The sequence below is a fragment of the Lactobacillus sp. VURO6/B1 (VP7) genome (assembly GCF_058139575.1).
In genome coordinates, this window is the sequence record NZ_JBVOWJ010000010.1 from 1 (window position 1) to 109,683 (window position 109,683).

The window sequence follows — 109,683 nt, forward strand, 5'->3', positions numbered from 1 at the left end:
CACCCCGATTGAATATCGGAATACGGCCTTAGCAAACATGAATTAATGTTAACGTCCAATTCTAGGGGTTAACTTCATGCTGCAGGCTTTTTTTTACTGTTTTTATTACTAGTCGTCTATTTGATTAATTGCTTTTAGATAAGTAGTTTGAGAAATGTAGTTAATTTTTCTGACGTACTGCCCCTTGTGGTCGATCTTAATATATTGTCTACTTGGATCAAAGCCACCCACTCTTTCAATTTTATATGGTAATTTTTTACCAGTATCAGGATTGTAGGCTTGAACGTTTAGATAATTTTGCGTATTTTTTTTGACTTTAGCATAACTAATTACTTCCGGAATAGCAGGATCAACTCTATCAATCCAAGAATTGTGATCTAATGGAATTTGGTTAGTTATAATCAGAAAAAAGACATAAACTGGAACCAAAAGTTTTTCGAACATGGTATCTCCTTCTATCTAACTTTTAGGAATGAACTTTCTTTTGAAATTCTTTTTTGGAAATATATTTAATTTCTTTCACATACTGGCCTTTATGGACAATCTTAATATATTGCCTGCTAGGATCATAGCCTCCTACTTTTTTTATTTTGTACGGGAGCTTTCTGCCGGTTTTAGAATCATAAGCTTGAACATTAAAATATTTTTGCGTATTTTTTGGCACCTGCGCATAACTATATGTTTCAGGAATCGCAACGTTGAAATAATCTATAATCTCATTGTGAACAAAAAAGGGTAAACAAAATAGAGCTGTGAGTGTTAATAGTGAAGTCACAATAAATTTTTTAACTGACATGAATTCCACCTCCTAGATTAAAAGCGAATAAATTCGATTTTTTAAAATGATATATTTAAATTTAGGTGTACTAATACACTACTATACCTATTTTACACTTTTCTATAATTATTTTAAATACAAAATTAAAACAAACTTGCAAATGATAATTTCTAATTTGCTAGCAAAAGTCTTATTTTTATGCTAATTTAAATTAAGTATTTATAACTAAGGAAGTAAAATTATGGCTGAAAAAATTACTGGCTTAAGTCAAGCCGAAGCAGATAAACTTCTGCAGAAAAATGGATTAAACGAGGTTCCTGAGCCTCAGTTCAATTTTTTTAAAGAATTTTTATCCAAGTTATGGAATTTATCAGCATGGATTCTCGAAGCTGCCCTACTTTTGGAGTGTGTGCTAGGAAAATGGATTCAATCATTATTTGTGCTATTGATGTTACTTTTTGCTGCTTGGAATGGAGCTTCTAAGAAAAAGCAATCAAGGCGAGTGCTGAATAATATTTCACATAAATTAACTCCTACTATTTCTGTTCAAAGAGATGGGCAGTGGCAGAATATTGATTCAAAATATTTAGTATCTGGTGACTTAATCAGTATGCAAGCTGGTGATGTTTTGGCTGCTGATGTAAAGCTGATCGATGGACAAATTTCTACTGATGAAAGTTCAATTACAGGTGAAGCAAGAACGGTGCGGAAAAATCCCCAAGATACAGCCTTTGCCGGTACTACTGTAACAGAAGGCAATGGTTTAGCAGTCGTTACTGCCACAGGTGCTGACTCTCGTTCCGGTAAGACAATTAACCTAATTAATAATTCTGCAGCTCCTGGCCACTTGCAACAACTGCTAACTAAAATCATTTACTATTTATGCATTCTTGATGGAATTCTAACTTTAGTAATTGTCATTGCTTCTTTCTTTAAGGGTGGTGACCTAAATAATCTGATTAACATGCTGCCATTTTTAGCAATGATGTTTATTGCTTCAATACCAGTTGCAATGCCCTCTACATTTGCTCTTTCTAACTCCTTTGAAGCAACCCGTTTAAGTAAAGAAGGAGTATTAACTTCTGATTTAACTGGTATTCAAGATGCAGCAAACCTTAATTTGATTTTGCTCGATAAAACGGGAACAATTACGGAAAATAAAACAGCAGTTGGTCAGTGGACTAATTTCAGTTCAATGAATAATAATGATGTTTTAAAACTAGCATCAGCTGCTACAGATCAGAGAAACAAAAAACTTATTGATACTGCAATTGATGAATATGTTAAAAAACAGGGATTAAGCATTAAGTCTGCATCAGATTTTACGCCCTTCACTTCAAGTACTGGTTATTCTATGGCAACCTGTGATGGCCATAATATTAAACTTGGTTCCTTTAAACAACTTTCGTTAATTGATCAAGATGCTAACGAAAAGGCAAAAGAAATAGATTTCAGCGCCGGACGTTCGGTAGCTTTGTTAATTGATGACGAGTTGGCTGGAGTTTTCATTTTGCAAGATATGGTAAGAACTGATTCTAAAGCGGCTCTCGGTGAACTCAGAAAGCGGGGAGTAAAGCCGATTATGCTGACTGGAGATAATCAGAAAACTGCTATTGCAGTCGCTAAGCAGGTTGACTTGCAAGGCGAGGTTATTTCTATTCGTGATTTCACTGACCAAACAGATACTAGTAAATTGGCTGGTATTGCAGATGTTTTACCAGAAGATAAATTGCGCATGGTCAAATTTTTCCAGAAAAAAGGATATATAGTAGGTATGACAGGTGATGGCGTCAATGATTCTCCTGCTCTAAAGCAAGCTGAAGTTGGCATAGCAGTGTCTAACGCTGCCGACGTAGCCAAACGATCTGGTAAAATGGTACTTTTGAATGACGGTTTGTCTTCAATAGTAAAAATACTTGATGCTGGACACAGAGTATACCAAAGAATGACTACCTGGTCCTTAACAAAGTTAGCCAGAACTGCACAATTAACAATGCTTTTAACATTTGGCTACCTTTTCTTTAACTATATTCCAATGGCGCTAAACGCTATGGTTATTTACACGATTATGAATAATATGGTGACAATGATGATTGGTACTGATAGAACCCATATCACCTATAAACCAGAAAACTGGAATATGGCTAAATTAGCCAAAATTGCTTTTTCATTAGCTTTTGGCTGGACAGCTATTGGTATTGCTGGTATTGCCTATCTTAACACGCACGGCTGGGGACATGGCACTATCTCAACGATGGTTTATGTTTACCTGGTTTTGAGTGCTATGTTTATAGTTTTAATTACCAGAACAAAGAAATACTTTTGGCAAGACTATCCTTCTAAAGCAGTTGGGTTAACACAACTAGGCGATGTCATTCTGACCGTGATCCTGGCATTGTTTGGTATAGCTATGACAAAAATAAACTGGATGAACCTATTACTTACTTTTGCTATTGCTCTGATTGCGGCAGTTGTTATTGATCTATTTTATCAACCAATAATGAAGAATCGCTAATTCTAAATTTAAATAAAGAAAAACCTGATTGCAGAAATTTTCCGCAATCAGGTTTTTTAAGGTTTACCGATGAGTTCCTGACTTTTCCATCACACCGGTAAAAAGGTTTTGTATATGCTATTTGGTATAATAATTTAGAATAGGAAAAAATAGTTAAATTAATCAGGAAAGTTAATTTTTTAATAAGAGGCGAGCCAATAACAAAGATAGATAATTATTTTGCTAATCGACCCTTGAATCCCCCCTTTCACTGGTTGTACGTTTATAACAAATGCTTTAAATTACATTCGTTATGTTTATATTAATACATAAAATAACCAAAGTAAACAATTTAGTCTAATTTTTTACTTTTAAAGCGCTATTTTGAGTATATTTAAATAACAATTAATCTTTTTTTACTTTTTTAATTCATACACATATGATGTTTCATTAGGACGATAAACACCATGTAACAGGCCAACTTTTGTAAAACCCATTTTTGCAATCAAATGCTGCATTGCTTTATTGTCTTCGTGAGTATCAATTCGAATTGAATCAATATCATCACGATTAACTTTGATATCATTAATTACAGCTTGTAATAGTTTAGTAGCATAACCTTTACCAGAATGTTGAGAATGAATTGCTACACGATGAATAACAACATATTTATCTGTATTGCTTAACCACTTACCATCCAAGTGATCGTATACATGGTCAGGTCCATCTACTATAGCAATTGCACCAACAGTTTCTTTATCCTCAGAAACGGCTAAAAAGGCCCAGCCGTTTTCAATATCTTCTTTAATTTGACCCTTTGAGGGGTAGTCTCCTTGCCATTGATTGACACCATGTTCAGCTAATTGATTAGCTCCATCTTTTAAAATAGCGATAATTTGGTCAAAATCGGCCATTGTTGCTTTTCTTAATTGCAAATTACTCTATTCTCCTTTTTTGAAATACTGTATCATTATATATACCTGACTTGAGCTTGTAAAAAATTTGGACTCAAAATTCAAAGTTTTTTTCATATTTCAGAAAGCGCTTTTATTGCTCTAAATCATTAAAATTTGCTAAGCCTGAACCATGTCCCTTTTATAGCCGGCAAATCTTTTAGATAAAAAATACCCTTTAATAGCTGATTCCGAAATTCAACTATTAAAGAGCATTTTGTGTATATTTATTTTTGAAAACTTGATCCTTAAGATCCAATCAATAAAAATTAAGCACCATGATATTTAACTAGAGAATAGACGTCAAGTCCTGGTAATTTGTCTTTTCCCTTTAGATCTGGTAGTTCAATATAAAAACAAGAACCTACTAACTCCCCACCTAGGTTTTCAATTATTTGCTTGCACGCTCTTAAAGTTCCTGCCGTAGCAAGTAAATCATCACAAACTACAACACGCTGGCCAGGTTTAATAGCATCTTTATGAATTTCCAAACTATTTGAACCATATTCCAGGTCATATGAAGCGCGCTCAACCTCCCGCGGCAATTTATGTGGCTTTCTAGCTGGCACAAAACCAATACCTAATTCCGTTGCCACAGGACAACCAACAATAAACCCACGAGCTTCCGGACCGACAATTATATCGGCATTTTTACTTTTAACGTATTCAGCTAACTTGTGTGTTGCTGCCTGAAACAATTTGCCATCCTGTAGCACAGGAGTGATATCCCGAAAGATTATACCTTTGTTCGGAAAATCCTTGACACTTGCAATATGTTTCTCAAAATCGTTTGCCATAAGAAGAAAAACCTCCAAAAACTTAACTTTCTTGCTAAAGCTTATTCGACCTTTATATTCTAACAAATTTCGGACTTAAAAGCATTAAAAGTAAGAAAAATTAATGTTGCTTTAATTGCCCATTCACGTACATTAGTAATTTTTGACTGGACATTTGTCGCAATTTATTTATAAAAGAAATCTGTGACTTTGTAGCCTGATAATATTTCGAATTTGTCAGTTTATTTTTAACAGGATTAGTGACGCCAAATATTTTATTATCTTCTAATTGAATAAAATTCAATTCAAAGAATACACGTAAAATAAAGAGAATGTTATCGTAACTTAATTTTATAAATTTACCCACCTTGCGGTAATCTTGCAGTGTCAGACCTTGGTGAGAATAAATATATTTTAACAAGATTTCAAAATCAGATTTTAACGGTAAATGTTGTACGGGCAATTGATCCATCAGAAAGTGCAAGTAAAGCTGCTCATAATTATTATTCAATGCAAAATCTAGCTCTTTTTGATTACGAGGGACATCAAGCAAGACGGCTACTTCACCTTCATTGTCATAATCATTTATCAAGGTAATTTTTGCAGGATCAATATCAAATAGACTAGAAGCAGCGATCTTATTTCTTTTATCAAATAACAAATATCTGTCTGCAAAACCCATCACATATTTTTCATTGCGCAAATCAACAACTGGTTCAGGAACTGCTAATTTTGGTGCAGCAAAAATGATCCCCTTTATAATGCCTTGCAATTTTATTTGTTTACGAAAACAATTTTCCTGTAGCTCTATGAATAGCTGATCTACATAAGGCAAAAGAATTTTTGTAAGAAACTTCTTGTTAAATCCTACAACATCAACCTTATTATGGTCTTTACTAATTGTTAATTTGATATGATTTTTATCTTTACCCATGTAAAAACAGCTGTTAATTTTCGGATGAGTAATGCTAAAAATGGGTTTGACATTATCAGTTCCAAAAGGACCAACCTGTTTGATATCAGCTATAATTTGCAAATCCAGATGAGAAAAAGGTAGTTCGCAATCATAATAACGAATGTTTTGATTAAAAGTACCTGTAAAGCTATCTTTAAATGATTTGCGTAAAGAGGAAATTTTGCTTTCGGTCATAGACAAGCCACACGCAAAATCGTGACCTCCGAATTTAAGAAAAAGCCTATCCTTTAAAGGTTCTAAGGCGTTAAAAAGATTAAAACCATCTACAGATCTTCCCGAACCTTTGATAATTCCCTCTTCATTCTTTGTCAGGACTATGGTTGGCTTATGAGTTTTCTCAACTAATTTATTTGCAACTAATCCCAAAACCCCTTCATTGAATTTAGGATCATATAAAACTAAAGTCTTATCTCTTTGCCAACCATTATCTTTAATCTGATTAATACAAGATTGATAAACTTCAGCTGTTAAATTTTTACGTTTATCGTTTAGACTTTCAATCTTGTCCGCTATTTTTTCGGCTTCTTCGTCAGTCTCACATAAAAGTAGGTCAACGGCTAAACTCGCATTATCCAGTCTACCAACGGCATTTAATCTTGGTGCAATGTTAAAGCCAACATCGGTTTCATCAATATGCCCCATTTGTAAACCTGCATTTTTTATGAGAGCCCTTAAGCCTGGCCGCTGAGTCTCGTTAAGCATTTTTAAGCCGCGTTTAACGATAATATGACCTTCTCCAGAAACCTTAACCATATCTCCAATTGTGCCAATCATTGCCAGTTCCAATAATTCTGGCATAGAATCTTGCATTAAAGCTCGGCAAATAGTATAGGCTACTCCAGCACCGCAATAGTCATCAAACGGATATCCTTGGCCAGGGTAGTTACAATGAATCAAGGCATAGCTTTCAGGAATTTTATCTTGAAATTTATGATGATCGGTAATTATTGTATCTACGCTTTTTCTTTTGGCAAAAGCAACCTCGTCAACCCCAGTAATACCGTTATCTACAGTAATAATCAGTTTAGTCCCATCTGCTACAATTTTTTTGTAGGCTTCAAGATTTGGTCCATAGCCATCTTTAAAACGATCGGGAATGAAAAAATGAACATCGGCACCTAAAATGCCCAGTGTTTCCACCATAATAGTAGTGGCAGTAATGCCATCAGCATCGTAATCACCATATATGGTAATTTTTTCGCCCGCATCAATTGCCTGGTTAATCCTGTCAACAGCTTTTTTCATATCGTGCATTAAGTAAGGGTCTGCCAAGTCATCTTCAGTGGCATTAAACCAAAATTCAATTTTTTCCGCAGTATTTATTCCACGCAAAGAAAGCAGCTTAGCCGTAATCGGGCTAAGCTGATACTTCTCAATTAACTCGGGTGCTAGTTCTTCACCTTTACGCTCACGCCATTCAATCATTAATTTAATTCAGCCTTTTTGTAATTATTTCTTATCTCGAGTTCAAGTCGTCATCATTCATTTTTAAAACAGCCATAAATGCATCTTGAGGAATTTCAACATGACCTACTGCTTTCATGCGTTTTTTACCTCTCTTTTGCTTTTCAAGCAGTTTAGCCCTTCTATCCGGATCTCCCGTATGGATTTTCCAAGTAACATCCTTGCGGTAAGGCTTAACAGTGGCACGAGAGATAATTTTTGCTCCAATAGCGCCTTGAATATCAACTTCAAAGTTCTGCCGGGGAATAAGTTTCTTGAGCATTGATGTCATTTGTCTTGCTCTATTTTGAGCTTCATCCCGATGAGCAATAAAACTAAGAGCATCAACAACTTGTTTATTCAACAGAATATCAATTTTAACTAAATCAGTTGCCCGATAACCCGTAATTTCATAATCAAGTGAGGCATAACCTTTAGTGGAAGATTTTAAATCATCAAAAAAATCATAAATGATTTCGGCCAAAGGCATATTGTAAATTACGTTAACCCGATATTTGTCTAAATAGTCCATAGTCACAAACTCACCCCGTTTGCGCTGACAAAGTTCCATTACTGGACCGACAAAATCATTCGGAACCATCACTTCCGCTTTAACAAAAGGTTCCTGTACCTCCTTATATTCACCAGCTGAGGGCAAATCAGAGGGATTATCAATTACCTTTGTTGTACCATCATTCATAATGGCATGATAATCAACAGAAGGAGCGGTCATAATTAAGTCCAAATCAAATTCCTGCTCTAGTCTTTCTTGTACAACATCCATATGAAGTAAACCTAAAAAACCACAACGAAAACCGAAGCCAAGAGCAGTCGAGGTTTCAGGTTCAAACTCCAGAGCAGCATCATTTAGCTGCAATTTTTGCAAAGCTTCTTTAAGATCATCGTATTTAGAATTATCAACGGGATACATACCTGAATAAACCATTGGTGGTATCTGACGATAACCGGGAAGTGGCTCAGCAGTTGGATGCGCAACCGAAGTAATGGTATCACCGACACGAGTTTCACGAACGGACTTAATGTTGGCAGTTAAGTAACCAACATCCCCAGCAATCAGAATATCTTTTTTAACTGGATGTGGACTGGAAACCCCAACTTCAGTAACTTCATATTCCTTACTCGTATTCATAATTTTTATTTTATCGCCGGGTTTAACTGTACCTTCTTCAATGCGCACAGATAAAACAACACCGCGATAGTCATCATATTTTGAATCAAAAATCAACGCTTTTAACGGTGCTTGGAGATCTCCATTAGGAGCTGGGATATCTTTAACTATGCGTTCAAGCAACTCCTTAATTCCTTGCCCAGTTTTACCGGAAACTTCAATAGCGTCGGAAGCATCTAATCCCAACATTTCTGTGATTTCCTCTTTAGCCTGCTCCGGATTAGCTGAAGGCAGATCAATTTTATTTATAACAGGCAAAATTTCCAAGTCATCATCAATTGCTAAGTATGTATTTGCCAAAGTTTGGGCTTGCACACCTTGCGAAGCATCTACAACTAACAGTGCACCTTCACAAGCCGCTAAGGAACGGGAAACCTCATAAGAAAAATCCACGTGTCCTGGGGTATCAATTAGATGAAAAATGTAGTCTTCGCCATCTTGTGCATGATATTTGATTTCGACCGAGTTCATCTTAATGGTAATGCCACGCTGACGTTCAAGTGGCATGTCATCTAGCATCTGATTTTTCAATTGGCGTTCAGATACCGTATCAGTCAACTCTAAAATGCGGTCCGCAATGGTTGATTTTCCATGATCAATATGAGCTACGATGGAAAAATTGCGAATATGTTTTTGGTAATCTTGTAATTTTGTTATGTCCATAAATAATTTGCACCCTTTACTCTATCTTTACTATTATAACAAAGTAACTGAAACAGTTAAAAGCAATTAAGTAAAAAGTAAAGCAGGTCCAAACTATTGATTAATTGGATTTGTTTTTCTATTTGATAAAAAATTTGGGGATTTTTGTACTAATTTTATTTGTAAATTATATTTAAGACCTATCTCCTTTGTTTAAATAAATCGTTTTGTCAAACTTATTTTGAATCTTCTGATTCAAATTGTGCGCTATCATAAATACCGTAACTGGACTATTAAGAATATTGTTAATTATTACCGCACTATTTTCTTCATCTATTGCCGAAGTACCTTCGTCAATTAACAAAAATTGATTTTCGTGAATCTCTGACCGAGCTAAAACTATTTTTTGCCTTTGTCCCCCAGACACATTCAAATTATTTAAGTTAATAATTGTCTCTTCTTTTGCAGCAAATTTATTAAGGTCCTGATTAAAACAGGTATTTTTAATTACTCGTTTTAGATTTTCTTCTAGATCTTTATTAAACATTGTTATATTGTCCTTGATACTAACGGGAAACAAAACAGGTAATTGAGGAATGTAGCCTAACCTTAAGTTTTGCGGATTAAGTTTGTTTTTATTCTGATCAAAAAAATCAACTACACCAGTTGTAGGTTTCAATTCACCTAAAAGCAATTTAAAAAGAGTAGTCTTACCACTACCAGAATCACCAATTAATAAAACTTTTTCGTGTGGTTTAATAGTGATATCTGGAAAAGTTAGTTTTTGACCGTTAGAAAAAATATAGCTTAAGTTGTGGGTCTGCAAACTTATAGGCTCTATACCGTCTGTTACATCAGTCACTGGAACACGATCTTTGGCAATTTTCTGATTTAATTGACCAGCAGAAGAAATTTGTCCAACTTCATTTGTAAGACTCTGTAATGCTTCTAATAAATTTGCACTAAAATTTTCAACGGTAACGATCACGCCAAAAGGAATAATTTTCTGTGTAATTAACAGAGCAGTGCCAATCAATAGAAAGAAATTTAACAAAACTGAACTTGCTTTATTCAAAACTGATAAGAATTGTATAGTCTTTGTGCGGTTAATATTTGCTTTTTCCAGTTTTTTCGAGGCTTTTGCCATTACAATTGAAAGTTTTTTTCCAGCCATAAAATTTTGCAAGTCAGTTAATCCATCCAACCAATTTTCTGCAGTTTTTAAATATGACGCGTTAGCTGAAGATAAATTTCGAACAGCTTTTCGCAAGGGTTTTCGTAAAAGGCGCGGGAGCAACAAATTTAAGCTGCCTAAAAATAATACTATTATTAACAAGCTCCAATGAAATGACCAGAGGGCTAAGATAACAAAAAGAATTTGCGCGGCATAATAGGGAATATCGGTATAAATGCTCAAAGAAGAGGATTTAATTAAGTTAAGATCATTTGTGAGTATGTTTTGTACTTTATTTGGACTGTGGTGAGCGTAATCATTAAAAAAATGGGCAATAATTTCTGCTCTTACTTGATGATTATATTGTTGAATTTGTTTTTCAATTAAATACTGACACAAATTCATGCCTAAATAACTAGCAAAATATAAAAGTAACACGATTAGGCAAAACAAAAGAAACTCATTTATCATTCTTTTGCGAATGAAAGAAAAGATATACGTACTGATATAACTTGTACCAATAACTAAGCCGGAAGTAGTAAATTCTAGTAGTAAAATGACTATCATTCTAACTTTATTAGTTGAATACAATCCTTTAAACGTCATAATTAGCTTCACCTCGATTAGGGTCAATATTTATCACTCTATCAAACAATTTTTTAGTATCTTTAGTAAGATTATGAGCAATAACTATAATAGTTTGACCACTATTCAAAAGATTACTAATTATTTTGTTTGTTGCATTCTCATCAATGGCACTAGTAGACTCATCGGCTAAAATTACGGGCTTGTTTTGGATCTCGTTACGTGCTAAAACAATCTTTTGTCTTTGACCACCAGAAAGATTATCTTTGTCAACATCAACCAGCGTTTCTAGGCCAGACGGAAAGCCAGCCAAATCTGACTCCAGTTGAACTGATTTTACATATCTTTCAACAGCTTTATCTAATTTACTATTGAACATGGTAATATTATCTTTGATAGATGCTGGAAATAGAAAATTGTCTTGCGCCAGATAACTTATTTGACTGCGGTCAACTTTAACCTTGTTCCCTTTCTTATCACAAAAATATATTTGTCCACTGGTAGGTTTTAATTCCGCCAAAAGCAGTTTGAATAAAGTTGATTTACCAGAACCACTTCTACCCTGCAATAGAATCTTCTCGCCCTTCTTGATAGTCATGTCAGGATAGGAAATTTCTCTATTATTTGGATATTTATACTTTAAACTTCTAGTTTTTATTACAGAAAAATTTGCTTCATTTGAATATGTGCTTGGAATTTCTCTTTGCAGTTCATTTAGTTGTTGATTTATATTCTTGGTTGACTGCATTCTTGTTAATGCGGTAGTGATAGTCAAAGCTGAATTAAAGATACTAGATGCAAAAGTTCCTGTAGCAATAATAGTACCGAAAGAAACAATTTTAGCGAAAAATAAAATTGTTGCTAGAAATGTCACAGCTACTTGAGAAAAAGAATTTGCACACCCATTAATAAATTGAGCCAGTCCCATGACTTTTTGCCTGTCAACATAAGATTGCTCCAAATCTGTCCCCTTTTTTGTCAAATAATGACTAAAGGCATCAAATGCTAGGTACCTTCTTAATTCTGCCAGACCGTTAAACCACTGAAAAATGGTATTTAAATATTTTTTATTTTGTTCAGAAATTTTTTTGGTTGCTTTCGTTAGAGCTTTATGCGTTAGTTTTGGCACTAATAAAGTGATAATGACCAAAGTAACTACTAAAACAGCTATCGACCAATGAAACATGACTAAAGCAATTGTCGAAGTAATCATTACAAAAAGGGAACTAAGTATACGCAAAACTTGATTACCATATTGGTCAGTTAATAGCTGCAAATTATTATTTAAATTATTTACCATTGCTGCTGTAGAAACAGATTTACTGCGGTAATAATGCTTAACGAGATTATCTCTGATCAAGCCAATATATTGTTGCAGCTGTCTACTATAAAGCCACGTTGCCACAGAATTAATTATAAAGGCAACTAATCCTGTAATTAGACTAACCAAAATAAAGTACAAAAATTGAAAGAAATGACTTTTACTCAGGCTATTATAAGCGAACTTAATAACGTATGAGCTGAAGGCAGAACCACAGCCATAAATTAACACTAAAAATACGATCAAAATTGAATTTAAAACATTTGCTTTTATTAAGTTACTTAATTTCATTTTTATTGCCCATATTATTAACAAATTATTAAATATTTATTACATTATAGCGCGTAAAAATTTAAAATCAATTAAATCAGAAAAAACTATTTCTAGACCAAGAAAAAAAGGCATTGAGCTATACTGTGATGTGACCCCCAAATTTGTCCTAAATTTGGGAGTCATATCACTGCTCAGTGTCTTTTCATATACATTTTCTTCTTTGTCTTGGTATTATTTATTCTTTATAACTAGACTTTGGTAATTGATGACACTAAATATTCAATTAGTCCCACAAAAAATCATTTTTCCGAAATTAAAGGACTAATCCCACCAAATTTGAAGAATTAGTCCTTTAGTTAAACTTTCAATTAATACTAATAATATCTTATAATGCCATTTTTATCTGGCTTGCCACTCTCTTTAAAAAGCCTCATATAATCTTTGAATTCTTTTTTGGCCCAACAAGGTGCGTCAGGTTTAATAGTCAAGTCAGATCCATTTTTACACCAGTATTTATAACCTTTTGGGCAACTCAACATCATAATTCTCCATTTTTGCAGACCAACATTCACAGTAATAATAGCATATTTTTTATTGCAATTTTTCCTTTAATCTTTCAAAAAAGCCTTTTTCCTGAGGGGTAATTGAGCCTCCTCCAGCTTTAACAAATTCAACTAAAGCCTGCTTTTGTTTTTCGTTAATTGATTTTGGTATTTGTACCTGAACAGTAGTAATTTGATCGCCATTACCACTGCCACGCAAATATGGAACACCTTCGCCCCGCAAAGTAAATTCTTTATTAGGCTGTGTACCAGCAGGAATTTTTAATTTCTTTTCTCCATGCACGGTTTTAACATTAATTTCATCGCCTAAAGTTGCCTGGGCAAACGAGATTGGAACAGTAGTATAAATAGTAGTACCTTTGCGTTCGAAATCTTTTGATGGCTTAATACGATAACTGATATAAAGGTCTCCATAAGGACCACCATTTTTACCTGCTTCGCCCTGACCTTCATAACGTAATTGCTGTCCATTATCTATTCCGGCTGGAATATTAACTTCAATAGTGTTTTTGCCATCAATTACGCCTTTGCCGTGACAAGTTTGGCAAGGATGCTCGATAATTACGCCTTTGCCATGACATTTATCACAAACTGTCTGCCGACGAATAACTCCCAACATAGATTTTTGGGTTATTGTCATGTAACCAGTACCATTACATTTATCACAGGTTATCGGATGCGTTCCTTTTTCAGCACCATTACCTTTACATGTAGGACATGTTTCACTCCGAGTGTATGAAACCTGAGTCTTCTTGCCCGTGATTGCATCCATAAAATCAATTGACAAAGTATAGTCTAGATCTTCACCACGAGTTGGTGCTGTTGGGTTGGCGCGACGCTGATTTGCTCCTGTTGCACCACCGAAGAAATCATTAAAAATATCACCAAAATCACCAAAGCCGCCAAAATCACTATATCCTTGACCTGCACCGCCAAAGCCTCCCTGACCATTGACTCCGGCCGAACCAAATTGGTCATATTGTGCTCGTTTTTGCTGGTCATGTAAAACTTCATAGGCTTCATTAACCTTCTTATACTTTTCTTCAGCACCCGGTTCATGGTTTAAATCAGGGTGGTATTTTTTGGCAAGTTTACGATAAGCAGAGGTAATTTCCTTATCACTGGCATTGCGATCAACACCCAGAACGCTATAGTAATCTTCTTGTGCCATCTATAAGCTCCTTAACTTTACAAAAGAAAAGAACTACTTTTTGGCAGTTCTTTTCTAATTTATTCAATTATAAACCCTTTACTTATCTGGGTCTACCTTATGAAACTCGCCTTCACCTGCGGAACCACTACCTGAATTGCCATCTTGGGAACCAGGATTTTGTGGTCCTGCTTGAGGTCCAGCCTGTCCTTGTGCACCTTGAGCCCCACCATTAGCTTGGTACAATTTGACTGCTAAGTCTTGGGCAACTTTAGACAATTCATCCTTCTTGGACTTCATCTCATCCAAGTTGTTGTCCTTTTGAGCCTTCTTCAAAGCATCAAGTGCATCTTGAACTTTCTTAGTATCATCATCTGATACCTTGCCTTTGACATCCTTCAAAGTCTTTTCAGTTGAGAAGATTAATTGATCGACTTCATTACGAAGATCAACTTCTTCTTTCTTCTTCTTATCCTCTTCAGCATGTTCTTCAGCTTCTTTTTGCATCTTCTTGATTTCTTCGTCAGATAAACCGGATGAACTCTTGATGGTAATCTTTTGTTCTTTACCGGTTCCCATATCTTTAGCAGAAACATTAACGATGCCGTTTTTGTCAATATCGAATGTAACTTGAATTTGAGGAACACCACGTGGAGCGGCAGGAATGTCTGTTAGTTCAAAACGACCTAATGTTTTATCGTCAGCAGCCATTGGGCGCTCACCTTGCAAAACGTGAACATCAACAGCCGGTTGATTGTCAGCAGCAGTAGAGAAAATTTGACTCTTTGAAGTTGGAATTGTCGTATTCTTTTCAATTAACTTAGTAAATACGCCACCCATGGTCTCAATACCTAAGGAAAGAGGAGTGACATCAAGTAAAACTACGTCCTTAACATCACCAGAAATAACTCCACCTTGAATTGCCGCACCTAAAGCAACAGCTTCATCTGGGTTAATTGAGTGATCAGGCTCTTTACCAGCCCACTTCTTAACTGCATCCTGAACAGCAGGAATACGAGTTGACCCACCATTTAAAATAACTTTATCAATGTCATTAACTGTTAATTCAGCATCTTTCAATGCATTGTCAAATGGAATCTTTGTCTTATCAACTAAATCAGCAGTTAATTCGTCAAATTTCGCTCTAGTTAAATCAGCTTCCAAATGTAATGGTCCAGATTCACCAGCAGAAATAAATGGTAATGAGATATGAGTTGAAGATACGCCAGACAAATCTTTCTTAGCTTTTTCAGCGGCATCCTTTAGCCTTTGTAAAGCCATTTTATCTTTAGAAAGGTCGACTCCATTTTCATCTTTAAAATTCTTGATCAGCCAATCAATAATTTTATTATCGAAGTCATCGCCACCAAGGTGAGTATCACCGTTAGTTGAAAGTACCTGGAAGACTCCGTCACCTAATTGCAAAACAGAAACATCAAAGGTACCACCACCAAGGTCATAAACCAGAACTTTTTCATCTTCAGCATCTTTATCAAGGCCATAAGCAAGTGAAGATGCAGTAGGCTCGTTAATTATTCTCTTAACATCAAGGCCAGCAATTTTACCAGCATCCTTAGTAGCTTGACGCTGAGCATCATTAAAGTATGCAGGAACGGTAATGACTGCTTCGGTAACCTTCTCACCAAGATAATCTTCAGAGAATTTCTTGATATATTGCAAAATCATAGCGGAAATTTCTTGAGGTGTGTATGCTTTATCACCAATCTTGACCTTATAATCAGCTTCACCCATGTGACGCTTAATTGAAGAAATAGTATTAGGATTAGTAATTGCTTGTCTCTTAGCAACTTCTCCGACTTGAATTTCTCCATCTTTGAAAGCGACTACTGATGGAGTAGTACGATTTCCTTCTGGGTTGGTAATAATTTTTGGTTCCTTACCCTCAAGAACAGCAACTGCTGAGTTGGTAGTTCCGAGGTCAATTCCGATAACTTTTGACATTGATATGCTTCCTTTCAATTATTGTGCTACAACAACCATCGCTGGTCTTAAAGTACGATCTTTGTATAAGTATCCTTTTTGCAAAACCCGCACAACATGATCTTTTTGATCATCATTTTCAGCTTCAACTGTTTGAACAGCTTGGTGCAAATTGGGATCAAACTTCACACCTTCAGCAGTGATTTCACTGATTCCGTGATCTTTCATGGCTTTAACCAGAGAATCAAGTGTCATTTGCACTCCCTTTTTAAGCTGCTTTGAAGCTTCATCATCAACCTTTGTTGCCAAAGCTCTTTCTAAATTATCCATCGCTGGTAAAACATCTTTAGCTAAAGATTGTGATTCATATTTAATAAGCTGCGCTCTTTCATTATTATACCGATTTTGCATATTTTGCATTTCTGCTTGACTGCGCAAGTACTTATCTTCCAAGTCGTCTTTATCTTTTTGCAACTGAGTCAAATTGTGTTGCAATTTACTTTCTAAAGACTCAGGTTTCTTTTTTGCGTTAGCCTTAGCTTGAGAATCCTTTTTAACTTCTTTTGATTCAGTTGTTTCTTTTTGCTCTTTTTTTGAATTTTTACTATGAATTTCTTCCTTACTCACGGCTAACCTCCTTTATTTGAATCTACCATAATAATCAAGCAACTTTTTAGACAACTCGTTTCTAAAATATTCAAGTAATCCTATAACTTGAGAATACGGCATATTATCAGGGCCAAGTAAAGCAATTATCCCTTTTCCGTGGGTACCAACACTATACTCTGCCGTAAGCAGACTATAATCCTTTAATAGATCATTGGACAGTTCAGATCCTAGGCTAACCCGAACAGGATAGCGGTCACTTTTAGAATTTTGCTCGCGATCCAAAAGACTGGACATCAAATCATTATGCTCAATCATTTCATATAATGATCGCAAATTAGAAACATCGCTTAAAGAAATGTTATTGAGTAAATTAATCTGACCATCGACATACATTTGCTCGCTGGCAGCATCACTAATCACATCTTCAACTAAGTCTATTAATTCAGAAACATGAGCAGCTTTTAGCTTTTTACCTAGGGCCTTTTTGAGAAAACCTGGTGTAACTTGATCTAGCGTTTTTCCAACTAATTCATCGTTAATCATACGTACGGCCCGTTCAATGTCATCACCATGAATATTGTTTGGTAAGTTATAAACTTGGTCATGAACATCACCATCACTAGTACCTAGAATGGCCATAATTTGTCTGCTAAACAAAGGCACAATACGAAAGCCAGTAATAGTTAAATCACTATTCTCAGGCCCTTCCGCGAATGCAGTGTAATTTGTTAAGTCAGACAAAATTTTAACCGCTTCCTGTACGATGTCATTTACTTGATGGAACGGCTGATCAAGCTGATTAATGATTTTCTTGTAAACAGAAGATGAAATTTGCAACGGCTCAACTAAATTGTCAAGATAGTAACGGTAGCCCTCTGTTGAAGGTACTCGACCACTTGACAAATGAGTTTTTTCAATCAAACCCTTATCTTCTAAAATCGCCATTTCATTACGAATAGTTGCACTCGAAACTTTGATAGGCAATTGATTCATCACTGTTTTAGAGCCAACAGGATCATGTGTCTGCGTAAAATCATTGATAATAGTTTTTAAAATTAATTCTTGACGTTCGGTCAACATAAATATCGCCCTCACTTTTAGCACTCAATCCTATCAGGTGCTAACAATTAATATGATACTAGCTTTTAGCAGAATGTCAAGTTGAGTGCTAACTTTTTTACCAAAAACTCTCGTCTCTTTAAAAGCAATCAATCTAATCAATATTTGCAAAATAAGTCTTAATTTCTGACTCGTCAGCGCTCATTTGTTTTTTTAGATCCTTCAAGTTATTAAATTTAATTTCGCCACGAGTATACTTATACCATTTAATTATTATTTCTTCATCATAGGCTTCTTGATCAAATCCAAATAAATTCGATTCAATATATAGCTTTTTACCTTCATTAATCGTGACATTGTAGCCCACACTTGTCATAGACTCATACCACTTACCTTTAATCTTGGTTTTAGTAGCATATACTCCAATTTTAGGAACAACCTTGTCCTTAGGCCAAACTAGATTTGCAGTAGGAAAACCAAGCTTATGGCCATTACGTAAACCGTGACCCACATAACCGGACATAACATACGGAAAACCTAATAACTTTGCGGCCAATTCCATATCTCCATTGGTGATGGCCCTTTTGATTTCGGTAGAGCCTATTTTTTGGCCATCACACGACTGTTTTGGAACATCAATAATAGCAAATCTTCCCTTAGCAAATTTGGGGAAGTTTTTCATATTGGCAATCTGTTTGGGACCATAAGTATAGTCAAAGCCAGCTACCACTGTATCCGCATGTAGTCTAACAATAATCTTATCTACAAATTCTTGTGCAGTCAGTTTACTAAATGCTTCATTGAAATGCATCACCAGCAAAAAATCAACTTTTAGTTCCTGCATTTTATAAGCTTTTTCAGCTAAAGTATCAATATAGCTAACTTCTTTATTCTGATAAATTTCTTTAGGATGCCGATCAAATGTCATTACTACTAATGGTAAATGCTTTTGAATTGATTTTTCCTTAGCGATTTTGATTAATTCCTGATGACCACGATGAACACCATCGAAGAACCCTAAAGCAAGAATTATTTTATTAGAAATAATATTTTCCTTAAACGGGTAAGTTAAATGGATAACTTCCATAATAAGACCTTCATTCACTTATTCATTTTGTAAAAGCATTAAATAAGGGCGATACATGGTACCATCTTTTTGATAAATTGCCTTAACTCTATTATTGTATCGTAATGCCACTTTTTTTGCATTCGTTTTCAGAGAAATCGTGGCACCATTTTTAACTTTGCCCCACAGATTTGTATCAATGTCTTCATGGGCATAGTTAGAAAAAAAAGAGTCAATTGGTTGAAGCATTTCATTTACCATATTTGGATTTTCTGTAATTTCAGTCAAACTAACAGCTTGATCTATATCAAAACCTGAACTAGAAGTACGGCGCAAATTTTTCATTACTGCTGGCACACCAAGCTTTGTTCCCAAATCATTTACTAAAGAACGAACATAGGTCCCTTTGCTGCATTCAATTTCAAAATCAAAAAGCTCTTGACCATTTACTTTATCAAAAACAGGTTCATTTACAAGATCATAGGAAAAAATTTCAACCTGTCTTTTAGGCCTTTCTACTTTAATACCTGCTCTTGCATATTCATATAAGTGCTTACCCTTCACTCTGACGGCCGAATAAATAGGTGGTACCTGTTCTATATTGCCCACAAACTCTTGCATAGCTTTTTGAACTTGATGCCCTTTAATTTTAGTAGTAATTTTTTTGGATTCTATTTTTGTCCCACTAATATCGTAACTATCAGTGGCAAAGCCAAGAATTCCCTGTCCTACATATTTTTTATTTTCCTTGTGCATCAACTCAATCAATTTTGTTGCCTGACCAATTGCAATTGGTAGGACTCCAGTAACGTCAGGGTCAAGGGTACCTGCATGACCCATTTTTTTAATATGCAGCACTTTGCGTAAATGATAGACAACGTCGGCACTTGTCATGCCCTTATCCTTATCTATCACTAAAATACCATTCAACATTTTATTTAATTAACCTTATCCATGAAAAAAGCGCCTCACAGCGCTTTTCTTAATTATTGCGATTTGCATCCTGCTTTTTTACTTCAGCGATTAACTGATCTATTTTACTACCATATTTAACTGAATTATCTCGTTTAAAGATCAACTCAGGAACTTTATAAACAGTTAGGACCTGTCCTAACAAATGTCTCATCAGTCCCTTAGCTTTATTTAAGCCGGCAGCTGCTTCTTCTTCTTTTTTAGAATCTTCAGAAAGAAGGCTGTAGTAAACAGTAGCATATGATAAGTCATTTGTACATTCAACCGCTGTGACTGTAACATCATTAACTCGTGGATCACGAATATTTTTTCGTAAAATTTTCGTTAATTCACGGAGGATTTCTCCTTCAACACGCCCTATTCTGTGTTTCATGCTTTCCTCCCAGTTAATTTATTCAGGCTTAACTTCCTGCTTTTCAACGGCTTCCATTTCGTCACCAATCTTGATGTTATTATAGCCCTCAATTGTTAAACCGCAATCGAATCCTTGCTTAACAATTTTAGCATCATCTTTAAACCGTTTGAGTGACGCAACTTTTCCGGTATAGATCACAACCCCATCACGAATCAAATTGATTTCAGAATCTTTTGATACGTATCCGGAATCAACAAAGGCTCCTGCAATTGTTCCAACTTTAGAAACTTTCCAAGTTTCACGTACAGTTAAGTTGCCAACAACTTTATCTTCATAAGTTGGTTCAAGCATACCCTTCATAGCAGCTTTAACATCATCAATTGCCTTGTAAATAATACTATATAGTCGAATATCTACTCCATCTGCTTCAGCTTGAGATTTAGCAGTAGCGGTTGGACGGACATTAAAGCCGATAATAAAGGCATTCGAAGCTCCGGCTAATGTAACATCCGATTCATTTACTGCTCCTACACCCGCATGAATGATATTAACACGAACGCCCTCGACTTCTATCTTTTCAAGTGATTGTTGTAAAGCTTCTACTGAACCTTGTACATCTGCTTTTAAGACAACGTCTACTTCTTTCATGTTTTCTTTTTTCATCGTGTCAAACAAGTTATCAAGAGTAACATGTTGGACATTTTCACGAGATTGTTGTAAAGCCTGTTGTGCTCTTTGTTCACCAACGCTTCTTGCAGTCTTTTCATCATCAAAGACAACTATCTTATCGGCTGACTCGGGCACATCATTCAATCCAGTAATTTCAACTGGCATTGATGGTGTAGCTTTTTCTACTTGGCGACCGCGGTCATTTGTCATAACACGAACCCTACCAAAGCGATTTCCAACAACAATTGGATCACCGACTTTTAATGTACCTTGTTGAACTAGAAGGTCAGCAACTGGGCCTCGGCCACGGGAAAGGCGAGCTTCAATAACGGTGCCAATAGCCTTTTGCGTAGGATCTGCCTGCAGTTCCATGACATCTGCCTGCAGAAGAATCATTTGTAAAAGTTCATCAACATTTTCACCAGTTTTGGCAGAAATGTTTACAAAAATAGTGTCACCACCATAATTTTCCGGAATCAAATTGTATTTCATTAACTGTTCAGTAACATGCTCAGGGTTTGCACCAGGAACATCCATTTTGTTAATTGCGACAATGATTGGTACCTTAGCACTTTTAGCATGGTCAATGGCTTCAACAGTTTGTGGCATAACTCCATCGTCTGCAGCTACAACCAGTACAACAATGTCGGTAATTTCAGCACCACGTTCACGCATGTTAGAAAATGCCGCATGTCCAGGCGTATCTAAAAATGTGATTGGTTTATTATCAACTCTTACCTGATAGGCACCGATTTTCTGCGTAATGCCACCAGCTTCATGAGCAGACACGTGAGTATGACGCAAACGATCAAGTAAAGTAGTCTTACCATGATCAACGTGTCCCATAATCGTAACTACAGGTGGACGTTTGGTCTGGTGTTTGGATTTCTTAGAAGCAGCCATTCTCTTATCATAGAGAGTATCAATGTCAGATATATCTTCATGAACTTTTTCTTTGGCATTGATATTATATTCAGCAGCAACTAACTCAATTGCATCTTTATCAAGTGATTGATTTTGATTAGTCATCACACCTAACATAAAGAGTTTTTTAACTATTTCAGCTGGTTCACGGTGCAGCAACTTGCCCAAATCTTGAGCATTCATACCAACTTCGTACACCAGTGTTTCTGGTAATGGACGTTCTTTTCTCTGAGTTGGTTGTTTCTTTGGTACTTGTTCAAATTGCTTTTTCTTATTCTTACGTTTGCGTTTTTCTTGATGCCTTGAATAATTATTAGCACCAAAAGATTGATTTTTGCCTTTTCTGCCAGGTTTACCAGAATTACGACCATGACCATTACCACGACGTTTTTCTTCTTTCGCAGGTTCAGGTGCAGCATTTGTATCCAAAGCTTTAGGTTTATTAACTGGACTAGCCTTTTGTGTATTCTTCATTCTGGCAGGTGAAGGCTTAATTATTTTAGGTCCAGTTACTTTAGGAGCTGTAGTCTCGACTTTGACAACTTTATTTTCGGATTTAGAAACTACTTTGCTATCCTCAGCAGAAGATTTTTTAGCCTTTGTTTGGTCTTCATTATAAGACTTCTGGACTCTCTCACTTTGACGGTTTAATTTCTTTTCATCCACACGTTGTTTTTGTTTCAACTGTTTTAACAAGTCCTGTGCTACTGGCTTTGAAGACTTTTGGCTTGGGTTAGTACCTTGCTTATTACGATCTTGAGCCTGTCTTGATCTATTGTTAGATCTGTGAAAATTGTTGGTTCTTTTGTTGTTCTTGTTACCTTTATTTTCCTCATGTTTTTTTTCATTTTTGCGAATTGAGGTAACGGAAATTTTGATTTTACTGCTCTTTTTCGCAGGTTTCTCTTGCTTTTGCGCGGGAGCGGAGCTACGAAAACTATCTTTTAATTGATTTACTTGTGAATCTTCAAGTGATGACATATGATTTTTAACATCAAGGCCCAGGTCCTTAGCCTTATTGACCACAATTTTATTATCGATGCCTAATTCTTTTGCCAATTCATAAATTCTTGTTTTAGCCATCAAATCACACTCCTTCATCTATTTTTTGTAACAATGCTTTGCAGAAACCAGTATCAGTAATTCCTAAAACTTTTCGCTTTTTTCCAATCGCTTGGGAAATTTCATTACTATTAAATTCGTTAATAACAAGAACGTTATTTTGTTTCCCAACTTTGAATATTTTTGCAGTAGTATCTGCATGACAATCTTGAGCTAAAATAATTAGTTTTACCTTTTTGGCTTTTGCACCTATCGTAACAATTTCAGAGCCTGAAACTAATTTTCCAGCTTTTTGACTTAGTCCCAACAAATTTAGTGCTTTTTGTCTATTTTGCAAATCTATTTATCACCAAACAATTCTTTTCTCGCCTTTTGATGGTCAACATATGAGTATAGCTCTTGGTAAAATTCTTTAGGCACTTTAGTTCCTAAACTGCGTTCAATTAAGCCTTTCTCTTGAGCATTTTTGATCTGACTTGGATCAAGCGAAACATATGCTCCTCTACCAGGTTTTTTACCAGTAGGGTCAACTGAAATATTCTTTTCTTTGTCGACTACAATACGCACCAATTCTTTTTTAGGCTGCATAGTATTAGTTAACAAATCTTTTCGCATTGGAATCTTTCTTTTCTTCAAAAGTTTCACCTCTTGCTTTAATTTTCAGTAGAATCTACTGTTTCACCATCAGTTACTTTATCTTGTAGCTTATCTTCTGATTCAGTCTCTTCAGAAGTGGTTGACTCTCCATCAGATTCATCGCCCTCAGCAAAGTCACTATTTATTTTTGAAGCAGAATTTGAACTATTTTCGACTGAATCAGTCGTTTCAGCTTGTTCATTCTCTTTTTCAGCCTGTTCACTGCTTTCATCAACAAATTCTACTTCAGATTCTGGTCTAATATCTATCTTATAGCCAGTCAATCTGGCAGCTAAACGAACATTCTGTCCTTTTTTACCAATTGCAAGTGACAGCTGGTAATCTGGAACAATTACTAAAGCACTTTTTTCATTGTCTTCATCTCCAAATTGAACAGCAATTACTTCAGCAGGATTCAAGGCATTAGCAATGTAGTCCGATGGATCTTCCTCGTATTTAACTACATCTATATTTTCACCGTCAAGTTCATTAACTACATTTTGTACCCTGGCTCCTCTTTGACCAACGCATGTACCTACTGGATCAATATTAGGATCATTAGATTTTACAGCAATCTTGGTCCTGTCTCCTGCTTCACGAGCAATTGAGACCACTTCAACAGTTCCATCATATATTTCAGGTACTTCCTGCTCAAATAATCTCTTTACCATATCAGGGGCAGTGCGTGAAACCGTAATTTGAGCACCTTTTGAATCTGAACCAACATGAGTCACTAAAACTCGAATTTGATCTTGTGGATTATAGCTTTCACCTGGCATTTGATCGTTACGTGGCATTACTGCTTCAACATTACCAATTTTAACATAAACGAAACGATTATCACGTCTTTCAACAGTGCCTGTTATTAATTCATCTTCGTACTGAGAATACTCGTCAATGATATGATTTCTCTCTGCCTCACGCAAATGTTGCATAATAACTTGTTTAGCCGTTTGTGCCGCAATTCTACCAAAATTCTTAGGTGCAACTTCGAAACGAATTTTATCACCAAGTTCATATGCCCGATTAATTGTTAAAGCATCCTTTAAACTGATTTCCAACCGTTCATCATGAACTTCTTCGACAACAGTCTTTTCAGTCATCAGCTTAAAGTCGCCTTTACGTTCATCAAATTCAACTATGACATTTGTTACCTGATTATAATTTTTCTTGTATGCTGCAACCAGCGCTGCTTTTATCGCTTCAACAATTACGTCTTGCTTTATACCCTTTGTCTTTTCTAGAGTAGCGAACGCTTCAAGCATTTCCTTAGACATAAATTTTAATCAACCTTTCTAAAACTCAATTGCGAAACGAATGCCTGCAATTGCTTTACGGGGAAGTGATAAAACCTTCTTTTTAGTTTTTATCTTTACTTCAAGTTCGATTTCGCTGTCATTATAAGATTTTAAAGTTCCCTCATATTCTTTTTCACCTTCAACTTTCTGGTATAGTTTTATATGCACATACTCATTTAAAGCTTTTTGCCAATCTGTCTCATTTCTGATTGGCCTTTCTATACCAGGAGAAGAAACTTCCAAAATATAAGGGTTAGGAAACGGGTCAGGTTGTATCTGATCAAGCTTTGCAGATAATAATTCACTTAACCCTGCAATTTCATCCATATCAATACCATTTTTTCGATCAACATATATTCTTAAATAGTTTTGACCCTTTTCTTTAACGTATTCTATATCAACAAACTCATCATTGCGTTCTGCAATAATTGGTTTAATTTCTTTAAGAACAGAATCTTTAACTTTCGCCAAGTACTTTCCTCCGTAATAAAAAGAGTGAGCACAGTTGCTCACTCCGAATCATTTATTCGAACTTCTTTTAGAAGTATATCACATTTATATTAATACTGCAAAATTTTAAAAGAGTGAAAGCTGATTCTGTTCCGGCATTCCAGTTAGAACTTCATTATTTTCTAAATAGTCCATAATTGACTGGGATACTTTACCACGGTTTGCCAAGTCTTCTTTTGACAAAAACTTTTGCTCAGTTCTGGCAGCAACAATTTGTTTGGCTGCATTATTTCCCAGCCCAGGAACTGCGTTAAATGGTGCTAAAATTGTATGCTGATCAATAATTTTAAAATTAGTAGCCTCGGATTGATTGATATCAACCATTTTTATTTTAATACCACGCTCTAAACACTCATTGGCAATTTCTAAGACTGTCAGAAGGCTCTTATCCTTGGCGGAGGCGTCATTACCTTGATTTTGAATATCAGCCATTGCCTTTTTGACGGTGTTTTTACCATGACTCATCGCTACTAAATCAAACAAATCTGCACGCACCGAGAAATAAGCTGTATAGTAAATTTCCGGATAATAAACTTTGAACCAGGCAATTCTTAAAGCCATTAATATATAAGCCGTAGCATGAGCTTTCGGAAACATATACTTGATTTTGAGACAAGACGGAATATACCAGTCAGGTATCTTATCGTTTTTCTTTAAAACAGCCATATCGTCATCACTAATTCCGCGGCCATGACGCACAGATTCCATAGTAGAAAAGGCTACTTCAGGTTTAACACCCCAGTGGATCAAGTCCATCATGATATTGTCGCGACAACCAATAACGTCTTTTAGCTTGCAAGTACCGTTGTTAACTAATTCTTCAGCATTTCCTAACCAGACATCAGTACCATGTGACAAACCAGAAATTTGCAATAGTTCAGAAAAAGTAGTTGGCTTGGTTTCTTCTAGCATCCCTCTAACGAATTTTGTACCAAATTCAGGTACTCCCAGTGTTCCCGTTTCAGATTGAATTTGTTCAGGAGTTACACCTAATATTTTAGGACTGGAAAAAAGCGACATCACTCCTGGATCATCAGGTGGAATTGTTAGGGGATCAACGCCCGAAAGATCCTGCAACATCCTAATCATCGTTGGATCATCATGGCCTAAAATATCAAATTTTAAAATATTATCATGAATAGAATGAAAGTCAAAATGAGTTGTCAGCCACGCAGCATTTACATCATCTGCAGGATATTGCACCGGCGTAAAGTCATAGATATCCATATCATCAGGAACGACAACAATACCTGCTGGATGCTGCCCGGTAGTTCGTTTAACCCCACTGACACCAGCTGCAAGACGATCAAGTTCAGCACCACGTAAATTTAACTCTTTTTCTTCATCATAATGCTTGGCATAGCCATAAGCTGTCTTATCGGCAACAGTAGCAATTGTACCGGCACGGTAGGAATTATCAGGTCCAAACATTACCCGAATAAAGTTATGAGCCACTGGCTGATAGTCACCAGAGAAATTCAAATCGATATCTGGAACTTTGTCACCATGGAAACCTAAAAATGTTGCAAATGGAATATCCTGTCCATCTTTAACTAGGTCTGCGCCACATTTAGGACATTTTTTATCAGGTAAGTCGTATCCAGAACCATATTCACCGTTTTCAAAAAATTGGGAATACTGACATTTTGGACAACGATAATGAGGGGCCAATGGGTTGACTTCAGTTATACCCGACATAGTAGCCACCAGACTAGAGCCAACAGAACCACGTGAACCAACTAAGTAACCATCCTTATTTGACTTAGCCACTAGTCTTTGTGAAATAAGATAAATCACCGCATAACCGTTGGAAATGATTGAATTGAGTTCCATATCAAGTCTATCTTGAACAATCTTCGGCAGTGGATCCCCATATAATTCATGTGCTTTGTCATAAGTCAAACGCTTCATTTCTTCATCAGCATTATCAATGTGAGGTGGATAAAGTCCATCTTTAATAGGTGAAATTTCCTCAATTGTCTCAGCAATTTTATTAGGATTAGTAATTACTATTTCTTTAGCAGCATCTTCACCTAAAAAACTAAATGCATCAAGCATTTCCTGAGTAGTGTAAAAATGCATGTCGGGCTGTTTTTTGTTTCTGTCAGGATTACTTCGTTGAGCCGAAATCAAAATCGTACGATAAATAGCATCATGTTCTTCCAGATAATGCGCATCCCCAGTGGCCACTACTGGTTTATTTAATTCCTTACCCAATTTATAAATATTAGTTAGAATTTCTTCAAGTTCTGCTTCATCAGCAATCAAATGATCTTCGATCATAACTGAGTAATTTGCAGGTGGCTGAATTTCGAGATAATCGTAAAAGCGTGCCTTCTTGCGCGCTTCGTCATAGCCCTTTTGCATCATTGCAACAAAAACATCGCCTTCAGAGCAGCCAGAGCCATATAGCAAACCTTCATGATTCTTAACTAAATCAGATTTAGGTGTGCGGGGAATTCTATAAAAATCTTTGGTACTGGCAATCGAAACTAGTCTATACATGTTTTTAAGACCAGCCTGATTCTTAGCTAGGATAGTCATATGTTGTGGTCGTGCTCTTTTAAATACTTGACCTTGAGCAGCATAATCGTTCATTTTACCTAAATTATCTTCGTGATACTTTTTGGCAAAAGCATCTAAAAGCTTAAACATTAAATAGCCTGTTGCCTCAGCATCTTGGTTAGCCCTATGGTGATGCTCGAGGACAACATTATATTTTTTGGCAAGAGAATCAAGCGTATGTCTTGATTGCTCCGGGTGAAGCAAGCGTGATACTTCTAGCGTATCAACTACCGGCTGGGTAATTTCATCTAATTTTGCTCTTCTCAATGCTGCGTTGACAAAACCAACATCAAACTGAACATTATGACCACAAAGGGGACGGTCGCCATAAAAATCCTGAAATTGCTTGATAACCACAGCTTCATCATCAGCAGCTCCTACCATTTCATCAGTAATTGAAGTCAAATTAATAGTCTGTTCACTTAGTGGATGATGGGGATTAATAAATTTATCAAACCTCTCCAGTACCTCCCCATTTTTCATTTTCACAGCACCAATTTCAATAATAGTATCGTAAACAGATGATAACCCTGTCGTTTCAACGTCAAAAATAACAAATTCACGATCTTTATATGTCATTGACGCAGGATTAAGAACTAGTAATGCATGATCGTCAATCATATTTGCTTCAAGGCCATAAATAATTTTGACGCCATTCTGTTTACCAGCATTATATGCCTCTGGGAAGGCTTGAACATCAGCATGGTCAGTAATAGCGATTGCCTTTTGCCCAAACTTTTTGGCAGCTTTGACAAAATCAGTTGCTGTATTAGTAGCATCTAGTTGACTCATATTAGTATGCAAGTGCAACTCTACTCTTTTTTGATCGCCTTGATATTTTTCCGTTCTTCCAATATGCTCTACAATTTCAAAACAAGAAATATTAAAAACAGTATCATGACTCCACTGGTCTTCAGCTGCCGATCCTTGCATCTTGGCCCAAGTCCCCGGTTTAATTTTTGTCATTTTTTCAATTTGCTCTTTATCTGAAACAAATTTCTTAAAGGAAATTGAATCGGTATAATCCGTTATTTCACCAGTAAATATAATTGAACCATTTTTTAATTCGCGACTGGAAATGTTAAAAATATTGCCTTCTATCACAACATTTCTAATTCCATCTATCACTTCTTTAATTTGCGTCACAGGCATATTTTCATCTAGTTTGCGATTGCCATAACGAGTCTTTTTGGTTGGGTAGGTTGTTTGCTTGGGCTTTTCTTGTGGTGGAGCTGCATCATATTCTTCCTGCATATTTTGCTCATGTTGTTCCTGCAGTTCCTGAAGACTAGCTAAATTATTTTTGGAATTTTCATCGTCAATTTCAGTTACGAACTTCAAGTTAAAGAAACCAAAATTTCTCATTTCTTCCGCTAGTTCATCAAGCATTTTTTGCTCGAGCAGTCCGTCAACAACTAAATTATCAACCGGAATTATCCAGCGTCCATTTTCCTTTTTAGGCTTGTGACTAGAAATAAATTCTCGTGCCACTGGTTGCAAGGCCTGAGAATTTTGCACAGCAAACTGCCAATAGTCAGTTAAATAATCATCTGCCCCATCTTGAGAACGAACATACAATTGAGCATTGACAAAAGAAGAAAAACTGGCAGTTATAGCCTTATTCAAAGCGTTAAAGGTTTCAAATTTTAATGGTGTAGTAAAAAGAACATGGATATCCCACCTGTGTTCTTTAGCGTAAACATCCACATTCTCAATTTCGCCCTTCTGCAACAAATCGTTATCTGCAAATTCTTGCGGAAACTTAATTTGCTGCAATAACCTTAAAAATAGTTTATTTTTATCAGTCACGAAAATTATCCTAACTCTTTATTAACAAAATCATCTAATTCAGACAGTGTCATTTCAGTAGCTTTTTCATCAGTAGGTCTTTTAACTTCAACTACTTCTTCACTGGCTTTTTTACCCACAGTCACTCTCACTGGAGCGCCTAGTAAGTCAGCGTCAGCAAATTTAACTCCTGCCCGCTCATTACGATCATCATACAATACATCATACTTAGCGCTGTATTTTTCTTCAAGTTTTTGAGCCAAACTCGTTTGACCATCATCTTTCATTTTCATTTGCACAATGTGCAGGCTAAATGGTGCAATTTCCTTAGGCCACGCCACGCCATTTTTAGTCAAATGCTGTTCAATCACAGCAGATAAAACTCTTGTGACGCCAATACCATATGAACCCATTATAACAGGTTGAGCTTTACCATTTTTATCAAGGAAATTTGCGCCCATAGTTTTTGTATAGTATGTTCCCAGTTTAAAAATATGACCAACCTCTATTGAAGTTGTAAATTTTAGTGGCAAGTGATCAACTGGATCTGGTTCACCCTCGTTAGCCACTCTCACATCTCCGAATTTGTCAGGATTAATATCACGTCTCAAATTTACATTTTTAAACTGAAAACCTTTTTTGTTAGCGCCGACAAAGAAGTTATAAAGATTGTTTACTGTATTGTCTGCAACTACTTGATCAGCCCAATCAGCATTAATTGGACCAACGCTACCTTTAGTCACCCCAGTTATGTCTGTTAATTCAGCATCAGTAGCCACTCTAAGTGAATCAGCATCTAGTAGGTGCTTCAATTTCACTTCATTTACTTGTTTATCACCCCGAATTAAAACCAATATGTTTTCATTTTCATTAGCAATATAAAGTATACTTTTAACAATTCTTGTAGCTGGAACTTTTAAAAAGTCTACTAGGTCTGATATTGTTTCTTGACCGGGAGTAGCTACTTCTTCAACTTGTTTTAACGGTTCCTCTTCCTGCTTAAACGTATCAATACTACAAGCCATTTCTAGATTAGCTGAATATGTTCCTGTTTCATTCGTAGCAATGGTATCTTCACCAATGGCAGCTGGAGCTTGAAATTCAGTTGAATTTTTGCCTCCCATAGTTCCTGAATCAGCAATTACTGGTGTAATTTTCAAGCCACAACGCTGGTATGCAGCTGTAAAAGCCTTTTTTTCGTCTTCAAACTGTTGATCAAGCTGTTCTTTCGTTGCTGCAAAACTGTATGCATCAAGCATGATAAATTCACGAGATCGCAGTAAACCGAAACGAGGCCTGTTTTCATCTCTAAACTTTGATTGAATTTGGAAAAGAGCTATCGGCATTTGCTTATAACTTTTTAAATCTTTTGCGACAATATCAGTAAATGTTTCCTCATGAGTTGGTCCTAGCAGACTTTGACGACCATGTCTGTCTTTAAGTTTAAACATTTCCGGACCATATTTTTGCCATCTGCCTGATTCTTCCCATAAAGTTGCTGGTAAAAGATCCGGCATTGCCATTTCTGGCACGTTGATTTTTGCCATTTCTTCACGCATTATCTGTTCAGCTTTACTTAGAACGCGGTACCCTAAAGGCAAATACGCATAAACACCTGCCGTAACCTGACGAACATATCCGCCTCGCAGCATCAGTTTATGACTTTCAGCTACAGCATCAGCTGGTGCTTCCTTTAAAGTCGGCATAAATAATTTAGATTGTCGCATTTAAACTCTCTCCCAAATTTATATTTTATTTAATAAAGTAACGGTAAATATCATTTCCCGTTACAGCAATAATTAACACTAACAGTAAGGCGAAACCTATCAATTCCACCATGGCCTCATGATTTTCAGAAATTGGTTTACCACGAACTATTTCAATAAGGTTAAGCAAGAACTTACCACCATCAAGACCAGGTATAGGAATTAGATTAACGATTCCCAAGTTAATTGAGATCATGGCCAAAAAGGCTAAGATGTAGGTAAAACCCATTTGCGAAACCTGTGATGTCTGAGAATAAATCCCAACTGGGCCGGAAAGTTTATTTAAACTAAAATGACGAAATAACCCCCCAACTGCATTGAAAATCATTCCAGTAGTAGAAACAGCTGTATTCCAACCACGTTTAAATTTCGCACTGATGCTCTCATCACTTTTTGCTCTGATTCCGATTTGGTATACTTTTTTGCCTTGAACTTTAACAACTTTCGGTTGAACGCTTACCACTTTTTTTTGCTTATTTTTGATAACAGAAATATTAATTTTTTTACTTTTATTCTGAGCTATTTCTTCCGAAATTTGTTCAAAAGACGTTATTTTGTGACCATTAACAGCCACAATTTTTGAATCTGGTTCAAGTTTTGCAATAGCAGCTGGTGAATTAGGTGTTACTTCAGCTATTTCTGTAGTTGCAGGACCCGGAACAGTAAATGTCCAAATTAAAAAAACAACAAAGCCTAGAATGATATTCATTAGCGGTCCAGCAATGTTAGTAGCTAATTTTTGCCAGACATTGGCTTCTTGAAACTGGGTATCCCGTGGTGCAATAATTAGCTCTGTCTTTGACTGATCAATAACCGTGGCATCATGATTGACTTTGTATGTAACCAGCCGATCTTCTTCACCATTTTCATATCCAGAAATAAAAAGTTGATCTACCAAATCAAATTTCGTGATTTGTAATGGTATTCCTTCAATCGGTATATCAGATTCAGAAGCATCAATTCTTACAACTTCTTTTTGCTGATTAAACTGCAAAACTACTCTCATCCCTGCTGCTAAATCAGTTTCGTCATCTCTACTTGCTAAACGGACATATCCACCTAAGGGAAGCCACCTAATAGTGTAAGTAGTTGGATTGCGTCTAACTTGGAAAAGCTTAGGTCCCATGCCTATAGAAAATTCACGCACTAAAATACCGCACTTTTTTGCAACAATAAAGTGCCCAAATTCATGGACAAAAACCAAGATTCCAAATACTACTAAAAAGATAAGTATACCTTTCACAAGAATCCTCCTAGTGCATGATTCCCATCAAAGCAGCAAAAACAGGTAAAACAAAGAGCATGCTGTCAAAACGATCAAGGATTCCACCATGACCAGGCAATATCTTGCCTGAGTCTTTAACACCATAGTATCTCTTATAAGCTGATTCAACCAAATCTCCCATTTGTCCTACAATTGATAATACAAGGGCAAAAATAGTCATTTCGACTTGTGAATGGTTCAAGTTAACAAAGTAAACATAAATTGCGGCACAAATTACAGCACAAATTGTGCCACCAATTGAACCTTCCCATGTCTTATTAGGACTGATTACAGGCCACAACTTATGTTTACCAATTTTACGCCCTATCATGTAGGCCCCGGTATCTGTTAACCAAACTACAACAAAAACATAGCAAAGAAGTGCAAGTCCATTGTCAGCATTTCTGATACTTGCCATGTAATGAAAGCCGGTTCCAACATATAATGAGCCTAGGGTATAAACCGCTACATCATCAAAAGTAGTTTTATTTTTAGTTAAAACTGTCCATGTCAACATTAACATTATCAAGGCAAAATAAATGCCATATTTTGTCCAATGGAATGGCATTGACCTAAGAAAACTATCAGGAACTGCCCAAACAATAGTGGCAAGTAAAGCTAGTATAAAGTTTACTGAAACCAATATTTGTTTTTTCATTAAAAAGAATTCACTGATACCAACGGCCGCAAACAAAACGGTGAGCCAATCCATCCAAAGCCCGCCAGCTATGACGATAGGAATAAATAAAATTAAAGCAATAACTGCTGTGATTACACGTTGTTTCATATATTTACCTAACTATCCGATTCATCGACTTTACCGAAACGTCGATGACGATTTTGAAAATCAATAACAAATTTTTCCAGATCTTCTCTAGTAAAATCAGGCCAGTTTTTCTTACTAAAAGCAAGCTCTGAATATGCTAATTGCCATAACATGAAATTAGAAATCCTTTGCTCACCAGATGTTCTGATTAATAAATCTGGATCACTGTATTTACCAAAGCTTGCAGTCATCAATCTCTGCGAAATCATTTTTTCAGAAATTTCATCACTTGTAATACTACCCGTTTCAACAAGAGTTGCAATTTCCTTTACTGCTGTAGTAATTTCTCTTCGTGAACCATAATTAAAAGCAAAGTTCAAAATCAAACCACTGTTATTAGAAGTTTCAGCCATTGCTCTCTGCACTACATCATAGGTTTTAGAAGGCAATTCATTCAAGTAGCCCATAATGTTCACTTTGACATTTTCTTTCATTAAAGTTGGCATAAACTTATCAAAAAAGCGTACTGGCAAGTTCATCAGATATGCTACTTCTTCTTTTGGTCTACCCCAATTTTCAGTAGAAAACGCATATAAGGATAAAACTTTGATGCCTAATTGGTTGGCTGCTAAAGTTATTCTTTCCACATTATTCATACCTTCGTAATGACCTGCAATTCGTGGTTTGCCCTGTTTTGTGGCCCAACGACCATTACCATCCATGATAATAGCTAAATGATTTAATTGATTTTTTTTATCAGCCATTTAATTAGCCTTGGGTAATCTCTTTACGTTTTTCTTCTGCAATTTGGTCAATCTGTTTGGTAGCATCGTCAGTAACTTTTTGGACTTTCTTTTCCAAATTGCGTTGTTCATCTTCAGTAATTTCATCGTCTTTTTGTTGTTTTTTAAGACTATTCATAGCTTCACGACGAACATTTCTAATTGCAATTTTACTTTCTTCAGCCATTTTATTGACTTCTTTGGCAATTTCTTGACGTCTCTCACCAGTTAATTGTGGAATAACAAGACGAATGACCTTACCATCATTTGCTGGCGTTAAACCCAAATTGGACGCCAAGAGTGCATGTTCAATATCATCAAGACTGTTTTGATCATAAGGTGTAATTAATAACACGCGTGGCTCAGGAATAGTAACACTAGACATTTGCGTTAACGGAGTAGGCGCTCCATAATAGTCAACTTTTACCCCATCAAGTAGAGCTGCGTTAGCAACACCGGCACGAATAGAGCTCAAGTTTTTTTGAAAAACAGTAATTGATTTTTTCATATTATCTTGAGCTTTTTTTATTGCGTCATTATTCATTATTTTTTCCTCCGATTACTGTTCCAATATTCTCACCTAATACCACTTTTTTTATGTTACCTTCAGTATTAACATTAAATACGATAAGAGGAATGTTGGTATCCATTGAAAGTGAGCTTGCAGTTCTGTCCATGACTTTTAAGTTTTTAGAAATAATATCTAGTTGAGAAAGTTCACTGTATTTTTTGGCATGCGGATCAACCTTTGGATCAGCGGAGTAAACTCCGTCAACTCCATTTTTAGCCATTAGGATCACGTCAGCACCTATTTCTGCGGCTCTTAAAGCAGCAGTTGTGTCGGTAGAGAAATAAGGATTACCAGTGCCGCCACCCATAATAACTACGCGTCCTTTTTCCATGTGGTGAATAGCTTTTCTCCTAATATAGGGTTCTGCTATTTGCCTCATTTCAATTGATGTTTGCAATCTAGTTGGTACGCCTACATGTTCCAAGCCATCTTGAAGAGCTAACCCGTTCATTATGGTAGCAAGCATCCCCATATAATCAGCCTGTGAACGTTCCATCCCTAGTTTTGCGCCAGTTTCTCCACGCCACATATTACCGCCACCACAGACGATACCAATGTCAACTCCCAAATCGTGAACAGATTTAATTTCCTTTGCTAAATGACTAATGACAGTAGGATTTATACCGGTTCCTTCATCACCAGCCAGAGCCTCACCAGAAATTTTCAAAACTATTCGCTTATACTTAACTTTAGTCATGACAACCTCCTCTATTAACTTTAGTTATTCTACCATATAAAAAGGGCAAATGTAGACTTAGAAATAAAAGAGTGGAATTTCTTAAAAAAATTCTTTGAGCTAAAAAGTAACGGGAGAAAACAAAAAATCTCAAAGTTATCTACTTCGAGATTTTCAAAATATAATTAATATTTATTTTCTCTATTAATTTGAAGTAATAAATTATAAAGCGATCCGTATAAATTCGAATCGTTTCTAAAATGAGCAGATACGATTGCCGGTTTAGTCAAAGTATCACCAATAATCGGATTATAGTCATTAACCAACTTTTCATAAGCTTTATTGATACCACTGATTAAAATCGGTTGCGCACTTATGCCGCCACCGACAGCTATTTTATCTAAATCTACTACTGTTTGAATATTAAGAATTAAAGTTGCCACTTTTAAACAATAGTCATTAAAAATTCTAACGGCTTCTTTTTTACCGGACTTAATGGCATCAAAAGCATATAATCCGTCATTTTCATTTTGATGATTAATTTTACGATTAATTGCTTTAACAAAATTCACGCCTGAACCATTACTACCAACGGCACCTGCCATATTTTTAGGGCGGGATAAATTACTAATCATAAAACTTAATTCACCTGCTTGATAATGTGAGCCTCGCAATAAATGACCGTTAATTATAATACCGCCGCCAACGCCGGTTCCGAGCGTAATTGCAGCACAGTTCGACTCACCCTTTAAACTGCCTAGCCAATTTTCTGCTAAAACGCTGGCCTTGCCATCATTTATTACCGCTACCGGAATCCTATACTTTTTACCATAAATTTCTGCAAAATCAATTCCATCCAAAAAAGGTAATGAACCACCAAATCTGATTTTAGTGTTTTCAATTTTTCCAGGAGAGCAAAAAGCCAAGCCTTTTATATCTGAAATATAATGTATTACAATTTGATCTATTTTTTTCAAAAACTCAGTTTTATTCTTAACAGTAGCAATTTTGTCTTTTTCGATTATATTTCCAGCATAATCCAATTTTGCAAATTTAATTTCAGTTCCGCCGATATCAATACTTAAATAATTTTTCATTACACTCTTTCACATAATTCATATTAACTATTGCAAACAACCTTATTACATTATCTCAAATATTCTCTTCAAACAACTATTTGACATTCAAAATAAAATCAGCCAATAGTTTTATTTCTAGGTCAATGGCACATTAAAATAAACAAAAGCCTGGAAAAGATTTTGCCACTGTAAATCATCTTCAGACTCTTGACATATGTATTTTACTAATAGCAATAACGTCAACAATAATGAAAAAAGTTTAAATAGCAGGAATGTTAGAGTTATTGTTTAAAAAAGCTAAATAAAAACTAAGAGATCAGCGTTAAATAGATATTAATACTTGCTATTAGTGAAGTGCACCTAAAAAGTTAAACATAAATCTGGCCATTATAGAACTCTTAATTAGTCTTTTTAAATGTGATTTTCTAATGAGTTAACATTGCAATATTATCGACAGCTGTTCTACCCGAATAAATACAATACCCTGCTTCAGAACCAGGAACATTTACACCATAGGTATCACCCACAAGAACAGCTGAGGCATCAGATCCAACGGCATATAATCCAGATATTTGTCTACCATTTTCATCTAAGACTTCATTTTTGCGGTTTACTCTCAAACCACCCATTGTACAATAAGCTCCTACACCCAATTCAAAAGCATAAAAAGGACCTTTTTGGATGGTCTTAAGGTAGTTTGCTGGTTTTTCAAAATCTTCATCTTTTTTTATAAGTGCTAACTGATTATATCGCTTAACTGTTTCTGCTAATTGAGGCAGGTGCAGTTTTTCAGCCAACTCAGCAATAGAATCAGCTTTAGTCAAAAACGACATGCGCTTTTCCTCAGCTTCAGAAATCATGCTTTTCAACTTATCCAGTCTAGTACGATCTGAAAGCGGTTTTAAACTCCTAGGTAATTTTTTATCAGCAAACTCATCCAGGATAGCCTGATCAAATATCGCGTATACCTTTTCTTGCCTGATAATAGCATTTCCAGCATGCGCCCATATTCTAAAAACACTTTCGTCAACGAATCTCTGCCCAACTTCATTAACCCAAAGCGGAGCCATTTCACAACTTGCAATACCAATATCTGTTTTCCAAAATTGATATGAGGGAATAGTATCTTCTTTTATTTGTCCTCCAAACATCATTGCCATTCCCATTCCAAATTTTTTAGCGCCAGCATTCCATGCTAATTGAAGTCCTGAACCATCACTTTTTCCAGAATTCATAGGAATAATGCGATTTGCATTAGAATTAAAATACTTTAAAAGCATTTTTCTGTTATTTAAGTAACCGCCAGTAGCCAATATTACCGCTTTAGTTTTTATTTCCTTCTGCTTTTTGGTTGCAAAATCTTCAATAATTACTCCAGTAATATTTCCAGTGCTATTTTGTAGAAGATTAACTACAGAAGCTGAAGTGTTAAATTCCACACCGTTTTTTTCAGAATACGGCTGCATTGCATCGTGAATTGCATGATTACCTAAACCCTTAAACATATGCCAAGTGTTGAGTCCTGCACCAAGTGTTGCTACGCCATCGAATTTAACTCCAATATTATTTAACCATTCAACATTTTTAGCAGACTGCGCAATATAGTCTTTCCATATCATTGTATCTGCCTCAAAATGGGAAAATTCTTGTTCGTCATGCAAAATTTCTTTTTCAGACAGATTAATTCCCTGCTTTTTCTGCATTTTACTATTTACAGCAAAAATACCTTCTACATAATTTCCAGATCCACCTGTTGTTCGACCTTTCTCAACCACTAAAGTGTTTAAGCCTTTTTCAACAGAAGCTGCTGCAGCTGCTTGACCAGATAATCCTGAGCCAATTACAACCAAGTCATAGTCATTTCTTTTTGATAACATTTTGTCTCCTTTATTAAAGTAAAAATAAATACTATACGTATGTATGAAAACTCTCTCCATCTATAATATAACTAAAATAATAAATTCAAAAATTTATTTTAGTTCTTATTGTAAAAAACTTCATCGTCTGATTGATATCCTTTTTTGAGTTTATAATAGAAAATATTAGTATCTCAAAATTTTAAAAAATATAAGCTAAAAGAAAGTGAATTTTCAAACTAAAAATGAAAAAGTATTCATACAAATCATCCAATATTGCTGATGTAGGAGATTATTTGAAAGTATTCGCATGCACTGCTGTAATGGCGCAACCAATCATGGCTTTAATTATGGAAGTGGGCCAACCTTTTCATACGCAAGATATTTTTGGTATTATGTATAATTTTGTTAAATATACAGCTCCTGCTTTTATTTTTGGCATTTTATACTCAACAATTCGAATAAATGATTTAGATGGCACTTTTTCTTACAAGCAGTATATGCGATCAAGTTGGTCAAATTTGTTTGTTCCTACATTTTGGTGGACACTTATTTACTTGCTGGGAATGCCCTGGCTTCAACAGATAAACAGATTTAATAATTTTAGTTCCTTTTGCTGGCAATTTGTTAATGGTAACGCTGCTCCTCACCTGTGGTATAACACAATGATGTTGCAATTTATAATTTTAACGCCTATTTTCCGGGCTATTAGCCGCTATGTTGGTAACAATGTTAAACGTGGTTTACTAGTTGCCGCTATTACTTTTGTTTTATATTTTGCATGGCTCTGGTTTTATGACTTTTACGTTTTTCATGGTCCACAAGAAAAGAACTGGTATCTGCTAGATCGTATTTTTATTTCTTTCTTTATTTATGGTGTCTATGGTGTATTGGCCTGGCAATTTAGAGATTATGTCAATACGTTTTTATATAAGTTTTGGTGGCTGATCTTAGTTGGTTTTGTTGCATGCTTTTTATGGACAAATTTTGAATTACATGGTTTTGGACATCCAGTTAACTTCGCTAATGCCCCATATTATAAGCCGTCTATGACATTTTACTGTTTAGCCGTTATAGCTTTAGTAGCTGCATTATGTTTATTTAATATTAGACACAACTCTAAAACTTGCTTGAAAGTCTTTCACTTTTTAGCAACTTATGCCTATCGAGCATATTTATCAAATGTATTTTGGAATCAACTGATTTGGCGCGGACTAAACATTAACTATCATGCTATGTATCATCCATTCTTTACCTTTTTTGGCACATGGATCCTGACGTGGATACTTTCTTTCACTTCAGCATACGATCTTCATATTTGGTGGTCAAAAGCGAAAAAGTTCTTAAGTATGCTTAGTCTAAAATAACAAATATTTTCAAATAAAAAGCACTTTGACAATAATTAAAACAAAGTGCTTTATTTTTTACTTTTTTACTATAGAAGCAATGCCTGCCATAATATTTAAATATTGCTTTTCATTTTCTACAAAAGAATCATTGTTAACAATAATATCTGCTATATCCTTTACTTTAAGTGCTCCATGCTTGATTTTGAACTGATCCTTCTTTTTGGTTCGCTCAATTATTTGTTCAAAAGTAAAGTTTTTACCGTTATCAATTGTTTGCTTTTTGTATTCTCTTTGAGCGCGAACTTCAAGAGGCGCTTCAATGTAAATGTTCATCATTTTAGAACCTAGTTCTTTTTTAAGGTAGACACCTAATTCTGAACGGTATAAGCTTTCAATTGATGCATAATGAATATTTTCATCTTGCATTTTACCTATTAAACGGTATAAGAACTCTTTAAACACCTTTTCAGTGTCTTTAGCATAAAGATTGGTGAAATCTTGTTCTGATGGATGCCCAGAGAACTGATAATTGCGTTCTATCATCATTTCTTTTTCTACTGCAATAATTTTCATTCGCTTGATACCAATGCTGTCAAAATAAATTCCAGCAGCTGATTTGCCGCTTTCACTTAATCCGCCTAAAGAAAACAAACCTTTGACAAAATTTTTACGATTTTCATAATCTTGCTCAGTAAATTCCATTTTCACGCCTCCATTAAAAACTAAAAAACTGCCCTGTAAGTTAACAGTGCAGTTTTAAAGTATACATGGTGTGCTATTTTTTTGCAAGCGATTTCATTAAAATTAGGTAATTTTCATCACAAATTCGGCTCCAGTTGGAGTAGCTATGAAAATAGCACCCACTATCAGTAGGAATCCTACTACAAAGGAAATTCTTTTTGCTAGCTTTGAAAACTTACTATCAAGACTAAGATAGATTAGAATTGCTCCAAATACCAAAGACAAAATCATAACCCAGAAACCCATAAATACCTCCGATTAAACTAATTTCTAATTCTTAATTGATATTAATTAAAAACCAAATTAATCATTAATGGAGTTAGAAAATTAAAGGTTAAGCAAAATTTAACTAATTTTTTGCCTAATTTTGTTAATATACAATTTACTTTTTTAAATATAACAAAAAGCCCTCATCTATAGAGATAAGAGCTTTTAATTGAATAAATAAGAATATTTATCTATTTCATTTGTTCTTTTACTTCAGCAGCAAAGTCTTCTTGCTTCTTTTCGATACCTTCGCCAACTTCGTAACGTTTGTAGCCAACAACTTCGCAGCCGTCTGATTTAGCATATTCAGCTACTGTCATATCACCATCTTTAACGTATGGTTGGTCCACCAAACAAATTTCACTGAGATACTTGTTTACTCTGCCCTCAACAATCTTAGGAATGATTTTAGCAGGCTTGCCTTCATTTTCAGTTTCCTTAGTGAAAACTTCTTTCTGACGATCAAAATCAGCCTTTGGTACTGAATCCTTGTTCAAGTATTCTGGGTTAATTGCGGCAACGTGCATTGCAATGTTCTTAGCTGCTTCCTCACTGTTGCCTTTTAAGGTAACAACTGCAACAATTGCACCACCATTGTGCTTGTATGCACCAAAGACTTCATCATCATTCTTAGTAATTAGATCAAATCTTCTTAAAGTGATTTTTTCACCAATGACAGCAGTAAGGTTGGTAATTTCCTCGCCAATTGTGGAATCACCCATTGGTGATTTTAATGCTTCTTCAACGTTAGCAGGTTTAGCCGCTAAAATTGCCTTGGTCACATCATCAACTAACTTAATAAATTTATCATTTGATGAAACAAAGTCTGTTTCAGAGTTAATTTCTACTACAACAGCATTATTTCCTTCAAAAGCATATTCAGCTAAGCCTTCAGCAGCGATACGCCCACTCTTCTTAGCAGCTTTAGCAACACCATTTTCTCTTAAAATGTCAATTGCCTTTTCAATATCACCATCAGCTTTAACCAAAGCCTTCTTGGAATCCATCATGCCGGCACCGGTACGGTCACGTAATTCTTTTACTTGTTTAGCAGTAATGTTTGCCATTATTTTTCCTTCCAAATAAAAACTTATTAATAATTAAAACTAGTCTTCATCTGAGTCAGAAGTTTCTTCAGTTTCTACTGTTTTTTCTGCATCAGCTTCAGTATCTGCTTGTTTTTCTTCTACACCCTTAGCCATCTCTGCTTCAGCATTGTCATCATCTTGACCTTGCTTACCTTCAATAACAGCATCAGCCATAGCGCCTGAAATCAAACGAATAGCACGAATAGCATCGTCGTTTGCAGGAATAACTACGTCAACTGGGTCTGGATCAGTGTTAGTGTCGACCATAGCTACTACAGGAATTCCTAAAATATTAGCTTCATGAACAGCAATCTTTTCCTTTTTAGGATCGACTACGAATAAAACATCTGGAATTCTAGGCATATCTTCAATACCACCTAAGAATCTTTCCAATTTATCCTTTTCTTTAGTCAAAAGAGAAGCTTCCTTCTTTGGCAACACATCAAATGTGCCATCTTCTGACATTTTCTTTAAATCTTTTAATCTTTGTACTCGGCTCTGGATAGTCTTCCAGTTAGTCAATGTACCACCTAACCAACGTTGGTTAACGTAGTATTGACCAGCACGAGTAGCTTCTTCAGCAATTGAATCTTGAGCTTGTTTCTTAGTACCAACAAATAGGATAACGCCACCATTTTGAGCAACGGCTCTAACAAATGAATAAGCATCATCCAACATCTTGATAGTTTTTTGCAAATCAATGATGTAAATACCATTTCTTTGTGTAAAGATATAAGGAGCCATTTTTGGATCCCATCTTCTAGTTTGGTGACCAAAATGGACACCAGCTTCAAGCAATTGTTTCATTGAAACTACTGACATATTAACTTCCTCCTATGGTTTTAATCCTCTCAAGCGGTCATTTCAGTATTTCACCATTGTGTGGCACCAAAATACTGATCGCTCTTGATGTTTATTACACAATATGCCTAAAGGCATACGTTAAAATAATACTAGATTATTGCTTAAGATGCAAGGTTAAAAATCAACTTTATGCTCCCTTAGAAATTTTTCTTTCCACGCCCTGTTATGGTGCTTAAACCAGTATTCTCTTTTAAGCGCCAGCTTTTTATCTTTAAACTCTTCATGATAAAGTAATTTAACCGGTCTGCGAGATTTCGTGTATTTGGCACCCTTGCCGCTGTTATGTGCTTTCAGTCGTTTGGATAAATCATCAGTAAAGCCACCATAGAAGCTATTATCTTTGCATAAGAGTACATAAAAATAATATCTCCTTCTCTTTTGCTTTTTTGCTCTATCCGATTCCGTTTCTCTGATTATACGCTGAATCGGAGGAAGATAATTACCGTTTTTATCATGTACCTCAATGGCATCCCTTAATACCAGACCGTCGCTACCAGTATGTTTAACTGCCTCAATAATTATTAAATTGCAGTCCTCTCCTCGATGAGAAACATATGGCTGTACCAGCTTAATACTCAAATCATGCTTAAGACAAAAATAGGCAATTTCGTTTAAGCGCTCTGGTCGATGGACCATAAATAATTTGCCTTTCATTTTAAGCAAGGCACTGGCTACAGAAATTATTTCTTCTAAATTAATTAATATTTCATGCCTGGCAATAGCCTTTGCTGGATCAGGATTTACTTTATGATTTTGTGCAACTTTAAAGTAAGGTGGATTCACGACAATTACATCATATGAATCTTTTCGTAAAAATGCAGGAGCATCTTTAACGTTTTTTTGAAAAACCTGGATACGATTTTCCATATTATTTAGCGCAATAGAACGTTCAGCTTGTGAAGCCACTTCTTCTTGTATTTCAACCGTATCATATTTAGCACGATTAAAATAAGCCATATACATTGTTGCTGCACAATTACCCGCACATAAATCCGCTACCTTGGAATTATCTTTAATTGCATCCTTTGCAGTTGCCGCTAAAAGCAGAGTATCTAATGAAAAGCTGAAAGATGATTTATTTTGAATTATTTTTAAATCATCACTGTACATATAATCAATACGTTCATTTTTCAATAATTTTTCCATAAAAATTTGTCCTCTCTCGCAGCTCTGTTATAATATTTTACATCAATTGGAGGAAATTATGTTTTATCATTTCATTCGTCCGGTAGCCCGCTTTATTGTCTGGTTATTAAACGGACATTTACACGTTAATCATAAAGAAAGAATTCCCGCAGGCAATTATATCTTGGCAGCACCACATAGAACCTGGTGGGAACCAATTTTATTTGCATTAGCTGCCAGTCCTAAGGAATTCATGTTTATGGCAAAAATAGAATTGTTTAAAAATCCAATATTACGGTTCATTTTAAAACACGCTCATGCATTTCCAGTTGACCGTAAACATCCGGGACCTTCAGCTTTAAAAACCCCCATTAATGGATTAAGAAAGGGAAATTATTCCTTAATTATTTTTCCTTCAGGTACCAGGCATTCAACTGAAATGAAAAGCGGTACTATTGCTATTGCCAAGCTGTCAAATACGCCTATAGTGCCTGTAGTTTACCAAGGCCCTCTAACTTTCACAGGTTTGTTAAAACGCCAACCTTTGGAAGTATGCTTTGGAGAACCGTTTATGGTTGACCGTAAAATTAGACTCACACACGAAAATGAAGCAATGCTAGATAATAAATTGAAAAAAGCCTGGGATAAAATTGATTACGAACAAAATCCGGATTTTCATTATCAACCTAAATAAAAAATCATTCTTTAAACATAAGCTTTATAAACAAGTGTTAAAATAATACTGTAAAAAGTTAGATGGAGGATTTTAAAATTGTTAGAAAAAAGTTTTTATAGAGCTATGTTAAGCAAATCTTTTCCATTCCCGGTCAAAGTAACATATTGGGATGGCAAAAGCGAGGTATATGGAAACGGTACTCCAAATATAGAGATAATTTTTAACGAAAAGATTCCGACAAGTGCTATTTCTAGAAATGCTTCACTGGCTCTTGGCGAAGCATATATGGATAAAAGGATTGAGATTAAAGGCAGTTTGCAAAAACTAATTTGCGGGGCTTATGAAAGCGCCGGAAGTTTCATGCGATCCAGTAAATTTAGAAAATTTTTACCCAAAGAAAAACACACTGAAGAACAAAGTGAAAAAGATGTTCAAAGTCACTATGATATCGGTAACGACTTTTATAAATTATGGCTTGACCCTACTTTAACATATTCATGTGCCTATTTTGAAAATGAAAATGACGACCTTGAAACAGCACAATTGAATAAAATCCATCATATTTTAAATAAATTACATCCTGAAAAAGGAAAGACATTACTTGATATTGGATGTGGCTGGGGCACTCTTATGCTGGTTGCTGCCAAAGAATACGGCTTAAAAGTAACTGGTGTAACTCTGAGTGAAGAGCAGTATAAACTTGTGCAAAAGAAAATATACGACCAGAACTTGCAAGATATTGCGGAAGTTAAGTTAGAAGACTACCGTGAGTTGGGAAATGAACAATGGGATTATATTACCTCTGTAGGCATGTTTGAACATGTTGGCAAAGAAAATTTAGGCCAATACTTTGCTGATGTAGCCAAATATTTAAAGAAAGATGGCGTAGCCCTTATTCATGGCATAACTCGTCAACAAGGCGGTGCCAAGAATGCTTGGATTAACAAGTACATTTTCCCAGGTGGTTATGTACCAGGTTTAACTGAAAACATTGGTCATATTGTCGAAAACAACATGCAATTGACAGACTTGGAAATGCTTAGAAGGCATTATCAAAGAACGCTTGAAATTTGGGATAAAAATTTTAATGCTAAAAGAGATCAAATCCAAAAGAATATGGGTGAACGTTTTACCCGTATGTGGGATTTATACTTGCAGGCTTGCGCTGCTTCTTTTGAATCTGGCAACATTGATGTCGTGCAATATCTAATTACTAAAGGCCCATCTGGCAAGAACTTACCAATGACAAGAAAGTATATGTTAGATAAGTAGTATTAATATTTTCATCCATACAAAAAGCTGACAAATTGACTTTGTCAGCTTTTTTAGTAATTTAAATTTACATCCACACTATGATTTAGAATTCGGGTTAAGGTTTAAAAATCTTCCCTGGATTAACAATATAATTAGGATCAAATAACTTTTTAACCTTACGTAGTAAGTCGGTATAATCTTTACCGTAAAAGTCTTCATAGTAATTTGCTCTTGCATAACCAATTCCGTGTTCACCGGACATATTACCATCAAGAGATTTAGCGGTTTTATACAATTCAGAAATAACTTTATCACTGGTTTTAGCATACTCTTCATCAGACATATTGTCAGAGCAAAGATAAATATGCAAGTTGCCGTCTCCAGCATGACCAAAGTTTGGAATCCTAATGTTTAATTCTTTTTCTAATTCCTCAATCCGGTCTAAAACAACAGGAATGTGGTTGATTGGAACACAAACATCAATTTCATCCATCTTTGGAGTAGAGTTTTGAATGGCCAGCAATAACTCTTCACGACATTTCCAGATCTTCTTGGCTTCATCAGAATCAGCACTCAAAACGATAGCTTTTTCAGCTTTAAAAGGTTTAACAACTTCTAAAGTTTCATTAAGCTCTGCTTTCCACTCATCTTCTGTAAAGGCATCAATTCCAATGATAATAAAGCCGTCACCATGCTTAATCGGAAATTCATCTTTAGCATAAGTTTCCCAGAGTTTAACAACCTTACGTCCCATAAACTCAACAGTAGTTGGTACAACTCCAGATTTCAGAATAGCTGGTACTGATCTAATGGCGTCATTCAAAGTTGGAAATGGAATAATGGCATTGATAGATTTGTGAGGTCTTGGGTATAAACGAATTGTAACTTCTGTTACAACACCCAGTGTTCCTTCTGAACCAATGATCAAATCCTTTAATGAATAGCCTGAAGATGATTTAACTGCCTTTGAACCAAATTTATATAATTTACCATTAGTTAATACAACTTTGATCTCACGAATGTGCTCTCTGGTAACGCCATATTTAATAGCTTTAAGTCCACCCGCATTGGTGGAAACATTACCACCGATAGTTGCCCAGTGCATGGCTGGAGCAGGCATATACATGAAAGGCTTATCAGCCAGATATTCGTCCAAGTCTTTCAATCTCAATCCAGCTTGAACAGTCATGGTCAAACTTTCTGGATCATATTCCAAAACCTTGTTCATTTTGATCATGTCCAGTGAAATTCCGCCATCAACAGCAAGGTTAGCTCCCATTAAACCAGTTGAATTTCCTCTTGGAACCAAAGGTATTGAATGATCACTTGCATATTTAACAACATTCATTACCTCTTCATTGCTTGTTGGTTGAATTACCAAATCAGGCATAGCTTTGACTGTGCCAAATTGGTCATGATCCCAGTGTTTAGTAGGTTTAGTAATAAACCTTTCTGGATCTGAAATGAACTTACTTAAATTATCCAGATCAGTTTGATTAATTTTATGATATTCCATTATAATTCCCTTCTTACTAAAATCATAATTTAGCTACTGCTAACATGATAAATTTACTCTTTAATGTAAACGCTGTCAATACCAAATATAAAAAAGCACAAAGTTTTTAGCTTTGTGCTTTTTTTCACTTTTGGCTATTCTGTAAGGTATATAAATTATAATAATAACCTTTTTGTGAAAGAAGTTTTTCATGATTGCCTCTTTCTACTATTTTGCCATCATTTAAAACAATAATTTGATCTGCATCAACAATAGTTGAAAGTCTGTGCGCTATAGCCAAAGTTGTGCGGCCTTTGCGCAATCTCTTTAGTCCCTGCTGAATGAGCGTTTCAGTTTCAGTATCAACATTTGCAGTTGCTTCATCCAAAACCAATATCTTTGGATCTGTTACTAAAGTCCTTGCAAATGAAATCAATTGCCTTTGGCCTTGACTAAACTCGCTGCCGCCTTCACCTACTTTAGCATGGTACTTTCCAGGGAGATTCTCAATAAAGCTATCTGCCTGAACGGTTTCTGCAGCTTTTTTAATTTGCTCGTCAGTGATGTTTTTGTTATAAAGTCGAATATTGGAATTAATATCTCCATAGAACATGAAGGGTTCTTGCAATACCAATCCCAGTTTTTTGCGTAATTCTGCTTTTGGATACTTTTTAATGTCAACACCATCAATTAGTACTTCACCTTTATAAAATTCATAAAAACGCATCATTACGTTAATAATTGAACTTTTACCAGAACCTGTATGGCCAACTATGCCTAAAGTTTCTCCGGGATTAACTGTGAAAGATATATCATGTAAAATTTCGTTTTTACCATCATATGAAAAACTTACGTGCTTAAACTCAATCTTTCCTTGATTAATTGTTAAACCAGCCTCAGCTTTTTGTTGTGGCTCGTAATCAGTATTATCTAATATCCGAAAAATTCTTTTACCTGCTACAATACCGTCTTGGAAGAAAGTCATCTGATCCATCATATTGGCAATTGGATTAAAAAACTGGGAAATATATTGTGAAAATGCGTAAACTACACCCGCTGGCACGAATGTTTTCCTTAACGGAAAACCAAAATACATTAAAGTTAAAGCTAATGCAAGTGAATATAATAGACTAGTTAAAGGTGACAGCAAAAATGAATTAAGATTAATCATATCAAATCTTGTTTTCATTAAAGCATTATTTTCATTTTCAAAATGATTAGTCATGCGCTCTTCTTGCTTAAATTGTTGAATTAAAGAAACACCTTCAATTGATTCATTTAAGTTAGTATTGATGCGACTCAATCGCTCACGATAACTACGATAAAGTTTAGAACTCCTTTTAGAATATTGCCATATGATCACTAAAAGTACGGGCAAAAAAGCAAGTACTATCAGTCCAGCCATTACATTTGTAGAAAACATTGCTACCATTGCTGAAATGATTGAGAAAAATGAAATTACCACACTTGATAATACAGTTAGAAAATTACTCAAGGTCATAGTATCGTTTGTTACTCTTGAGACTATTGAACCGGCTGGAGTTTGGTCAAAGTAGCGCATCCCTAATGTATGCAACTTTTTATAAAGTTCTAACCGCAAGCCTTCTAGCGATTTTTCTGATCCTAAAGCAAAAAAGTACTCATAGGTAAATTGTAAAATTCCTTTGACAACAGAACCAAATGCGTAAAGAAAACCCGCAAATAAAATTATTTGTGTTGTAACATCAGTTTTACTCAAAAAGTTATCCAAAAAATACTGTAAACCATATGGCAGTAAAACGTTGATTACACTTACTAAAAAGGCACCTATACCAGCAATAATCATTTCATTTTTAAAATGCATTACAAACCGCAATAAACGTTTAAAAATGCTAAGCTGTTCTTTTACTGGAATCTCTTGCGACCAGACTGATTGAAATGAGTTTTCATCGTCCATTGGAGTTACCTACCTTATCTTCTAACTCTTGTCTTTGCCACATATCTGCATACCAACCATTTAATTTTAGCAACTGGTCATGAGTTCCTCGTTCAACAATCCGACCATTTTTTAGTACTAAAATCAAATCAGCATTCATTACTGATGTAAGTCTATGCGTAGCAATTAAAGTTGTCTTGCCTTTTCGTTCTTTTTTCAAAGAATGTAAAATAGCCATTTCAGTTCTGGCATCAACAGCTGACAGTGCATCATCTAAAACTAAAATTTGACTTTGCTTCAGCAAGGCGCGGGCAATGGACATACGTTGTTTTTGTCCTCCGGAAAGTGAAACACCGTTTTCACCAACCAAAGTATTGTAGCCACCAGGCATTTGTAATATATCATTGTGCAGATCACTTTTCTTTGCTGCAGCAACAATAGCACTTTCATTACTGTCTGCTTTTGAAAAAGCAATATTTTTTTGAATACTGGTTGAAAATAAGTAATTATCTTGGGGCACATATGATATTTGGCGCAATAAAACATTAAGCGGGATCTCCCTGATATCATGTCCATTTAAGGTAATATGACCATCATATTTGTCAAATTCCCTTAGTAAAAGCTGTATGATGGTAGTTTTTCCAGCCCCTACTTTACCAACAAGACCCAGAGTTTGCCCTGTCTTTAACGTAAAGTCGATATTATTTAATACTTGAACTTTAGGTTCATCTGGGTATGCAAAATATTTAACATGATAAATAAGATCCCCAGCAATATCTTTGGCAGATAATTTTTGATCAGCATTTTTGTCGGTGATTTCAGATTTTTCTTCCAGCAGCTTTTCAATACGGTCGTAACTAGCACTTCCTCGCTCTAGTATATTAAAAAGATACCCAATCGCAAACATCGGCCAGACCATATTGCCGATATATGCTATAAATGAAACTAACTGGCCAATAGTGAGAGCCTTGTTAAAAACTAACATTCCGCCATAAATGATAGTTATGGTATATGTCAAACCAATAAGAAATGTACCTAATGGATCAAACATAGAATCCCATTTAAAAACTTTTTTATTGATTTTTATAGTATTGTCTATCATTTGGTTGAAAGCGGCTGTATCTTCTTTACCTTGTCCAAAAGTTTTTAAAACTTTGATACCTGAAACAGATTCTTGAGTTTTATTGTTTAATTTGGAAAAAGCTGCTTGAGATTTATCAAAAGCATCATGTAGCCTGTCTCCTAATTTCCATGCTCCCCAAGCCAAAAATGGCAAAGGCAGAAGAGCTACAAGTGTTAAACGCCAATCAACAAAAGCAATCATGGCCACCATAGTGGATACGCTCATTATGAGTGAATCTACTAATGTTAAGACACCTTCACCCGCAACTTCCTGAACCGCCGAAACATCATTTGTGGCGTGAGCCATCAAATCACCAGTTCTGTGACGTTGATAAAAAGTGCGATCCATAGCCATGAAATGACGAAATAATTTTGATCTTAATTGCAGTTCCAGTTCAGCTGCTCCACCCCAAATCTGACTACGCCAAAAATAGCGAAAGCCATAGAGTAATAAGGCCGCTAAAATGATAGCCAAAATCAGTAGACCGTATTCCTGCCAACTAATATGTCCTTTATCTAATTGATCAGCCATTAGGCCTAAAATCCTTGGTGGCACCAAGTTCACAACTGAAGTTAATGCTAAAAATGTAATACCTATGAGGTAACGCTTTTTCTCTTTTTTAAAAAACCAGCCTAATTTAAAAAATATACCCATTATTCACCTAAAAAATTCAGTAAAAAAGCGGAGATATCGTTCTCCGCCACACTATTTCAATCTAGTAAGTTTTTACTTTTGGTGCTTCATCATGTTCATCACTTGGTTTACCTTCTTGGCTGAAGGTTTTTGGCCCATTTGAGACATCATGGCAACAATCATATCTTCACTGATTGGCGGATTATCCTTAAAATATTTTTTCATATATGCTCTGGCACCGTAAAAACCACCCACTAGGCCTAACAACAGTGCTATAACTATTAGAAAAATCGCTAATCCTAAGTTCATAAAATAATCACCTCAATTTGTCCAATAGGTATATCTTACCTAAAAATACAGTAAAATTAAAGATCAAAGTTAATCTTTTCTTAAACCTTTTTCTCTTTGAGCTTTCTTGGCTTTCTCAGATGTAATTTCATTGCCATTTTTATCAATTATGACCAAATTTTCAACGTCTTGTTTAAAGCCTGCTCTAAAGTTTTTAATAAATTCCCGATGTAACTTTTTTCGTTCCTTTTCCTCGGCTTCTGTTAGTCCAACAGATTCCTTTTTATGATAAAGTTCATTTATTCGATTTATCATTTTTTTCTCAAGATCTTCATTCATTTTAAGCACCTCTCATTAAAAAAGTCTACATTATTATCAGCAGGAAAAAAAGTTTTAAATTTTCAGAACGTTTGTTTGTAGTATACGATTTATTTTGCTAAAATTAAATATATAAGAAAACGTTTAAAATACTGGAGATAACTATGACTACAAAACAAAACACTAAGCAATTACAAATTTTACGCTATATATATGAAACGGTTGAAGACAGAGGTTTTCCTCCCACTGTTCGTGAAATTTGCCATGCTGTAGATTTATCTTCCACTTCTACTGTACATGGCCATTTGTCAAGGCTTGAAAATAAGGGATTATTAATAAAGGATGCTACAAAACCAAGAGCATTGGAAATAACCGATGAAGGAAAAAAAGCGATAGGCGTTCAGCCGAAAAAAATTCCTGTAGTCGGCGATGTCACAGCCGGCCAACCAATTCTGGCTGTTGAAGACATCGAAGATTACTTTCCCTTACCTCCTGATTTAGCAAATGATGCCGGAGACCTCTTTATGCTAAGAGTTCATGGTGAAAGTATGATTAACGCCGGTATCCTCAACGGAGATAACGTAATCGTCCGCAAACAATCTTCAGCAATTAACGGTGAAATTGTAGTAGCAATGACAGATGAAAATGAAGCAACTGTAAAACGATTTTACAAGGAAAAAGGTCACTATCGTTTGCAGCCTGAAAATGATACGATGGCACCGATTATATTGTCAAGCGTCCACATTTTAGGTAAAGTAGTTGGACTATACCGTAACACTATTATTTAACAAAAGAGCTTTATAGCATTATTGGGATAAATAAAAATTATTTTTTGCGAGTTTCAATAATGCTTTTTTTCTGCAGAGTTTTTTTTACTTCTGCCAATACTTTTTTCTGCATTTTTAATTTGTTTATTTTTGCAGATATAACGGCGATTTTATCCTTAATTAACTTTAAGTTTTGTTTACGTTGCTTTTCAGTACTACACGACTCATCGTGTAGTTTTTTTATGTCTTTTATTTCTTGCAGCGAAAAACCCAAGTCTTGAAACTCTTTAACTGCTTCAAAAATATCACATTCGTTTTCAGTAAACCAATAGTTTCTTCCCTTACGACCAGGAGTTATTAAGTTTAAGTAGATATAATGTCTAACTGTATCACGTGTAGTATTTTCCTTTTGCATAAATTCTTTCAAATACATAATTATCTCCTTGACGTAGGGTCGACCCCAGATGATTAAATTTTAGCAGGAGGTATTAAAATGTCATATCTAACAATCTTTTTAACTATTATATATGGTGTTCTCATGATTAGCGCCAGCTTTTCATCTTTTACTAGTTTGCCAATTTGGCTAATCATGATCAACGTCTTGTCCGCATTAGGCATTATTGCCGGAAGTTTTCTAAAAAAACCACTTTTAACTACTATATTTCTAGTAGCAGTTTTACTTTCCGCTCTAGCAAATGGTATTTTTCTTTACGGACAAATCACTTGGTCTCACTGGTTTATCAGACTAATTTTGACTATTATTTTGATTTGCCTGAGCTTTAAGTAATTTTAGATATTCATCTGGCAAAATTCCTGTTAGCAGTCAAGCGTAACGTCTCAAAATACTGTCATAATGGCAAGAAATTGACTTTCCACAACTAATGCTTTAAATCAATTCACAATCTTTATATTGAAATTATGCTTAAAAATGCTGTTACTAAAGCTTTTATGTTATTTACTTGTGAATAATAACGCTGTTTCACTTTGGTTTCACAACAGTAATTTTTCACAAACTTGGTTAAATTTTACTAATGATATTGGCAGCTAAATTAATTGCTGCTTCATGGGCATCCCTACCCCAGCCTCTGTCATCATGATTTTCTATATCTTTAAGTGAATCGGCTGTAAATAATATTTGTGCAAAATCTGCCTCTCTGAATTGTGCACACGCAGCCATTGCTGCACATTCCATCTCTACACTAGAAGCCCCCAATTCTTTAGCTTGCTTTACTTTCTTGACAGTTTCCCTAAAGAAACCATCAGTTGTCCAGGTAGTTACTTCTTCAACCTTAAAGCCCTCTTGACTCAGTAACTTTTTTGTCTTCGTTAGAAACTCGGACTTCAAGTCAATGTATGTTCCTGGTTTCATATAATGAAAGGATGTACCCTCATCTCTAATAGCTCTTGTAGGCACTAGAAAATAGTTTTCTGGTAAATCAACTAAGCAGCCGGCTGATCCTATTGCTAAAATCTGTTTAACACCGTAACTTATTAACCAATCTAATAGCTCTACAGCAGCTGCAGCACCTATCTTTGCCTGACAAAAAGTAATTTTTTGTCCGTCTAAGTCAACCTGATAAATTGGGGTTTCACCTTCAAAACAGTCAAAGAACCCGAGCTTTTTATGAGGATAACGGGCCAAGAAACTACTGATCACGTCGGGAGTTAAAAATGCAAACAGCAGCTTGGGCTGAAAATGAAAGTTATTAATTTCTTGTTCGTGATCCGGTTCTAAAACAGCCCTCGATTCAGAATCAAAATTTAACAAAAACGGTTCATTCATAATTTTTCTCCTCAATAAAAATATATTGCTGAAGATTTTAACATAAACAAAAAAGAGAATCATCCCTTTACGGAATGATTCTCTTTTACTTAAGCGTGAATTAACGACGCTTTTCTGCAATTCTAGCAGATTTACCGTGACGATCACGTAAGTAGTAAAGTTTAGCACGACGTACACGACCGTGACGCAATACTTCAACCTTGGCAACACGTGGATCGTTTACTGGAAAAGTACGCTCAACACCAACACCAGATGCCATTTTACGTACGGTGTAGCTGGCACCAATTCCAGTGCCCTTACGCTTAATAACAACGCCTTCAAACATCTGAATACGTTCATGTGAGCCTTCAACAACACGAACATGAACACGAACTGTGTCTCCTGCACGAAAGTCAGGAATATCGTCACGTAATTGTTCTTTAGTTAATTCTTGAATTAATGGATCCATTTTTATTTTCTCCTTCTGCGGCATTCATTAGCGTTCTCTACGTAAGCGGAATACCCCTAACTATTAGTGTAATATAAATTTACACCTCAATCATACTAGCAAAAATAACAGGTAAAATCAAGTTTAATCTTCTTCTCGTTTTATTTCCGCCATCATTTTTTCTTCTTCTTCACTTAAAGTATAATTTTTAAGCAAATCAGGTCTGTGTAAATAAGTTGCACGCAAAGCTTCCTTGTGACGCCACTGCGCAATTTTTTGGTGATTACCAGATGTTAATACTTCCGGTACTTTTTTTCCTTGAAAATTTTCCGGCCTGGTATATTGGGGATATTCCAGCAAGCCGTGAGCAAAGCTTTCTTCTACTGGTGAAGCATCATTGCCCAAAATTCCTGGTATTAACCTGACTGTAGCGTCTATCATACTCATAGTTGGCAGTTCACCACCCGTTAAGACATAATCACCTATTGAAACAATTTCATCAGCCAAATTATAAACGCGTTGATCAAAGCCCTCATAATGACCGCAAATAAATGTCAAGTTTTCTTCTTGAGACCAGTCTTGTGCCATTTTTTGATTAAAAGTTTTACCCTGTGGTGCAGTAATGATTACTTTGCCCTTATTTTTAAGTGAATCAAGGGCTTTTTTAATCGGCATGACTTGCAAAACCATGCCAGCGCCGCCACCATATGGACTATCATCAACGTGATGATGAACATCAGTGGTAAAATCGCGAAAATTTACTAGATTGAGTTGCCATTTATCATCTTCAAGACCTCTTCCAAGCATTGAGGTCGTCAATGGTGTAAACATATCAGGAAAAAGCGTTAATACGTTAATCTTCATTACGTAACCCTTCCAAAAGTTCTACATAAATCTTTTTATGTGCAACATCTATTTTCTTAACTACTTTGTCAATATAGGGAATTAAATATTCATTACCATTTTGTTCGGTAACTTCCCAAACGTCGTTTGCACCGGGAGTCTCAATACCAGTTATTTGACCCAGCTTAACCCCAGAATGATTATCTATCACTTCACAGCCTAAAATATCCCGATAATAATATGCACCATCTGGAAGTTCATGTTGATTTTGCTCACTAACAACTAAAGTTTCGCCGACCAATTTCTTAGCACTATCAATATCAGAGATCTCATTAAATTGAACTAGCCAAAATTGTTTAAAAGGCCTGCTGCTTTTAACCGTCAACTTTTTTTGTTGATTATCTTTTAAAGCTAATTCTTTTTTTGCAGCAAATCGTTCCTCCGGAAAATCTGTAATCAAAGCAACCTTTACTTCTCCCTTAAGACCATGTGTAGATAAAATACGCGCAACATCATAAAATTGCATAGTTTCTCCTAGTCAAAGAAAAAAGTTTGAAGCAGTCAACTTCAAACTTTTAACAAACGATTCACTATTTATTGAATTTTGAATCATGCAGTTTCTTCATTAAACCTGCACCTGAAAGAAGTGAACGTACAGTATCTGAAGGTTGTGCACCTTTCTTCAACCATTCAAAAATCTTGTCTTCGTCTAATTTCAATTCCTTAGGAACAGAAACTGGATTATAATACCCAACTTCTTCAATAAAACGACCATCACGTGGCATTCTGGAATCAGCGACAACTATTCTATAAAAAGGTTTTCTTTTGGCACCCATACGGCGCATACGAATTTTTACTGACATAAATTTATTTCCTCCTAAAAGTTACGTTAAATAATATAGCACTTATTTTTTAAGGTGTAAAGTGTTTTTACTTAACAGGTGATTTTTATGAATGGTATCTCTTGACCTTCATGCGCTTTTTCTTGTTTTTCTTGAATTTCTTACCCATGTGACGCATAGCCATCCGGCCCATTGGAGAATTCATTCCTGGCAAATTATCCATTCCCTTAAAATTACCCTTGGTAATTTTGCTCATCATATCGCGGGCCTGTTTAAATTGCTTAATCATTCTGTTGACTTCAACTACAGGTCGACCAGAACCTGCTGCAATTCTTCTTCTGCGGCTTGGATTAAGCAATTCTGGATTTTCTCGTTCTTCTTCTGTCATTGATGAAATAATTGCTTTCACATAAACAATTTGTTTTTTATCAAAGTTGACATTCTTAAGCTGGGGATTGTTTGCCATTCCCGGAATCATCTTGATCAGCTGGTCAAGTGGGCCCATTTTTTCAACTTGCTCAATCTGATCAACAAAGTCGTTGAAATCAAAAGTATTTTCTTTCATTTTTTCAGCAACTTCTTCAGCCTTTTTAGCATCATAATCCTGTTGGGCTTTTTCAATCAAAGTCAGCATGTCACCCATGCCCAGAATTCTAGAGGCCATCCGATCAGGATAGAATTGTTCCAGGTCGGTTAATTTTTCACCTTGACCGGTATAAATAATTGGCTTGCCGGTTACTGCTCTGATTGACAGTGCAGCACCACCACGGGTATCACCGTCAAGTTTGGTTAAAATTACGCCCGTAATATCCAAGCGGCTGTCAAAGCCCTTAGCCACATCAGTTGCAGCTTGACCGGTCATGGCATCTACTACCAGCAAAATATTGTCTGGTTGGGCGACTTCTTTAACGCGCTCAAGTTCTTCCATTAATGGTTCATCAATTTCCAAACGTCCAGCGGTATCAATAATGACATAATCATTTTTATTTTTATCGGCTTGACTCAAACCGTCTTTTACTATTTGCGCTACATCTTTTTGATCTTTTTCACTATAAACAGGAACTTTTAGCTGATCACCAATTTGTTGCAACTGGTCAACAGCAGCTGGACGATAAATATCGCCAGCAATTAACAGCGGTCTAGCTTTTTCTTTTTGTATTAACCTGTTGGCTAATTTACCGACTGTGGTAGTTTTACCTGTACCTTGTAAACCGACCATCATAATAATGGTAGGAATATGCTTAGATTTATTTAGAGAAACCGCACTTTCACCCATCATCTTGGTTAATTCATCATTAACGATCTTGATGACTTGCTGGCCCGGATTAAGACTTTCCTGAACTTCTTTTCCGAGAGCTTCTTGCTTTATTTTTTTGATAAAATCTTTAACAACTTTAAAGTTAACATCAGCTTCTAGTAATGCCAGTCTAATTTCCCGACTAGCACTATTGATGTCATCTTCTGATATTTTCCCTTTTCCTGTTAAATTCTTTAAGGCCTTTTGAATTCTTTCGCTTAAATTTTCAAATGCCATGGAATTACTCTCCCCTCAGTTGATTTATTAAATCAGTAGTTATTTGTAAAGCTTGGCTTGATTTGCTTTTTTTCAGTGCAACTACAACTTCAGTTAATTTATCTTCTATCATATTGTAGTCTCTTTGCATATGTAAATTGTCTTCGTAATTTTTTAACAATTTGCGACAGCGACGTAAATTGTCGTAAACTGCCTGACGTGAAACATGATGATTGCTAGCTATTTCTCCTAAGGACAGGTCATTATAATAATAATCTTCAAAATAACTCTTCTGACTCTTAGTTAAAAGACCACCATAATAGGCGTATAAATCACCCAATATTTCATTTTTTTCGAGATCATCCATTACCCTCACCTTGAACAAGTATAGCAAAAATGTCGAAAAATGACGATCTTGAAAACCAAAATTTTACTTAAGGTCTGCCGCAATTTCTTGCTTTTTGAAGCCAAAATCTGTATCATTAATTTAATTAATTTTTAGGAATTTTATTATCTCTCATGGAGACCAACAATTCTTTGAAATTATAAATCTAGGCGGTACACGAATATTTGTAATTTTGTACCGTCTTTTATTTTAATAACAGCCATTTTTTCAAAAGTATTTTAAACCGTTAAATGACACTGGTTGTTTAAGCCAATTAATCATTAAACAAGTTCGCACTTTAGTCGATATTCGTGTGAACTTTTTAAATGTAAAAAGTACTTTTAAAATGACTAAAAAATTTATTCTTAAGGAGCAATTCAGAGTGAATTTATGGAAATTGATGAACCGGAAAGAAGATCCTGGAATATATCAGGAAAAAGACGGTCATTTAGTTAGAACTCTTAGGGTTCGTGATTTTTTGGCACTAGGTGTTGGTACCATTGTTTCAACTTCAATCTTCACCTTGCCTGGTGAAGTAGCGGCATTACACACAGGACCAGCAGTCGCAATATCCTGTGTAGTCGCTTCAATAGTAGCTGGTATGGTGGCCTTTGCCTATGCAGAGATGGCAGCTGCAATGCCTTTTGCTGGTTCTGTTTATTCTTGGATCAACGTTATTTTTGGCGAGTTTTGGGGCTGGTTCTCTGGCTGGGCTCTTTTAGCCGAATACTTAATTGGCATGGCTTTTATAAGTTCCGGTCTGTCAGCAAACCTACGGGCATTAATAGCTCCTTTAGGTTGGAAATTACCTGCGGCTTTAGCTAATCCTTTAGGTGTAAATGGGGGAATGTTTGACTTAGTTGCCCTTTTAGCAATTTTACTAGCAGCTTTTTTAGTCAGTTTTGGAGTATCTAAAGCTTCCCGAGTTGAGAATGTGCTGGTGGTGGTCAAAGTGCTGGCAATTTTGCTTTTTGTGTTTGTTGGTCTGACTGTAGTGAAAAAAACTAATTTTATTCCTTTTATACCTCACTATCGCCCAACAGCTCATGGACCTTTTGGTGGTTGGCAAGGAATTTATGCTGGTGTATCAATGATTTATATTTCATTTTTAGGCTTTGATACCATTGCTTCAAACTCAGCAGAAGCTATTAATCCGCAAAAGACCATGCCTCGAGGAATTATTGGTTCTTTATTAATTGCAGTAGTGCTATTTGTTGCTGTTAGCTTGGTGCTCGTGGGAATGGTGCCATACCAACAATATTTAAATTCCGCTGAACCTGTAGGATATGCTTTAAGGAAAACGGGCTTTGGCCATATTGCCACTATAGTTCAATCTGTTGCTATTTTAGGAATGTTTACTGCTTTGATTGGTCTCTGTATGGCAAGCTCTCGTTTGGTATATTCATTTGGCCGCGATGGCATGATTCCTAAAGGACTAGGTAAATTGAATAAAGATCATCGTCCTGCAAATTCTCTGTGGACTGTCGCGGTAATTGCAATTATCATATCAGCGTTTATTCCTTTTTCATTTTTAACACAGCTAGTTTCAGCAGGAACTCTAATTGCTTTCATGTTTGTTTCGCTAGGAATTTATCGCCTGCGTCCACGTGAGGGCAAAGACATTGCTGATCCGGCATTTAAAATGCCATGGTATCCTGTCTTGCCCTTATTGGCATTCTTGGGGTCCCTTGCTGTATTTTGGGGATTAGATATGCAAGCTAAGAAATACATGCTAATTTGGTCTCTAATCGGCATTATAATTTACTTGCTTTATGGTATTCGTCATTCAGCCATGAATAAAAAAATTAAGTAACTGACATTAACCACGTAACAAAAAAGTCTGGAAATTTTCCAGACTTTTTTAATACAATTAAATTTACAGATTTTCATCCATATTAAAAGTTAATTTTGACATATTGATTGAATCAATCATCATCTGTGCCCATAATTTTTCTGACCGTTTTCTAGTATAAGCAACTGTTTCTTGATTGGCCTTGGTCAAATATGAAGTCAATTCTGCACCTGTTTTGCCTTGAGCTTGAGCAATGACATCTTCTACACGTCTGCAATAGTATTGGTTAAGCTCATTTAAATAGTCAGTATCTAATTGCACAAATTGTGGGTAATGCGTTTCTACAAGTGCCGCAAGAGATTTGTAGTACCACCAAGCATCGCTAAGATTATACTCCATTGATGTGTTATTGTAAGACGGATCTGTATCGTTCATATTAGCAAAGAATGGTACAAAAGGCGTGAAGGTTGGTCCACCAATACAAAGCCACATTATTGCTGCTTTATCAGGGTCAACATCATTTCTAATCTGTAAAATGTGTGAATTTTGCGTTCTATTTAAACCTATTGGACGGAAACGATGTTTCTCTTCTTCCGTGCCTTTACCAAAAGGATCATAGGGAGTGTTTTGGTAATGACTACCAAGCACAAATTCAATGTCTTCTCTAGTTATTTTCTTAGCAGCTCGCCGAATGAAAGGTAAATCACCATCGGTAGGATCTTGTTCAATTTCGGGATTAAAATATTTTTGCCCGTACCAAACACGATTAGTATTATAAAACCTATCTTGTTCACTATAAGTACCAAAAATATGACGGAAATTCCATCCCTGATGATCAACATTTAAGTTGTGATCGGCAACAAATTCCTGAATGCCTTCGCTCCACATAAAGTTGTCTGAATCAGAAAAATCTACTTGTTCAATGGAAACCCGATTTGCAGCAATTGCATAAGCATCATCTGGAATACGTTGCGCTACCCAGTGATGACCTGTGACAATTTCCATATACCAGATCTCATCTTTGTCGCCAAAAAGAACTGAGTTACCTGCAGGTGAACCATATTTAGCGATCAGTTTGCCTAAATATTCAACTCCATTTCTAGCAGAATGAATATAAGGCAAAACAACTGACTGCATACAATCTTCATCAAGCCCATCTTTTACCAGTGGATCATATGCGAGTGCTCTCTCATTACCATAAGTTGATTCAGTACAAGACATTGCCACATTTTCTTGATTAATACCACTCTCATCGTAATAACCACGGTTTTTGTAATCAACATTTGGTACAGCTGGAACGGCCTGAGCATTTTCAGGTAAGTCTAATTCAAACTTATTCAACCAAGACTTAATTTTACGACCTGATTCATCTTTTGCAGCGGGTCTGATAATAAATTTTTGCGGTGTAATGGGACGAAAAGTGTCATCATTACGAGCAATCATGGTCGAACCGTCAACTGAAGCCTTTTTACCTACTAAAATTGTTGTACATGCACTATATTCTTTCATTAAATCTCAATATCTCCCTTTAAAAAATCTATTCTTAAATTAAATCATGAAATAGTCCGACAGCATAGTTTGCGGCATCAAAATCAGCCAAATCGCTAGCTTTTTCACCCAAACCAACTAATTTTACCGGCAATTTCATCTCATTTCTAATTGCTAAAACGACTCCGCCCTTTGATGAGCCATCCAATTTAGTCAATACCAATCCAGTTAATTTGGTAGTCTTATCAAAATCCTTAGCTTGAAGGAGTGCATTTTGACCAGTTGAGCCGTCTAAAACTAATAGAGTTTCTGTTGGCTCTTCTGGTGCTTGCTTTTTAATTGTCCGTTCAATTTTTTCCAGCTCATTCATTAAATTCTTTTTATTTTGTAAACGACCAGCAGTATCCACTAATAAATAATCATAATTTTCTTTAAGGGCCTTATCAGTCGCATCATAAACCACTGAAGCAGGGTCAGCTTGTTCTTTTCCAGTTACTACTGGAACACCGACTCTTTCGCCCCATTCTGATAATTGTTCAACTGCACCAGCTCTGAAAGTATCTGCTGCTGCTAAAAGAACTGACTTTCCTTCATCTTTAAATCTTTTAGCCAATTTTCCGATTGTTGTGGTTTTGCCCGCGCCATTTACACCTACAAAAAGATAAATATTCGGCTTGCCATCGTTATGAGACTTTAATTTTTCATTTTCGGAATTACCACTTTGGTCATAAAGATTAACTAATTTTTCAACAATAACTTTTTTCAAATCATCTCGCGACTTGGCTTTCTGCAATTTTGCTTCATCTCGCAGTTCGTCAGTCAATTCTTCGGCAGTCTCGTAACCGACATCTGATTCAATTAGCAGCTCTTCCAAGTCATCAAAGAAATCTTCGTCAACAGTCCTGAACTGGGCAAAAAAGCGATTTAATCGAGCCCCAAAGCCCTGATTAGTTTTCTCTAAACCTTTTTCATATAATTCAGTTTCATTTTGCTTTTCGTTATCAGGCTCATCCTCAGTTTCTTGCTCTAAAGATTCTTCTTCCTGAAAAGCTGTCGAATTATCGTTTTCTGATTCATTCTTTTCTGAAGTTTGTTTTTCCTCAGAGGTTATCTCTTCCTTGTTTTTTAGCTCCTCAGAAGATTCTTGTTGCTCTTTTTCTGATTGATTCTGTGAATCATCAGTAGCTTTACTATTTTCTTCACCAAATAAAGATTTTTTTATCTTATCAAATAAACCCACTGTTATTTCACCTCATTTTTTAATTCTTTTAATGACACTGACAATACTTGCGATACGCCTGATTCTTGCATAACAACACCATAAAGTTGGTCTGCTTTTTCCATTGTTCCTCTTCTATGCGTTATTACAATAAATTGTGTATGCATATCATATTCTTCTAAGAAATGTGCAAAGCGCGTGACGTTTGCATCATCAAGCGCTGCCTCCACTTCATCCAGTACACAAAATGGTACCGGTTTGACTTTGAGCATAGCAAAAAGCAATGTAATTGCTGTCAGTGCCCTTTCTCCACCTGATAACAAACTTAGTTTTTGCAACTTTTTACCCGGTGGTTGAGCAATAATTTCAACTCCTGTGTTCAATAAATCTTCAGGATTAGTCAAAACTAATTTGGCACTGCCACCTCCGAAAACCACCGGAAACAATTCAGTAAAACTATGGGCTATCTCAGTAAAAGTTTTACTAAAGCGACTACATACTTCTTGATCAAGTTCCGACATCGATTTTTCTAAATTGTCTCGACCCTTTAACAAATCGTTTTGTTGTGCATTAAGGAAGTCGTAACGTTTTTTAACATTTTCATATTCTTCAATTGACTTCAGATTAACTGGACCAATGTCCGCAATAGACATGCGATGCAGTTTCACATTCTTCTGAAGTTGTGTCCTATTGGCCTCATTATTTTCTGTTTCCGCTTGATTCAATGCGGCCTCATATGTTAGCGAATATTCCGTATTCAAAGTATCTAAACGTTGATCTATTTGGCTATTCAACTGTGCTATTTTCACAGAAAAATCTTTTTGTTCAGCAGCAGCATCTTTACGAAGTTCATAATTACGACTCGCTACCTGATCAAGTTGGTTAATTTTAGCATCGTAATGCCCTAATTTAGAACTTAAAGTATTAAGCTGTTCCTGCAAATTTTTCTTTTTTGCAATGCCCTCTTTATTTTCGTGTTCAAAATTCATCTTCTTTTCGTCACCGAGCACATCTTTTTCATCAAGTTCCTTCAACTTTTGGGACAAAGTACTAATCTGATTTTGATGCTGCTTTGATTCATTCTTTTTATCGGATTTTTGCTTTGAAACGTTCTCCAACTTATTAGCATAAACTGCTATTTGCGGATCAAGTTCGCTTAACTTTTCCTGAACCTCTTGATTCAACTCTGAAAAGTTCTTAATACGTAATTGCAATTCACTAATATCCTGTTTTTGCTGAAGTATTTTCTCCTGCAGTTCTTCCTTCTTTTTTGCGGCAGACTTAATCTTGTTCTTAGTTTCAGCAATTTCCTGGTTGCGTTCTTGCTTTTGTTGTTCAAACAAACTATTCGCAGCCTTTAACCTGTTCACTTCTTTTTCTTGGTTTTGATACGAAAGAACCGCTTCACCTAATTCTTGTTTAAGATTTTGAAATTTCGATCTCACATCATTCAACTGCTGAGTTGAAACTTCATTCTTGCTTACAGCATCAGCTAACTGAGATTGTTCATTCTTAATTTTTGCTTTTAAATCATTAATATTTTGTCTTAATTGCCTCAGTTCAGCAGTTGTTTGAAGTGGAGAATTGCTTTTTTGATTACGCACTCCTCCTGTCATTGAACCACCAGGTGAAATAACATCTCCGTCAAGAGTTACAATACGATAGCGAGAAATTCTCTGTCTTATCTTCATAGCATTGCTTATTGTGTCAACTATTATAGTATTTCCAAGGAGATAATTAATTGCAGGCGCAATATCTTGATTAGGTAAACTTTTAACTATTTCGCTTGCAATACCTTGAAATCCGGAAAAAGAAGAAATTGTATTGATAGTTGAAGTTGGTATTGTATATTCTCTTAAACCGTCAAGAGGAAGAAAAGTAGCACGGCCCGCATGGTTTTCTTTTAATTTATTAATAGCATCCCGAGCATCCAATTTTGATTTAGTGACTAAATCCTGAACCCCATTCCCTAATGCTGTAGCCATTGCAGCTTCATATTTGGCAGGAAAGGTAACTAATTCTCCCACTGCTCCAACTACTCCAGGATAAGCGGAAATATTATTTAAAACATTTTTGACTCCGTAAAAATAACCTTCATGACGTTTGCGTATATTCTCCAGAGCATCATAACGCGCATTTAATTGACTAAAACGTTGTTTTTTGGTCGCCAATGATTCTTGAAGAGATGACAAATTTTTTTGACTTAATTTTTGCTCCCTAATGAGATCTGCAATCTTCTGCTTTTCAACCTGACAGTTTTCTTTAAGTGACCTACCTTCAGATTTAAGTCGTTTAAGCTCAGTAGTTTCATTTCTTAGTTCTTCAACAACATTTTCTGTTTGAAACTGGCTATTATCAGAAAGTTTTTTCAGTTCAGAATTCAAATAAACTATTTCATTATTATTAGAAGTTTGATCTTGCAACAACTGAATATAAGCTGAACGGAGCTGTTCTAATTTTCGGTTTAGCTGTTCAGGATTTTCTTTTAGCTGAGCGCAGAGTTTAGTTCTTTTATCATTTAACTTCTCTTGCTCACCCTTTAAATTCTTTTCTTTTTCAAGCAGATCAATCCTATCACTTTCAATTGCCGATAATTGCTTTTTTAAGTCACTCAATTCAGTTTCATATTCTTTTTTTGTGGCTGCGCTATATTGTTTAGATTGTTCCGCAACCTGCAAATTGGTATTAATTTCAGAAAGCTTTTTAGTCAAAGAAAGTAAATCATTTTGTACCTTATCTCTTTGACTATTTAAAGTTTGATATTCTTTTCTTTTGTTCGCCACAGCTGCTTGAGAATCTTTTACTTCTCGATCCAGCTTAGATAAAAGGCCTTGATTTTCATCGGCCTTTTCCTGTTCTTTTTCTTTTTGATTATCTAGATCCTGAATTTCAAATGCCAATAACGTTTTTAGTTCTCGATCCAAGCCTTTTTTCTGAAATTGATATTCTTTAGCTAAAGAACTTTGTTCATGAAGAGGTTCAATCCTCTGCTCTAGCTCTTTGACAAGATCGTTGATGCGCACTAAATTATCAGTTGTCTGTTCCAACTGAACCTTTGCTTCTTCTTTTTGTCTCTTAAAATGAAGTACACCTGCTGCTTCTTCAAATAGTGAACGCCGTTCTTCCGGATGAGAATTTAATATCTGATCCACCCGGCCTTGGGAAATAATTGCTAAACTGTCCTGTGAAATTCCAGAATCCAAAAATAGAGCACGCACATCACGTTGTCTGACACTCTTTTTGTTAATTAAATACTCATTATCTCCCGACCTTAAAATCCGCCTAGTAACAATTACCTGGTCTTCCTTAAAGTTGAGTTCATGCTTTTCATTGTTAAAAATGAGAGAAACTTCTGCATGATTTGCCGGTTTGCGGAATTCACTCCCAGCAAAAATAACATCTTTCATGTTTGAACCACGTAAAGATTTAGCACTGGATTCGCCCATGACCCATCTGATTGCTTCAGTAATATTACTCTTACCACTACCATTGGGACCAACTATGCCAGTAATACCAGTGTCAAATTTAATTGTAGTTTTTTCGGCAAAGGATTTAAAGCCGTCAATTATCAGTTCTGTTAGTGGCACATACTCATCTCCCTAATTGAGCTTACTTAGAGCTGTTTTTGCAGCTTCTTGTTCAGCGGCTTTTTTATTATGACCCTGTCCCTTAGACAATACTTTTCCATTAACAACCAGCTGTACAATAAAACTAGAAGGCAGTTGTTCTTCTTTTAAAACTTCATATTCGATCTTAACCGGCCCATCTTTTTGCAATAATTCTTGTAAGTCTGTTTTGTAATCCCTTGACGCATCGAATTTGCCAGCATCAATTAACGGGTATACTGTTAAACTTAAAAAATGCTCGACTGCTTCCATGCCTTGATCAAGAAAAAGCGCACCGTTGAATGCCTCAAAAACGTCTTCTAAAAGAGTCTTACGAGAACGTGCACCTGCTTTTTCCTCACCATGACCTAGATTAATCTCAGCCGGAAAACCAAATTTTTGAGCAAATTCTGCAAATCCTTCAGTATCAACGATATTTGACCGCATTCTAGTTAATTCACCTTCATTAAGATTTCTAAAATTACGGTAGAGGTAATCAGAAATTGCTAATTCCAAAACTGCATCCCCTAAAAACTCCAGCTTTTCGTAATCCCGAACACCATCTTCAGGATGTTCATTGGCATAAGAAGAATGAGTAAAAGCTTCTTCTAATAATTTGGGATTATTAAATTTAATTTTGTATTTTGTATCTAATCGTTTAATGAATTTGGTACTAACCATTTCTTCAACTCCTTAACAATCTAAATTATACCAGTTTTTACCATTAAAAAAGAAAACTATTGTCCTCAAATGACAATAGTTTTCTAATCTACTTAATTAAATAACTTTTATTTAGCGTAAGCAACTTTGTACCATAATTGGTGTCCGTTGTTTGTCTGTGATGGCTTCAGTGAGTACCCGGTAATTTGATTATTAACCGCATCAATTCTGTATGCATTAGTAGTAGGTACTACATATGCTTGATCAATCATATATTTCTGCCATTCATGGAATTTTTGAACGCGGTACTTATGATCAAAGGCTTTTTGTGAATCCATCTCTTGAATAAGTTTAGTATTTTCAGGAGTTACAAAACGTGAATAGTTAGACATTGTTCCTTCACTATACATTTGTTCCTGAGAAGGCTCGGTGGACAAATTCCAACCTGCCAAAAACAGATCAACTTTTGGATCGTCATTTTGAACTTTATCATAGAATGAGTTGAATTCAGTCAAGCGTCCACCAACAAGTTTAACATTCAAGCCAATCTTGTTCCATTGTTGAATATAGTTTTGGATAATTGGTTGTTGAATGGCGTTACCTGACATAGCCAAAAGATTTATTGTTAAAGGCTTACCGTTTGGATTAGTACGCCATTTACCTTTCTTTTTATAGCCAGCCTTGTCTAAAATTTGATTGGCCTTCTTAATGTTATAAGTGTAACCTTTGGCGCTTTTATCGAAATAATCACCAAATGGTGCCGGAATCAATGTAGGAATTTGGAAACTTAAGCCGTCTGTATAATGCTTATATACAGCATCAGTATTCATAGCGTAAGCCATTGCTTGACGTAACGACTTATTACCCATTTTAGCATGAGGATTCATCACATTCTTTGACTTCTTAGTATCCCATTTACCTACCTTGAAGGCCAGGTAACTATATGCTAAAGGAATCTGGGCAATAAAATTAACTTTCTTAGTATCCTTCACTTGTTTCCATTGACTATTAGTAACGCGGGTAATATCAAACTTATGGCTCTTAATCGCTTGTGAAGCAGAGTTTGGAGATACTACTTGGTAGACAATCTTATCTAATTTTGGTTTACCACGCCAGTAATATTTGTTTGGAACCCAAGTTACAGACTGACCACGGACCACATTTTTAACTTGGTATGGGCCAAAGAACAGTGGCTTCTTTCTAATCTCATCAGAAGACTCCAGCTTAGCAAAAGGAATATTCTTCAAATAGTGGTATGGAGCTGCCATTTCCCAAATATAGCCGTTACCACTATAGTACATACCTGGTTTTAATTCTTTGCAATGCAACACCGCAACACGTCCATTAGGACCATCTGGCATTTCAATCCCAGAAATAGTCTTGGACTTACCTTCATGGTAATCAGCCATTCCGTTAATAATATTAAATTGAGTCGCGTATCTTTGTGATTTAGTTGCCTTGTTAGCAATAATTTCATACGCAAATTCAACGTCTTTGGCAGTAACTTGTTTGCCATCGGACCATTTTACGCCCTTTTTAATAGTAATAGTTGCTGTTTTAGCTTTACGATCCAATTTTAAAGTAGCCGGACCTTTATCATTGATCTTATAGTGATCGTCAGTATCAAATAATGATTCTTGTCCTGGACTGGTAACATCAGCACTTGGTTGATCCATTTGCAGCTCTTCATTAAAGACACCAGTAAATGGCGTATTAGTAACTTCTGCCACCTTTAGCGTACCACCTTGTTTAGCGGTTTTTACGGGAGTCTGAATTGGGAATTTACTTGCTGTTTTTGCACCTTCATTACTCTTGGTGTTACTCTTACCACAAGCTACTAAAGTCAAGGTTGCAGCAGTTAAAACTCCTACCGAACCTATTAGTTTACCTTTTTTCATAACACAATATTCTCCTTCTCCAACATCATTTATAATTTTGGAAGCAAGTTAATAACTAAATGTTAACACTTAAAATTAAAAATGCAATAGTTTTACTAATAAAATGTTAATTTTGCTTTATTAAAATCAAGAGATGTGTACAAGGCCATAAATAATAATAATCTGAATTTTATTTAATATAACCGACTTTGTACCATATTGGGTGACCGTTATTTGTTTCAGAAGGTTTTAGTGATAAACCAGTTAACTTATTATTAACCGCTTTAATTTTATATGCATTAAAAACAGGTATAACATAAGCCTGATCAAACATATACTGTTGCCATTCATGAAATTTTTCAACACGATATTTATGGTTGAATGCTTTAGCAGAATCAATCTCTTTAATCAATTTGTTATTTTCAGGAGTAACAAATCTGGTATAGTTCGCCGGTCCACCTTCACTATATAATCCATTGGGTGATGGTTCCGTAGAAAGACCCCAAGCACCTAGAAACATATCTACTTGAGGATTATCGTTTTGAACTTTATCATAAAATGAGTTACGTTCTGTCAACCGGCCATTTAGAAGACCTACATTTAGCCCAATTTTATGCCACTGCTGCAAGTAATTTTGGATAATGGGTCCTTGTGTAGCATCACCCGACATAGCTAAAAAGTTGATTTTTAAAGGCTTACCATTGGGTTGAACGCGCCATTTGCCTTTTTTCTTATAGCCAGCCTTATCTAAAAGTTCATTAGCCTTTTTTAAGTTATATGAAAATCCTTTAACATTTTTATTATATACATCACCATATTGCTTTGGAATTAATGTTGGAATCCGGAAACTTAAATTATTATTGTAGCGTTTATTGACATCCTCTACATTCATGGCATACCCAATAGCTTGCCTTAAGGCTTTATTATTCATTTTACTATGAGGATTCATAACATTTTTACCTTTTTTAGCATCAAACTTGCCGACTTTAAACCCTAGGTATGAGTAATATAAAGGAATTTCAGCAATAAACCTCACATCTTTAGTATCTTTTACTTGTTTCCACTGAGCATTAATAACTTGGGCAATATCAAACTTATGTGATTTGATTGCCTGAGAAGTTGAATTGGGAGAAACAACTTGGTAAATAATTTTATCCAGTTTTGGTTTGCCTTGCCAATAGTATTTGTTTGGTACCCATGTAGCTGACTGTCCACGAACTAGTTTATCTAACTTATAAGGACCAAAATACATTGGTCTTTTTCTAACTTTATCTGAGGATTCGAGTTTACTAAAAGGTACATCCTTTAAATAGTGATAGGGTGAAGCTGATTCCCAATAATAGTCATTACCACTAAAGGCCATTCCTGGTGTCATATAGGAAAAATGCAAGATCATTTTGCGACCATTATCACCATCCGGCAATTCAATTCCTGAGATTTTTTTGGCTTTACCCTCATGATATTCCTTCATTCCTTTTAAAACTTCCATTTTAGTAGAATATCTTTGAGCTTTAGTATTTTTATTAGCCAATATTTCATAAGGATATGCCATATCTTTAGCAACTACTTGCTTGCCGTCTGACCACTTAACACCCTTTTTGATTGTAATAGTTATAGTTTTGTTTTTTTGATCCAGCCTCATTGTTGCTGGGCCCTTATCATTTATTTTGTAGTTATCATCCGTATAAAACAAAGATTCTTCACCTGGCGATGCAACATCTGCATCAGTCGCAGTTACGCTTAATTCATCAGTAAATATTCCTGTAAAAGGCGTATCTGTTTCAACGGCAACTCTAACAGTTCCTCCTTGCTTTGTTTGCTTTTTTGGCAAAGCATTGGGAAATCTACTTGCTTCCTTCGAACTGTCCTCATTATTACTTTTATTTCCTTTATTACAACCAACCAGAGCCATGGCACATGTAGCTATAATACCGATGGAGCATAAAAAATTTTTTTCTTTCATCATTCTTCTCTCCTTACAAAAGTACAAACACGATTTAAAACTTAAATCAAATAATAACAAAAAAGATTAGAAAAACAATAGTTTTATTAATTCTTAATTAAAGTTTTCTACAAAATCATATTATTTTATTAGCAAAAATACAAAAAACATGTTTAAGAAAATTGATGGCCTCTATAATTTATCCTGTTGATGACTTATCTATGTGGTAAGCTGTTAATGGGTTTTTTATTGCATAAAAAAAGGAGGACATTTTCATCTTGCTTCGTGTAATAAAATATTAACTTCACCCAATATTTTTTTATAGAAGGTTTGAATTATGTCCTCTCTCGATAATTATATTAAATTTGCGCTTGATATTAAAGATCAAAACATTGTTTTTGAAGATTATTTCTTGCGCCTGGTTAACGGCCATAAGCAAAAAGTTTACCAAGCTGTCTTATTGCAGCCCAGCTGTCCTTTCTGTGGCTCGCAGGTTGCGGACACAATGGCCGCTTGAAAACCGAAATCCGCTATCCTGCTGCCAATGCCAGTCAGCCATTCATTATTAGGCTTTTTAAGCAGCGAGTCTGGTGTCGCACCTGCAATAAGCGCTCAATGGCTTAATTACACCTGGTAGACGAAGGCATACTTCTTCAGTGTGAAAGCTCACTAATATCTACAATCTGCTAACCAGGATTAGGTTGGCAGAAAACAAGGTGAAAGAAAAAAACCAAGCAGTTTATTAGCTGCTTGATTCTACTCATTTAATCTCTATCAATAGGATTTGACAAATAGCTATAAAAGTATGAAGTGACCGCTAAACTTAGAACAAACTTGGGTGTCACTTCAGTATCATCATGCTTCTATCTGCTTCCTACTTTAGTATGTTTGATAAAGAGCCATTTTTGTTTTTATATAACAATTAATTAAAAATTTATTTTACTATTTTACAAATCCAATCTTGTACCACAATTGATGCCCATTAGAATTATCTGAAGGTTTAGTTGAATAACCTGTAACCTTATTATTTACTGCAATAACTTTATACGAATTATCCACAGGAACAACATATGCCTGCTTATTCATGTATTCCTGCCATTCATGGAATTTGTTAACTCTATATGTGTGATCAAATGACTTTTGCGAATCTATTTCTTGCAAAAGCTTATTATTTTCTGGAGTCGCAAATCGGCTATAATTCATCTGTGAAGTCTCACCATAAAGTGACGCAGGTGATGGTTCGCTGGCCAAAGACCAAGCTGCCATAAACATATCTACTTGAGGATCATCGTGCTGTAACTTGTCATAAAAAGAATTAAATTCTGTTAATCTTCCTCCAACTAATTTCACTTTTAGGCCAATCTTTTTCCACTGCTGAATATAGTTCTGCACAGTCGGTGATTGAATTGAACTCCCTGTCATTGCTAAAAATTTGATAGTTAGCGGCTTACCATTAGGTTGTACACGCCATTGACCTTGCTTTTTGTAACCAGCTTTATCTAAAATTTGATTGGCTTTTTTCAAATTATAAGTGTAACCTTTTGCTTTTTTATCGAAATAGTCTCCAAATTGTGCTGGAATTAAAGTTGGAACCCTAAAACTCAAACCTGCAGTATAGTGCTGATCAACCTCATCAATATTTATGGCATAAGACATTGCTTGACGAAGTGCTTGATTATTCATTTTTGCTTCAGAATTCATCACATTTTTGCCGGCCTTGGCATCCCATTTTCCAACTCTAAAGCCAATATAGTGATAACCTAGAGGAATTTGGGCAACAAAATTAACACCTTTAGTATCCTTAACTTCGTTCCATTGAGAATTAACTACCTGAGCTATATCAAATTTATGACTTTTAATTGCTTGTGAAATTGAATTCTGTGAGATTACTTGTGAAACCACTTTATCCAACTTAGGTTGGCCACGCCAATAATATTTATTTGGAATCCAAGTTACCGACTGACCACGAACTATTTTCTGAACTTTGTATGGGCCGAAATACAATGGCTTTTTTCTAATTTGATCTGAAGATTGCAATTTTGCAAATGGAATATCTTTTAAATAATGATATGGCGCTGCGTATTCCCAATAATAACCATTACCACTATATACCATGCCCGGCTTCATCTCTTTAAAATGCAGAATGACAGTCAGTCCATTTGGACCTTCTGGCATTTCTATTCCCGAAATTGTTTTTGACTTGCCATTATGATATTCTTTCATTCCGACAATTTCTTCAAATTGATTACTGTATCGTTGTGCTTTGCTTTCCTTATTAGCCAAAATTTCATAAGGATATTCTATATCCTTAGCATTGACTTGCTTTCCATCAGACCACTTCACACCCTTTTTTATTTTAATCGTAATTGTTTTAGCATTTCGATTGAGTTTCATTGTAGCTGGACCCTTATTAGTGATTTTATAGTTATCATCAGTATCAAATAATTCTTCCTCTCCCGGTTCAGCAACCGAACTATCAATAGCTGTAGTTGATAATTCGTCAGAAAAAATTCCAGTAAAAGGTGTATCTGTCATAATTGCATACTTTAAAGTCCCGCCCTTTTTGGTATTTTTTACTGGAACAGATTGAGGAAATTTACTTGCAGTTTTAGCATTTTCATTCTTACCAGTGTTATTACCTTTGCCACATGCTGCTAAAGTTAGTGCAACAGTTGAGACGATACTGGCAGAATATAAAAATTTTGTTTTATTCATGTTTTAATTCATACTCCAATCTTTTATTGAATAAACTCTAAATTCTTGGAATAAGCTAACAAACATATTCTAGCATAGAAAAAAATGTTATCAAAAAATATCATAATAGTTTAATAAGCTTATAATAATAATTTTTAATTTAAAAGAGCTTTGTCTCTTTAGACAAAGCTCTTTGTATTCTAATATTGAATTAATTCTCACGTTGTCTGGCATCACCAGCACGCTGTAGGGCACGACCAACGTAATTTATACTTAGCGAAATTGCTAACAGTAAAATTGTAGCCGGAAGCCATAGCCAGGGACGACTTACTACGTTTACAGGATCATTGGCAAAACCAATTAAAGTACCTAATGATGGAACTGTTGCTGGTAAACCATAGCCAATGTAAGATAACGTAGTTTCAATACCAATATTACCAGCAATAGTTAATACAACATCAATAATAATCATTGAGGTAATATTTGGTAAAACTTCACGAAACATAATTTTCAGGTCTGAAGAACCTGAAGTTTTGGAAGCCAAAACATAATCTCTTTCTCTTTGAGATAGTATGAAGGCCCTAAAGTACCTTGCAGTTTTGGGCCACCCAAATAGTGAAATAATCCAAATTAAACTAATAGGATTGTAGTTCGGAATAACAGAAACTAAAACAATTTCAATTGGGAAAGTTGGCAATACCTGAACAAAATCTACTATTCTCATTATTATGGCGTCAATGTTACCACCGTAATATCCAGATACTAGACCCACAAGTAAACCAACAGTTTCACAAACTACGGTTACCCCTAAACCAATCAAAATGGAATTTCGTCCACCCATTATTAGTAACTTGACGATATCACGTCCACCATCGTCAGTTCCTAAGATATGGCCAGCAGTTCCCCATGGATTGTAGGCTTCTACTATATTTGTTTCAGTTACCTGAGCAGAATTTAAAAATAAGGAGCCTACCATGGTAAACAGCAATATTAGAACTATTACAACAAAAGCAGTTAATGCCACCTTATCTTTTACAATTTCTCTAATAATTACTTTAAAACTTGATTCAGGAGAAGAAACATTTTTCTTTTTATCTTTCAAATTAGTCTTAATTTCTTTCTTGTCGGACATATTTTCTCCTCCCTTTATTTAATTCTGATCCTTGGATCAATTATACTCATGATAATATCAGAAAGTAGATTACCTAATAGTGTTAAAATACCAAAAATTAATATTAAGGCAGTCAAAGTTGTGTAATCACGCTGACCAATAGAATCTAAAAATAACTTACCCATTCCAGGATAACTAAAAACTGATTCAACAATCATCGAGCCACTTAAAAGTCCAGTAATGACTGTACCGAAAGAAGAGGCAATTGGTAAAAGGGAATTACGTAAAATGTGTTTATTGAATACAACTTTTTCCGGCACACCCTTACTATGTGCTGTACGAACATAATCCTCAACCTTATTATCAACTATTCCCGTTCTTAAATATTGCACAATTGATGTAGTGGTAATTAATCCCACTAGGATAGCAGGTAGAATAATGTGATAAAGTTGGCTTCCTAAAGTTCCCCAAAAACCAGAGGCACCTGGTGAAACAGAGCCAGAAATAGGGAACCAGCCCAAAGTAAAGCCAAATAACCAGATTCCTAGTATATAAAATACAAATGGCGGAATAGCGAAAGTAACATAATTAAAAATCTGAACTGCTTGATCTTGCCATTCATCTTGGTGACGACCTGCTGTTACTCCCATAGGAATAGAAATAGCATAGCAGATAGCCGTAGATAATAATGATAACCAGAAAGTATTAACAGCACGATCGGCAATTAAAGAAGTAACAGGCACATGCTGGATATAACTTGTACCCAGGTCTCCTTTAAACAGGTTTCCTACCCAGCGTGCATATTGAACTGGTGCAGGATCATATAAACCAGCCGCTCTTTTTAAAGCTTCAAGTTGCTTAGGATCAGTATTTGGATTAATTTGTCCAGTGAAAGGATCACCTGGCATCATCTTAGCCAAGAAAAATACCAAAATACTCAAGATAATAATTTGCGGGATCATAATTAAAATTCGTCTGAGAACTGTTTTCCACATGATTATGCCCCCTCCTTTTCATTTATCTTCTCTTCGTTCAATTCTTTTTTCGGTAAAGCTACTAAATGTTTGCCAGAAACTTGTTGCAAAGGAAATACACGACCATCCTTGTCATACCATTTGCTTTGATCATTTTGAAATTCTTTCTCAACTTCTTGTCGGTGTTTTTTATGCTCATCACGATGTTCAACATCAACTTGCGGTATAGCAGAGAGCAATCTCTTAGTATAAATATGTATTGGATGCTCATAAATATCTTCTCTTGAGCCTATTTCGACTAAACGTCCTCGGTGCATAATAGCTAAGTTTTCAGACATATGCTTTACTACACCTAAGTCATGAGAAATAAACAAATAAGCAATATTATATTTCTGTTGTATATGCTTCATAAAGTTTAAAACCTGAGCTTGCACAGACAAATCCAAAGCACTAGTAGGTTCATCAGCAACAATTAAACGAGGATTAGTTGCAACCGCACGAGCTACGCCAATTCTTTGTCTCTGTCCCCCAGAAAATTCATGAGGGTATTTGTAAATTGAATCACTAGGCATACCTACGATATCCAGTAATTCTTGAACACGATCACGTTCTTGGTCTGTGGTTAAATTTTCGAAATTTCGAATAGGTTCAGCAATAATGTCTTCGATTCGTTTTCTCGGGTTTAAACTCGACATTGAATCTTGAAAAATCATTTGGACATCTTTATTGTAGTTTAGTTTGCGTCGATTTCTAGATTTGGTAATATCAACACCCTTGTAAAGGATACTACCACTAGTCACAGGCTCAACACCAACAATGGCCTTACCAGTAGTTGACTTGCCTGATCCAGATTCACCAATTAAACCATAGGTTTCACCTTCATTAATAGTAATACTAATATCGTCAACTGCTCTGACATAGTCAGTAATCCGGTTCCAAAAACCTGTTCGTATGGGATAATGAACTTTTAAGTTTTTTACTTGTATGATTTCTTTAGCCATAAACTACTCCCCACCTACTTCATCTTGAAAGTGGAACGTCTTCCAGCAAGTACATCTTACCCAGTGACCAGGCTCAACTTCATGCATTACTGGGTTCTCTTCATGAGCACTGGCAGGAATCCATGGAATTCTAGCAGCAAATCTGTCGCCTTTTCTAGGCATATTTTGCAATGATGGAACCGTTCCTTGAATAACGTGCAAATCTTCTTCCTCATCTTCAGATTGAGGCATTGAATTTAACAAGGAGCGAGTGTATGGGTGCAGTGGATGCTCAAAGACAGTTTTTACATCGGCTTTTTCTACTATCTGCCCACCATACATAACTGCAACTTGATCAGCAGTTTCAGCAACTACCCCTAAATCGTGAGTAATCAAAATAATACCAGATTGGGATTGCTTTTGAATATCTTCAAGCAGATCCAAAATTTGAGCTTGAATAGTAACATCCAAAGCGGTAGTAGGCTCATCTGCAATGATAATTTCGGGCTTACATGCAATTGCCATAGCAATCACGACCCTTTGTCTTAATCCCCCTGATAGCTCAAAAGGATACATTCGAAAAGTTTCTTCTGGTTTTGGCATACCTACTTGATTGAATAATTCAATCACACGATTATAACGCTCTTTTTCATTCATATCTGTATGATAATAAAGCGTTTCAGCTACCTGATCGCCAACACGCATCAGCGGATTTAAACTAGCCAATGGATCCTGAAAGATCATGCCAATTTTATTTCCACGTATTTTGTTAAACAAGTTTTCATTCAATCCGACTAAATTTAACTCATCATATAGAATATCACCAGTTACTTTTGTATTTTTATGGTCGTACAAGCCGATAATACTCGATGCAATTGTACTCTTACCACAACCAGATTCACCTACGATGGATAAAATTTCATTTCGCTTCAACGTTAAATTAATATCATCTGCAGCATCATAAAACTTTCCATGTAAACGATATGCAGTATGCAAATGCTGGATATCTAGCAAGAGATCACTTTGTTTTTCCAAAGGTCATTTCCCCTCTCAAATCTTCAATGAATTTATTAAAGATATTTAATAAATTTATTTAATTTCTAATTATAACCGTGAAACATTTTGTATGCAAATTAATAATGAATATTTTTTAGTTATTTTTGGTGATCCGCTACATAAATAACTGCATCACCAACTGTCTTAATTTTTTCCGCATCTTCATCAGAAATCTCGGCGCCGAATTCATCTTCTAGTTGTAAAATGAATTCCACTAAGTCAATGGAATCAGCGTCCAAATCACTTTTGAAATTAGTTTCATCGGTTATCTTTTCTTTTTCAACTTCAAAATTATCTGCTAGTATATCTCGAATTTTAGTAAAAATTTCTTCTTTACTCATAGTTTTACCTCTTATTTTCAACAGCAAACTCTACCTTAAAATTATCAATTATTTTTTCCTGTAAAATTTTATCAATTTGTTTAATCGTAAAATAAACAGCACGTTGACCTGAGCGACCATGTGTTTTGACTACGGGAGCATTGACTCCGAGTAAAACTGCACCACCATATTTATCAACATCAAATTTTGAAACTAAACCTTTTAAAGCTTTTTTGATCATTAATGCGCCTAATTTAACAAAAAGGCCGTTATTAAGCAAGTTTTCCTTCAATAGATGAATCAAAACACCTGAGGTTCCTTCAATGTTTTTTAAAACTGCATTACCAGTAAAACCATCTGTTGCAATCACATCAGCTTTACCATCTAATAATTCATTTCCTTCAATATTACCTATAAAATTAACTTTGCTTTCTAATAACAGCTGGTAGGCTTTTTGATGAACATCATCACCTTTATCGCTTTCGGACCCATTATTAAGAAGACCAACTCGCGGATTTTTAATTCCCCGCACTTTTTCTGCATAATACGAAGCCATTTTAGCCCAAGCAAGCAGATATTCCGGTTTACTTTTGGCATTAGCACCAACATCAATCATATTAAATCCATCATCTGAATTTTTTACTGGGAGAGTTGGCATGAACCCAGGGCGGGCTACTCCTTTAATGCGTCCTATAATAAATATACCACAAGCTAAGATGGCGCCTGTGTTACCTAATGAAAAAAGTGCATCTGCCTTGCCCTGCTTCACATATTGTGCGGCCACGACAAGTGACGAATCTTTTTTAGATCTAATGGCCTTGACTGGCTCATCTTCATCCAAAATAATTTCAGAAGTATTAACTACTTCTATATGACTGCTATCACTACCCAATAATTTTTTTATTCTTTTTTGGTCACCAAAAAGTACGAATTTTGTTTCCGGTAACTCTTTTTTGGCCCTTAAGACTGCTTGAATAATTGCCTCAGGCGCATTTTCTCCACCCATAGCATCAATAGCAATAGTTCTCATTGTATCCTCAACCTTTACTATGTTCTCTTTTGCTGTAATTGTTTATATTCTAACACTTCTTTTAAAGTTTTATTTTCTGAATTTTGCAAGAATGGATCATTTTTGATTAATTTTCTGGCCTCTTTTTGTGCTACTACCATAGTATCGTAGTTGTTAACTACGTCACCAACCTGAAATTCGGGTAAACCAGATTGTGCCTTACCAAAAAGATCTCCTTCTCCCCTCATCTTTAGGTCTTCTTCAGCCAATTTAAAACCGTCTGTTGTTGATGCCACGATTTTCATACGGGCTTTACCTGCCTGTGTGTTAGGATCAGCCAAAAATATGCAATAACTCTGAGTTTTTCCTCTGCCTATTCGCCCTCTTAACTGATGAAGCTGACTAATTCCAAAACGATCAGCATTATAAATCACCATCATATTAGCGTTTGCCACGTCAACTCCAACCTCAATAACGCTAGTCGTTACCAAGATATTGATGTTTCCAGCAGCAAATTCAGCCATTATCTTATCTTTTTTATTACCAGGCATTTGACCGTGAAGTAATACCACTTTTTCTTCAGGAAAATCTTGACTTAATTTTGCATAAAGCTGTTCTGCATTTTTTAAATCTAATGCTTCTGACTCCGTAATTAAAGGAGTAACAGCGTAAATTTGATATCCTTGCGCAAGCTGCTCTCGCATCAATTGGTAGACTTGCTCCATTTGCGTACTAGTTTTCCAGGAAGAAACTACCTTTTTCCTTCCAGCTGGAAGATGTCGTATCTCAGAAATGGCCATATTGCCATAAACTGTCAAAGCCAAAGTTCGGGGAATAGGCGTTGCGGTCATAGCTAAAATATCGGGCAAATTTCCCTTATTGATCAAAGATTGCCGCTGATTGACACCAAATCTGTGTTGTTCATCGATAATCACCAATCCCAAGTTTTTAAAAATAACAGTATTTTGGATCAGAGCATGTGTACCAATCACGACATTAATAGTGCCATCAGCAAGCTCCATGTTAATTTCTCTGCGCTCCATGCTTTTAGTCGAACCAGTCAATAGGGCACAACGAACGCCCAGAGGCCTGAGTAATTCATCAATCTTTTTAAAATGTTGACTAGCCAATATTTCAGTAGGAACCATGAGAGCAGCTTGGAAACCAGCAGTTACTGCTGCAAAAAGTGCATAGACAGCTACAATCGTTTTTCCAGAACCAACATCACCCTGTAATAAACGGTGCATTTGGATTGGAGAAAACATATCAGCAAAAATTTCATTAATAACATTTTTTTGGTCGGTTGATAAGTCAAAAGGCAAAGACTTGGTTAATTTAGCTACTGCACTTAAATCATACTTTTTAGCAAAGCCCTTATTTCGAGGATTAACTTCGGTTAGTTGGGCAAGCTCAGCTTGAAAAATAAAAAATTCCCTAAAGATAGCACTTCTTTTGGCAACTTGTGATTCAGTAGCATTTTGGGGATGATGCATTTTTTGGATAACATCAGATTCATTAAGCAAATGATATTTTTTCCTAATTGAAACTGGAACAACATCATCAACACCAGTTAAGTAATCAGCTAAAGCCAATTTAATTAAATCAACCAGTTTTTTCTGCTTTAAGTGACGGTTCACAGAATAAATGGGAGCCATACCACTATCATTTTCTTTAGCAGCAATGAACTTAAAAGCAGCTAAACTTTGCCTAGAAATATTATATTTGCCGTAAATCGCAACTTCTTTGCCAACCTCAATTTTTTCTTTCAGCCACGGCTGATTAAAAAAATTGACCATGACTACATCATGGTCAATTCTTATTTTGAAACTAAGTCTGCTTTTTTTATAGCCGAACCTGGTTACAAAAGCAGGAGTCGCTACAATTCCTTTTAACATTACCTTTTGACCATCCATGATCTGGTCAAGAGGAATCGTTTGCAGCTCATCATAACGAAACGGAAAATAATATAACAAATCATAAATGCTATAAATTCCCAGGCTGCCCAGTGCAGCAGCTGTTTTAACTCCAACCCCTTTTAAGTCACTAACAGGAGCAAATAGTTTTTTGGCAATCATAACTACTCAACAGAAATCAAGAAATTGTATACGGGTTGGCCACCGTCATGAATCTCAAATTCAAGGTCATCATGCTTTTCTTTAACAGCTTCAACCAGTTCTTGAGCTTCTTTCTTATTAGAATCTCGTCCATACATCACAGTAACGATTTCGGAATCTTCATCCAGCATTTTTTCAACCATTGATGAAGCCGCAGTAATGATATCAGTTTCAGCCACTTTAATATCACCATCAATTATTCCCAAATAATCATCCTGATGAATTTCAACTTCATTAATTGTTGTATCACGGTTAGCTTTAGTAACTTCCCCAGAAACAACAGTATCAAGAGCGTCAGTCATGTTGGCAACATTGTCTTCTAGAGAATCATCGGCATCAAATGAAAGCATGGCTGTTAAACCTTGCGAAATTGTTTTAGTAGGAACAATGCCAACTGGAATATCACTTACTTCAGCTGCTTGTTTTGCTGCCATAATAATGTTGCCATTATTCGGCATCACAATTGCTTTTTTAGCACCTGATTTTTTGATTGAGTCAATAATATCTTGTGTAGAAGGGTTCATTGTTTGACCGCCAGAAATAATGCGGTTAACACCCTCACTTTCAAATAATTTACGAATACCGTTACCTGAAGCGACAGCAATAACAGCAAAATCAACGTTTTCTTGGTTTTCCTCACTATTATTTACTATTGTTTCATGTTGAATCCGCATATTGTCAATTTTAATTTTTCCTAATTGACCAAATTGACTGCCATATGCAAAAATCGCTCCTGGATGTTCAGTATGAATATGAACTTTGGCCACTTCTTCATCTGAAACAGCTAAAAGTGAGTCACCCAATTGAGACAAATGTTCTCTAAATTCATCTAAATTGAAAGTTTTCTTATTAGGAACATCAGCAGTTAAGTCAACCATAATTTCAGTACAGTAGCCATTAGCAATATCCTGTGTTGAAAGTTGTGATTGTACTGACTGGTGGTGCATTGCATTTATCATTTCATCCATTTCACCTTCATCAGGCTGATAGCGATCGGCAAACTCTTCACCTAAAAGTCCTTCTAAAAAGCCCTCATATATAAAGAGTAATCCTTGTCCACCTGAATCAACTACACCTACTTGTTTTAAAACAGGCAGTAAGTCTGGTGTAGTCTTCAGCGCCTTTTTTGCACCTTCAACAATGGCTTTCATAACTTCTTCAACATCATCGGTTTCATTGGCCTTATTGGCACCTTCTTGCGCGCCAATCCGAGCAACAGTCAAAATAGTTCCTTCAACTGGCTTCATTACGGCTTTGTAAGCTGTTGCAACTCCATTAGAAAAAGCATTTGCCAATTCTTGTGCATTAAGAGTTTTCATGCCTTGAGTGGCCTTATAAACTCCTCTAAAGAGCTGAGAAGAAATTACCCCACTATTACCGCGAGCACCCATTAACATCCCTTTAGCAAGGCTTTCTGTTAAATCACCGACACTATTGCTAGTATTTTGGGCAACAGCTTTAGCACCACTTTCAATAGTTAAATTCATATTTGTTCCAGTGTCTCCATCAGGAACTGGGAAAACGTTCAAAGAGTTGATAAACTCTGCATTGCGACCAAGTCTATGTGTAGCAACGCGAACCATATCTCTAAATTTTTTACTGTCTATTTCCTTTAAAACCAATATTTCTAACCTCCGCTTGAGTTATTCATCAAGCACTTTAACACTTTGAACGATGACATTAACAGCTTTAGTTTCAATTCCAAGTTGATTTTTCAAATTGAATTTAACACTATCTTGTACGTTGCGACTTACTTCAGATATTTTTAAACCATAGCCGACTATTATATAAACATCAACCGTAATTTTATTATCCTCAGACTTGACAACAACACCGCGTTTATAATTTGCTCGATTTAATATTCCATCGAAACCATCACGGATAGCATTTTTTGAAGCCATGCCGACAACACCATAATTAGATGTAGCTGCGCTACCAACAACAGTTGCAATCACTCCATTTGAAATATCAATCAAACCGTTTTTTGTTTTGATTTTTACAGCCATGTTTACCTCCGTATCATTGTTCTCATATTATGAATCTATTTTATCATAGTAATCAAGTTTAAATACAAAAATCCCTTTTTAAAAAATACTTTTGCAGTTGCAATGATCTTAAACTTATGCTATCTTAACTTAGTATGAAAACACAATAAAGGAGGTTTAGCAAATGGCAAAAGATTATATCACAGGCAAAAAGACCACTTTTGGTAACACACGTTCACACTCACTGAATTCATCACGTCGTGCGTGGAAGCCAAACCTTCAAAAAGTTCGTATTCTTGTTGATGGCAAGCCAAAGCGTGTATGGGTTTCAACTAAGACATTAAAATCTGGTAAAGTTACCCGTGCCTAACGTAAATAATAAAGTTTTAAAAAACAGAAGTTTTCTTCTGTTTTTTTATTTCCCAAAATCTGTTAATTTTTGGACCTTATATTTAATTAGAAACTAAACTTCATTACTACAATCAGAAAATAGCCAAAATCAAACAAAAAGGACCAAGTCCGAGAGAATATCGGCAGTTAGTCCTCGCTTAATAGTGTCCTAATTTTAGAGCTCTTATTAGATTTCTGCTGTTTTTTATTATCTTATATTTTGAAAACGATTAATATCCCTAGATTGAATAACGGCTACTACACCTTTTTCAAAAGATAAACTAAACTGATTTTCATTAAGTAAAAATTCATTCGAACTAAATGAAATAGGATTGATTCCGTTAAATTCATTTAAATTATATCTAGCTCCAGCTATTTTTAAATTTTTAACTGCTGTTAACGGTATTACTCCAAAATATTTATAAGTCGATAATTTTTTAATCACATGGTGTCCGCAGTTGTAAAATCTAATTGAATTTTGTTGGTCTATAAGTTCAATTTTTTCAGCAAACCGGTTAAATTCAGGTTTGAGAACCATAAATAAATTAGATAAAAAGTGATCTAAGCGTCCTCCAGTTGCTCCGAAAAGGGTTAAATAAGAAACATGATAATCTATAAGCGCACATATAACAGCCATTTCGGTATCCGTCAAATCTTTTTCTGGAAGCGAATACCTGATATCTCTGACATTTTGTTCAATTAATCTTAATTCATTTTTTTGTAATGAATCAAAATCTCCTTCAGCGACATCAATTTTCATGCCCATTTCTTTTAAAAGTAAAGCTCCACGATCAACGCCGATTATTAAATCACCGTTTTTTTTAGCTGTTAAAAGTTGCTGGTTAAGATCCTTCGGCCATAATTGTTTAGGAGCACCTAACAACGCCCAGGCCTTCATTGTAATATTCCTTTTAGTTCAGCAATCTGTTGTTCAACACTATTTTGACAAAAGAGATATGATCCAGCAACAAAAATTTCTGCTCCTGCATCCTTAGCTTTTTTAGCAGTTTGGTCATTGATCCCTCCATCAACTTCAATTGGAACTTTACCTTTAACTAATCTTGAAGCTTCCTTGATTCTAGAAAGAGATTCTGGAATAAATTTTTGTCCACCAAAACCGGGAAAAACAGTCATCAGCAAAATTTGATCTATTTTAGATATAAATTTGGAAAGTACAGAAATGGGAGTATCAGGATTAAGAACCACCCCGGCTTTAACCTGATTTTCTCTTAAATACTCCAACCAGTAGTTTAGTTTTTCTTCAGTCATTGCCTCATAATGAAGCAAGATAATTTGAGCCCCCGCTTTAGTGAAAGCTGGTACCAAATCATCAGGATTATTGCTCATCAAATGAATCTCAGCCTCACTAGCAGGAAAAGTTTTTTTGAAATCTGAAACAAGTTGTGGACCAAAAGATAAATTAGCTACAAAATGCCCATCCATGATATCAATGTGGAACCTTTTTATGCCTGCATTCACAGCTGTCTGAATATCTTTTTCTAAATTTAAATTATTAATATTTAATATTGATGGTGCTATCAATGTTATCTCCTCACTTTAAATATTCTGGTAATTTGCCATTTTCTATTTCTTTACGCAATAATAAATAATTATCATAGCGGCTTTTTGTTATTTTACCTTTTTTAATTAGTGCTTTTACCTCACATTTAGGCTCATTAAGATGTTGACAACCGCGGAACTTGCAATATTTACTTGCTTTTTTAAATTCAATGAAATAATTACGTAATTCATTGATTTTTATTGGAGTTAAATCAATTGCAGAAAACCCAGGCGTATCCGCAAGATAACCTTTACCTAAATGAAAAAGGTTCACAGTTCTAGTGGTGTGCTTGCCCCGATTTAAAGAATTTGAGATAACTCCAGTTTCTTGATTCAAGCCTTTTTTAAGTGAATTAATTAACGTTGATTTGCCTGCCCCAGATTGACCGGCTAATGTCCATATTTGTTCGGAACCAATATCATTAGGTAAATTACTGGCAACTTCTTTTTGACTATAATAGACCTTATAGCCAATTTCCTGATAATACTTCAAATTTGCTTCAATTTTAGCTAATTCCAGTCTGTTTGTTAAATCTCTTTTTGATAAAAAAATACTTACAGGAACGTTTTTCCAAGAAAAGAAAGTCAAAAAGCGATCTAATAATTGTAGCGAAAAGTCCGGTTGGACAGCAGACATTACGAGTAAAATCTGAGTAACATTAGCTAGGGCAGGACGACCAATCAGGTTTTTACGAGGCAAAACTGCAACCAAGTAACTTGTGCCCTGATCATCAATTTGTATTTTAACGTGATCACCAACAACAGGCTTTAAATTATTCTTACGGAAAACTCCTCTAGCACGTGTTCTTACAATATCAGTGCTTGTCTGAACATCATAAAAGCCCGCAATCAGACCAATGACAATTCCTTGATCTTCTTTAATCATTTTTGACCTTCTCGTTCAAAATAGTCTGCCCGTCGCGCACTACTTTTAGTTGACCTGGACCGTCTTTAAGTTCAAATGGAATTGAAAAATTCATATCCTTTTTAATATATAAATCCCGATAAATATTGTCAATTGAATGATTATCGTCTGAAATATAAATTTGAACATGATTGCCCCGTTTATCATCGGAATCATCGTCATCAGTATCTTCGTAACTAACTGTGAAGTTTTTGATTGCCGTCAGATTACGTTGTTTTTTGGGACCCTCAGAAACATTAACTGATATAGTGCTTCCATTTGGTACTTCTGTACCTGCTGCCGGACTCATGGAAATAATTTTACCCTTTTTAACTTTATTTGAGTATGCGGAACTGACTTGTAAAGTCAATCCATGTTTATGCGCAAATTCTTGCGCTGCTTTTAAAGAATAATCAGATAAATCCGGTAATTTAATCATATGAGCTTTTGCACGATGACTTTTTCCTTTAGATACGGTTAAAGTAATTGTTGTTTGCTCCGGCTTTACTTCAACATCAGCTGCAACGCTTTGAGAAATCACATGATTTGGTGGAACGCTAGAAGAAAACTGATTTTCACGAATTATTTCAAAGCCTAGTTTTTCGAGTTTTTGTACTGCAATGTCATATTCATCACCAGTTACATCAGGAACTCTTACCATGCCAGCTCCATCCGAAATATAAAGATCAATAAATCTGCCTCGTTTTATTTCTGCTCCTGCAGTGGGCGAGGTTTCAATTACTTTACCACGATCTATACTGTCAGAACTTCTGTGTCTTATTTTACCTACTTTCAATCCTACGTTTTCCAGTTTGTTTCTTGCTTTTTTTTCACTCATATTGGTAACATCTGGAATACGAACATCTTTATGATTATTACTGTTAAGAACAAAAAACATTAAACCAACAATTAAAACCGCAGCAATTCCTACAAAAAGCCACCACCATTTATGTTTACGCAAAGCCTGTGCAAAACTAGAACGATTTGCTTTAGATTCATTCAGCGGTCCGTTACTTTGAGTTTTGCCTTCTTCAGTTACCTTACTGCTATTTGGGCTAGACTTGAAACTAGGTAAAATAATTGTTTCATCATCATTATTCCCGTGTGTGGGCTTAAAAACCGGTTCATTTGCTCTACCTGGCTCTAAACTGCTATCAAGATCATCCTTCATTTCTTTAGCTGAATCATACCGATCTCGTGGATCTTTAGCAGTTGCTCTTAAAACAACATTTTCAAGTGCTTGTGGAATATTGGGATCTTGTTTTCTGATTGAAGGTATAGGCTCTTGTGCATGCTTTAAAGCAATTGAAACAGCTGAGTCTCCATTAAATGGCACATGACCAGTAATCAATTCATACAGAATTATCCCTAAAGAATAAATATCAGACTGTTTGGTAACGAGTCCACCCCTCGTTTGTTCTGGGGACATATAGTGAACGGAACCAATCGCTGAATTCGTTTGGGTAATTGAATTTTGATTTAAAGCCACAGCAATACCGAAGTCGGCAATTTTTATATTTCCATGTTTATCCATTAAAATATTTTGCGGCTTTAGATCTCTGTGAATAACGTTATGTTTATGAGCCAAAGACATTGCACTCAGTATTTGGTCCATAATGCGGATAATATCTCCTAAGTGCAATGGAGAATTTGCTCTAATATAGTCTTTTAAATCCGGCCCATCGACATATTCCATAACCATGTATGGTAAGCCATGATCAGTGCCAACATCTAAAACCATTACTATATTAGGGTGACTCAATTCGCTTGTTGCTAGTGCTTCTCTTTGAAAACGAGCTAAAGTTTGCGGTTCTTTTTGCAAATCAAGGCGTAAAATTTTAACCGCAACTTTTCGCTGGAGAATTATATCTTCAGCGAGATAAACATTGGCCATGCCGCCTTCACCCAATGTGTCGATTATGCGGTAACGATCACCTAGCAAATAGCCCTTATTTATCATTTATTGTCACCGCCTTCGTTTAGAATTAGGCAAGCGGTAATATTATCCTCACCACCTAAGCGATTAGCTTCATCAATTAACTTTTGACAGCGACTTTTCAAAGATAAATCTTTCGTGGCAAGAATTTGCTGAATCTGTGGGTCACTTAATGAATTTGTTAATCCATCGGTACAAAGCAAAATAATATCGTTATCATTTAAAGTGACCTGCTTAAACTCTGGATCAATTGTACTGGAAACTCCAAGTGACTGCGTAATAATATTTTTTTGAGGATGATTTCTGGCCTGTTGCTTCGTAATTTGTCCTAGTTTTACTAATTCATTAACAAGAGAATGATCTTCAACTAACTGAATAAATTTTCCTTCAGAATAACCATACGCCCTTGAATCCCCCAGATGGGCAATTAAAGCTTCGTTGTTAAAAATGGCAGCTAAAACAATAGTTGTTCCCATACCATTTAGGTCAGGAAAACGATCTGCGGTTCTGAGTATAGTTTCATTTTCATTACTGAGCTGGACGTTTAACCACTGGCGTGCACTGTCAGAATCATAAAAATCCGTACTGCCAAAATTATGACCTAAATGACTCACAGCCATAGTTGACGCTACATCGCCACCTTGGTGTCCACCCATACCATCGCAAACAATGGCCAACAAAGCGTTCTTTTTATTTTTGAAAACCTGGACAGAATCCTGATTGCTTTTGCGTATTCGTCCAATACTAGATGCAAATGCTGTTCTAATCAAAACTTTAACCTCGCATTTTAAACTTAGCAATAAAAAAACCGTCACTGCCATAACTATCAGGTAAAATTTTCAGCATCCCTTTTGTTGCTTTAAGCTTACCCGCAGTGAAAGGTTGTAATTCAAACTGAGTATGACTTTTTAAAAAAGCCTTAACAACGTCTTCATCTTCTTCTTGAGTAATAGTACAAGTAGAATAAACAAATTCGCCATCCCGATTTAACAATGTACTCACATGATCTAAAATATCCAATTGTACTTTTTGTGATTTGGTTAGATCGACTAATGTTTTAGTATAACGAATTTCTGGCTTTCTCCTAATAAGACCTAAACCAGAACATGGAGCATCCACCAAGATTTTGTCAAACTGCTCTTTTTTAAATGTTTGATCAGCTTTTCTGGCATCCATCGTTTTAACGTTTATTCTTGACTCCACATTCATTCTTTTACCATTTTGCATAACCAAACGCAATTTGTTTTTGTGAATATCTAGAGCAGTCACATGACCTTGTTTTAGCTTTTCAGCAATTTGAATAGTTTTTCCACCTGGTGCACTACAGGCATCAAGAACTTCTTCATTGCCAGAGAAAGTGAAAGCACTTACTGCCAAACTAGCAGCTTCGTCCTGAATTGTCAATTTCCCTTCTTTAAATAAAGAAGTTTTAAAAACTCCACCATGTGTTAAAACCAATTCATCTTCAGCAATTTGAGATTTGACAGGAGAAAATCCTAATTTAGTTAATTCCTCAATAACCAAATTGGAATCAGCCAGGCCGGAAATTCTAACAGTATTTTTAGCCGGTTTATTAATGCTGGACAAAATTGAGGCCGTTCTATTTTCACCCCAACTATTAATAAGATACTGAACAAGCCACTGGGGTGTACTTTCTTTAACACTTAAAAAATATACCTTGTCTTTAGCATCGGGCAAAATCTTGCCTCTTCTCAAGAAAGACCGCAAAATACCATTAACAATCTTAAATCCAGCAGAATGCTTTCTACCAAATTCCTTAGCCAAAATATTAGCTTCATTTAGGACGGCTCGATCTGGTATGCTGTTCATAAACAATATCTGATAGGCAGACATCAACAACAATGGCAACAGGTAATCTTCTTTAAGTTCAGTCTTTAATAAATCGTGAAACTGATACTCCAAATATATCTTTTCCTGAATAGTGCCATACACGATTCTTGTTGCCAAATTTTGGTCAGCCTGAGACAGCTTCGTTTTCTGCAAACTATTGCTAAAACTAATATTTGAATAAGAGCCATCACGAAATACTCGAATCAAGGTTGCAAGTGCTACCGAACGCGCACTTTTATGAACTGACAATCTTATCACCTTTACTGAAGTTTTTACCCTGACCGTTCAAAAAACTCTTAACTGGCATTTTCTTCTTTCCAGAAGGCTGAACTTCAAGTAAATTCAAAACGGTATGATTGGCAAAACTAATTGCAAATCGTTTTTTATTATCAACGACAACTCCAGCAGGAAATGTAGTCGTGTCGGCAGCAACTTCAGCTTGCCATATTTTAAATCTTTTACCATCAATGAGCAAATAAGCTCCTGGATCAGGATTAAGACCGCGAATTAAATTATTGGCTTCGGTTGCAGTCATATTTAATTTTATTTGTTCCTGTCCTTTGCTGATATTTGGTGAAAAAACCACTTTATTTTGATCTTGCGCTGTCTTTTTCTGCGGATCAGCAATAATTTGCGGTAAAGTTTGGAGTAACAAGTCACGTCCTAAAAGAGATAATTTTTCAAATAAAGTTCCTGCATTATCTTCTTTTTGAATATCTATTGCTTGCTGGGAATATATGTCACCTGCATCCATTTGCTTAACCATTTCCATAATGGTAACTCCGGTTTGTTTATCACCATTAATAAGAGCATATTGAATTGGCGCACCACCACGATATTTTGGTAATAAAGAGCCATGAACGTTAACAGCAGCAATTCTTGCCGATTGCAGAAATTTACTAGGCAAAAACTGACCATAAGCGGCAGTGATGATTAAATCGGCGTGCATTTTTATCAAAGTAGCCAAATCAGCAGACTTTCCCAAGTGCTCAGGCTGAAAAACTGGTAAATTCAGTTTCTTAGCTAAAAGCTTGACCGGAGTTTCAGTAACTTTTTGTTTTCGACCAACTTTTTTATCAGGTTGAGTAACCACAGCTTTTATTTCATAATCATTCTCTGAAAGAGCCTTTAAAATTGGTACAGCAAATTTAGGCGTTCCTAAAAAAATAATTGATGTCATTAAACATTTCCCCTTTACATTATGCGCTCTGGTTCATTATCAATATAAACAGATAAACCATATTTTTTAACCTTTTGCGCTGAGTCTTGAATTTGGTGTAATAACTTGTTTAAATTATCTTCTTTTTTATATTTTACCAGTATTTGATAATAATATTGATTTTTTAAGCGAGAAATTGCACTAGGGGTTGGACCTAAAACTATTGTTGACTGGTGTAGTTTTGGTTGTAACCATTTTTTAATTCTAAAAGCTTCTCTAGCAGCATTTTGCTCATTTCTGGCCGCAACAGAAACTAGCACAGTGTAAAAATAAGGCGGATAATTGCCAGCATGACGAACACGCATTTCATACTGATAAAATTGCTCATAGTCCTGAGTTTCAGCTAGTTTAATAGCATAATGATCAGGATTAAAAGTTTGAATAATTACCTCACCTTTCTTTTTAGCTCGACCAGCCCGTCCTGCTACTTGTGTTAACAACTCAAACGTCCTTTCAGAGGCGTTGTAATCTGGTAACCATAACCCCGTGTCAGCATTAACAACGCCTACTAAGGTTACATTGGGAAAATCCAGCCCTTTTGCAATCATTTGCGTACCTAACAAAATATCTGCTTCACGATTGCCAAAGGCATCTAAAATCCTTTTAAATGATCCTTTTCTTCGTGTAGTATCAACATCCATTCGCAGAATACGGCAGCCTGGTATTATTTTTTCAAGCTCTGTCATAACTTTTTGGGTGCCGGTACCCAAAAAGCGGATTTTTTTACTTTGACAATTTGGACATTTTTCAGGAATCGCAGTAGAAAAGCCACAATAGTGACACTGCATTTTGTTTGTATCTTTATGCATTGTTAAAGATAGATCACAATTTGGACATTTCATAACATAGCCACATTCACGACATAACATAAAGTTGGCAAAGCCTCTTCTATTTAACATTAAAATGACTTGTTCTTTTTTGGCAATCCTTTTCTTTATTGCCTCAACAAGTTGAATAGAAAGGTCAAATTGTCCACCACTAAAATGTGCTTTTTTCAAATCAATTAACTTAACATCTGGCAAACTTTGCTGGTTAGCACGATGTGGCAGTTGTAACAACTGGTATACACCTTTTTGTGCTCGAGCTCTGCTCCCTAGTGATGGTGTTGCGCTGCCTAACACAAGGGGACATGAATTATAGTTGCTGCGCCAAATTGCGACATCTCTGGCATGATAACGTGGATTATCTTCTTGTTTATAAGAAGATTCATGCTCTTCATCGATTACTATTAAACCAATATTTTTTAAAGGTGCGAAGACTGCGCTTCTTGCACCAACAACAACGCGTGCTTCGCCTCGGCGTATGCGACGCCATTCATCATACATTTCTCCTTCTGATAATCCACTGTGTAGAACTGCTACTTGCTGACCAAAGCGATTTTTCACTTGGCTTACCATTTGCGGAGTTAAGGATATTTCAGGAACCATCATTAATGCATTTTTTCCAGCCTCTAAAGTAGTACTTATAGCATTTAAGTATACTTCTGTCTTACCACTGCCAGTAACACCTTCTAATAAAAAAGTACGTGATTTTTTTTTGATGATTGCTGGTTCTATTTTAGCTAATGCATTCCTTTGTTCAGGGTTAAGTTTAATTTTTTTATCTGCTTTTTTCTCTTTATCATATATTGTTAGTGGATCACGATAAATTTCAGACGGTTTTTTTCTGAGCCAGCCCCTTTTGACAGCATTCGTTAATGAAACAGTGTTGAGACTTGCATTATTTTCGATTTCTCTCTGCATTTGGGGAAATTTATCGTAATTTTCAATTATATACATTATGAGCTGCTTTTGTTTAACAGCATTTTTTCTCAAAGATTCATATATATTTTTATATTCGTTTTTGTCATTTGTTAGTGAATATTCATTTTCAGTTTTGACCTGAGCCCGGTTTTCAACAACATATTCAATTTTGGCCGCATTTGTCCTTAACAACGTGCGAATTTCAGCTATTTGTTTATTATCATTAATCTTATTTAAATCTAACGGCTCTCCTTGAAAAATAGACATTTTTTTTGCTTCAGAAGATTTTGGTACTAAAATTTTACGATAATTAGCACGCATTACTCTAGGAAGCATTGTTTTAAGAATAGTAATTCGATAAGAATAGACATGATCAGCTAAATCTTTTGATAATTTAATTAATTCGGAGGTTAGAGGTGGCATTTCATCTACCACCAAAAGCAAGTCTTTTAATTTACCCTGATATTGACTTTTGTTACTCAAGCCAACAACGAAACCTTGTAATTTGCGCGGACCAAAAGGCACAAAAACCCTGGAACCAATTTCTACTTCACCTAACTCATCAGGAATATGATATTCAAAAATGCGATCCGTTTGCTTAGCTGCAACATCAACAATAACCTGTGCAATCATTTAATCACCCTTAAAAAATGACCTCCATCTTTCTTAGGATGGAGGTCATAAAACTTTATTAATTACTGATTAACCTCACGATGCTTGGGATCAACGGTAACTTTACCAGCTTCAATTTCTTCTAAAGCTTTGCCAACTGGCTTTTGTGATTTGTAATTTTTCAAGGCTTCAGGTTCACCGTCTTCAAGTTCGTGTGCTCTTTTCGCAGCAAGAACCGATAAAGAATATCTCGAATCAACCTGGGCCAGCAATTTATCTATAGATGGATATGTAACTCTCAATTTAATCCTCCTTAACCATTTTCCGATATGTATCAATGACACGTTTAACACTCACATGCTCAGCTTCAACAATCGCTTTTATATGATCGACTGCATTGGCTACTGTATCATTAACTACCGCATAATCATAATCCTGCATCACCAGAATTTCTTGACGAGCCTGTTTTATTCGACCCATAATTACATCCTCGGATTCAGTACCCCGGTTTTCTAACCTAGTATGTAAAGTATGTAAATCAGGCGGTGTTAAAAAGATGAAGACGCCATCAGGCATCTGTTTTCTAACCTTCTTGGCACCATTGACATCAATTTCTAAAAGCACGTCCTTACCTTCATCCAGCATTTTTTCCACTGGTGCCTTAGGAGTGCCATAAAAATTATTTACATATTGATTATACTCCAAAAGTTCATCTTGGCTGATAGCCTGCTTAAACCGCTCTTGAGTAACAAAATAATAGTCCTTGCCGTTTATTTCTCCAGGCCTGGGTTTTCTAGTAGTCATTGATACTGAATATTCAAACGGAAAAACTTTATTTTTCACAATTGCGCTTTTAACAGTACCCTTACCAACTCCTGAAGGGCCAGAAAGAACAAGTAACAAACCTTTTTCTGCCATGCCATACTCCCTTAAAAAAAGCTATTGTATCTAGTTTGCACTAAAATGAAAATATTTTCAAGTTATGACATTTTTAATAAAGCAAAATTCTCTTTAAAAATTTTGCTTAAATACTTGTTTTTTGGAACAAATGTTCTTATAATATAACTTGTCAAACAAATGTTCGGTTAACTCTAAGGGGTGGCTTGATGAAAAACTCACTTAAGAAAATTTATCACTATTTTTTCGATTATGATGAAGATAAATTAAGTATTTACAGTCAATACTACTATGAAATATTAGCTGATCTTAATAGCTCCCTGCTTCATCGCTCCTATGTATTGGTAAGTTATCAAGATGGAACGAGTGAAATCGGACAAGTCATAAAACGTATTTCTACAGGTTGTTTTATCTTACGTTTAGCAAATAAAAAACTAATTAAGATAGTTGATATTGATACTATATTTAGGATTGATTTTGCATAATCAATTGCATTATAAAAAAGCATTGCCGGGAATCTTCATGATTCCTGGCTTTTTAAATACAGTGTTTCACTTAATATTTTGAAGCCAGCTCTTTCATAAACATGAATAGCTGCTTTATTACTAACTTCAACATTTAAGGCAAAAACTTTGCTACCTTCTTTTTGCAAAATTATCATCATCATTTTGATGAAAAAAGTACCAAAGCCTTTTCCACGAAATGGCTTATCAATAAACAATCCGAAGAAATAGTCCTCATTTTCACCCTGATCCACAGCACAATAGCCGAGAACTTCAATCCCTTTTAATAAAATAAAGCTTTCTGTATTTTTATCCAACAGGGAATTTTTAATGTATTTAGTAGATGTGGCAATGGCATCTCCAAAAGCATTACTGTGTGCTGCAGCAACTTGATCAACATAGTTCATTGTTAAAGGCTTAACTACTAAAACTTGGTTTAATTTGTCAGTCTTTTCAATTAGTGCTGGTTCTGTAGTTCGCATGTAATAATCAGAATCTTCTGGAACAGTCTTTAAACCTACTTTTTTCAAAAAGCCTGGATTTTTTTCTAAAAAGACTTTTTCTGACACAAACTCCCATTTGTAATAACCATACTGCACCATAATTCTTTTCGCATGCTCAAACATTCTTGTAGCAATCCCTTGTCTGCGAAATTCAGGATCAACTTCTAAGTTGACTTCCACCTCTTCTTCAGGTCCCTCATCTGCATATAGCATGGTTAACCCAACTAACTTATTTCCATCATAAACCAAAATAAAAGTTGGCATATCTTGAAAATAATTAAATTGATTACTCAAATAAAAATCTGAATATGTTTTATCAGCTTTTTGGACTCTTTCTGTTAATTCATTCGCCTGCCTGTGTTCTTTTTCATTTAAGTTCACTTTTTCAACGATTATCATTTCTTCTTCCTTTTAAAACTTTTCATTAGGTCCTTGGCATTTTGTTTAGCTGCTTGTGTTACATCACTACCTGCCATCATTTCGGCAATTGCAGTAACAGTTTCTTCTTGAGTTAATGGTCCTATTTGGGTGTATGTAGCACCATCTTCAACTTTTTTGGCTACTAAATATTTTTGATCACTGGCAGCAGCAACCTGTGGTGAGTGTGTTATGGCGATTACTTGCTTATTCTCACCGATTGAATGTAATTTTTGACCTATTGCTGCAGAAACACGACCGGAAACACCAGTATCAATTTCATCAAAAATCATTGTTCCCACAGGTTCAACTTTGCTAAAGATTGCTTTTAATGCCAGTATCAGCCGTGACTGTTCACCACCTGATATAATTTTGACTAATGGCATTAATTCTTCACCCGGATTTGGTGCTATTAAGAAGACAATATCATCTGTACCTTTGTTAGTGAAAGTTTTTGTTGTCGAAAAATCAATACTAAAACGAGCTTTAGCCATATATAAATCTGCTAATTCCTGCTTGATTCTGCTTTCAAGTGTTGCGGCTACTTTTTTTCTCATCTCATGGAGGTGTTTTGCTTCAGTCTGGAGCTTTTCTTCCAGAGCTTTAAGCTGCTTTTGCAACTTCTCTTCATCGAGTCCACCTGTCTCATACTGACTCAGTTCTTTTTGAATTTTGGCATAAAATGTGAAGACATCTTCTAAAGAAGGACCATATTTTTTCTTCAATGAATTAAGCAAATCTAACCTGTTTGAAACGTACTGAAATCTTTCCTCATCAAAGTCCATTTCATCGAGTACGTTTGATAATTCGCTGCGGGCGTCACTTAATGCAAAAACTCCATCATCTATAGTTTTAGCAATATCTTTGAATTTTGCACCATATTCTGTTAACTCAGTTGCTGCACTTTGGGCATTACCCAATAAAGTTTCAATGCCATGGTCTTCATCGTCATATAATTGCATTAAATAGTTAGCTGTATCGACAATTTTTTGATAATTATTTAGTTCGTTATATTCTTCTTCTAGCTGATCGTCTTCATGAGGATCTTGCAGATCAGCTTTGGACAATTCATCATTCTGAAAAGATAATATATCTTGTTTTTGAGCCAGTTCCTGGGCATCTTTATGCAAATGATTAATTTGAGAAGTTAATTTTTGCCATTTTTGAAAATTTTCCTGGTAAAGATTAAGTTCATCTTTAAAATCGTCTGGCGCATAATTATCAACCAGATCAATTTGTCGATCTTGATCCATCAATATTTGCTGATCATTTTGACCATGAATATCAACTAGAAAATTACCTAGTTCCCTTAATACATTGATGGTGGTCAATTGCCCATTTATGCGAACAATATTTCTTCCCTTAGCAGCTAATTCACGGCTAATAATTAACTGCTTATCTGCATCAGGTATACCGTACTTATCACAGATTGCAGCAATTTTTTTAGATTCGTGGTCAATATCAAACAAGCCGGTAATAACAGCTTTTTTTTCACCACTGCGGATCATTTCTTTTTGACTGCGACCACCCATTAATAATGAAACTGCATCAATAATAATTGATTTACCGGCACCAGTTTCACCTATTAGTACAGTCATATTTTCTTGAAAGCGAACCTTCAATGCTTTAATAATTGCAAAATTTTTAATATCCAGTTCAACTAACATTTTTTTCTCCTAAAGATTGGCAACAGCTTGGGCAACTAATTCTTCTGGATTCCCAGACCACATTACTTTACCACCAGCTTTTTTATCTTTTTGTAAATGTATCAAAAACTCAATATTGCCTTTACCACCTTTTATTGGTGAATAATCAAGGCCGAGAACGTTGAAGCCAACAGCTTTTGCCTGATCAATGGTATGCCTAATAACGGCACAGTGGACTTCATGATCATGTACTATCCCATGTTTACCAACATGTTCCGGACCAGCTTCAAATTGAGGCTTTATCAGACAAACAGCCTCACATTTATCTTTTAAAATCTGAAACATTGGTGGCAAAATCAAATCTAAGGAAATAAAAGAAACGTCAGTCATTGCAAAATCAGGTAGACCATGAGTAAAATCTTCAGGTTTGCTGTAACGAAAATTCTGTTTTTCCATTACTACAACGCGAGGATCATCACGCAATTGCCATGCAAGCTGATTGTAGCCCACATCGAGGGCATACACCATCTTAGCCTTACTTTGTAAAGCGACATCAGTAAAACCTCCAGTAGAGGCACCGATGTCCAGACAAATTTTATTGGTCAAGTCGATTTGAAAAGATTTTAAGGCCTTAGCCAGTTTAAAGCCACCCCGTGATACATACTTTTTATCCGATTTTTTTACAAAAAACTTTTCATCAACCGGTAAATTAGTGCCACTTTTATCGATTCTCTGATGGTTATGATCCGAAACCAGACCTGCCATAATTGCCCGTTGAGCTTGGGTCCGGGAATTAAACATTCCTTGTTTGACTAATAATACATCTGCTCTTTCTTTGACCATTATAATACCTTTTTATATAAATCAAGAAATCCAGCCAAAACAGTTGCATTAATAGATTTTAAGCAATTTTGAGCATCATTCATTAAGTCAGTCAGCTCTTTACGACTTCTTGAAACACCAAGCAAAGTCAAAGTATTATTCTTGCCGCTCTCTAAATCCTTATGCGTTTTTTTACCAGCCTCTGCAGAAGTTTCGACCACATCTACTAAATCATCATAAATTTGATATGAACGTCCAAAATCTTCAGCAAACTGAATTAGCATCTTTTTTTGAGAAGAATCAGCGTTAGCATATTCAATTGCCATTTCAACACAGGCTTTGATTAAACAACCTGTTTTTAACCATTCCATTTTATTAATAAATGCAGAATCGTTTGCGACGCTATCATTATTGGTAGAATCAATGTCTAAATATTGTCCACCAACCATGCCGTTAGGACCAACAGCTCGAGTAATTATTTTAACTAATTTAGCTGAATTACTACCCTCAGAAATCCATTCAATGCCCATTGGTAACAAAGCATCTCCAGCAAGGATAGCTTCAGCCTCACCCCATTTTTTGTGACTCGTTAATTTTCCTCTCCGATAATTATCATTATCCATAGCCGGCAAGTCATCGTGAATTAATGAATAAGTGTGAATCAGCTCAATTCCACTTGCAATCCTGATTTCTTCGTCATTTATCTTAACTTCAAGTGCATCAAGCGTTGCTAGAAAAAGCAGGGGACGCAACCTTTTACCTCCAGCCATTACTGAATAAGACATAATCTGACTAATTTTACTGTCAGAAACTTCACTTTTTAAATGCTCTTTCAAATAGTTATCTACTATCGGAGTCCATTTTTCTTTGAATTCTTTAAAAGTCATTTCAAATCTTCTCTATTTTTCAGGTGCTGCAGCGTCATTAGGATCAAGTGTATGTTCAGTTCCATCACTATCAATCAATTTAGCAACTGTTTCTTCTGCTTCAGTTAATTTTTTATTTAAATCGTTACTTAATTTTTTTCCAGTTTTAAACTGCTCAAGTGCATCCTCTAAAGGAATATCGCCTTTTTCTAAGTTATTAACAATTGTTTGTAATTCAGTCAATTCCTCTTCAAAATTATTTTTCTTTATCGCCATTTTTTTCTCTCCTTATTGAACTGATAACTGCTGTTGCTATACCATCTTTAAATTTGATACTGATTTCATCTTTAACCGCAATTTGACTTACAGAATTGACCGTTTTATTCTTCTGGTCTTTAACATATGCATATCCTCTACGTAAAATTCTGTCGGGATCATAATCGTTAAGTTGTTGTTTTGCTTGACCTAAAGCGTTACGTTTTGCCTGTAAAAAATGTTCTGTATTAGCAACTAATCTTTGATCATAAAAATCTGTTTGTTGCAAAAAAGACTTGATTTTTTTATTAGGGCTGACTGTAACAAGACTTTGTTTAGCCAACTGGTAATTTTGCCTTTTGCGTTCCAGCTGCCGCACCATATCATTATGAAGTCTGTCTCGCAAAAGGTCTAAAGTTTGTGCTTGCTCATCATAAAGTCTTGCTGGCTCTCTCATGATAACTGAATTATCGATACGGTTTAAAACATCACGGCGGGCTCTAATAATATTTTGCATGCTGGAAACCAGACTGTTTTGTATTTGGCGAATATTTACCAATTCATCTGGTAAATTCGGAGTAGCATATTCAGCTGCTGCAGTTGGAGTCGCTGCTCTCACATCAGCAACTAAATCACATAGTGTAGTATCAGTTTCGTGACCCACCGAAGAAATGACCGGCATTTTCATATCAAAAACCTGTCGTACTACGCTTTCCTCATTAAAAGGCCATAAATCTTCAAGCGAGCCCCCACCTCGACCGATGATCATAACATCATATTTATCTTTAAATTGAGCTATTTGCCTCATTGATGCTATTAATGAATCAGCTGCAGAATCTCCCTGAACCTGAGCTGGAAATAAATCAACTTCAGCATGAGGAAATCTCCTGTTCACGGTTACTAAGATGTCATGAATTACTGCACCTGAAGCACTTGTCACAACAGCAATATAATCTGGATAATGAGGAAGCGGCTTTTTATATCTTTGATCAAAAAGTCCTTCACCAGCCAACTTTTTTTGCAGCTGCTTTAATTGTTCATATAATGCTCCTAATCCAGCAGGCTCCATCGATTCCGCATAAAACTGGTAGGAGCCCTGTGGGCCATAAACACTCACATAGCCAGTTACATATACTTTCATGCCTTCTTCAGGCTTAAATTTCACTTTATCAAAATACGATCGAAACATGACCACATTTATTTTTGATTTTTCATCTTTTAGTGAAAAATATTGGTGAGAATTGCGCCGATAACGAAAATTAGACAATTCACCTTGAAGAAAAACTTTATGTAAATAAGGATCGTTTTTAAATTTTTGAGTTATATAATAATTTAAATCAGAAACTGTAAGGTACTTACTGCTTTCCATTATTTCTCCTTGTTAACTGAACAACTTGTTCCATCAGGGATTCAACTGTAAGGGGACCAACTCCACCTGGAACAGGTGTAATGAAACTGGCAATCGCTACAACTTTAGCAAAATCCACATCGCCGACTATGTTGCCATTAACTCGACATATTCCTACATCAACAATGACTGCATTTTTTTTAATCATATTCGCCTTTATTAATTTAGGCTGGCCAGTTGCCGAAACTAATATATCAGCTCTCTTAGTATATTCAGCCAAATTTTTAGTCTTCAAATGTAGAATAGAAACAGTTGCATCTCTTTCAAGCATCAATGCAGCTAACGGTTTGCCCACAATGCTGCTTCTACCTATAATTACAGCATTCTTACCCTTTAAACTAATATGATAGTGATCTAGTAAAGCTAAAATACCATGTGCTGTCGCTGGTTCTACAAAATGATCTCCTTGCCACAAGCGTCCTATATTAGTTGGCGTCAGACAATCAACATCTTTTTCAGGGTCAATAGCTGCCAAGGCTTCATTTAAAATAATTTGTTTCGGCACCGGTAGTTGAATCATAATGCCGTTAACATTTTTGTCATGATTAAGTTTGTCAATAAGTTCTAATAATTCTTTCTGTGAAACAGTTGCAGGTAATTGGAACAATTTTTGTTCAATTCCTATTTGATCTGCACGTCTTTTTTTAGTTTTCAGGTAAATTTGGCTACTAGGGTCTTGACCAATATTAATTACGCAAAATAGTGGTTGTATTTTTGACTTTTTCAAATTTAATACTTGTTTTTGAAGAATGTCTGCACGAATATTAGCTAACTTTTTGCCATCTAAAAGTTGACCCATTTTCTTTTTCCTCTTCTAAAAAAATAGTCGGCCTAAAGCCGACTATAAGATATTTTAGATAAAGTTTGCTAACATGCCATTAATAAATGGCTTATCTTTAGGATCAGCAAACTCATCACATAAGTTCAAAGCTTCATTTACCGCAGCTTTTGGCTCAATTTCCTTACTATATTTAATTTCGTACAAAGCAACTTCCAAAATGGCCAACGAAATTTGATTAATACGGTTAATACGCCAGTTCTTTTTCAAATAGCTGGCGAGTTCACCCTTTAATTCATCCCGTTTTTCAATTACACCTTCAATTAATTCTTTTGAATAGGCGGAAAGTACCTTTAAATCAAGCATTGCGACAGTTTTAGCTTCAACTTCATTAGCTGTATATTTTAAGTCCTGATTAGACAGATAAACAGCTTGCATTGCGACTCTACGACTCTCGTGTTGATTCATTTTTACCCTTTTCATCTATGTCGGAAAATAGCTGAGAGGTTCCGCTGCCATCTTCATTATCATCATCTGGAAATTCAAGACCAGTAACATGCACGTTAATTTCACTAAGAGTTAAATCGGTCATCTGTAAAACCTGTTGCTTTAAAGTCTTTTGCAAATCCATTGCTATTTCAGGCACATTTTTTCCGGCTTCAATACTGACATAAACATCGGCAATCAAGTTATGCTCATCATCAATATTAACAGACACACCTCTGCCACGATCTTCTCTTCCTAAAACGCGGTTAATTCCGGACTTGACGTCACCGTGCATTTCGGCAACTCCATCTACTTTTTCGGCAGCAATGCCCATAATAACTTCAAGAACACTAGGATCAATTTCAATTTCTTCGCCGTTATTTTGATCATCTAAGACAATTTTTGAACTATCTGCCATTTTTTTACCTCGAAAAATTATTTATTTGCGCGAGATACGTATGTACCATCGACCGTATTAATTACTAAAACGTCTCCCTCATTAATAAAGAAAGGTACGTTTACTACCAGGCCTGTTTCCATAGTCGCAGGCTTTCCACCACCTGATGAAGTATCACCCTTAATATTAGGCTCCGTTTTGGCAACCGTCAATTCAACAGTATTCGGTAATTGAATTCCCAATGTTTTACCATCATGCATAATGACACTTACGTTCATATTTTCCTTCAAGAACTTGGCTTCATCTTTTACTTGTTCATTAGGAATTGCCAATTGATCATAGGTTGTTGTATCCATGAAAACGTAGCTGGAACCATCATTATATAAGTATTGCATAGCTTTGGTTTCAATTTCGGCAGTTTCTACCTTAGCAGTAGAACGGAAAGTATATTCTTGAACTGCTCCGGTATTTAAACTTTTTAACTTTGATCGAACAAATGCACTACCCTTGCCAGGCTTGACATGTTGAAATTCAACTATACGCCATAAATCATTATTATACTTGATAGTTAAGCCATTTTTAAATTCATTAACTGAAATCATTGTCATATTGAGTACCTCATCTCCATAATATTATCTTACCAATTAGTAAGCGATTTTACTATAATTATTATTTATCTTTTATAAAGAAATTAAGTTGTCTTTAGGTAAAGTAGATAATGTCTCAGGGGTTTGATTATGAATTAAAATGTCATCTTCAATTCTGACACCGCCTTTATTCGGTAAATAAATTCCGGGTTCAACTGTATGAACCATGTCATTTACTAGTTCTTGTTTGCCGAAAGGCAAAGCAGGTTGACATAATTCATGAATTTCTAAGCCGATGCCATGACCAATACCATGACCAAAATACTCTCCGTACCCTTGCTCTGTAATGTAACTTCTGGCTGCCCGATCAACATCGCTACCATGATTACCTGCAACTGCTGCTGCAATACCGCGTCTCTGTGCTTCATGAACAATTTCATAAATTTTGTGCATTTCCTGGTCAACTTTGCCGACAGCAACAGTTCTGGTAATATCAGCAGCATAACCATGGTAAAACGCACCAAAATCAATCACAACCATATCACCATCTTCAATCATTTTGTCGCTGGCAACACCGTGAGCCCATGCAGAACGCACCCCAGAGGCAATAATGGTATCAAAGCTAGGACCATCACCGCCATTAATTTTAAAATAGTAATCTAATTTTGCTCCGATTTTTCGTTCAACAGCACCTGGCTTTATCAGAGGCAATATTTCATTAAAGCTATCCATTGAGATGTTAATTGCCGTACGCAAAGTTTCTAATTCAAGTGCGTCTTTGACATTACGAACTTGTTCAACTAATTCTTCGCATATTTCGAAATCGATGCCGGAATTTAATCTTTGCAAGTTTGCAAACTCAACTGCAGAAACGAATTCGCCTTCGACTAAAACTTTTTTTAAATTTGCCTGTTGTAATTGTTTAGTAATTTCAAGGTCTTGACCCTCTTTTTTCATGACCACTTTAATTTCCCCTGGAGCCTCTGCTTTGATCTGGTCATCAAAACGTGAGTCGGAAAGTAAAATTCGATCTCCTTTTGAAGTTAAAATCAATTGAGCTTCTTCACCAGTAAAATTGGTCAGGTAACGATAATTAGCTTGATTAAAAATTAACAGTCCATCGGCATTGCGTTCTTTAATTAGTTCAGTAACCTTATTTATTCGCCGGTTAAGCAGCGTTAATAGTTCATCCTTTTCAGTCATACCCATAATCTCCTGTATATCAATCTTTACCTTAATTTTAACCCTAAAAAGAGAGATATTACTAACTTATCCTTTATCAAATTAAAACAGAAAAAAGACGAGAAGCATATGCTTTTCGTCTTCTTGTTTAAGAACTAAATTACTTAGCTTCTTCTTCAACCGGAATAACAGAAACTTGCTTTCTGTATTTATCTTTCCGCTCAAACTTAACTACTCCATTTACTAAGGCAAATAAAGTATCGTCTCCACCTTGACCTACGTTTTTACCAGGGTGAATCTTTGTACCACGTTGACGATAAATAATTGAACCAGCATGAATGGTTTGACCATCTGCAGCTTTAGCGCCTAAACGACGACCAGCTGAATTACGGCCGTTAGCAGTAGAACCTCCACCCTTGTGGTGGGCTAATAATTTAAGATTTAAAATATTCATCATTATTTCACCTCTAGTTTAATTCAATTTTTTCAACTGTAACCTTAGTATAAGGTTGACGGTGACCATATTTTGAATGTGAGTGCTTCTTAGGTTTGTACTTGAAAGTAACCACTTTCTTTTCCTTACCTTGCTTTTCAACTTTAGCAACAACTTTAGCACCTTTAACTAACGGTGTACCAACTTTAACATCTTTGCCATCCGAAGTCAGAACTACTTCATCAAAAGTAACTTCTTTTCCTTCTTCAGCATCAAGCTTTTCAACAAAAACACTATCGCCTTCAGCAACTTTATATTGCTTGCCACCGGTCTTAATAATTGCGTACATTTACTACCCTCCAAAATTTACTTAGACTCGCCAATCGAGGTGCTCTGTAAAAGACTTATTACCCCGAAATGTGCGGTTGCAGATGTGGAGGAATCCACAAATACAACTACTACATAATACCACTCTTAAGTCCAATTGGCAATAAAAAATGCCCTTTTTACTATACCGTTTAGTATTAAATTTGCCACTTGCCACCGTGTACTTTAGCAATGTTTTCTGTGACAATAAATGCTTCACTGTCAATTTCGCGGGCTTTGGCAACTAATTGACCATATTCATTAGTATCAACAATTATTACTAACTGTTGCTTGTCCTGGTCACTGTATCCACCTACAACGTTATAAACAGTCAAGCCATCGTAATCCTGCTGAAGCATCTGCCTAATTTTATCTAATTTATCGTTACTCATTATGCGGACTTGGTATTTTTTGTCAAAACCAGTCTCAGTATAACGCATAGTAATTGTAGTAATGACCTGAGAAAAAGCCGCCAGTAAAAAAGCTTCAGTGCCATCAACAAAAATATTTAGCACAATGACCGACATATCAATGACCATTAGCGATATAGCAGGATCAACATAAAAATATTTTTTTATAATTAGTGGGGGAATTGTAGTTCCTCCAGATGAAGCGTTAATTCGGTAGAGCATTGTAACACCAATACCCATTAAAACCCCGCCATAAATTACCGCCAGCATGTTATTTGAGGTTAATTTAAAGCTGGGGGTTATTGCCATTAAAACAGGTACTAAAAGGCTACCCAGAGCAACTTTTTTCAAAGTTTGCCTGCCTAAAAATATGGCAGCTAAAATTAACATTAAGCCGTTTACTACAAATACCGAAACTGACCGGTTAATTCCCCAAACGGCTTCAATCAATATTGAGATCCCTGTGGAGCCACCAGCAGCAACATTTATTGGAGCATAAAAAAAGTTAACAGAAATTGTAATTATTTCCAAACCAGCTAAGAAAAAGAGCCAGTATTGCCACGTGTGAGTTTGCTTTTGTGTGTCCATCTCATCTTCCTTCCATAAAATTGTTATTTTATATTTTACAGGAAAATAGCTAGATTATGCAAGAAATACGGGGTTTGTTAAGCTTAATTATTTCCAAAAGAGCACGGATCAGAAAATAAAAGGATATTATCTTAAATTATTAAGAAATTATAAATTTTATTGATCAGCAAGTTGGTATCTAATCGTCTGATTGCCTTCATATGCTGGTAAACCTTTTTCAGCGCGGTATAATGCCCGCTCAAACGCTTGATAGCCTTTACTAGAACTGACGGCAAATTTGATGTGATATTTGCTAGCAAACTCACTGATATTCCAGGTACTGTCATGAGCTGCAAAAGCCGTAACCAAGATCACGATGTCTAAATCTTTAATTTGGTTTTCAATAACTTTTTTTCTGCCTTGAAAAGCATCAACAGGAATTGGAATTCCATTATACCTGTTAACTATTCCTTCTAGCATAGCCTCATTTTGGTTATTACCAATCGCAATTCCGACTCTTTGATAATGTAGGTCCATCGCAAGTTTAGGTAAATCATCTTTCTTTGATTCAGCAGTACTTTTTTTCTTTTTGGTGCCAATAGTTTGCTGGGGCTGGTTAATTTGATAAACCCAGCGAATTTGAATAGCTTCAGCGGGGTTCTTTCTCAAGCGCACATCCCCATCGTACCAAGCTAAATCTACAATTGAACCATCAACTAGCTTAATATTTTCATCCCAGTATTTACTTGAATCTACTGATAAAAGAACTGCTTTACCATGAACTCGCAATTTCTTGCCCTGAGCATTATGTGAAATGGCCAAGTGTCCAGGTCGTCCTTGAACTACCGCATATTTGAATGTTGAAATGGAATCAACTTCCATACTAGGAAGTTCACGAAAGCCAACAATCCTTAAAATGGTCGCTTCATAGTGAGAATTTTTTTCTTCTGGCACAGCTTCGACAATATCTCCACTTTTCAAATTCAAGGAATGGATCTGCGATTCTTTTAACGTATAAACGGTCCTATTACTATCATTAATCAAATCACAGCCTGACAATAAGCGAACCACTGTATATCGCTTTCCTTTGCGGTAATCTCTAGTAGGTCTTTTAGGTGTGGCGACTGCTTGCTCAAATACTTTTTTATTGATTAAATCTTTAGAAACCTCAATTGACTTAATTGCTTCTTTTAAAGCAACTAAATTTTGACGGTATTCTTTATTGATACCTTGGGCAAGCGTTAATTTTTGTGCAGCCGAAAGTGCTGTATTTTTAGCTGAAATGTTTGCGGGATTAGTAATTAGCTGCGTTAGACTTGTTAGTAATAAATTAAGCTGCTGTAAATCAACTTCAATGGTATTTTTAGCTTTGCCAGTTGAATTTTTTTGATCTGCATTATCAGTCATGCCCAGGATTAGTTTTATTGCTGCCAAACCATTCTTGAGGCTCTTCTCATCTCCACCAGTCTGATTAAGAATCCTTTTTAAATTATTGCGATAATCGAACATATTTTTACCTGTCTTTTTGTTATTTACTTAAGTATAGCAAATGCAAAAAAGCCTAGCTCAATGCCAGGCTTAAAGTCAGAAATTAGAAAGCTCCACCACCGGAACCCCCACCGAAGCCACCGGATGAGCCGCTGGAAAAGCTGCTTGAGCCGGTAGATATACTGTCGTTAAAACAAGAATCAAAGTTAGCAGAAAAGCTATCTTTGCCGGTATTAGAAACAAAACCATAGTAAAAGTAATCACTACGAGCCAGTTCTTCTTGACTGAATTCTATTTTCAGTTCTTTCATTACTTTATTGGCTAGACCAAAAGCTACGGCATAAGGCATGATATCTTCCCACAAAATGAGGTCGCCAACATCCTTCATCTTAAACTTACCGATATCTTTTAGCATTTTCTTGAAACCACGTATCTTTTCGGTTTCAATCTTTCCTTTTTCAGAATAAATACCGGTACGTTTGACATTAAAAATCAGCGCCAGTAAATTCAAAATTAGGATAAAAGCTTCGCCAAAAACTATCACTAAAATAAACTTAAGTGAGCTCATTAGAGCTACTACAGAAGCAGCAAAACTGATGACCATCATTAAAATTATAATGGCAGAATTTCTATTTTTACGGTTTATTAACGAATCGGGCAAATACACTTGCTTTTCCTTGCTGTCAAAATAATCTCCTGCCCAAAAATCAAAGTCGCTTCCTAGTTTTTTACCATGATATTTTTTTAGGGCCTGGGTCGTAAAACTAGTTCCGTCCCCAATTTTGTTAAAAAGAGTTTTCATTAAACGGCTCTCGTCAACTATGCTTTCGTCTATCGCAGTTATCCGATAATAAGTTTTAAGATGGGCTTTATAATCTTCAATCTCAATTTTTTTCCGTGCTGCCAGTTCCATCAAATAGGCAGTAAACGCGCGATTATCCGGTTGCTTTGCAGTATCCAAAATTTGAGCTAATATTGGATCCACGTCAGGTATTTCATAGTTATGAGCTAATTCACGACTCTTGCGGGGAATGAAACCAATTTTTTTGGCTCTAAAACCCTTAATGATGCCTAAAAGTCCTGCAATTAAGCTCAAAGCAATTAGCAAAAGACTCCTTTTTGCCCTTTTTTGTTGATTTAATAAAGTATACTGTGCTAATTTTTTCTCTTGTTTTATCACTGCTTGGCGGTGATTCTTATTTTTGACGTTTTGATTATTGGCAGTGATTTTAGGAGGAAAAATAGTATGCACTTCAATCCCGGTATCACCAGCAAGATTTTCAGCTGTCATGATTATTTTTCCTTTTTGAGGATTAACTTGCAGATGACCATCAAGTGGTCCGTGGGCCCATGCTTTTAAACCTTTCACCGGTCCTGGAAAAATCACGCTTGCTTTAACATAGTCTAAGTCAGTGTCCCAACCGTCGCCAATAATTTTAAAATTAAGTTCGGCTACATCACGGTAGTTGGTAATGGCATTAGTGATACGGTAAAAATAAGTAACAGTAAAGCGACTATTACTCTTTATATTGTGAAATACTTTAAAACGGTAGCCCTTTTTATTTCTTTTAAGATCATAATCATCAGTTTTGCGGCCCTTGTCGTTGCCATCTGCCACTTTTACTGACGCATCAGCGATTTTCTGATTCGATTGCAGATTTTGGCGATAAAAAACTCCATGTGCAGAACTGTTGAATTTATACGTAATTGCCCTTTTCATCGTCAACGAGCCGTCTGAATTAACTTTAGCTGTAGTAATGTTTTTAGCAATATCATAATCAACATCGGCTTTTACTTCTTGTCCAGAAACAAAACAAAATAATAGAATTCCCAAAAGAGATACAAGTTTTAGAATTTTATGTTTCATATTTTTCCTATCTTTCGTTCTTCACTTTTCTTTATTATACAGATTATGAAATACAATTAACAAATCAATTTTCACTCCCTTAACTTTGCCACCTATTTTGCTTTAAAAATAAGTTGGACAAAAAAGAAATTTCCGGTTGCAATTACAAAAACTTTTCTCTATAATAGTTAATGTTCTTGCGCGAGAATACGCAAAACTGTCGGTCTGGTAGCTCAGCTGGATAGAGCAACGGTCTTCTAAACCGTGGGTCGTGGGTTCGAATCTCACCCGGATCATAAAATCAAGCCTGTAAGCATTCGTCTTACAGGCTTTTTACATTCCTCAAGTATCTAAAAATGCATCCAATTTGCTTTACAATCAAAGAGCAAGATCTTAAGCATCATAGCCGGGTGATAAGCAGGTCGCCCAGTTTTGGCAATATCACTCATTAAACTTCTTCTGGGATCGAGTCAACGAACCAACCAATCACGGTCGCTAAGTGATTATTAGGAATAGTAAAGTCTAAATTAAGTGTTAAAGCAGTTTGGCCTGTGATATA

The 109,683-nt window shown here is 35.6% G+C and carries 98 protein-coding genes, 1 tRNA gene, 2 pseudogenes and 1 other annotated feature; of the genes and pseudogenes, 11 read left to right on the forward strand and 90 right to left on the reverse strand.

What is annotated here, in order from left to right:
• Positions 1-108 precede the first annotated feature (108 nt).
• Positions 109-444 carry a YxeA family protein gene (locus tag ACZ2M0_RS06535; protein WP_490058934.1) on the reverse strand — a complete coding sequence of 112 codons (336 nt, stop codon included), beginning with the start codon at positions 442-444 and terminating at the stop codon, positions 109-111.
• A gap of 22 nt (positions 445-466) precedes the next feature.
• On the reverse strand, positions 467-796 hold the full coding sequence (locus ACZ2M0_RS06540; protein WP_490058935.1) for a YxeA family protein: 330 nt from the start codon (positions 794-796) through the stop codon (positions 467-469).
• A 223-nt stretch (positions 797-1,019) separates the two neighbouring features.
• Between ACZ2M0_RS06540 and ACZ2M0_RS06545 the strand changes: the two genes are divergently transcribed.
• Positions 1,020-3,293: an HAD-IC family P-type ATPase gene (locus ACZ2M0_RS06545; protein ID WP_490058936.1), complete on the forward strand. Its 2,274-nt coding sequence runs from the start codon at positions 1,020-1,022 to the stop codon at positions 3,291-3,293.
• 395 nt (positions 3,294-3,688) lie between these two features.
• Here the strand turns inward: ACZ2M0_RS06545 and ACZ2M0_RS06550 are convergent, their stop codons facing one another.
• From ACZ2M0_RS06550 to vprA, 27 genes are all read right to left on the reverse strand, one after another.
• A complete protein-coding gene (locus ACZ2M0_RS06550; protein WP_084600339.1) occupies positions 3,689-4,207 on the reverse strand; it encodes a GNAT family N-acetyltransferase in 519 nt (172 codons plus the stop codon).
• A 287-nt stretch (positions 4,208-4,494) separates the two neighbouring features.
• A complete protein-coding gene (locus tag ACZ2M0_RS06555) occupies positions 4,495-5,022 on the reverse strand; it encodes an adenine phosphoribosyltransferase (RefSeq protein WP_490058937.1) in 528 nt (175 codons plus the stop codon).
• Positions 5,023-5,122: 100 nt separating this feature from the next.
• Positions 5,123-7,399, reverse strand: coding sequence for a single-stranded-DNA-specific exonuclease RecJ (gene recJ, locus ACZ2M0_RS06560; RefSeq protein ID WP_490058965.1), 2,277 nt, complete (start codon positions 7,397-7,399; stop codon positions 5,123-5,125).
• A gap of 34 nt (positions 7,400-7,433) precedes the next feature.
• Complete coding sequence (gene lepA, locus ACZ2M0_RS06565; RefSeq protein WP_490058938.1) at positions 7,434-9,272, reverse strand: translation elongation factor 4; 1,839 nt, start codon at positions 9,270-9,272, stop codon at positions 7,434-7,436.
• A gap of 172 nt (positions 9,273-9,444) precedes the next feature.
• Positions 9,445-11,031: an ATP-binding cassette domain-containing protein gene (locus tag ACZ2M0_RS06570; RefSeq protein WP_490058939.1), complete on the reverse strand. Its 1,587-nt coding sequence runs from the start codon at positions 11,029-11,031 to the stop codon at positions 9,445-9,447.
• A complete protein-coding gene (locus ACZ2M0_RS06575; RefSeq protein ID WP_490058940.1) occupies positions 11,021-12,622 on the reverse strand; it encodes an ATP-binding cassette domain-containing protein in 1,602 nt (533 codons plus the stop codon). The genes ACZ2M0_RS06570 and ACZ2M0_RS06575 overlap by 11 nt, the downstream gene beginning before the upstream one ends.
• Before the next feature lie 573 nt (positions 12,623-13,195).
• Positions 13,196-14,338, reverse strand: a complete 1,143-nt coding sequence (gene dnaJ / locus ACZ2M0_RS06580) for a molecular chaperone DnaJ (protein WP_223901646.1) — start codon at positions 14,336-14,338, stop codon at positions 13,196-13,198.
• A gap of 78 nt (positions 14,339-14,416) precedes the next feature.
• On the reverse strand, positions 14,417-16,279 hold the full coding sequence (gene dnaK, locus ACZ2M0_RS06585) for a molecular chaperone DnaK (protein ID WP_109586389.1): 1,863 nt from the start codon (positions 16,277-16,279) through the stop codon (positions 14,417-14,419).
• An 18-nt stretch (positions 16,280-16,297) separates the two neighbouring features.
• Positions 16,298-16,885: a nucleotide exchange factor GrpE gene (gene grpE, locus ACZ2M0_RS06590; protein ID WP_223901645.1), complete on the reverse strand. Its 588-nt coding sequence runs from the start codon at positions 16,883-16,885 to the stop codon at positions 16,298-16,300.
• A 12-nt stretch (positions 16,886-16,897) separates the two neighbouring features.
• Complete coding sequence (gene hrcA / locus ACZ2M0_RS06595) at positions 16,898-17,947, reverse strand: heat-inducible transcriptional repressor HrcA (protein ID WP_223901644.1); 1,050 nt, start codon at positions 17,945-17,947, stop codon at positions 16,898-16,900.
• Between the two features lie 133 nt (positions 17,948-18,080).
• Positions 18,081-19,013: a riboflavin biosynthesis protein RibF gene (ribF, locus tag ACZ2M0_RS06600; protein WP_223901643.1), complete on the reverse strand. Its 933-nt coding sequence runs from the start codon at positions 19,011-19,013 to the stop codon at positions 18,081-18,083.
• Between the two features lie 18 nt (positions 19,014-19,031).
• The gene (gene truB, locus ACZ2M0_RS06605; protein WP_490058941.1) at positions 19,032-19,925 is read right to left on the reverse strand and encodes a tRNA pseudouridine(55) synthase TruB; all 894 of its coding nucleotides are present in this window, start codon (positions 19,923-19,925) and stop codon (positions 19,032-19,034) included.
• Positions 19,926-19,974: 49 nt separating this feature from the next.
• Entirely contained in the window at positions 19,975-20,337 is a 363-nt protein-coding gene (locus ACZ2M0_RS06610) for a ribosome-binding factor A (RefSeq protein ID WP_490058942.1), read from the reverse strand.
• Positions 20,338-20,355: 18 nt separating this feature from the next.
• The gene (infB, locus tag ACZ2M0_RS06615) at positions 20,356-22,995 is read right to left on the reverse strand and encodes a translation initiation factor IF-2 (RefSeq protein ID WP_490058943.1); all 2,640 of its coding nucleotides are present in this window, start codon (positions 22,993-22,995) and stop codon (positions 20,356-20,358) included.
• Between the two features lie 4 nt (positions 22,996-22,999).
• A complete protein-coding gene (locus ACZ2M0_RS06620) occupies positions 23,000-23,311 on the reverse strand; it encodes a L7Ae/L30e/S12e/Gadd45 family ribosomal protein (protein WP_223901639.1) in 312 nt (103 codons plus the stop codon).
• 2 nt (positions 23,312-23,313) lie between these two features.
• Positions 23,314-23,610, reverse strand: a complete 297-nt coding sequence (gene rnpM, locus ACZ2M0_RS06625; RefSeq protein ID WP_141639320.1) for an RNase P modulator RnpM — start codon at positions 23,608-23,610, stop codon at positions 23,314-23,316.
• Between the two features lie 17 nt (positions 23,611-23,627).
• Entirely contained in the window at positions 23,628-24,887 is a 1,260-nt protein-coding gene (gene nusA, locus ACZ2M0_RS06630) for a transcription termination factor NusA (protein WP_490058944.1), read from the reverse strand.
• An 18-nt stretch (positions 24,888-24,905) separates the two neighbouring features.
• Complete coding sequence (gene rimP / locus ACZ2M0_RS06635) at positions 24,906-25,379, reverse strand: ribosome maturation factor RimP (protein ID WP_490058945.1); 474 nt, start codon at positions 25,377-25,379, stop codon at positions 24,906-24,908.
• Between the two features lie 105 nt (positions 25,380-25,484).
• Complete coding sequence (locus ACZ2M0_RS06640; protein WP_490058946.1) at positions 25,485-29,792, reverse strand: PolC-type DNA polymerase III; 4,308 nt, start codon at positions 29,790-29,792, stop codon at positions 25,485-25,487.
• Between the two features lie 5 nt (positions 29,793-29,797).
• Positions 29,798-31,498 (reverse strand): proline--tRNA ligase, encoded by a 1,701-nt coding sequence (locus ACZ2M0_RS06645; protein ID WP_490058947.1) that lies wholly within the window; start codon positions 31,496-31,498, stop codon positions 29,798-29,800.
• Positions 31,499-31,523: 25 nt separating this feature from the next.
• On the reverse strand, positions 31,524-32,780 hold the full coding sequence (gene rseP, locus ACZ2M0_RS06650) for an RIP metalloprotease RseP (protein WP_490058948.1): 1,257 nt from the start codon (positions 32,778-32,780) through the stop codon (positions 31,524-31,526).
• Between the two features lie 10 nt (positions 32,781-32,790).
• A complete protein-coding gene (locus tag ACZ2M0_RS06655) occupies positions 32,791-33,588 on the reverse strand; it encodes a phosphatidate cytidylyltransferase (protein ID WP_490058949.1) in 798 nt (265 codons plus the stop codon).
• A gap of 8 nt (positions 33,589-33,596) precedes the next feature.
• Positions 33,597-34,331 carry an undecaprenyl pyrophosphate synthase gene (gene uppS / locus ACZ2M0_RS06660; protein ID WP_109586402.1) on the reverse strand — a complete coding sequence of 245 codons (735 nt, stop codon included), beginning with the start codon at positions 34,329-34,331 and terminating at the stop codon, positions 33,597-33,599.
• Positions 34,332-34,335: 4 nt separating this feature from the next.
• Entirely contained in the window at positions 34,336-34,893 is a 558-nt protein-coding gene (gene frr / locus ACZ2M0_RS06665) for a ribosome recycling factor (RefSeq protein ID WP_045928214.1), read from the reverse strand.
• On the reverse strand, positions 34,886-35,617 hold the full coding sequence (gene pyrH, locus ACZ2M0_RS06670) for a UMP kinase (protein ID WP_045928215.1): 732 nt from the start codon (positions 35,615-35,617) through the stop codon (positions 34,886-34,888). The genes frr and pyrH overlap by 8 nt, the downstream gene beginning before the upstream one ends.
• Positions 35,618-35,781: 164 nt before the next feature.
• Positions 35,782-36,693, reverse strand: coding sequence for an ROK family protein (locus ACZ2M0_RS06675; protein ID WP_462984853.1), 912 nt, complete (start codon positions 36,691-36,693; stop codon positions 35,782-35,784).
• Positions 36,694-37,100: 407 nt separating this feature from the next.
• Positions 37,101-38,552 carry a vinyl phenol reductase gene (vprA, locus tag ACZ2M0_RS06680; protein ID WP_490058950.1) on the reverse strand — a complete coding sequence of 484 codons (1,452 nt, stop codon included), beginning with the start codon at positions 38,550-38,552 and terminating at the stop codon, positions 37,101-37,103.
• A gap of 224 nt (positions 38,553-38,776) precedes the next feature.
• On the opposite strand from vprA, the gene ACZ2M0_RS06685 reads away from it, so the two are divergent.
• A complete protein-coding gene (locus ACZ2M0_RS06685) occupies positions 38,777-39,898 on the forward strand; it encodes an acyltransferase family protein (protein WP_490058951.1) in 1,122 nt (373 codons plus the stop codon).
• Positions 39,899-39,955: 57 nt separating this feature from the next.
• Here ACZ2M0_RS06685 and ACZ2M0_RS06690 read toward each other — a convergent pair whose 3' ends face one another.
• The 5 genes from ACZ2M0_RS06690 to ACZ2M0_RS06710 form a co-directional block, all read right to left on the reverse strand.
• On the reverse strand, positions 39,956-40,582 hold the full coding sequence (locus tag ACZ2M0_RS06690; protein ID WP_045928219.1) for a nucleoside/nucleotide kinase family protein: 627 nt from the start codon (positions 40,580-40,582) through the stop codon (positions 39,956-39,958).
• A gap of 102 nt (positions 40,583-40,684) precedes the next feature.
• Complete coding sequence (locus tag ACZ2M0_RS06695) at positions 40,685-40,867, reverse strand: hypothetical protein (protein ID WP_045928220.1); 183 nt, start codon at positions 40,865-40,867, stop codon at positions 40,685-40,687.
• 212 nt (positions 40,868-41,079) lie between these two features.
• On the reverse strand, positions 41,080-41,955 hold the full coding sequence (gene tsf, locus ACZ2M0_RS06700; RefSeq protein WP_490058952.1) for a translation elongation factor Ts: 876 nt from the start codon (positions 41,953-41,955) through the stop codon (positions 41,080-41,082).
• A gap of 39 nt (positions 41,956-41,994) precedes the next feature.
• Positions 41,995-42,798: a 30S ribosomal protein S2 gene (gene rpsB, locus ACZ2M0_RS06705; protein ID WP_265892514.1), complete on the reverse strand. Its 804-nt coding sequence runs from the start codon at positions 42,796-42,798 to the stop codon at positions 41,995-41,997.
• Between the two features lie 156 nt (positions 42,799-42,954).
• Positions 42,955-43,986 carry a GIY-YIG nuclease family protein gene (locus ACZ2M0_RS06710; protein ID WP_490058953.1) on the reverse strand — a complete coding sequence of 344 codons (1,032 nt, stop codon included), beginning with the start codon at positions 43,984-43,986 and terminating at the stop codon, positions 42,955-42,957.
• A 58-nt stretch (positions 43,987-44,044) separates the two neighbouring features.
• Between ACZ2M0_RS06710 and ACZ2M0_RS06715 the strand changes: the two genes are divergently transcribed.
• A complete protein-coding gene (locus ACZ2M0_RS06715; protein WP_198179031.1) occupies positions 44,045-44,659 on the forward strand; it encodes a lysophospholipid acyltransferase family protein in 615 nt (204 codons plus the stop codon).
• Between the two features lie 78 nt (positions 44,660-44,737).
• Positions 44,738-45,913 carry an SAM-dependent methyltransferase gene (locus ACZ2M0_RS06720; RefSeq protein WP_265892512.1) on the forward strand — a complete coding sequence of 392 codons (1,176 nt, stop codon included), beginning with the start codon at positions 44,738-44,740 and terminating at the stop codon, positions 45,911-45,913.
• Positions 45,914-46,010: 97 nt separating this feature from the next.
• Here the strand turns inward: ACZ2M0_RS06720 and ACZ2M0_RS06725 are convergent, their stop codons facing one another.
• The 5 genes from ACZ2M0_RS06725 to ACZ2M0_RS06745 all read right to left on the reverse strand — a co-directional run bounded on the left by ACZ2M0_RS06725 (position 46,011) and on the right by ACZ2M0_RS06745 (position 51,688).
• The gene (locus ACZ2M0_RS06725; RefSeq protein WP_198179029.1) at positions 46,011-47,411 is read right to left on the reverse strand and encodes an FAD-binding oxidoreductase; all 1,401 of its coding nucleotides are present in this window, start codon (positions 47,409-47,411) and stop codon (positions 46,011-46,013) included.
• Between the two features lie 124 nt (positions 47,412-47,535).
• The gene (locus tag ACZ2M0_RS06730; RefSeq protein ID WP_198179028.1) at positions 47,536-49,326 is read right to left on the reverse strand and encodes an ABC transporter ATP-binding protein; all 1,791 of its coding nucleotides are present in this window, start codon (positions 49,324-49,326) and stop codon (positions 47,536-47,538) included.
• Positions 49,316-51,082: an ABC transporter ATP-binding protein gene (locus ACZ2M0_RS06735; protein WP_198179027.1), complete on the reverse strand. Its 1,767-nt coding sequence runs from the start codon at positions 51,080-51,082 to the stop codon at positions 49,316-49,318. Before ACZ2M0_RS06735 ends, ACZ2M0_RS06730 begins: the two co-directional genes overlap by 11 nt.
• Before the next feature lie 72 nt (positions 51,083-51,154).
• Positions 51,155-51,370 carry a YneF family protein gene (locus ACZ2M0_RS06740; RefSeq protein ID WP_046332244.1) on the reverse strand — a complete coding sequence of 72 codons (216 nt, stop codon included), beginning with the start codon at positions 51,368-51,370 and terminating at the stop codon, positions 51,155-51,157.
• A 69-nt stretch (positions 51,371-51,439) separates the two neighbouring features.
• A complete protein-coding gene (locus ACZ2M0_RS06745) occupies positions 51,440-51,688 on the reverse strand; it encodes a DUF896 domain-containing protein (protein ID WP_198179026.1) in 249 nt (82 codons plus the stop codon).
• Positions 51,689-51,831: 143 nt separating this feature from the next.
• Between ACZ2M0_RS06745 and lexA the strand changes: the two genes are divergently transcribed.
• Positions 51,832-52,455, forward strand: a complete 624-nt coding sequence (gene lexA / locus ACZ2M0_RS06750; protein WP_198179024.1) for a transcriptional repressor LexA — start codon at positions 51,832-51,834, stop codon at positions 52,453-52,455.
• A 37-nt stretch (positions 52,456-52,492) separates the two neighbouring features.
• Here the strand turns inward: lexA and ACZ2M0_RS06755 are convergent, their stop codons facing one another.
• Positions 52,493-52,867, reverse strand: a complete 375-nt coding sequence (locus tag ACZ2M0_RS06755; protein ID WP_490058954.1) for a MerR family transcriptional regulator — start codon at positions 52,865-52,867, stop codon at positions 52,493-52,495.
• A gap of 60 nt (positions 52,868-52,927) precedes the next feature.
• Between ACZ2M0_RS06755 and ACZ2M0_RS06760 the strand changes: the two genes are divergently transcribed.
• Positions 52,928-53,221 carry a hypothetical protein gene (locus tag ACZ2M0_RS06760; protein ID WP_198179020.1) on the forward strand — a complete coding sequence of 98 codons (294 nt, stop codon included), beginning with the start codon at positions 52,928-52,930 and terminating at the stop codon, positions 53,219-53,221.
• A gap of 231 nt (positions 53,222-53,452) precedes the next feature.
• Here the strand turns inward: ACZ2M0_RS06760 and ACZ2M0_RS06765 are convergent, their stop codons facing one another.
• From ACZ2M0_RS06765 to ylxM, 7 genes are all read right to left on the reverse strand, one after another.
• Positions 53,453-54,217 (reverse strand): nucleoside phosphorylase, encoded by a 765-nt coding sequence (locus ACZ2M0_RS06765; protein WP_198179018.1) that lies wholly within the window; start codon positions 54,215-54,217, stop codon positions 53,453-53,455.
• A gap of 100 nt (positions 54,218-54,317) precedes the next feature.
• Positions 54,318-54,665 carry a 50S ribosomal protein L19 gene (rplS, locus tag ACZ2M0_RS06770; protein ID WP_034981588.1) on the reverse strand — a complete coding sequence of 116 codons (348 nt, stop codon included), beginning with the start codon at positions 54,663-54,665 and terminating at the stop codon, positions 54,318-54,320.
• A 123-nt stretch (positions 54,666-54,788) separates the two neighbouring features.
• Positions 54,789-55,508, reverse strand: coding sequence for a tRNA (guanosine(37)-N1)-methyltransferase TrmD (gene trmD, locus ACZ2M0_RS06775; RefSeq protein WP_198179016.1), 720 nt, complete (start codon positions 55,506-55,508; stop codon positions 54,789-54,791).
• A complete protein-coding gene (rimM, locus tag ACZ2M0_RS06780; protein ID WP_198179014.1) occupies positions 55,498-56,013 on the reverse strand; it encodes a ribosome maturation factor RimM in 516 nt (171 codons plus the stop codon). Before rimM ends, trmD begins: the two co-directional genes overlap by 11 nt.
• Positions 56,014-56,077: 64 nt before the next feature.
• The gene (rpsP, locus tag ACZ2M0_RS06785) at positions 56,078-56,350 is read right to left on the reverse strand and encodes a 30S ribosomal protein S16 (protein ID WP_038523039.1); all 273 of its coding nucleotides are present in this window, start codon (positions 56,348-56,350) and stop codon (positions 56,078-56,080) included.
• An 85-nt stretch (positions 56,351-56,435) separates the two neighbouring features.
• A complete protein-coding gene (gene ffh / locus ACZ2M0_RS06790; RefSeq protein WP_198179012.1) occupies positions 56,436-57,863 on the reverse strand; it encodes a signal recognition particle protein in 1,428 nt (475 codons plus the stop codon).
• A gap of 4 nt (positions 57,864-57,867) precedes the next feature.
• Positions 57,868-58,209, reverse strand: a complete 342-nt coding sequence (gene ylxM / locus ACZ2M0_RS06795; RefSeq protein ID WP_198179010.1) for a YlxM family DNA-binding protein — start codon at positions 58,207-58,209, stop codon at positions 57,868-57,870.
• 400 nt (positions 58,210-58,609) lie between these two features.
• Between ylxM and ACZ2M0_RS06800 the strand changes: the two genes are divergently transcribed.
• Entirely contained in the window at positions 58,610-60,040 is a 1,431-nt protein-coding gene (locus tag ACZ2M0_RS06800; RefSeq protein ID WP_198179008.1) for an APC family permease, read from the forward strand.
• Positions 60,041-60,103: 63 nt separating this feature from the next.
• On the opposite strand, the gene ACZ2M0_RS06805 is transcribed toward ACZ2M0_RS06800, so the two are convergent.
• The 6 genes from ACZ2M0_RS06805 to ACZ2M0_RS06830 form a co-directional block, all read right to left on the reverse strand.
• Complete coding sequence (locus ACZ2M0_RS06805; protein WP_198179005.1) at positions 60,104-61,528, reverse strand: C69 family dipeptidase; 1,425 nt, start codon at positions 61,526-61,528, stop codon at positions 60,104-60,106.
• Positions 61,529-61,562: 34 nt separating this feature from the next.
• Positions 61,563-62,747 (reverse strand): signal recognition particle-docking protein FtsY, encoded by a 1,185-nt coding sequence (gene ftsY / locus ACZ2M0_RS06810; RefSeq protein WP_198179003.1) that lies wholly within the window; start codon positions 62,745-62,747, stop codon positions 61,563-61,565.
• A gap of 2 nt (positions 62,748-62,749) precedes the next feature.
• On the reverse strand, positions 62,750-66,313 hold the full coding sequence (gene smc / locus ACZ2M0_RS06815) for a chromosome segregation protein SMC (protein WP_198179001.1): 3,564 nt from the start codon (positions 66,311-66,313) through the stop codon (positions 62,750-62,752).
• A gap of 12 nt (positions 66,314-66,325) precedes the next feature.
• Positions 66,326-67,012 carry a ribonuclease III gene (gene rnc, locus ACZ2M0_RS06820; RefSeq protein WP_198178999.1) on the reverse strand — a complete coding sequence of 229 codons (687 nt, stop codon included), beginning with the start codon at positions 67,010-67,012 and terminating at the stop codon, positions 66,326-66,328.
• 107 nt (positions 67,013-67,119) lie between these two features.
• Positions 67,120-68,889 (reverse strand): oligopeptide ABC transporter substrate-binding protein, encoded by a 1,770-nt coding sequence (locus ACZ2M0_RS06825; protein WP_198178997.1) that lies wholly within the window; start codon positions 68,887-68,889, stop codon positions 67,120-67,122.
• 169 nt (positions 68,890-69,058) lie between these two features.
• The gene (locus tag ACZ2M0_RS06830; protein WP_198179568.1) at positions 69,059-70,831 is read right to left on the reverse strand and encodes an oligopeptide ABC transporter substrate-binding protein; all 1,773 of its coding nucleotides are present in this window, start codon (positions 70,829-70,831) and stop codon (positions 69,059-69,061) included.
• A 316-nt stretch (positions 70,832-71,147) separates the two neighbouring features.
• On the opposite strand from ACZ2M0_RS06830, the pseudogene ACZ2M0_RS06835 reads away from it, so the two are divergent.
• Positions 71,148-71,431 (forward strand): annotated as a pseudogene (locus tag ACZ2M0_RS06835) (ISL3 family transposase); the annotation flags it as partial.
• A gap of 321 nt (positions 71,432-71,752) precedes the next feature.
• Here the strand turns inward: ACZ2M0_RS06835 and ACZ2M0_RS06840 are convergent.
• The 10 genes from ACZ2M0_RS06840 to ACZ2M0_RS06885 form a co-directional block, all read right to left on the reverse strand.
• Complete coding sequence (locus tag ACZ2M0_RS06840; RefSeq protein WP_338206398.1) at positions 71,753-73,525, reverse strand: oligopeptide ABC transporter substrate-binding protein; 1,773 nt, start codon at positions 73,523-73,525, stop codon at positions 71,753-71,755.
• Positions 73,526-73,715: 190 nt separating this feature from the next.
• The gene (locus ACZ2M0_RS06845) at positions 73,716-74,636 is read right to left on the reverse strand and encodes an ABC transporter permease (protein ID WP_046332259.1); all 921 of its coding nucleotides are present in this window, start codon (positions 74,634-74,636) and stop codon (positions 73,716-73,718) included.
• A gap of 14 nt (positions 74,637-74,650) precedes the next feature.
• Complete coding sequence (gene opp4B / locus ACZ2M0_RS06850) at positions 74,651-75,610, reverse strand: oligopeptide ABC transporter permease (RefSeq protein WP_046332260.1); 960 nt, start codon at positions 75,608-75,610, stop codon at positions 74,651-74,653.
• Positions 75,611-75,612: 2 nt separating this feature from the next.
• Positions 75,613-76,590: an ATP-binding cassette domain-containing protein gene (locus ACZ2M0_RS06855; RefSeq protein ID WP_490058955.1), complete on the reverse strand. Its 978-nt coding sequence runs from the start codon at positions 76,588-76,590 to the stop codon at positions 75,613-75,615.
• Between the two features lie 3 nt (positions 76,591-76,593).
• Positions 76,594-77,604, reverse strand: a complete 1,011-nt coding sequence (locus ACZ2M0_RS06860) for an ABC transporter ATP-binding protein (RefSeq protein ID WP_490058956.1) — start codon at positions 77,602-77,604, stop codon at positions 76,594-76,596.
• A 119-nt stretch (positions 77,605-77,723) separates the two neighbouring features.
• Complete coding sequence (gene acpP / locus ACZ2M0_RS06865; RefSeq protein ID WP_198178987.1) at positions 77,724-77,966, reverse strand: acyl carrier protein; 243 nt, start codon at positions 77,964-77,966, stop codon at positions 77,724-77,726.
• A 4-nt stretch (positions 77,967-77,970) separates the two neighbouring features.
• The gene (gene plsX, locus ACZ2M0_RS06870) at positions 77,971-78,975 is read right to left on the reverse strand and encodes a phosphate acyltransferase PlsX (RefSeq protein WP_198178985.1); all 1,005 of its coding nucleotides are present in this window, start codon (positions 78,973-78,975) and stop codon (positions 77,971-77,973) included.
• 17 nt (positions 78,976-78,992) lie between these two features.
• Positions 78,993-81,029 (reverse strand): ATP-dependent DNA helicase RecG, encoded by a 2,037-nt coding sequence (gene recG / locus ACZ2M0_RS06875; RefSeq protein WP_198178983.1) that lies wholly within the window; start codon positions 81,027-81,029, stop codon positions 78,993-78,995.
• Positions 81,030-81,031: 2 nt separating this feature from the next.
• On the reverse strand, positions 81,032-82,690 hold the full coding sequence (locus tag ACZ2M0_RS06880; RefSeq protein WP_198178966.1) for a DAK2 domain-containing protein: 1,659 nt from the start codon (positions 82,688-82,690) through the stop codon (positions 81,032-81,034).
• A gap of 21 nt (positions 82,691-82,711) precedes the next feature.
• A complete protein-coding gene (locus ACZ2M0_RS06885; protein ID WP_034981534.1) occupies positions 82,712-83,074 on the reverse strand; it encodes an Asp23/Gls24 family envelope stress response protein in 363 nt (120 codons plus the stop codon).
• A 163-nt stretch (positions 83,075-83,237) separates the two neighbouring features.
• Here ACZ2M0_RS06885 and rpmB point away from each other — a divergent pair, with 163 nt between their 5' ends.
• Positions 83,238-83,423 carry a 50S ribosomal protein L28 gene (gene rpmB / locus ACZ2M0_RS06890; protein WP_038523104.1) on the forward strand — a complete coding sequence of 62 codons (186 nt, stop codon included), beginning with the start codon at positions 83,238-83,240 and terminating at the stop codon, positions 83,421-83,423.
• A gap of 228 nt (positions 83,424-83,651) precedes the next feature.
• Here rpmB and ACZ2M0_RS06895 read toward each other — a convergent pair whose 3' ends face one another.
• From ACZ2M0_RS06895 to gmk, 10 genes are all read right to left on the reverse strand, one after another.
• Positions 83,652-84,341, reverse strand: coding sequence for a thiamine diphosphokinase (locus ACZ2M0_RS06895; protein ID WP_198178964.1), 690 nt, complete (start codon positions 84,339-84,341; stop codon positions 83,652-83,654).
• Complete coding sequence (gene rpe / locus ACZ2M0_RS06900; protein ID WP_198178962.1) at positions 84,338-84,985, reverse strand: ribulose-phosphate 3-epimerase; 648 nt, start codon at positions 84,983-84,985, stop codon at positions 84,338-84,340. Before rpe ends, ACZ2M0_RS06895 begins: the two co-directional genes overlap by 4 nt.
• A gap of 10 nt (positions 84,986-84,995) precedes the next feature.
• Positions 84,996-85,886, reverse strand: coding sequence for a ribosome small subunit-dependent GTPase A (gene rsgA, locus ACZ2M0_RS06905; RefSeq protein WP_370466779.1), 891 nt, complete (start codon positions 85,884-85,886; stop codon positions 84,996-84,998).
• Positions 85,882-87,867, reverse strand: coding sequence for a Stk1 family PASTA domain-containing Ser/Thr kinase (pknB, locus tag ACZ2M0_RS06910; RefSeq protein ID WP_198178958.1), 1,986 nt, complete (start codon positions 87,865-87,867; stop codon positions 85,882-85,884). Before pknB ends, rsgA begins: the two co-directional genes overlap by 5 nt.
• Complete coding sequence (locus ACZ2M0_RS06915) at positions 87,864-88,613, reverse strand: Stp1/IreP family PP2C-type Ser/Thr phosphatase (RefSeq protein WP_198178956.1); 750 nt, start codon at positions 88,611-88,613, stop codon at positions 87,864-87,866. Before ACZ2M0_RS06915 ends, pknB begins: the two co-directional genes overlap by 4 nt.
• A gap of 4 nt (positions 88,614-88,617) precedes the next feature.
• Positions 88,618-89,943, reverse strand: a complete 1,326-nt coding sequence (rsmB, locus tag ACZ2M0_RS06920; protein WP_490058957.1) for a 16S rRNA (cytosine(967)-C(5))-methyltransferase RsmB — start codon at positions 89,941-89,943, stop codon at positions 88,618-88,620.
• On the reverse strand, positions 89,930-90,874 hold the full coding sequence (gene fmt, locus ACZ2M0_RS06925; protein WP_198178952.1) for a methionyl-tRNA formyltransferase: 945 nt from the start codon (positions 90,872-90,874) through the stop codon (positions 89,930-89,932). The genes rsmB and fmt overlap by 14 nt, the downstream gene beginning before the upstream one ends.
• Positions 90,875-90,888: 14 nt before the next feature.
• Positions 90,889-93,288 (reverse strand): primosomal protein N', encoded by a 2,400-nt coding sequence (gene priA / locus ACZ2M0_RS06930; protein WP_198178950.1) that lies wholly within the window; start codon positions 93,286-93,288, stop codon positions 90,889-90,891.
• A gap of 62 nt (positions 93,289-93,350) precedes the next feature.
• The gene (rpoZ, locus tag ACZ2M0_RS06935; protein WP_046332276.1) at positions 93,351-93,569 is read right to left on the reverse strand and encodes a DNA-directed RNA polymerase subunit omega; all 219 of its coding nucleotides are present in this window, start codon (positions 93,567-93,569) and stop codon (positions 93,351-93,353) included.
• A 1-nt stretch (position 93,570) separates the two neighbouring features.
• Positions 93,571-94,185 (reverse strand): guanylate kinase, encoded by a 615-nt coding sequence (gene gmk / locus ACZ2M0_RS06940; RefSeq protein WP_198178948.1) that lies wholly within the window; start codon positions 94,183-94,185, stop codon positions 93,571-93,573.
• A gap of 188 nt (positions 94,186-94,373) precedes the next feature.
• On the opposite strand from gmk, the gene ACZ2M0_RS06945 reads away from it, so the two are divergent.
• Positions 94,374-94,649, forward strand: a complete 276-nt coding sequence (locus ACZ2M0_RS06945; protein ID WP_490058958.1) for a hypothetical protein — start codon at positions 94,374-94,376, stop codon at positions 94,647-94,649.
• A 35-nt stretch (positions 94,650-94,684) separates the two neighbouring features.
• Here ACZ2M0_RS06945 and ACZ2M0_RS06950 read toward each other — a convergent pair whose 3' ends face one another.
• From ACZ2M0_RS06950 to ACZ2M0_RS07025, 16 genes are all read right to left on the reverse strand, one after another.
• Positions 94,685-95,569, reverse strand: a complete 885-nt coding sequence (locus tag ACZ2M0_RS06950; protein ID WP_490058959.1) for a GNAT family N-acetyltransferase — start codon at positions 95,567-95,569, stop codon at positions 94,685-94,687.
• Entirely contained in the window at positions 95,566-97,254 is a 1,689-nt protein-coding gene (gene recN, locus ACZ2M0_RS06955; RefSeq protein ID WP_490058960.1) for a DNA repair protein RecN, read from the reverse strand. Before recN ends, ACZ2M0_RS06950 begins: the two co-directional genes overlap by 4 nt.
• Positions 97,255-97,263: 9 nt before the next feature.
• Entirely contained in the window at positions 97,264-98,076 is an 813-nt protein-coding gene (locus ACZ2M0_RS06960) for a TlyA family RNA methyltransferase (protein WP_338206386.1), read from the reverse strand.
• Positions 98,076-98,942: a polyprenyl synthetase family protein gene (locus tag ACZ2M0_RS06965; protein WP_490058961.1), complete on the reverse strand. Its 867-nt coding sequence runs from the start codon at positions 98,940-98,942 to the stop codon at positions 98,076-98,078. The genes ACZ2M0_RS06960 and ACZ2M0_RS06965 overlap by 1 nt, the downstream gene beginning before the upstream one ends.
• 12 nt (positions 98,943-98,954) lie before the next feature.
• Positions 98,955-99,197 (reverse strand): exodeoxyribonuclease VII small subunit, encoded by a 243-nt coding sequence (locus ACZ2M0_RS06970; RefSeq protein ID WP_198178936.1) that lies wholly within the window; start codon positions 99,195-99,197, stop codon positions 98,955-98,957.
• The gene (gene xseA, locus ACZ2M0_RS06975) at positions 99,178-100,545 is read right to left on the reverse strand and encodes an exodeoxyribonuclease VII large subunit (RefSeq protein ID WP_338206385.1); all 1,368 of its coding nucleotides are present in this window, start codon (positions 100,543-100,545) and stop codon (positions 99,178-99,180) included. The genes ACZ2M0_RS06970 and xseA overlap by 20 nt, the downstream gene beginning before the upstream one ends.
• Complete coding sequence (locus ACZ2M0_RS06980; protein WP_265892477.1) at positions 100,532-101,383, reverse strand: bifunctional 5,10-methylenetetrahydrofolate dehydrogenase/5,10-methenyltetrahydrofolate cyclohydrolase; 852 nt, start codon at positions 101,381-101,383, stop codon at positions 100,532-100,534. Before ACZ2M0_RS06980 ends, xseA begins: the two co-directional genes overlap by 14 nt.
• A gap of 54 nt (positions 101,384-101,437) precedes the next feature.
• Complete coding sequence (gene nusB / locus ACZ2M0_RS06985; protein WP_046332286.1) at positions 101,438-101,830, reverse strand: transcription antitermination factor NusB; 393 nt, start codon at positions 101,828-101,830, stop codon at positions 101,438-101,440.
• Entirely contained in the window at positions 101,808-102,266 is a 459-nt protein-coding gene (locus ACZ2M0_RS06990) for an Asp23/Gls24 family envelope stress response protein (RefSeq protein ID WP_045928272.1), read from the reverse strand. Before ACZ2M0_RS06990 ends, nusB begins: the two co-directional genes overlap by 23 nt.
• A gap of 17 nt (positions 102,267-102,283) precedes the next feature.
• Positions 102,284-102,853 (reverse strand): elongation factor P, encoded by a 570-nt coding sequence (gene efp, locus ACZ2M0_RS06995; RefSeq protein ID WP_198178930.1) that lies wholly within the window; start codon positions 102,851-102,853, stop codon positions 102,284-102,286.
• A 72-nt stretch (positions 102,854-102,925) separates the two neighbouring features.
• Positions 102,926-104,035, reverse strand: a complete 1,110-nt coding sequence (locus ACZ2M0_RS07000) for a M24 family metallopeptidase (protein ID WP_490058962.1) — start codon at positions 104,033-104,035, stop codon at positions 102,926-102,928.
• A 139-nt stretch (positions 104,036-104,174) separates the two neighbouring features.
• A complete protein-coding gene (gene rpmA, locus ACZ2M0_RS07005) occupies positions 104,175-104,474 on the reverse strand; it encodes a 50S ribosomal protein L27 (RefSeq protein WP_327059488.1) in 300 nt (99 codons plus the stop codon).
• A 7-nt stretch (positions 104,475-104,481) separates the two neighbouring features.
• Positions 104,482-104,796 carry a 50S ribosomal protein L21 gene (rplU, locus tag ACZ2M0_RS07010; protein ID WP_034981345.1) on the reverse strand — a complete coding sequence of 105 codons (315 nt, stop codon included), beginning with the start codon at positions 104,794-104,796 and terminating at the stop codon, positions 104,482-104,484.
• A gap of 13 nt (positions 104,797-104,809) precedes the next feature.
• Positions 104,810-104,884: a sequence feature (ribosomal protein L21 leader region), on the reverse strand.
• Positions 104,885-104,971: 87 nt separating this feature from the next.
• Positions 104,972-105,811 (reverse strand): YitT family protein, encoded by an 840-nt coding sequence (locus ACZ2M0_RS07015; RefSeq protein WP_198178926.1) that lies wholly within the window; start codon positions 105,809-105,811, stop codon positions 104,972-104,974.
• A gap of 156 nt (positions 105,812-105,967) precedes the next feature.
• On the reverse strand, positions 105,968-107,299 hold the full coding sequence (locus tag ACZ2M0_RS07020; protein ID WP_490058963.1) for a DUF2325 domain-containing protein: 1,332 nt from the start codon (positions 107,297-107,299) through the stop codon (positions 105,968-105,970).
• Positions 107,300-107,381: 82 nt separating this feature from the next.
• Positions 107,382-109,145 (reverse strand): DUF2207 family protein, encoded by a 1,764-nt coding sequence (locus ACZ2M0_RS07025; protein ID WP_490058964.1) that lies wholly within the window; start codon positions 109,143-109,145, stop codon positions 107,382-107,384.
• 201 nt (positions 109,146-109,346) lie between these two features.
• Here ACZ2M0_RS07025 and ACZ2M0_RS07030 point away from each other — a divergent pair.
• A tRNA-Arg gene (locus ACZ2M0_RS07030) sits at positions 109,347-109,420 on the forward strand.
• Positions 109,421-109,504: 84 nt separating this feature from the next.
• Here ACZ2M0_RS07030 and ACZ2M0_RS07035 read toward each other — a convergent pair.
• Positions 109,505-109,683, reverse strand: a pseudogene (locus ACZ2M0_RS07035) (transposase); the annotation flags it as partial.

Coding starts and splice junctions, on each gene's coding strand:
- ACZ2M0_RS06535 (WP_490058934.1), bottom strand. CDS start 444: ATGTTCGAAAAACTTTTGGTTCCAGTTTATGTCTTTTTTCTGATTATA.
- ACZ2M0_RS06540 (WP_490058935.1), bottom strand. CDS start 796: ATGTCAGTTAAAAAATTTATTGTGACTTCACTATTAACACTCACAGCT.
- ACZ2M0_RS06545 (WP_490058936.1), top strand. CDS start 1,020: ATGGCTGAAAAAATTACTGGCTTAAGTCAAGCCGAAGCAGATAAACTT.
- ACZ2M0_RS06555 (WP_490058937.1), bottom strand. CDS start 5,022: ATGGCAAACGATTTTGAGAAACATATTGCAAGTGTCAAGGATTTTCCG.
- lepA (WP_490058938.1), bottom strand. CDS start 9,272: ATGGACATAACAAAATTACAAGATTACCAAAAACATATTCGCAATTTT.
- ACZ2M0_RS06570 (WP_490058939.1), bottom strand. CDS start 11,031: ATGACGTTTAAAGGATTGTATTCAACTAATAAAGTTAGAATGATAGTC.
- ACZ2M0_RS06575 (WP_490058940.1), bottom strand. CDS start 12,622: ATGAAATTAAGTAACTTAATAAAAGCAAATGTTTTAAATTCAATTTTG.
- dnaJ (WP_223901646.1), bottom strand. CDS start 14,338: ATGGCACAAGAAGATTACTATAGCGTTCTGGGTGTTGATCGCAATGCC.
- dnaK (WP_109586389.1), bottom strand. CDS start 16,279: ATGTCAAAAGTTATCGGAATTGACCTCGGAACTACCAACTCAGCAGTT.
- hrcA (WP_223901644.1), bottom strand. CDS start 17,947: ATGTTGACCGAACGTCAAGAATTAATTTTAAAAACTATTATCAATGAT.
- ribF (WP_223901643.1), bottom strand. CDS start 19,013: ATGGAAGTTATCCATTTAACTTACCCGTTTAAGGAAAATATTATTTCT.
- truB (WP_490058941.1), bottom strand. CDS start 19,925: ATGTTGAATGGTATTTTAGTGATAGATAAGGATAAGGGCATGACAAGT.
- ACZ2M0_RS06610 (WP_490058942.1), bottom strand. CDS start 20,337: ATGAAACACAGAATAGGGCGTGTTGAAGGAGAAATCCTCCGTGAATTA.
- infB (WP_490058943.1), bottom strand. CDS start 22,995: ATGGCTAAAACAAGAATTTATGAATTGGCAAAAGAATTAGGCATCGAT.
- nusA (WP_490058944.1), bottom strand. CDS start 24,887: ATGTCTAAGGAAATGCTTGAAGCGTTCGCTACTCTAGAAAAGACAAAG.
- ACZ2M0_RS06645 (WP_490058947.1), bottom strand. CDS start 31,498: ATGCGACAATCTAAATTATTTATGCCGACTTTAAAGGAAGCACCAGCT.
- ACZ2M0_RS06655 (WP_490058949.1), bottom strand. CDS start 33,588: ATGAAACAACGTGTAATCACAGCAGTTATTGCTTTAATTTTATTTATT.
- uppS (WP_109586402.1), bottom strand. CDS start 34,331: ATGGCTGATAAAAAAAATCAATTAAATCATTTAGCTATTATCATGGAT.
- frr (WP_045928214.1), bottom strand. CDS start 34,893: ATGAATAATGACGCAATAAAAAAAGCTCAAGATAATATGAAAAAATCA.
- pyrH (WP_045928215.1), bottom strand. CDS start 35,617: ATGACTAAAGTTAAGTATAAGCGAATAGTTTTGAAAATTTCTGGTGAG.
- ACZ2M0_RS06675 (WP_462984853.1), bottom strand. CDS start 36,693: ATGAAAAATTATTTAAGTATTGATATCGGCGGAACTGAAATTAAATTT.
- vprA (WP_490058950.1), bottom strand. CDS start 38,552: ATGTTATCAAAAAGAAATGACTATGACTTGGTTGTAATTGGCTCAGGA.
- ACZ2M0_RS06685 (WP_490058951.1), top strand. CDS start 38,777: ATGAAAAAGTATTCATACAAATCATCCAATATTGCTGATGTAGGAGAT.
- ACZ2M0_RS06690 (WP_045928219.1), bottom strand. CDS start 40,582: ATGGAATTTACTGAGCAAGATTATGAAAATCGTAAAAATTTTGTCAAA.
- ACZ2M0_RS06695 (WP_045928220.1), bottom strand. CDS start 40,867: ATGGGTTTCTGGGTTATGATTTTGTCTTTGGTATTTGGAGCAATTCTA.
- tsf (WP_490058952.1), bottom strand. CDS start 41,955: ATGGCAAACATTACTGCTAAACAAGTAAAAGAATTACGTGACCGTACC.
- rpsB (WP_265892514.1), bottom strand. CDS start 42,798: ATGTCAGTAGTTTCAATGAAACAATTGCTTGAAGCTGGTGTCCATTTT.
- ACZ2M0_RS06710 (WP_490058953.1), bottom strand. CDS start 43,986: ATGGAAAAATTATTGAAAAATGAACGTATTGATTATATGTACAGTGAT.
- ACZ2M0_RS06715 (WP_198179031.1), top strand. CDS start 44,045: ATGTTTTATCATTTCATTCGTCCGGTAGCCCGCTTTATTGTCTGGTTA.
- ACZ2M0_RS06725 (WP_198179029.1), bottom strand. CDS start 47,411: ATGGAATATCATAAAATTAATCAAACTGATCTGGATAATTTAAGTAAG.
- ACZ2M0_RS06730 (WP_198179028.1), bottom strand. CDS start 49,326: ATGGACGATGAAAACTCATTTCAATCAGTCTGGTCGCAAGAGATTCCA.
- ACZ2M0_RS06735 (WP_198179027.1), bottom strand. CDS start 51,082: ATGGGTATATTTTTTAAATTAGGCTGGTTTTTTAAAAAAGAGAAAAAG.
- ACZ2M0_RS06740 (WP_046332244.1), bottom strand. CDS start 51,370: ATGAACTTAGGATTAGCGATTTTTCTAATAGTTATAGCACTGTTGTTA.
- ACZ2M0_RS06745 (WP_198179026.1), bottom strand. CDS start 51,688: ATGAATGAAGATCTTGAGAAAAAAATGATAAATCGAATAAATGAACTT.
- lexA (WP_198179024.1), top strand. CDS start 51,832: ATGACTACAAAACAAAACACTAAGCAATTACAAATTTTACGCTATATA.
- ACZ2M0_RS06755 (WP_490058954.1), bottom strand. CDS start 52,867: ATGTATTTGAAAGAATTTATGCAAAAGGAAAATACTACACGTGATACA.
- ACZ2M0_RS06760 (WP_198179020.1), top strand. CDS start 52,928: ATGTCATATCTAACAATCTTTTTAACTATTATATATGGTGTTCTCATG.
- ACZ2M0_RS06765 (WP_198179018.1), bottom strand. CDS start 54,217: ATGAATGAACCGTTTTTGTTAAATTTTGATTCTGAATCGAGGGCTGTT.
- rplS (WP_034981588.1), bottom strand. CDS start 54,665: ATGGATCCATTAATTCAAGAATTAACTAAAGAACAATTACGTGACGAT.
- trmD (WP_198179016.1), bottom strand. CDS start 55,508: ATGAAGATTAACGTATTAACGCTTTTTCCTGATATGTTTACACCATTG.
- rimM (WP_198179014.1), bottom strand. CDS start 56,013: ATGCAATTTTATGATGTTGCGCGTATTTTATCTACACATGGTCTTAAG.
- rpsP (WP_038523039.1), bottom strand. CDS start 56,350: ATGTCAGTAAAAATTCGTATGCGCCGTATGGGTGCCAAAAGAAAACCT.
- ffh (WP_198179012.1), bottom strand. CDS start 57,863: ATGGCATTTGAAAATTTAAGCGAAAGAATTCAAAAGGCCTTAAAGAAT.
- ylxM (WP_198179010.1), bottom strand. CDS start 58,209: ATGGATGATCTCGAAAAAAATGAAATATTGGGTGATTTATACGCCTAT.
- ACZ2M0_RS06805 (WP_198179005.1), bottom strand. CDS start 61,528: ATGAAAGAATATAGTGCATGTACAACAATTTTAGTAGGTAAAAAGGCT.
- rnc (WP_198178999.1), bottom strand. CDS start 67,012: ATGGTTAGTACCAAATTCATTAAACGATTAGATACAAAATACAAAATT.
- ACZ2M0_RS06825 (WP_198178997.1), bottom strand. CDS start 68,889: ATGAAAAAAGGTAAACTAATAGGTTCGGTAGGAGTTTTAACTGCTGCA.
- ACZ2M0_RS06830 (WP_198179568.1), bottom strand. CDS start 70,831: ATGAAAGAAAAAAATTTTTTATGCTCCATCGGTATTATAGCTACATGT.
- ACZ2M0_RS06840 (WP_338206398.1), bottom strand. CDS start 73,525: ATGAATAAAACAAAATTTTTATATTCTGCCAGTATCGTCTCAACTGTT.
- ACZ2M0_RS06845 (WP_046332259.1), bottom strand. CDS start 74,636: ATGTCCGACAAGAAAGAAATTAAGACTAATTTGAAAGATAAAAAGAAA.
- opp4B (WP_046332260.1), bottom strand. CDS start 75,610: ATGTGGAAAACAGTTCTCAGACGAATTTTAATTATGATCCCGCAAATT.
- ACZ2M0_RS06855 (WP_490058955.1), bottom strand. CDS start 76,590: ATGGCTAAAGAAATCATACAAGTAAAAAACTTAAAAGTTCATTATCCC.
- acpP (WP_198178987.1), bottom strand. CDS start 77,966: ATGAGTAAAGAAGAAATTTTTACTAAAATTCGAGATATACTAGCAGAT.
- plsX (WP_198178985.1), bottom strand. CDS start 78,975: ATGAGAACTATTGCTATTGATGCTATGGGTGGAGAAAATGCGCCTGAG.
- recG (WP_198178983.1), bottom strand. CDS start 81,029: ATGATTGCCAAAAAACTATTTGCTCCTGTTAGTGACTTAAAAGGGGTT.
- ACZ2M0_RS06885 (WP_034981534.1), bottom strand. CDS start 83,074: ATGGCTGTAAAAATCAAAACAAAAAACGGTTTGATTGATATTTCAAAT.
- rpmB (WP_038523104.1), top strand. CDS start 83,238: ATGGCAAAAGATTATATCACAGGCAAAAAGACCACTTTTGGTAACACA.
- ACZ2M0_RS06895 (WP_198178964.1), bottom strand. CDS start 84,341: ATGAAGGCCTGGGCGTTGTTAGGTGCTCCTAAACAATTATGGCCGAAG.
- pknB (WP_198178958.1), bottom strand. CDS start 87,867: ATGATAAATAAGGGCTATTTGCTAGGTGATCGTTACCGCATAATCGAC.
- fmt (WP_198178952.1), bottom strand. CDS start 90,874: ATGACATCAATTATTTTTTTAGGAACGCCTAAATTTGCTGTACCAATT.
- priA (WP_198178950.1), bottom strand. CDS start 93,288: ATGATTGCACAGGTTATTGTTGATGTTGCAGCTAAGCAAACGGATCGC.
- gmk (WP_198178948.1), bottom strand. CDS start 94,185: ATGGCAGAAAAAGGTTTGTTACTTGTTCTTTCTGGCCCTTCAGGAGTT.
- ACZ2M0_RS06945 (WP_490058958.1), top strand. CDS start 94,374: ATGAAAAACTCACTTAAGAAAATTTATCACTATTTTTTCGATTATGAT.
- ACZ2M0_RS06950 (WP_490058959.1), bottom strand. CDS start 95,569: ATGATAATCGTTGAAAAAGTGAACTTAAATGAAAAAGAACACAGGCAG.
- recN (WP_490058960.1), bottom strand. CDS start 97,254: ATGTTAGTTGAACTGGATATTAAAAATTTTGCAATTATTAAAGCATTG.
- ACZ2M0_RS06960 (WP_338206386.1), bottom strand. CDS start 98,076: ATGGTCAAAGAAAGAGCAGATGTATTATTAGTCAAACAAGGAATGTTT.
- ACZ2M0_RS06965 (WP_490058961.1), bottom strand. CDS start 98,942: ATGACTTTTAAAGAATTCAAAGAAAAATGGACTCCGATAGTAGATAAC.
- ACZ2M0_RS06970 (WP_198178936.1), bottom strand. CDS start 99,197: ATGGCGATAAAGAAAAATAATTTTGAAGAGGAATTGACTGAATTACAA.
- xseA (WP_338206385.1), bottom strand. CDS start 100,545: ATGGAAAGCAGTAAGTACCTTACAGTTTCTGATTTAAATTATTATATA.
- ACZ2M0_RS06980 (WP_265892477.1), bottom strand. CDS start 101,383: ATGGGTCAACTTTTAGATGGCAAAAAGTTAGCTAATATTCGTGCAGAC.
- nusB (WP_046332286.1), bottom strand. CDS start 101,830: ATGAATCAACACGAGAGTCGTAGAGTCGCAATGCAAGCTGTTTATCTG.
- ACZ2M0_RS06990 (WP_045928272.1), bottom strand. CDS start 102,266: ATGGCAGATAGTTCAAAAATTGTCTTAGATGATCAAAATAACGGCGAA.
- efp (WP_198178930.1), bottom strand. CDS start 102,853: ATGACAATGATTTCAGTTAATGAATTTAAAAATGGCTTAACTATCAAG.
- ACZ2M0_RS07000 (WP_490058962.1), bottom strand. CDS start 104,035: ATGACTGAAAAGGATGAACTATTAACGCTGCTTAACCGGCGAATAAAT.
- rplU (WP_034981345.1), bottom strand. CDS start 104,796: ATGTACGCAATTATTAAGACCGGTGGCAAGCAATATAAAGTTGCTGAA.
- ACZ2M0_RS07015 (WP_198178926.1), bottom strand. CDS start 105,811: ATGGACACACAAAAGCAAACTCACACGTGGCAATACTGGCTCTTTTTC.
- ACZ2M0_RS07020 (WP_490058963.1), bottom strand. CDS start 107,299: ATGTTCGATTATCGCAATAATTTAAAAAGGATTCTTAATCAGACTGGT.
- ACZ2M0_RS07025 (WP_490058964.1), bottom strand. CDS start 109,145: ATGAAACATAAAATTCTAAAACTTGTATCTCTTTTGGGAATTCTATTA.